Source organism: Cupriavidus gilardii (assembly GCF_013347325.1).
Lineage (GTDB): Bacteria > Pseudomonadota > Gammaproteobacteria > Burkholderiales > Burkholderiaceae > Cupriavidus > Cupriavidus gilardii.
In genome coordinates, this window is the sequence record NZ_CP054624.1 from 2,082,129 (window position 1) to 2,195,033 (window position 112,905).

A 112,905-nucleotide genomic window follows, 5' to 3' on the forward strand; every position below is an offset into this window, starting at 1 on the left:
CCGCTGCGGACTGCAACTGGTCGAGGCGGTGCCGCAGGGCCACAAGGTCGCGCTGGTCGATCTCGACGAGGGCGCGCCGGTGCTGCGCTACAACGTCGTCATCGGCTACACGGTCAAGCCGCTGCCGCGCGGCAGCTGGGTCAACGAGCGCGTGCTCAGGATGCCGTCGGCACCGGCGCTGGACGCGCTGCCGATCGCCACGCGCGTGCCGCCCGCGCTGCCGCCGCTGGACGGCTACACGTTCCAGGGCTATCGCAATGCCGACGGCTCGGTCGGCACGCGCAACATCCTCGCGATCACGACCACGGTGCAGTGCGTGGCCGGCGTGGTCGACTTCGCGGTGCGCCGGATCAAGGCCGAGCTGCTGCCGCGCTATCCGAACGTCGACGACGTGGTGGCGCTGGAACACAGCTATGGCTGCGGCGTGGCCATCGACGCGCCCGACGCGGTGATCCCGATCCGCACGATCCGCAACCTGGCGCTCAATCCGAACTTCGGCGGCGAGGTGATGATCGTCAGCCTCGGCTGCGAGAAGCTGCAGCCGACGCGGCTGATCGAGGCCGGCGCGATTCCGCTGCAGGTCGAAGGCGGCGCGCCGGACGTGGTGTGCCTGCAGGATGAGCGCCATGTCGGCTTCGGCTCGATGATCGATTCGATCCTGGAGACGGCCGAGCGCCATCTGCAACGGCTGAACGCACGCCGGCGCGAGACGTGCCCGGCCTCCGACCTGGTGGTCGGCGTGCAGTGCGGCGGCAGCGATGCGTTCTCCGGGGTCACGGCCAATCCCGCGGTCGGCTTCGCCACCGATTTGCTGGTGCGCGCTGGCGCCACCGTGATGTTCTCCGAGGTCACCGAGGTGCGCGACGGCATCGACCAGCTGACCGCGCGCGCCGCCACGCCCGAGGTCGCGCAGGCGATGATCGAGCAGATGGCGTGGTACGACCGTTACCTCAGCAAGGGCCGCGTCGACCGCAGCGCCAATACCACGCCCGGCAACAAGAAGGGCGGCCTGTCGAACATCGTCGAAAAGGCGATGGGCTCGATCGTCAAGTCGGGCACCGGACCGATCCATGGCGTAGTGGCGCCCGGCGAAAAGGCCAGGCAGAAGGGCCTGCTCTATGCGGCGACGCCGGCCAGCGACTTCATCTGCGGCACGCTGCAGCTGGCCGCCGGCATCAACCTGCATGTGTTCACCACCGGACGCGGCACGCCGTACGGACTGGCCGAAGTCCCGGTGATCAAGGTCGCCACGCGCAGCGACCTGGCGCGCCGCTGGCACGACCTGATGGACATCGACGCCGGCCGCATCGCCACCGGCGAGGCCACCATCGAAGAGGTCGGCTGGCAGCTGTTCCACGCGATGCTGGACATCGCCAGCGGCCGCAAGTCGTATGCCGAGCAGTGGAAGCTGCAGAACGCGCTGGTGCTGTTCAATCCGGCGCCGGTGACCTGAGCGCGGTGGCCTCGTCGGCGCCCAGCTCGCCGCTGTCCTCCTTGAGCCGCACGCCGCTGCAGCCGAGCGCGACCGCGCCGCGCAGCAGCCACGCCAGGCGGTCGGCCGCCTGCCGGTACGACAGCCCTTCGGGACGCACGTTGGAGATGCAGTTGCGCTGCGCGTCGGTGCGGCCGGGGTGCGGGTCGTAGGTCAGATAGATGCCGAGGCTGTCCGGCGAGCTGAGCCCGGGGCGCTCGCCGATCAGCATCACCACCTGGCGCGCGCGCAGCAGTTCGCCGATCTCGTCGCCGAGGGCCACGCGCGACTGCTCGGCGATTGCGACCGGGCCGATCCGCCAGTCGGGCAGCCGCTCGCGCACCGCGCGCAGCACCGGTACCGCATGGCGCTGCGCCGCCTGCGCCGACAGCCCGTCGGCGATCACGAAGGCCACGTCGCATGGCTCGCCCGCCGCCTGGCGCAGCCGCTCGCGGCTGTCATCGTCCAGCCGGCGGCCAAGATCCGGGCGGCGCAGATACTGCGCGCGATGCGCCGCCGCGCTATGGACCCGCAGGCTGGCAAACCCCGCCTCGTCCAGCGCCGCCTTGACGGCCTCGCACGACAGCGGCTGGTGCACCGCGTCGCGCGCCTGCGCATGAGCCAGGCCGAACGCGAGCACCGCGTCGGTCGGCTGGCTATGCCCGGCGCGGCCGAGCGCGATGCGCGCCGAGGTGAACTGGCGCAGCCGTTGCCAGGGATGGGGCGGGGCCAGGGTAGAAGGCATCGGTCGCTCCTGAATGAGCTCGAACGAGCTTGAATGGGCCTGAATCGCTTACAGGTCATGCGCCAGTTGCAGCAGCGGCTGGCGCTCGGCCGGCTCGACCAGCCTGCCGTCGCCGCCGAGGATGCCGGTGCGCTGGAGCCACGCCTCGAACTCCGGCGCCGGCGCCAGGCCCAGCGTCTCGCGCAGGTACAACGCATCGTGGAAGGCCGTGCTCTGGTAGTTCAGCATGATGTCGTCCGCGCCAGGCACGCCCATGATGAAGTTGACGCCGGCCACGCCGAACAGCGTCAGCAGCGTGTCCATATCGTCCTGATCGGCCTCGGCGTGGTTGGTGTAGCAGATATCGCAGCCCATCGGCACGCCGAGCAGCTTGCCGCAGAAATGGTCCTCCAGCCCGGCGCGCACGATTTGCTTGCCGTCGTACAGGTACTCCGGCCCGATGAAGCCGACCACGGTATTGACCAGCAGCGGCGAGAACGCGCGCGCCACCGCGTAGGCCCGCGCCTCCATCGTCTGCTGGTCGACGCCGTGGTGGGCATTGGCCGACAGCGCGCTGCCCTGCCCGGTCTCGAAGTACATCAGGTTGTCGCCGACCGTGCCGCGGCCCAGCGACAGCGCGGCGGCGCGGGCCTCGGCCAGCAGCGCCAGATCGATGCCGAAGGCGGCGTTGGCCTGCTCGCTGCCGGCGATCGACTGGAACACCAGGTCCACCGGCGCGCCCTGCTCGATGGCGCGCAGCGTGTTGGTGACATGGGTCAGCACGCACGACTGCGTCGGCACGCCGTGCCGCTCGCGCAGCTCGTCGATCAGCCGCAGCAGGGCGACGATCGACGCCAGGTTGTCGCCTGCCGGATTGATGCCGATGGTGGCGTCGCCGCAGCCGTAGAACAGCCCGTCGATGATCGAGGCGGCGATTCCCTTGGGGTCGTCGGTCGGATGGTTTGGCTGCAAGCGCACCGACAGCCGGCCCGGCAGTCCGATCGTGTCGCGAAAGCGCGTCACCACGCGGCACTTGCGCGCCACCGCGATCAGGTCCTGGTTGCGCATCAGCTTGCTGACCGCGGCCGCCATCTCGGGCGTGATGCCCGGCGCCACGCGGGCCAGCACCGTGCCGTCGGTCTCGTGCAGCAGCAGCCAGTTGCGGAATTCGCCGACCGTCAGCGCGGCGATCTCCGCGAAGGCGCCGGCGTCGTGGCGGTCGACGATCAGGCGCGTGACCTCGTCGCTTTCGTACGGGATCAGCGCCTCGTTCAGGAAGCGCGACAGCGGCAGGTCGGCCAGCGCCATGCGCGCCGCCATCCGCTCTTCTTCGCTGTCGGCCGCGAGGCCGGCCAGCTGGTCGCCCGAGCGCGCCGGGCTGGCCTTGGCCAGCAGGGTCTTCAGGTCCGCGAACGCGTAGCGTCGCGCGCCGATCGTTTCAGTGAACGCCATCTGTTTCCCCCGGCAAGGAGCGGCGGCCCTGGCATGACGCGGCTTGGCGCGACGGCGGGGCCCCTGGTCCGCAATATAGCGCGCAAACGTCATGGAAGCCCGATGGCGACCCTCTGGCGAAGGGCCTGGGCGGCGAAGCGTACCCGTTTCTGCGTGCCAATCTCGCGGACTCACCGGCCGCCAAAACCGGTCCGATTTCCGTTGCGGGAACGGCGGCTGCGGCGTCGGCGAGCGGACAGTCGTGCCACGCCGGCGCCGGGAGCGTACCCGTTTCTGCGTGCGCCTGCCGGGAAGAAACCCGGACTCCGGAGCTCCGAAGAAGGCGCGTCGCTCGACGACGGCCGGCTACTCCGCCCGACTGCGCACGTAGTCGATATGCGCCTGCATCGCCGTGCGCGCCTCTTCCGGACGCCGCGCCAGGATCGCCGCGCACAGCGTGCGATGCTGCAACAGCAGCTGGTCGGAGGCCTCGGCATCCTGCTCGCGCAGGCCGGTACCGTTGGTCGTGATGTGCTCGCGCAGCATGCCGATCACACTGGTATGCAGGTGCAGGAACATCGTGTTGTGCGAGGCCAGCGCGATCGCCTCGTGCAGCTGGGCATCGGCGTCGGCCTCCGCTCGCTTGTCGTCGTGCTCGCGAGCGCGCTCCAACTGGTCCAACAGCGCGCGGATCCGCCGCAGGTCTTGCGTGTCGGCGCGCAGCGCGGCGAAATAGGCGGTGGCGCCTTCCAGCACGCGGCGAAACTCCAGGATGTCCTCGCGCAAGGCCGGATGATCGGCAACCAGCTGGCGCCACGGTGACGCAATGCCGCTGCGCAGCTGCTCGGTGACGAACACGCCGGCGCCGCGCCGGCTCTGCAGCAGGCCGCGCGCGGCGAGCCGCTGGGTCGCCTCGCGCACCGTGTTGCGTGCGACACCGTAGGTCTCGGCCAATACGCGCTCGGCCGGCAGCCGCGTGCCGGCCGGCCAGGTGCCGTCCAGCAGCGCGGTCTCGACCTTGCGCATCACCTCTTCCACCCGACCGCGCTCGCGCATGCCTGCCGCCATCGTCTTCTCCCTTTGCATCGCCCCGTCACGTGCTGGCCCGCCGCCGGCTCGCCACCTCGCTCGCCGTCTGGTTCGCCAACCGGTTCGCCAACTGGTCCAACCAATTTGAACCTGGTCGCCGCAGCGGGAATTATGCCGCCGAAGCGGACGCGCCTTGCGGCGCCCGATCGGCCCCGGTCGCACCCATTGCGCCCCATCGCGCCCGCCATCAGACGCATGACGACGTCCCCGACACCACGCATCGAGCCCGCCATCGCAGGCGGGCCATCTCCGGAGCGAGACATGATTCCGAGGCAATACCCCGAGGCCCCCGCCGAGGTGTACCTGTTCGCGACCTGCCTGGTCGACCTGTTCGTGCCGCAAGCCGGCCTGGATGCGGTCCGCCTGCTGGAGCGCGAAGGGTTGACCGTGCATTTCCCGCGCGGCCAGAGCTGCTGCGGGCAGCCGGCCTACAGCAGCGGCAACCCCGAGCAGGCCCGCGCCGTCGCGCGCGCCCAGCTCGATCTGTTCGCGCAACCGTGGCCGATCGTCGTGCCCTCGGGTTCCTGCGCCGGCATGATGCGCCATCACTGGCCCAGGCTGTTCGAGGACGATGCCGTGGCCGGGCCGAAGGCGCGCGCGCTGGCCGAGCGCGTGTTCGAGCTGAGCGAGTTCCTGCTGCGCGTGCTGAAGGTCCGCTATCCGGATGCCGCGCAGGCGGTGACGTCGACGTCGGGATCTGTCAGGCCGGAGACCGTGGTGCTGCATACCTCCTGCGCGGCCCGCCGCGAGATGGGCACGCGCGTGCACGGCGTCGAACTGATCGACGCACTGCCCGGTGTCACACGGCTGGAACACGAGCGCGAATCCGAGTGCTGCGGTTTCGGCGGCACCTTCTCGCTGAAGCATCCGGACATTTCGGGGGCGATGGTGCAGGACAAGGTCGCTTCCGCCTGTGCCACTGGCTGCGACACGCTGGTATCGGCCGATTGCGGCTGCCTGCTCAATATCGGCCATGCCGCGCGCCGGCAGGCGCTGGGGCTCAAGGTCGAGCATATGGCCACGTTCCTGTGGCGCCGTCTTGGCGGCCGGGACAACGGCAGCGACAACCGAGGCGATCGCAGCAGCCGCCAAGACGCTGCGACGATCGGCACGGAGACACAGCGATGATCGCCGACGACGCCCGCACCCGCATTCTCGAACGGCTGCGCGCCGCCGCGCCGAACGCCGCCGACGGCCTCGACGGGGCGCCAACGCTGAGCCGGCGCATCGACGCGCATTTCGACGGCCGGCGCGCGATGTACGCGCCCGCGGACGGTGCCACGCTTGCGGACGCGATGCAGGCCGCCCTGCAGGCGGCGCACGCCGAAGTCTGGCGAACCGACGAGGCCGGCTGGCCCGCGCTGCTGGCAGAGCGCCTCGCCGCCGACGGCGTGCGCCGCCTGCTGTTCGATACGGAGGGCTCCGAAGGCGCTGTGCTGTCGCGCACCCTGCCTTCCACCGTGGAAGCCATCGCTTACCGGCGTCCCATCGAAGACTGGAAACGCGAGCTGTTCGACACGATCGACGCCGGCTTCACGGTGGCGCGCTCGGGCATCGCCGCCACCGGCACGCTGGTGCTGGTGCCGGACGCGCGCGCGCCGCGCACGGTCTCGCTGGTCCCGCCGCTGCACGTGGCGCTGGTCTACACCGACACGCTGCATGCCGACCTGCACTCGGCGATGCGCGCCGCGCGTTGGCAGGAAGGCATGCCGACCAATCTGGTGCTGGTCTCCGGCCCGTCGAAGACCTCGGACATCCAGCAGACGCTGGCCTATGGCGCGCATGGTCCGCGCCGGCTGTGGGTGCTGATCGTCGAGCGCGGCGGCAGCACCGCATCGCCGGCAATACAAGCGTCGGCACCGACATCGGGAGAACCGCTATGAGCGCGGCCCCGATGCATTTCGTGCCCTCCGCCGACTTCAAGGCGCGGGCGCGCGCGGCGCTGGACGATCCCAAGCTGCGCAGCAGCTTCCGCGGCGCGATGGACTTCCTGCAGAACAAGCGCGCGATCCAGTTTCCGGACGGCGACGAGCTGCAGGCCTTGCGCGACCTCGGCGAGGCGGTGCGCCAGCATGCGCTGGCGCATCTGCCGCAGCTGCTGGAGCAACTGGAGGCGAAACTGACCGAGGCCGGCGTGCAGGTCCATTGGGCGCAGACGCCAGACGAGGCCAACGCGATCATCGCGGGCATTGCCGAGCGTCACGGCGCGCGCAGCGTGATCAAGGGCAAGTCGATGGCCAGCGAGGAGATCGCGCTGAACCATTACCTGGCCGAGCGCGGCATCCGCAGCCTCGAATCGGACATGGGCGAGTACATCGTCCAGCTGGCCGGCGAGGGGCCCTCGCATATCGTGATGCCGGCGATCCACAAGACTCGTGGCGATATCGCCGCGCTGTTCGAGCAGCATATCCCCGACACGCCTTACACCGAGGACGTCGACACGCTGATCCAGACCGGCCGCCGCGCGCTGCGGCACGCCTTCGTCGAGGCCGATATCGGCCTGTCCGGCGTCAACTTCGCCGCCGCCGACACCGGCACGCTGTGGCTGGTCGAGAACGAGGGCAACGGCCGGCTGTCGACCACCGTGCCGCCGGTGCATATCGCGATCATGGGCATCGAGAAGGTGGTCGCGAGCCTGGACCATATCGTGCCCCTCGCCACGCTGCTGACGCGCTCGGCCACGGGCCAGGCGATCACCACCTATTTCAACCTGATCACCGGTCCACGCCGGGTGGGCGAGCTCGACGGTCCGCGCGAGATGCACGTGGTGCTGCTCGACAACGGCCGGACGCAGGCCTATGCCGACGCGCAACTGCGCGCGACGCTGCAGTGCATCCGCTGCGGCGCGTGCATGAACCACTGCCCGGTCTATACCCGTATCGGCGGACACGCCTATGGCACCACCTATCCGGGTCCGATCGGCAAGATCATCTCGCCGCATCTGCTGGGACTCGACGCCACCGCCGATCTGCCCACTGCGTCGAGCCTGTGCGGCGCCTGCGGCGAGGTCTGCCCGGTCCGGATCCCGATTCCGCAGCTGCTGATCCGGCTGCGCACCGAGGCCAACCGCAATCCCGACGAGGCGGTACAGCATCCCCTGCGCGGCCAGGGCGCGCGCTACAGCCGCGGCGAACAGCTGATCTGGCGTTTCTGGCGCGGCGCGTTCGCGCATCCGCGCCTGTACCGGCTGTTCCGCTGGGCCGCGACGCGGCTGCGCGCGTTCACGCCATCGCGGCAGATGGGGTGGACCGACCATCGAGAGCCCTTGCGGCCGGCGGCCCGCAGCCTCGCCGACCTGCTGCGCGAGCGCGGACAACCGGAATAGCAAACACCCTGCCCACCAACGTCTGTCGTCCCCGCGCAGGCGGGGATCCAGCGGCTCCCGAAGACGCTGGATTCGCGCGCTCGCGGGAACGACGCGGTGGTGACCGGAACGTGCTCGGCCCCTTCGCCAAATCCATTTCCCTTTCTAGACTCGCATCCCTCGGAGGAGACCGATATGCAAACCTGGCAACAGGTCTATATGCCGCTGGGCAGCCTGTGGCTGTCCTCGCTGGCCGCCGCCATTCCCATCCTGTTCTTCTTCGTCGCGCTGGCGCTGCTGCGCATGAAGGGCCATGTGGCCGCCGCGATCACGCTGGCGCTCGCGCTGGCCGTGGCCATCGCCGGCTACGGCATGCCGGTGCCGCAGGCGCTCGCCTCGGCCGGCTACGGCTTTCTGTACGGCCTGTGGCCGATCGCCTGGATCATCGTCACCGCGGTGTTCCTGTACAAGATCGTCGTCAAGACAGGCCAGTTCGACGTGATTCGCGCCTCGGTACTGGCGATCACCGACGACCAGCGCCTGCAGGTGCTGCTGATCGGTTTCGCATTCGGCGCCTTCCTCGAGGGCGCGGCCGGTTTTGGCGCGCCAGTGGCGATCACCGCGGCGCTGCTGGTGGGCCTGGGCTTCAATCCGCTCTATGCCGCGGGGCTGTGCCTGATCGCCAATACCGCACCGGTGGCCTTCGGCGCGATGGGCATTCCCATCATCGTGGCCGGACAGGTGACCGGCATCGACCCGTTTCATATCGGGGCGATGGCCGGCCGGCAATTGCCGCTGCTGTCGCTGGCCGTGCCGTTCTGGCTGGTGTTCATGATGGACGGCGTCAAGGGCGTACGCGAGACCTGGCCCGCCGCGCTGGTCACCGGCGGCAGCTTCGCCGTGACCCAGTACTTCACCGCCAACCATATCGGGCCGGAACTGCCTGACATCACCTCGGCGCTGGTCAGCCTCGTTTCGCTGTCGGCGTTCCTGAAGGTATGGCAACCGCGCAGCGCCGCACGCGCCGCCGGTGCATCGCTGCGTGCCGGCCACGGCGGCGCCGCGGCGCTGGGCGGCTTCGGCGATATGGGCGGTTTCCCGACGATCGGCGCCAAGGATCCGCGCAGCCAGCGCAAGGCGTCGCCGTACACGCTCGCGCAAACCATCCGCGCCTGGGCGCCGTTCGGCATCCTGACGGCGATCGTCACGGTCTGGAGCCTGCAGCCGTTCAAGGCGCTGTTCGCCGCAGGCGGCGCGCTGGCGGACACGGTGCTGAAGTTTTCGGTGCCCTGGCTCGACAAGCTGGTCATCAAGACCGCGCCGATCGTCGCCGAGCCCAAGGCCTATGACGCCGTGCTGAAGATCGACCTGCTGTCCGCGGTCGGCACCGCAATCCTATTGACCGCGCTGATCTCGGCCGTGCTGCTGCGCATGTCGCCGCGCACGCTGCTGGCGACCTTCGGCGAGACGCTGCTCGAGCTGCGCCGGCCCATCCTGTCGATCGGGCTGGTACTGGCCTTCGCCTTCGTCGCCAACTACTCGGGCATGTCGTCGACGCTCGCGCTGCTGCTGGCCGGCACCGGCGCGGCCTTCCCCTTCTTCTCGCCGTTCCTCGGCTGGCTCGGCGTCTTCCTGACCGGCTCCGATACCTCGTCGAACGCGCTGTTCTGCTCGCTGCAGAGCACGACCGCGCATCAGATCGGCGTCTCGGACACGCTGCTGGTGGCCGCCAATACCACCGGCGGCGTGACCGGCAAGATGATCTCGCCGCAGTCGATCGCGGTGGCCTGTGCGGCAACCGGACTGGTCGGCCGCGAGTCGGAGCTGTTCCGCTTCACGGTCAAGCACAGCCTGCTGTTCGCGGTGATCGTCGGGATCATCACGATGGTGCAGGCGTATTGGCTGACGGGGATGATTCCGGGTTGATCGCCAGGCGAGCGCGGGGCGTCGCGCCAGCGAAGGGAATGTGTCGGGATCGTGTGCACGCTCTTCGATGGACGTCGGAAAAAAGCGAAAGCCGGGCAAATCCTGAGGTGGGATAGTGCGGCATCAGTCGAGTGGTGTGGCGGCAAGGACGTTGATCCTTGTCCCACGCCTCGCCGACCGATGCCGCCCTTCTTATCTCGATGGACGAAGACCATGATCACCACCCCGGACCCGAACGTTAGCGGCCACGATCCTATGTCAGCCGAATCTCCCCGCCCGAAGACCCATCGACGCCGCGACAACGCGCTGTCCCGACACGACGCGCTTCAACTGATCCGCAAGCAGATGGGGACAGTCATTCCCCCGTGGGCCCTGTTCACGTCCGTCGGCAGTGGGATCGCGATCGTCATCTCGGTGATGAGCTTCCAGAACTCCAACACGCAAGACAAGGTGGACAAAGGCACCGGACCACTGCAGGCCGAGATCGTTGAAATGGATAAAAGGCAGACAGGTCGGCTCGATGCAGTCGACAAGAGGCTGGATCGCTTCGACGCCAGATTCGATGCAGTGGAAGGCCGACTTGGCGCGCTGGAGGTTCGCGTTGGTGCCATGGACGCGCACATCCAACAAATGGAAACGCACCTCCAGCAAATGGATACGCACCTTCAGCGAATGGACACCCACATGCAACAAATCGACGCCAAGCTCGACCGCTTGCTACGAAAATAAGTGCATCGGGTCATTCGCCGCACGGCGAATGACCCGCCTTCAGGCGGTGTTGCCTACGCCACCGTCGCGTAAGCCAACGTCTTCGGCGTCTTGACGATGACCTCCGGCCGCTCGCCCACGATCACCGTGTCGTCCAGCCGGAAGCCGCCGAGTCCGTAGACATAAAGGCCGGGCTCGGCGGAATACACCTCCCCTGCCAGCAGCGGCCGCGTATTGAACGCCATGTCCTCCGGATACTCATGCAGCATCAGGCCAACGGCATGGCCGGTCCGGTGAAAGACGTATTGCGCGCAGTCGGCCCGCTCGATCACCTGCAATGCCGCGGCATCCATGTCGCAGACGCGTTTGCCGAGCACCGCCGCCTCGACCGCGGCATCGGTGGCTTCGGCCGCGACGGAATACAGGCGCGCCTGCTGGTCCGTCGGCTTGCCGCAGAACCACGTCCGTTCGTTCTCGACGTACAGCCCATTCAAACGCGGCAGCACCAGGTTGACGATGGTGTCGCCCGCCGAAATGCGCGCGCCGCAGGCCGCGCCGTCGCCATGCGGGGAGGCGGAGGCGGGGCCGGACAGCGTCCAGCACTTCAGGATGTCGAAGTCCTCGCCGGGGAAGCGGCGCGCGGCTTCCTCGACCATCAGGGCCGCCATCGCGTGATCGAGTTCCTGGACCAGCCGGCCCGCGCGGATGTTCTCACGGTAGCGATCCTGCACCCAGTCGGTCAGCGCCCCGAGTTCGCGCATGACCTGCAATTCCTCGGGATGCTTGACCCAACGCAGGCCTCGCATGTCCCCCATGGCCGGCCGCAGCGTCAGCTCGGGCAGATAGCGCTGCGCCGCCGTCAGGATGGGGTGGGCGACGTCCACTGCGATGCGGGACATGCCCAGGCCCTTCTGCGCCAGCAGCGCCGCCACGACCTCGGGCAGCTGCGGCACCAACGGCAGGCGATTGGAAACGCGCGGATGCTCGGAGTAATAGGTGATATCCGACAACCACACCTTCCCCTTTTCGGTGGCGAAGCGCATATGGTTGGTCGACAGCTCGTTCATCACCGCAAAGGTGTCACCGTTGCGGGGAACGACGACGAACACCGGCCGTTCCCAGGGCCATACGTCCAACTGGAAGTTGGTCGCGAATTGAAAGAAGTCGGGCGTGCCGAAGACCAGCGCATCGACGCGCAGCCGGTCCATCAGCTTGCGCATCGACGCGAGTCGGTATTCGTGGACGGCTTTTGTCAGATGGGGCATGGCGGTGTCAGAGAGAAATGCCGAGTTTGCGGATGATCGGACCCCAGGCTTCGGAGTCGCGCTTCATGTAGCGCTCGACCTCCGTTGAGGGTCCCTTGATCGGTTCGAGGAACTGGAAGGCCAGCTTCTCCTTCAATTGCGGGTCGTCCAGTGCCTGATTGATGTCGGCGTTGATCTTTTGCACCAGCGCCGCCGGCGTGCCGATCTTGGCGACGATGGCGTACCAGCCCGGCACCGCGACGTCATAGCCCAGCTCCTTGAAGGTCGGCACACTGGGCAACGCGGCGAGCCGCTTGTCACCGGTCACGGCGAGCGGCACCAGCTTGTGTCCGACGATGTTTGCGTGCACGCCGGCCACCACGTTCATCATGACCGGGGTCTGGCCGTTCATCAGGCTGGTGGCGCCGCCCGGCCCATTGAACGGGACGTGCTGCAGCTTGATTCCCACCTTTTCGGCGACCAGTTCCATTGCCAGATGCGTGGAATTGCCGACGCCGCCCGACGCGAAGCTGATCTCGCCGGGACGCGCCTTCGCCACCTGCACGAACTCCTGCAAGGTCTTGACCTTCAGCGACGGCGCCGCGACGAAGACGAACGGCGAGTTCGCCAGCATGGCAACGCCCACCAGATCCTTCGACGGGTTGTACGGCAGCTTCGGATACAGATGCGGGTTGAAGCTCAGGTTCGACACGCCGGCAAAGAACAACGTGTAGCCGTCAGCGGGTTGCGACAGCACGTAGTTGATCGCCAGCGCGCCGTTGGCGCCGGGCTTGTTTTCCACCACCACCGCCTGCTTCCACGCCTGTCCCAGCCGTTCGGCCAGCGCCCGGGCCAGCACGTCGTTACCCGTGCCGCCGGCCTGGGGCACCACCAGCCGGACCGGCCTCGAGGGATAGTTTTCCGCCTGCGCGATACCGGGCAGCGTGGCGGCCAGCACTGCGCCCGCAGTCCAGCCCAAAAGTGTTCGCCGTTTCATTCCTGCATTCACCGTTTCGTCGATTCGTCCCGCTTGGGATGTCCTTCGGCCGCCTCAGCGGATGGCCAAATCGAGACGGAATGTACCATGTGGTACATCGATCGGTGTAGCGAGGGTATACGCGGAGGATCGTGCGAACAATCGGGAAAGAATCGCGCAAGAATCGCGCGGATGACAGCGCGAACTCAGCGGCTGGAATGCAGGGAAAGCAAGGGTAGTCGGCGGATCACCGCTGGCGCGGCCGCGCCATCATTTCGGCGAAATACTCGATCGCGGCGGTGGTGCCCTTGCGGTCGCCGGTAGTGACCAGATCGAGCAACAGCCCACGGATCGTCGCCACTTCGACACGGGCCAGCAGCTTCGCTTCGCTTCGGCTCATGCCGAGGCTGCGTTCGAAGCGTTCGGCCAGCATGCCGGTCCAGCTGCCGATGACGTCCTCGAGAAAGCCGCTGAAGCGTTCGCGGTCGCGGATCGCGCGGCCGTAGATTTCGAACACCAGCTGCATGATCGGCAGATAGTTCGAGGCCGAGTATCGCTGCCACGCTGCGACCAGTGCAGTCTTCGGATCCGTGCCGTCCGCCAGTGCATGGTGTCGCGCCTGCTGTTCGGCATGGCGGATGCGATGCAGCAGCGCCTGCCAGAACCCGTCCGCCGAGCCGAAGTAGTAGATCAGCATGCGGTGGCTGGTGCCCAGGGCCTCGGCCACGCTGCGCAGCGACAGATCGCCGAGGCCATGGGTCAGCACGTGCGCGGTGGCCGCGTCGAGGAGTTGAAGGGCTTGCTCGCTGTTCGCGCGTGCGCTGGCGTCGGGCTTCTTGGTCGGCATGGGTGGCGGTCGATATGCGGGACAACGACGCAAGGGCGTCGCGAACCGCGATTCTAGCCGCGGTCCGCCTCGCTATCGGCCCATTCCGACACTGTGCGCCAGCGCGCAAGCCAGCGGAACGATCCGGCCTGTCCGCTCAGGCCTGGACGATCGGCTCGAACCCGCCATAGATCATCCGCTGACCGTCGAACGGCATGTTCTGCATGTCGTTCGCCAGCCGCGGATCGGCCATTGCAGCCTTCATGCCTTCGTCGCGCTTCTCGCGCGACGGCCACTCGATCCACGAGAACACGACGGACTCGTCGTCCTTGCGCTGCACCGCCATCGTGAACGACGTGACCTTGCCCTCGGGCACATCGTCGCCCCAGCATTCGAACACGCGGAGAGCGCCGTACTCCTTGAACACCTGCGCGGCCTTCTGGGCCATTTCGCGGTAGGCCTCGCGGTTGGCGGTGGGCACGGCAATGACAAAACCGTCGACATAGGACATGGTGGTCTCCTTGGAATCGATTGGCACCGGCGGTGGGGTCTGCGCCGGGTGGCGCAGCCTCGCCCTCGGAATGCGTCTCGTTACGATAGTGCAAGACCGGGCAATGTCCAAAGTGGACAGCAGCTAGCCCTCTCCCTCGCGGGGCAGGAAGCGGTCGCCTTCGGCCAGCGGCGCGAAACGATAGGTCGCCGGCGTACGCGACAGCTTCACCGGCGCCCCCAGCCCCCGATAGCCGCCCTCCATCTCGACCACCATCTGGCGGTGCGCCGTATGGGGATGCTGCAGCGCATCCGGCACCGACAGCACAGGGGCGCAGGGCACGCCGGCCTGCACCAGCGCATCGGCCAGCGCCTTGCCGTCGCGCGTGCTCAACTGCGCCTCCAGCTCGGCCTTCAGCGCCGACCGATTGACCGAGCGTGCCCCGGCCGTCGCATAGCGCGCGTCGTCGGCCAGCGCGGGCACGCCAAGCTGCTCGCACAGGATGCGGAACTGCCGGTCGTTGCCGACCGCGAGAAAGATCGGATCGGTGGCGGTGGCGACCGTGTCGTACGGATAGATGTTCGGATGGGCGTTGCCGGTCCGCTGCGGCGCCTTGCCGCTGAGGAACCAGTTGGCCGCGTGCGGGTGCAGCAGCGACAGCCCCGAGTCATACAGCGCGGCCTCGACGAACTGGCCGCGGCCGCTGCGCTCGCGCTCCTGCAGCGCCAGCAGCACGCCCAGCGCGGCATTCAGGCCGGTCACCATGTCGACCACCGGCAAGCCGACGCGCAGCGCTTCGCCGTCCGCCTCGCCGTTGATGCTCATGATGCCGGCCATCGCCTGGATCGCGGCGTCGTAGCCCGGCAGGCCGCCCAGCGGACCGTCGGCGCCGAAGCCCGACACGCGGCAATGCACAAGGCGCGGGAAGCGTTCCGCCAGCGTTTCGTAGCCCAGGCCCCATTTCTCCATGGTGCCGGTCTTGAAGTTCTCGATCAGCACGTCGGCGTCGGCCAGCAGCGCGAGCAAGACCTCGCGCTCGGCCGCCGCAGCCAGGTCGAGCCGCATCACGCGCTTGTTCCGGTTCAGCCCGAAGTAGTAGGACGCCACGCCATCCTTGAACGGCGGGCCCCAGGCCCTCGTGTCGTCGCCCTGCGGCGGCTCGATCTTCAGCACGTCGGCGCCGTGATCGCCGAGGATCTGCCCGCAGTATGGGCCGCCCAGAATGCGCGACAGGTCGACCACCCGGATGCCGGCGAGCGCGCCGGTGCTTGCTTGCGTCATCGAAATTCCTCGGCTCGTTGCCATCGCCGGCGCCGTCGCCGGCGCCGGCGTCCATCCAGGTCAGTCCAGCTGCGCGCCGGACTTCTGCACCACCGCGCGCCACTTGCCCACCTCGGCCTTGATAAAGCCGCCCAGTTGCTCGGGCTTGGTCGACGGTGCGAACTCGAGCCCCTGCCCCTGCAGCGTCTTGCGGACCTCCGGCTGCTTCAGCGCATCGGCGAAGGCCGCGTTGAGCTTGCCGATGACTTCCTTCGGCGTGCCGGCAGGCGCCACCACGCCGAAGAACACCGACACGTCGAAGCCGGCGACGCCCTGCTCCGCGACCGTCGGCACATCGGGCAGTGCCTGCGAACGCTCGCGGGTGGTCACGCCGAGCGCGCGCAGCTTGCCGCTCTTGATGAACGGCAGCGCGGTCAGCACGTCGGTAAAGGTCATGCTGACCTGGCCGCCCAGCAGATCGTTCAGCGCCGGGCCGGTGCCCTTGTACGGGATGTGCTGGAAGTCGGTGCCCGCCAGGTTGTTGAACAGCACGCCGGCCAGGTGCGACGACGCGCCGTTGCCCGACGATGCATAGGTCAGCTTGCCGGGATTGGCCTTGGCATAGGCGGTCAGCTCGCTGACGTTCTTCGCCGGCACCGAAGGATTGACGACCAGCACATTGGGCAGATGGCCGATCTGGATCACCGGCGTGAAGCTCTTGACCGGGTCGTAGTTGATCTTGCGATAGAGACTGACATTGATCGCCAGCGGCGCCGAGGTGCCGAACATCAGCGTGTAGCCGTCGGGCTCGGCGCGCGCGACGGCTTCCGCGCCGATATTGCCGCCGGCGCCGGCGCGGTTCTCGACGATCACCGGCTGGCCGAGCGTGTTCTTCAGCGACGCGGCCAGCGTGCGGGCCATCGCGTCGGTCGGACCGCCCGGCGGGTAGGTCACCACCATCATGATCGGCTTGGACGGATAGTCCTTCTGCGCGAAGGCGGGAGCGATGCCGGCGCACAGCGTCAGCGTGGATGCGGCGGCGAGCGCCGCGATGCGTTGCCAGGGGGTCATCTGGTGTCTCCTAGTCAGGCCATGCGCCGTCGGATTCGTCGTCCCGGGCGCTTGTGGGGTTGCTTGTTGCGTGGCTTGTTGCGTGGCTTGTTGCCGTGAAATCCGCCGCGATCGCATGCGACTCGCGGCGGGTGAATCCGCGTGTCTTCAGAACAGATCGACCTGATCGACCGCGCCGGCAGGCTGCACCGCGCCTTCGGCCGGCGGTGCCACGGTATCGGCCAGCCAATCGGGTTCGGCGCCGCCTGCCAGTGGATCGCGCGGCAGCACGCGATGGATCAGCACCAGCTGGGCCAGCCGCATGCGGCGCACCGAGCCGATGCGGCCCGCTTCCCAAGCCATCGCCGCCGCGCTGGTCACGTGATACAGCGCGGACGCGGCCTGCCGGGCCAGCACATCGCCGGCCGCATCGGCCTGCGCGGCGTCGGCCGCCAGCGTGCAGGCGCGTTCCAATGCGCGGTCGAACGCCACACGGGCATTGGCGTGCAGCGGCGTCTGCGCCAACAGCTGCTGCAGATGGGCCCGCAGCACTGGCAGTGCCCCCTCGCGCCGGATCGCCCGCAGCACGTCCAGCGCGACGATATTGCTGGTGCCCTCCCAGATCGAGCCCAGGTGGGCGTCGCGCACCAGCCGCGGGTCGCTCCATTCCTCGATGTAGCCACAGCCGCCGCGGATCTCCATCGCATCGCCGGTGACCTTGCGCGCGTCGCGGCAGGCGCGGAACTTGATCAGCGGCGTCAGGATGCGCATCAGCGGATAGGCCTCGGTCTCGCCCGCATCGGCCCGGCGCAGCGCCTCGGCGGTCTGGAACACCATCGTGCGCGCCTGCTCGGTCGGCAGCGTCAGCTTCAGCAGCTGGCGGCGCATCAGCGGCATGTCGATCAGCCGCTTGCCGAAGGCACGGCGCTCCCGCGCGATGAACAGTCCTTCCGACAACGCCCGGCGCATCAGTCCGGCGGCGCGCACGCCGTTGGACAGCCGCGAATTGTTGATCATGTCCGCCATCTGCACGAAGCCGCGTCCCGGCTCGCCGACCAGCCAGGCGTGCGCGCCTTCGAGGCGGATCTCCCCGCTCGCCATCGAGCGCGTGCCGAGCTTGTCCTTCAGCCGGATGATCCGATAGTGGTTCGGGCTGCCATCGGCCAGCCTGCGCGGCAACAGGAACAGCGACACGCCCTTGATGCCCTCCGGCGCGCCGTCCGGACGCGCCAGCACCATCGCCAGTTCCGCGTCGGGGTTCGAGCAGAACCACTTGTCGCCGGTCAGGCGCCAGCCGCCCTGCGCGTGCGGATCGGGTATCGCGCGCGTGGCGGTGGCCGCCACGTCGGAGCCCGCGCCCTGCTCGGTCATGAACATCGCGCCCTGGTACAGATCCTCGAATACCTGCGTGGTCAGGTTCGGCAGGAAGCGCTCGACCAGCTCAGGATCGCCGAACTTGCGCAGCGTCCGCGTCAGCGAATCGGTCATCGACAGCGGGCAGCACAGCCCGAACTCGGCCTGCACGAACAGATAGGTCAGCGCGTACTTGGCGGCTGCCGGCATCGGCTGCGGCCAGCCCAGTACGCCGCCGCGATGCGATACCGCCGCCAGCCCGAACTCGGCAAAGGCCACGCGTTCGAGCTCGACATAGGCCGGATGCTTGTCAATGCGCTGCGCATCGATGCCGGTGCGCGTGCGGTGCGTCAGCGTCGGCGGATGGTGGTCGGCGGTATTGGCCAGTGCATCGAGCACGCCGCCCGCCAGCGCGCCCATGCGATCCAGATGCGGCAACAGGTGCTGGTACAGGTCCGCCGGCAGATACAGCGGCAGCAGCGCACGCAGATCGGGATCGCTGGCAAACAGATTGACGCCGTGCTGGTCCGGCACCGGATGGGCGGCGGGCGTCGCGGCGACGGGTTGCGATGAATCGTCCTGACGGACGGCGCTGCTCGGCATGCTTGTCTCCTCTTCCCACTTGTCGATGTGCGGCCGGGAACGAGCCCGCCGGATGGTGGAATGTTCGAGGAAACGGCGATTTGCGTCCAATACTAAGAATGGCTTGGACGATATGTTTTTTATATGGCGAGCGGAACGTTTCCGGTCCGCGCTGCGACCGTCATCGCGATAACAGGCTTACCGGTACACCCAAAAAGGCCCTTGAACCGGCCTGAAGCCTATCCTAGGATGTCCTATGACAATCTAATACAACATTCGATATGCCGCGTACTCGCACCGCCCACGTTCGTCCTCTGGAACCGGCCAGCGCCGAACCTCTATACGTCCAGCTTGCCGCACGCCTGGCCGCCGATATCTCGAGCGGCCACTTGGCGCCCGGTCAGCAATTGCCGACCGAGGCGCAGACGATGCAGACCTACGGCGTCAGCCGTATCACGGTGCGGCAGGCGATCCAGCTGCTTGCGCGCAACGGGCAGGTGACCTCACACCGCGGCAAGGGCACCTTTGTCGCCCGCACGACCTTGCAGCAGGATCTGAGCACCCTGCAGGGCTTCCAAGAGGCCTTGCGCAGCCAAGGCGTCGAGCCCGAGACGGAACTGCTCGAATTCTCGCCCTCCGCGGGCCGCATGGACCCGCAGCGGCCCGCCGACATGGATCTGCCGGTCCGCCTGCGGCGGCGCTACTGCCTGGACGGTGAAGCGTTCGCGGTGGTCGAGGCCTATCTGCCGGCCGAGGCTGCGCAGCTGGGCGAAGTTCGCGCCGAGCAACTAGCGGTCTACGACATCCTGCAGCAATACATGGCCTTGCGGATCGGGCGCGCCGACGTCGCGATCCAGTGCGCGCGTCCATCGCGACAGGTAGCTGCCGAACTGGGCCTGCCCGCCCGCACCAATGTACTGGTGATGCGCCGCACATCGTTCACCGTTGCCGGCGCGCCCTGCGAACACATGCGCATCCATATCGTGCCGGAGCGCTACACCTTCCGTCTTAGCGTACCCGGGCCGCTGGTGATCGCCCGCGCGTTGCAGCCGACCTCAACGGCAATGGCGCCCACCGCGACGGCGCCGACAACAAGACCGAGATCCCCGCGGAGATGACAGGAGACAACGTATGGACATCGGAACCCGACGCCGCCAGCTGCTGACGTTGCCGTTCGCCGCCGGCGCCGTTGCGCTGGCCAGCCCGTGGCGTGCCCTTGCCAGCGGCTACCCATCGAAGCCGATCCGGATGGTAGTGCCCTTCCCCGCCGGCGGACCGACCGATATCGTCGCGCGGCCGTTTGCGCAGTCGCTGGGCGAGGCCCTGAAACAATCGGTCGTCGTCGACAACCGCGGCGGTGCGGGAGGCTCGATCGGCGCGGGGATGGTCGCGACAGCCGCTGCGGATGGCTATACGTTGTTGATGGGCACGGTCGGCACCAGCGCGATCAATGCCAGCCTTTACAAGAACCTTTCCTACCACCCGGTCAAGGACTTCACGCCCATCGCCGCGGTGGCGACGGCGCCGGTGGCGATCGTCGTCCATCCCGGCGCGGGCATCGGCTCGCTGGCAGAGCTGGTGAGCAAGGCGAAGGCCCGTCCGAAGGCGATCAACTACGGCTCCGCCGGCAATGGCACGCCAGGTCATCTCGCCGCCGCGATGTTTTGCGCCACCGCCCATATCGAACTGACGCATGTCCCGTACAAGGGCAGCGCACCGGCGGTGACCGAACTGCTGGGCGGCCAGATTCCGCTGATGTTCGACCCCTTGCAATCGGTACTGCCGCATATCCAGTCCGGCAAGCTCAAAGCGCTGGCGATCACCAGCCGCCAACGCGCCAGCGTGCTGCCCGATGTGCCGACCGTGGCGGAATCGGGCTTCGCCGAGTTCGAGGCGACCGCATGGTGGGCACTGTTCGCGCCGGCCGGCCTGGCGCCGGCGATCGCACAACGGCTGCGCGCCGAAAGCGAGCGCATCGTGCGCGGCGCCGACTTCGAACGTCGGCTCGCCGGCCTGGGCCTGCAGACCATCCACGTGCCGCTGGCAAGCTTCCAGCAAGCCGAAACCGCCAAATGGGGCGCCGCGGTGCGCGCCACCGGCATCTCCATCGAGTAAGCCCCATGATCCTGAACGACGAAGAAAAGGCAATGCTCGCCGGCGAGTCCGGCGTGGTGGCGAAGATTGCGATCGAGCATCAGATCAAGGTCGGCGAGTTCTTCGGCGCGCGCGATTTCGTGCCGGTGACGCAGGCGCATATCATGGCCGACACCGAGAGCCTCGGACAGGCCGGCGTGATGTGGCTGGAGCGGCTGGCCGATGCAGGCGACGGCCGGGTACGGATTCCAACCATCACCGATCCGCGCGGCACCGACTTCCACAAGGCCTCGATGCTGGGCCAGGCCGACTGGATGCTGGAGCTGGAACGCCGCGCGATCGACGCCTTCACGCGCCTGGGCGTCAGCATGACGGACACCTGCATCAACTACCAGACCGTGCTGGCCGCCACGCGCGGCGAGCATGTCGCGTTCGGCGACACCGGCGTCGTGATCTACTCGAATTCGGTCGGCGGCGCACGCTCCAACTTCGAGGGCGGCCCGTCGGCGCTGTCCGCCGGGATCACCGGCCGCACGCCGCGCTATGGCTACCACCTCGATGCCCAGCGCCGGGCCACGCTGCGGCTGCGCATCGACTGGACGCCGCGCGAACTCGACGATTGGGGCGCGCTCGGCGGCGTGGTCGGCCGCCTCGCCGGCAACTACTGGCAGGTGCCGGTGCTGGAAGGGCTGGAAGGCGCGCCGACGTCGGACCAGCTCAAGCACTTCGGCGCGGCGATGGCGAGCTTCGGTTCGTCGGCGTTGTTCCATCTGGTCGGCATCACGCCGGAGGCGTTCCGGCTGCAGGATGTCGGCGGCGACCGGCTGCCGGTGGCTCACCGCATCGGCGAAGACGACATCCGCGCATTGCAGCACAGCTATGCGGTCGACAAGGCCATCGATGTCGTGGTCTTTTCCGCGCCCCAGTTGAGCCTGTACGAACTGCGCGACCTCGCCTCGCTGTGCGAGGGTCGCCGCTTCCAGCGTCCCCTGCTGGCCGTCACCAGCCCGCAGGTCAAGCCCGATTGCGACCGCTTCGGCTACACCGCGGCGATCGAAGCGGCGGGCGGCACCGTGCTGTCCGGCATGTGCTTCTACCAGTCCTATGCGCGCGAAATGCAGGAGGCCAAGGGCTGGAAACGCCTGGCCACCAACAGCGCGAAGCTGGTCAATATCCTCGGCGGCTACGGCTATGTGCCGATGCTGGCGTCGATGCGCGCCTGCGTCGATGCCGCTGAATCGGGAGAACTGCATTGAACGCAAAACTCTTCACCGCCCGCCATGCGATGGGACGCCGCGTGGTCGGCGAAGCGCTGGTCGCGCACGACGGCTTCTCGGCGCGCTACGACCTGAACCGGCTGCAGGGCGTGTTCTCGCGCCCCGCGCACAAGCTCGCAGGCCAGTCCTATGTCGACCGCATCCTGGTGCTCGATACGGCCAAGGGCGGCGTCGCCACTGCGTGGATGCTGCACGAGATGCGCTCGCGCAATATGGCGCCGCTGGCGATCGTGTTCAACACGGTCAATACGATCCTCGCCCAGGGCGCCGCGCTCGGCGACGTGACGATGCTGGCCGGCTTCGAGGTCGATATCACCGCGCAGGTACCGCACGGCGCCATGGTCGAAATCGATCCGGACGCCCGCACGCTGCGGGTGCTGGAGCCGGGCGAGACGCGGCCCGTCGAGCCGGCCGGCGCCGGCTTGCAGCGCATCCATGGGCCAAGATAGCGGACCAGTGCCTGGCCCGCACCTAACCGGTCGACGCTAGGGAAATACCCGCCCTGTCACACCACCGAACCGCAACGCGTTGCATACTGTCCCGCCACGGCCGAGCCGTGCGAGCCGGGCGGGACAGCCTGGCCGTCGTATCGAGACCCTCGCATCGACACCATACAAAGGAGACAACATGCAACGACGTCAAATCCTGCGCCTCGCCGGCGCGGCATGGGTAGCGGGCGTGGCCGGGTTGCCGGTCGGACGCCTGCACGCCGAGGACTTTCCCAGTCGTCCCATCAAGCTGATCGTGCCCTATGGCGCCGGCGGCATCACCGACCAGATCGGGCGGGCGCTGGCCGATGCGGCGGGGCGCGAGCTGGGCCAATCGATCATTGTCGAGAACAAGCCCGGCGTCAGCGGCACGCTGGGCGCGACGCAGATGGCCACCAGCGAGCCCGACGGCTATACGCTGACGATGGCGCCGGTCGTGATCTTCCGCCTGCCGCACGTGCAGAAGATGCGCTACGACCCGCTGAAGGATCTGACCTATATCTCGATGATCGCGGACTACAACTTCGCGGTCGCGGTGCGCACCGATGCCAAGTGGAAGACGATGCAGGATCTGGTGGCCGAGGCCAAGGCGTCGAGCCGCGGCATCAGCTACGGCACCACCGGCATCTACGGCAGCCAGCATCTGACGATCTCGGAACTGGCGCGCATCACGCAATCGAACTGGACGCATGTCCCCTACAAGGGCGACGCCGAGGCGATTACCTCGCTGCTGGGCGGCCAGTGCGACGTGGCGATGCTGACCAACACGCTGCTGCCCTATGTGAAGAACGGCCAGTTGCGCGTGCTGGCGGTGCTGTCCGAAAAGCGGGCGCCAGACTTTCCCGATGCGCCGACGCTCAGGGAGATCGGCTATCCGGTCTGGTCCAATTCGCCGTTCGGCATCGTCGGTCCCGCCGGCATGAAGCCCGAGGTCGTGAGGAAACTCGACACCGCGTTCCGCAATGCGCTGAAGGATCCGAAACTGCTGGCGGTGACGCAGCAGTACGGCATGTCGACCAACTATATGGGACCCGAGCAGTACAGCGCCTATGCGCAGAACGCCTTCAAGAGCGAGGGCGCGATCATCCGGCGGCTGGCCGAGGCGATGAAGAACCAGTAAGGTTCATTCGCCGGTGCCGCGGCCGAGTTCGCGCAGCAGCGTCTGTTGCGGCTCGGTCAGCGTGCGCAGCCGCGACGGCAGGTCGATGGCGACCGTCAGCAGCAGGTCGCCGGTCTTTTGCCTGGCGCGATCGTGCAGGCCCATGCCGCGCACGCGGATGACGGTGCCGCTGCGCGTCATCGCCGGAATCTCGGCCATCACCGTCTTGCGAAAGCGCACCACCGGCACGCGCCCGCCCAGGCAGGCCAGCACGAAGTCGATCTTCAGCTCGCGCGTCAGGTCCAGCCCATCGACGCCGAACACGCGATCCTTGCGCACCCGGACCTTGCACATCAGGTTGCCGTTGGGGCCGCCGTCGATACCGGGGCCGCCCATGCCGCGGGCGCGCAGCACGGTGCCGTCGATCACGCCCGGCTTGATCTGCACGCGCAGCGCCTTGTCGACGCGGACCTTGCCGGTACCGCCGCAGGCATCGCAGGCTGCCGGCTCGACGCCGCGCCCGGCGCAGCGCTCGCAGGCGCCATACGCGTTGAACAGGCCGCGCCGCACCTGCCCCGTACCGGCGCACGTCTTGCAGCCCATCATGCGGATGCCGCGCGCATCGCAGTGCAGGCAGTCGACCGTCATCCTGACCCGCGTCGATGCCATGCCGCCGAGCACCGCTGTCTCCAGCGCGATGCTGGTCTCGCACAGATAATCGACGCCGGCCTTGCCCGGCGCGTTGCGCCGCGGGCCGCCATGCGGCCAGGCTTCGCGCGCCGGGCGTGGGCCATGGGCGCCGCGGCCGTTGGCGGCGCCATTGCCTGCGCCATTGCCCCCGCCGTGACCGGAACCGCCGCGCGGCGCGGCGCGCTCGGCGTCGTAGGCGATCCGGCGGCCGGCATCCTTGAGCACCGCAAAGGCATGCTGCAATCGCTTGAACCGCTCTTCCGCGGCCTGCGGATCGTCCGGATTGCGGTCCGGATGCCAGCGCATGGCCAGCCGCCGATACGCCTGCCGGATCTCGTCCGCCGTGGCCGTCGGGGCAACGCCTAGGGTCTGGTAGTGGTCATGGTGCGTCACGGGGGCCTTGTGTTCGCCGTTGGCGCAGCCGGCGTTGCTGCGGGCGCGCTACCTGTTCAGCCGGCACATCGAAGGGATAACGGCATGCCGTGCGGAAACTGTAGGCATAGAATGAGGCCCGTTTCCGCACCCCTCCCACCTTCATCGAAGCGTCATCGAACGCCGCCCCTGCCATGGAGTTCCGCCATCTGCGCTATTTCCTCGTGCTGGCCGACGAGCTGCATTTCGGCCGCGCCGCGCGCCGGTTGTCGATCTCGCAGCCGCCGCTGTCGCTCAATATCCAGCAGCTGGAGGCGTCGGTCGGCGCCCGGCTGTTCGAACGCGACAGCAAGGGCGTGCGCCTGACCGCGGCGGGGCGGGCCTTTCGGGAATCGGCGACCGCGCTGCTGGCGCAGGCCGAGGAGGCACGGCTGCTGGCGCGCCAGATCGAAGCCGGTGCGGTGGGCAGGCTGCGCGTGGGTTTCGTCGGATCGATGCTGTACCGGGGGCTGCCGCAGAAGCTGCAACAGTTCGAGGCCGATCAGCCCGGCATCCAGATCGCGCTGACCGAGCTCAATTCGCAGGAACAGATCGAGGCGCTGCTGCACGGGCAGCTCGACGTCGGCTTCATCCACACCAGCCGCGTGCCGGACGAGCTGGCCACCCGGCTGATCCACAGCGAGCCCTTCGTCTGCTGCATGCCGGCCGCCCATCGGCTCGCGAGCCGACGCACCATCGCGCTGACCGAGCTGCGCGGCGAGACGTTCGTGCTGTTCTCGCGCAACGCATCGCCCGACTACTACGCGCGGATCGTCGACATGTGCGCGGCCGAGGGCTTCTATCCGCAGATCCGCCACGAGGTCCGGCACTGGCTGTCGGTGGTGTCGCTGGTCTCGCAGGGGATGGGCGTGGCGGTGGTGCCGGCGGCCTTGCGGCATTCGGCGCTGGCCGGCGCGGCCTTCCGGCCGCTGAAGCACAGCACCGTGCCGTCGGAAGTCTATTGCGTATGGAAGGCGGCGCCGGACCATCCCGCACGCGACCGCTTCGTCGGCATCTTTGCGGCGCCGGCCGCGCGGCAGCGTTCGGCGCAGGGCTAGCGGGCCGACGCCTCGCGATACGCGCGGATGCGCTCGCGCAGCCCCGGCCGCGCGGCCGAGTGGACCAGCGCGGCGAGCTGCCTCGCAAGTTCGCCGCCGTCGGCACGCGACGCGGCATGGATCGCCGCCTGCGTCTCGATGTCGAGCCGGCGCGCCTGACGGGCCAGCGCCTCCAGCGCGGTGTCGGGCTTGCCGTGCTCGTCCGCAACGAAGGAGCGTGTCGCCAGGCCGGCAGCGAGCGCGGTATCGGCATCGATCGTTGCGCCGGCGCCGATCCATTGGCGCGCCAGCGTCGGCCCGACCCGGGCGGCAAGCCGCGCGGTGCCCAGCACCAGCCCGAAGGCCGCGCCGGGGAAGGCGAAGCGGCCGTCGTCGGCCACCCAGCATTGTTCGCAGGCCGCCGCCAGATCGGCGCCGGCGCCCATGGCCCGGCCATGGACCCGCGCGACAGTGGTGAACGGTGCCGTGTAGATGGCCTGCAGCATCAGCTCGACCCGGACGAAGCGGGCCAGCAGCGTGTCATCGGTTTCGCTGTCGAGGTCGCCGAGGTCGAAACCCGTGCAGAAGTGTTTGCCCGCCCCTTCGAGCAGCACCAGCCGCGTGCCGTCGCGCTGGCAGGCGAGCACCGCGTCGTGCAAGGCCTGCACCAGCTCGGCCGACAAGGCATTGCCCCGTTGTGGGCGGTTCAGCGTCAGCCGCGTGATATCGCCTTGCCGGTCGACCAGCAGCACGGGCCCCGCCGTGGCGGCCGCACCCGGCGCGCCGTCAGACATCGGGGGCCGCCCACAGATTCGGCGCGAAGCGGTTGGCATAGCCCGAGACGAATTCCTTCGGCGCGCCCGTTGCCGGGTCGAAGACATGGCGGCGAATGCGGCCGATATTGCCGCCGTACAGGTGGACGCTGACCGAGACCCGGTCGTCGAAGGCGTTGCGCACGCGGTGGATGTCGCCGAGCGACGGCGATACCGCAGCGACCTGGCCGGCCTCGAGCCGCGTTTCCTCGCCGTCCTGATGGATGCCCCGGTCGTCGCGCCGATAACGGATATCGATCTCCGCGCCGCGCAGCACGCCGATCCAGCCCCACACCGTGTGGTCGTGCACCGGCGTCTGCTGTCCGGGGCCCCAGACAAAGCTGACGACCGAGAAACGATCGAGCGGATCGCCGTACAACAGGTATTGCTGGTAATAGGTCGGATGCGGCTGCGCCAGTTCGTCCGGAAGCCAGTCGTCACGAGCGACCAGCGCCTGCAGCAGTGGCCGCGTGCCTTCCAGCAAGGCAGCCTCGTCGCGATTGGGCCCCGCCATCAGCGACGTGACGCCGGCAACGAAGGTGCGCAGCGGTTCGATGGTGCGAGTCATGGCGTTTGCTCCTGCGTCTGCTGTTGCGTCTGCTGTTGCGTCTGCTGTTGCATTCGCCTTTGCGTCGGCGCTTGACTGCCGCCGCCGGCATGGGCAGCGCGAACCGCGTCAGTATGCTCGCCGAGGGCCGGCGGGGGGCAACGCACCGGCAAACCCATGCCGTCCAGCCGCAGCGGCGAAACGAAGGTCCGCGTCGCCACGCCGCCCGGCAGCGTCAGCGGGCGCACCCATTCCATGTGTTCGACCTGCGGGTCCTGCAGCGCGGCGGCATAGTCGTTGATGCGCGCGTGCGGCACGCCGGCGGCCTGGAAGGCGCCGATCCAGTGATCGACACCCGCGGCGGCGAAGCGCTGCTCGAGCAGTTCCTTCAACGCGGTCTGGTTGGCGGCGCGATCGCGCGTGGTGGCAAAGCGGGGATCGTCGGCCAGCTCCGGCATCTGCACCACGCGCACGACTTCCAGCCACAGCTTCTGGTTGCCGGCCGCGATCGCGAAGTAGCCATCGGCGGCGCGGAACGCCTGGTACGGCGCGTTGCGCGGATGCGCCGAGCCCAGCTTGGCGGGGCTGCGGCCGGTGCCGAAGTACTCGCTCGTCTGCAGCGCAGCGATGCCCAGCGTACAGCCATACATCGGCACATCGATATGCATGCCGGCGCCGCCGGCCCGCACCCGGGCCAGCGCGCTGGCGATCGCAAAGGCCCCGTACAGACCCGAAGCGAAATCGGCCAGCGGCACGCCGCACTTGACCGGCGCGCCGTCGGGCTCGCCGGTCACGCTCATCACGCCAGCGGCGGCCTGGATCGTCAGGTCGAAGCCGCCCTCGGTGGCGCGCGGCCCGCTCTGGCCATAGGCCGACACCGAGCAGTAGACAAGACCCGGATGGTCCTCGCGCAGGCTCGCATAGCCCAGCCCCAGGCGGTCCATCACGCCGGGCCGGTTGTTCTCGACGACCACGTCGGCCTCGAGCATCAGCCGGCGCGCCAGCGCGAGGTCTTCCGGCTGCTTCAGGTTCAGCACCACCGAGCGCTTGTTGCGGTTCAGCGAGGCGAAATTCTCCGAGAAGCCGGCCGAAATCGGCGGCCATTGCCGCAACGTATCGCCGTCGGGCGGCTCGACCTTGACCACGTCGGCGCCCATGTCGGCCAGCAGCATGCCGCAGAACGGCCCGGCGGCGACGGTGCAGAACTCCAATACCTTGACGCCGGCGAGCGGCAGATCCTTTTCGTTCAGGTCGGGCATGACGATGGCGGCAACGGGATGGCGCCGGTTGGCGGGAAGGTGAGCCGGCGGCCGGGTTGCGGGCGCCGGGGCATGCGGGGCATTATATGGACGTGCCGGAATACGGGACAATGGTTCCGTATTTGAGAACGGCGCGGACGACCCGCCCGTTGCCTCCCACGGCCCTGCCCCGCGGCGGGAGAGCGGGGCGAAACCGGGACGCAGGCCAACTCCAACCGCTAACCATGAACAACACCTTGATCAAAGGCCTGGGCATCGTCGAGCTGCTGGCCCATAGCGACCGGCCGCTGGGGCTGACCGAGATCGCCAACCGGCTCGGCATGGCCAAGAGCAATGTCCATCGGCTGCTGCAGGCGCTGACCGAGCTGCGCTACGTGATTCGCGACGAGGACACCGCGGGCTACAGCGCCTCGATCAAGCTGTGGGAGCTGGGCTCCGCGGTGCTCGGCCGCCTGGATCTGCGCCGCCACGCCGAGGGCTGGATGGAACGGCTGATGCACGACAGCGGCGAAAGCGTCCACCTGTCGGTGCTCGATCGCGGCGAGGTCGTCTACGTGCACAAGATCGACAGCCCCAATCCGGTCCGCGCCTATACGCAGATCGGCGGACGTGCGCTGGCACATTGCGTGGCGACCGGCAAGGCCATGCTGGCGTTCCAGCCGCCGGTCGTGCTGCAACGGATGTCGACGGCGCTGGAAGGCGCCACCGCCAATTCGATCGTCGAGCCGGCGCGCTTCCTGCAGGAAATGGACAAGGTGCGGCGGCAGGGCTATGCCGTCAATCGCGGCGAATGGCGCGAGTCGGTCCACGGCGTGGCCGCGCCGATCGTCGACGGCCATGGCCAGGTCTTCGCCGCGGTAGGCCTGTCCGGGCCGGCGGAGCGCTTCAAGCCGCAGAAGGTGCGCACCTTCGCCGAGATGGTCCAACATGCCGCCGCCGAAATCTCGGCGAGCCTGCGCGGCGGGCACCGGCACAGCGCACTGGCGCTGGCCACGCGCGGCATGGTGAGCGCAGGGCGTTGAGCCGTGCGCCAGCGCGCATTCCCCCCTTTGGCAGGGGTCCAGCGGACCCGAGTGTTCCGCGGAAGCCACAACCGCGCCGGATTGGTGCAGCGCGCATAGGCCGCTCCAAGATTCACCTTATAATGCCGCCACCTGGCCGACATCGAACGGACTTACCCAGTTCTCACCGGTGCGGAGGGCAGGCGGGCGATTGGCCTGCGCAATAACAAGAACGTGGTCATGTAGTGCCCTTTCAGGCCTGAGCCGCGGTCGTGCATGCGCGCCCCGACCAGCCTGTCAAAGTCGCCGGGGAGTTCTTCGATTTTGCGCACGTCCAGGGCCCGCGCCTGGATGATTCGAACAAACACGATCGAGGAGCTCCCAATGAAGCATTCCCGTCTTACCTCCCTTTCTCTCGCCGCCGCGCTGGTCACCTTCGGTGCCGTCGCACAAGCGGAAACCGTCAAGATCGCTATCGCCGGCCCGATGAGCGGCTCGGTCGCGCAGTACGGCGACATGGTCAAGGCGGGCGCGCTGACCGCCATCGAGCAGATCAACGCTGCCGGCGGCGCCGGCGGCAACAAGCTCGAAGTGGTGCTGATGGACGACGCCTGCGAGCCCAAGCAGGCCGTGGCCGTCGCCAACAAGATCGTCAGCCAGGGCATCCGCTATGTGATCGGGCACGTCTGCTCGGGCTCGACCATTCCGGCCGCCGACATCTACGAGAACGAAGGCGTCGTGATGGTGACGCCGTCGGCCACCGCGCCGCAGCTGACCGAAGGCAAGAAGCGCAAGATGATCTTCCGCACGATCGGCCGCGACGACCAGCAGGGTCCGGCCGCCGCGCAGTACATCATCGGCAAGGTCAAGCCCAAGAAGGTCGCCGTGCTGCACGACAAGCAGTCGTACGGCCAGGGCATCGCCGCCTCGGTGCGCAAGGACCTCGAAGCGGCCAAGATCCCCGTGGTGCTGTTCGAAGGCATCAACGCCGGCGATTCGGACTACTCGGCCGTGATCACCAAGCTGAAGTCGCAGGGTGTGGACTTCGTCTACTTCGGCGGCTATCACCCCGAAATGGGCCTGCTGCTGCGTCAGGCGCGCGAGCAGGGCGTCAAGGCGACGTTCATGGGACCGGAAGGCGTCGGCAACAAGGACGTCACCGCGATCGCCGGCCCGGCTTCGGAAGGCATGCTGGTCACGCTGCCGGCCGACTTCTCGGCCGACCCGGCCAACGCGGCGCTGGTCAAGGCGTTCGCAGACAAGAAGCGCGATCCGAACGGTCCGTTCCAGATGCCGGCCTACGCGGGCGTCAAGATCATCGCCGACGCGATCGCGGGCGCCAAGAGCACCGATCCGACCAAGGTCGCGGCGTACATGCACAAGAACGCCTTCCAGACCCCGATCGGCAAGGTGGAATACGACGCGCAAGGCGACCTGAAGTCGTTCAAGTTCGTCGTCTTCACCTGGCACAAGGACGCCACCAAGACGGCCGCCAACTGATCGCCGGCGCGGTCCGTGCCAACGCCCCGTTCGTCGCCGAACGGGGCGTTTTGATATGCCGGGCCGCTTCGATCGCGCCCTTCCCCGCGCGGGAAGGGCCCGCCGCGACAGGCACGCCGGCTTCACCGATGCGGTGCCGACAGGCCCGCGCCCCGGCCGACGTGCAGTACAGACGGGACGTACCCCATGAACGAATTCCTACCTCAATTCACCCAGCAGCTGGTCAACGGCCTGACGCTGGGTGCGATCTATGCGCTGATCGCCATCGGCTACACGATGGTCTACGGCATCATCGGCATGATCAATTTCGCCCACGGCGAGATCTACATGATCGGCGCCTATGTCGGCCTGGTGACGCTGACCGCCATCGGCGTGGCGGCCGGCTATCCGCTGCCGCTGGTGCTCGGCGCCGCGCTGCTGGTGTCGGTGATCGTCACCGGCCTGTACGGCTTCGCCGTCGAGCGGGTCGCCTACCGGCCGCTGCGCGGCGGACCGCGGCTGGTGCCCCTGATCTCCGCGATCGGCATGTCGATCTTCCTGCAGAACTACGTGCAGATCGGCCAGGGCGCGCGCGACGTGTCGGTGCCGTTGCTGATCAGCGGCGCGCTCGAGCTCGAGATGGGCGGCGATTTCACGGTGACCGTGCCGTATTCGCGCCTGCTGATCGTCGGCGTGACGCTGGTGCTGATGATCGCGCTGACGCTGTTCATCGGCCACTCGCGCATGGGCCGCGCCTGCCGCGCCTGCGCCGAGGACATGCGCATGGCCAACCTGCTCGGCATCGATACCAACCGCGTGATCTCGTTCACCTTCGTGCTGGGCGCGATGCTGGCCGCCGCGGGCGGCGTGCTGATCGGGCTGACCATCGGCAAGCTGAACCCCTTCATCGGCTTCGTCGCCGGCATCAAGGCCTTCACGGCCGCGGTGCTGGGCGGCATCGGCAGCATTCCGGGCGCGATGCTCGGCGGCGTGCTGCTGGGGCTGGCCGAGACCTTCGCCTCGGGCTACATGCCGGCCGAATACAAGGACGTGGTCGCGTTCGGCCTGCTGGTGCTGATCCTGCTGTTCCGTCCCACCGGCCTGCTCGGCAAGCCGGACGTGGAAAAAGTCTGAGGACCGCGCCATGAACTCCTCCATTTCGATGACGCAATCGCTGAAGAACGCCGTCTGGGCGGCGGTGCTGACCGCCATCCTGACGATCCCCATCCTCGGCCTGCAGCTCAAGCTCGAGGGCTATCGCGTGGTGCTGGAACCGCACTGGCGGCCGGTGTGGATCGCGGTGGCCGCGGTCTTCCTGTTCCAGCTGTTCAAGCCGGTGATCCACCGCTCCACCTCGGCGGTCAAGCTGCCGGCGCTGCCCACGCTGGCGCCGGGACAGCAGCGCGCCGCGGTCTGGGTGCTGCTGGCGGTCGGGCTGATCTGGCCGTTCTTCGGCTCGCGCGGCGCGGTGGACGTCGCCACGCTGGCGCTGATCTACGTGATGCTGGGCCTGGGGCTGAACATCGTGGTCGGTTTCGCCGGCCTGCTCGACCTCGGCTATGTCGGCTTCTACGCGGTCGGCGGCTACACCTATGCGCTGCTGAACCAGGCCTTCGGCCTGTCGTTCTGGGAGTGCCTGCCGATCTCGGCCGGCATGGCTGCGCTGTTCGGCTTCCTGCTGGGCTTCCCGGTGCTGCGGCTGCGCGGCGACTACCTGGCCATCGTGACGCTGGGCTTCGGCGAGATCATCCGCCAGCTGCTGAACAACCTGACCAGCCTGACCGGCGGGCCGGACGGCATCTACGGCATCCCGAAGCCGACCGTGTTCGGCATCCCGATGACCCGCAGCGCCGGCGAGGACGGTGCCCGCACCTTCCACGACCTGCTCGGCCTGGACTACAGCGGCGAACACATGGTGATCTTCCTGTACCTGCTGGCGTTGCTGCTGGTCGGCGTGACGCTGTTCGTCACCAGCCGGCTGATCCGCATGCCGATGGGCCGCGCCTGGGAAGCGCTGCGCGAGGACGAGATCGCCTGCCGCTCGCTGGGTCTGAACCCGACCCGGATCAAGCTGTCGGCCTTCACGCTGGGCGCGACCTTCGCGGGTCTGGCCGGCGCGTTCTTTGCCGCGCGTCAGGGCCTGGTCAATCCCGAATCGTTCACCTTCATCGAGTCGGCGCTGATCCTGGCCGTGGTGGTGCTCGGCGGCATGGGCTCGCAGCTGGGCGTGATCATCGCCGCGATCCTGCTGACGGTGCTGCCCGAGGTCGCGCGCGGCTTCGCCGAGTACCGGATGCTGCTGTTCGGCCTGGTGATGGTGCTGATGATGATGTGGCGCCCGCAGGGCCTGTTGCCCGCCAGCCGCCCGCACGTGGAGTTGCCGCAATGAGTGCACAGAGCGCAGAACTGTTGAAAGTGTCCGGCCTGCAGATGCGCTTCGGCGGCCTGCTGGCGGTCGACGGCATCGATTTCAGCGTCCGCAACGACGAGGTGTTCGCCATCATCGGGCCGAACGGCGCGGGCAAGACCACGGTGTTCAACTGCGTCGGCGGCTTCTACAAGCCGACCGCCGGCGAGGTGATGCTGGACGGCCGCCCGATCGCCGGCCTGCCGAGCCATATGGTGGCGCGCCAGGGGCTGGTCCGCACGTTCCAGAACATCCGGCTGTTCAAGAACCTGACGGTGGTCGAGAACCTGATGGTGGCCCAGCATCGCCGCGTCAAATCGGGGCTGCTGCACGGGCTGTTCGCCACGCCCGCCTACCGCCGCGCCGAGCGCGAGGCGCTGGGCCGTGCCGCCGAATGGCTCGACCGCATGGGGCTGCGCGCGGTGGCCAACCGCGAGGCCGGCACGCTGTCGTACGGCCACCAGCGCCGGCTCGAGATCGCGCGCTGCATGATCACGCAGCCGCGCCTGCTGATGCTGGACGAACCCGCCGCCGGCCTGAACCCGCAGGAAAAGGTCGAGCTGAAGATGCTGATCGACCAGCTGCGGCGCGAGTTCGGCATCGCCGTGCTGCTGATCGAGCATGACATGAGCCTGGTGATGGGCGTGTCCGACCGCATCCTGGTGATGGAGCACGGGCGCCCGATCACCATCGGCAAACCCGAGGACGTGCGCAACGACCCGCGCGTGATCAAGGCATACCTGGGAGAGGACTGATGCTGAAGCTGGAACAGGTCCATACCCATTACGGCGCCGTCGAGGCGTTGTGTGGCGTATCGATCGAGGTCAACCAGGGTGAGATCGTCACGCTGATCGGCAGCAACGGCGCGGGCAAGACCACGCTGATGATGACGATCTGCGGCAGCCCGCGCGCCTCCAGCGGCCGCGTGCTGTTCGAGGGCCGCGACATCACCGGCTGCTCGACGCACGAGATCATGCGCATGGGCATGGCGATCTCGCCCGAGGGCCGGCGCGTGTTTCCCAGCCTGACCGTGCTGGAGAACCTGAAGATGGGCGCCTTCTTCGCCAAGCGCGACGAGATCGAGGCCGGCATCAAGCATGTGTTCAAGCTGTTCCCGCGGCTGGAGCAGCGCGCCTCGCAGCGCGCCGGCACCATGTCCGGCGGCGAGCAGCAGATGCTGGCGATCGGCCGCGCGCTGATGAGCCGCCCGCGCCTGCTGCTGCTCGACGAGCCGACCCTGGGCCTGGCGCCGATGATCATCGCGCAGATCTTCGACATCATCCGCACGATCCGCGAGGAAGGCGTGACGGTGTTCCTGGTCGAGCAGAACGCCAACAAGGCGCTGCAGGTGGCCGACCGCGGCTATGTGCTGGAAATCGGCAAGGTGGTGCTGGCCGATACCGGCGCGAACCTGCTGGCCAACGACCAGGTGCGCAACGCGTATCTGGGCGGCTGAGGCGAAGGCAAGCGCGGCGACGCACCGGCCCGGCCACCGCCGTCCGACCCCGGGCGGCGGTGGCCGGGCCGCTTTGCTTGCGGCACGCCAGGCGGCACCCCACGCCAGTACGGCACATCGAGCGTGATCATATGCAGTACAATGCAAACGATTCTCATCTACGCTCGCTGATTCATCACTAAGCAAGCGGTCAGGTAGTACCGGCGCCACGCCGGCAAACCCGCCCGCGGGACCAAAGCTCATGCGCTTGTCAGAATTGCCGCGGCGCACCGCGGCCATCGTACTGTCGGTCGACGACAGCACCCCGAACGATCCCATCGCCCGACGCCTGCGCGAACTCGGCTTCGTGCCCGGTGAGGCCGTGCAGATCATCACCTACGGCCCGTTCGGCAAGGACCCGCTGGTCGCTCAGGTCGGCAGCACGCGCTTCGCGTTGCGCCGCGCCGAAGCCGCCCGCGTGACGGTGCAGCCCGAGGGCGCGCGCACCGGCAGCATGGCCGATGCGGCCGATAAAGCCAGTACCGCATGAAGCGGACCGATTCGAATTACGCCATGTCCGTCGCTACTTCTCCCGCCACTCCCGCTTCCGCCGCCACCGCGCAGGCGCCGCTGCGCGTCGCGCTGGTCGGCAACCCCAATTGCGGCAAGACCGCGCTGTTCAACCGGCTGACCGGCAGCCGCCAGAAGGTGGCCAACTACGCCGGCGTCACGGTCGAGCGCAAGGAAGGGTATTTCGTCGCGCCGTCGGGCCGGCAGGTGCGCATCCTCGATCTGCCCGGGGCGTACAGCCTGCACGCGACCAGCCTGGACGAAGCCATCACGCGCGACGTCTGCATGGGCAACCGCCCCGGCGAGGCCGTGCCCGACCTGCTGGTGTCGGTCGTCGACGCCACCAATCTGCGGCTGCACCTGCGCTTCGTGCTGGAGCTGCGCCGTCTCGGCCTGCCGATGGTGGTGGTGCTCAATATGAGCGACGCGGCCGAACGCCGCGGCATCCGCATCGACCGCGACAAGCTCGCCGCCGCGCTGGGCGTGCCGGTGGTGCAGACGGTCGCCGTGCGGCGCGGCGGCGCCGCCGCGCTGCTGTCGCTGCTCGACGGCGCGCTGCCGTCGGCCCCGCCGCCTCCGCCGGCGCCCGCCGACGATTTCGACACCCATGCCGAGGTCAAGCGCCTGCTCGACGCCGCGGTGACGATGCCGACCGCGTCGGCCAGCCTCGAAGACCGTATCGACCGTGTGGTGCTGCATCCGGTGTTCGGCCTGGCGATCCTCGCCGTGCTGCTGTTCCTGATGTTCCAGGCGGTGTTCTCGTGGGCCGAGCCGATCATGGAAGGCATCGAGGGCGGCGTGGCCTATGCCGGCGAACTGGTCGGCGGCCTGCTGCCCGATGGCCTGCTGCGCAGCCTGATCGTCGACGGCCTGATCGCCGGCCTGGGCAGCGTGGTGGTGTTCCTGCCGCAGATCCTGATCCTGTTCCTGTTCATCCTGACGCTGGAGGAGTCGGGCTATCTGCCGCGCGCGGCGTTCCTGCTCGACCGGCTGATGATGGGCGCCGGGCTGTCGGGACGGTCGTTCATCCCGCTGCTGTCGAGCTTCGCCTGCGCGATTCCCGGCATCATGGCGACCCGCACGATCCAGGACCCGCGCGACCGGCTGACCACGATCCTGGTCGCGCCGCTGATGACCTGCTCGGCGCGGCTGCCGGTCTACGCGCTGCTGATCGGCGCCTTCATTCCGGCGGACACCGTGATGGGCCTGTTCAACCTGCAGGGGCTGGTGCTGTTCGCGCTCTATGTGGCCGGCATCGTCAGCGCGCTGGTGGTCGCCTATGCGCTGAAGTTCTTCCGCCGCGACCGCACCGAGCATCCGCTGCTGATGGAGCTGCCGGCCTACCGCATTCCGAATCCGCGCGATGTGCTGATCGGCCTGTGGGAACGCGCCCGCATCTTCCTGTCGCGCGTCGGCAAGGTGATCCTGACGCTCACCGTGCTGCTGTGGTTCCTGGCGACCTTCCCGTCGCCGCCCGAAGGCGCAACGCTGCCGCCGATCGACTACAGCTTCGCCGGCATGATCGGCCATGCGCTGGAGAAGGTGTTTGCGCCGGTCGGCTTCAACTGGCAGATCTGTATCGCGCTGGTGCCGGGCCTGGCCGCGCGCGAGGTCGCGGTGGGCGCGCTGGCGACCGTCTACGCGCTGTCGGGCAGCGAGGACACCGTGGCCGCGCAGCTCGCGCCGATGATCGCCGCGCAATGGTCGCTGGCCACCGCGCTGGCGCTGCTGGCGTGGTTCGTGTTCGCGCCGCAGTGCATCTCGACGCTGGCCGTGATCCGCCGTGAAACGAACTCGTGGAAGGTGATGGCGGCCTCCACGCTCTATCTCGCGGGGCTGGGCTATCTGGCGGCGTTCGTCACCTATCGCGTGGCGCTGCTGTTCAGCTGAGGCATTCGGAAGCCATCATGTCGCTCTACCACGTCGTCGAATCCGTGCTGGTGCCGCTGATCGTGCTGGTGTGCGCGCTGTCGGTGGCGGCGCGCTACATGCCGCGCACCCGCGAGCGCGTCAAGGCGACGCTGGCGGCAAGCCTCGGCGGCGCGCAGGCGCGCGGATGGCGCGCGCGGCTGGTGGCACGGCTGGCGCCGCAGGCGGTGGCATCGGGTTGCGCCACCGGCTGCGACAGCGGCGGCTGCAACAGCTGCGACAGCAATACGTCCAACGCCGCGCCGGCGGCGACGGAAAAGCCCATCCGCATCGTGCGCAAGCCGCAGGGCAAGGGCTAGGCAGCGATCCTGCCTCAGGCACCGCAGTTCGACGAAGCCGGCTTTGCCGGCTTTTTTCTTGCCCGGAACCCTGTCGTCCCCGCGTATGCGAGGACCCAGTGGCTTTCAAAGACGCTGGGTCCCCGCCTGCGCGGGAACGACGGCATGGACGTTTGCTTTAGGTCAAACGGGTCAGAGGCCGGCAACGGCACACTCGGCATGGGGTCTTTCCCAGTCCTGTCGATAACAACATGAGCCCGATGCAATCTCCTCGTACCCGTTTGGCAGCGGTCGCCGTGGCGGCCGCGATGATGGCCTTTTCCCCGCTGCACGCCGGCGCGGCCGATGTCGCCGCCACCTCATCCGGCACCGAACCCGAAGGTAACTGGATGGTGCGCCTGCGCGGCACCTATCTCGACTTCGAACAGAAGTCCGACCCGATCGGCGGCGCCGGTGCGTCGGACCGGATCGGCGTCAACAACAAGTGGATCCCCGAGCTGGATGTCACTTACTTCCTTACGCCGCATCTCGCGGCCGAACTGGTGCTGACCATTCCGCAAAAGCAGGACGTCTATCTCGACGGCAGCCGGATCGGATCGTTCAAGCATCTGCCGCCGACGCTGCTGCTGCAGTACCACTTCCGGCCGCACGCCACCCTGCGGCCCTATGTCGGCGCGGGGTTGAACTTAACGCGGATCTGGGGCGCCGATATCGCCGGCAATACGCTGTCGCTGGACCGCTGGAGCATCGCGCCAGCGCTGCAGATCGGCGTGGACTACCGGCTGACGCGCAACTGGTTCCTGAACGCGGACATCAAGAAGGTGTGGCTGTCCAGCGATGTGAAGGCGGCCGGCGCCAAGGTGTCGGAAGTCAAGCTGGACCCGTGGCTGTTCAGCGTTGGCGTCGGCTACCGGTTCTGAACGGCCGGGCTGGGGTCACGCAGAAATGGGTACGCTGACGCCACCGAACCCTTCAACCGTCGTCCTGGCGCAGGCGAGGACCCAGTGGCTTCGAAAGACGCTGGGCTCCCGCCTTTGCGGAAACGACGTGTTCAGATCGCACTGCCGTTGATCGTCAACGACAATCGCTGCCCGCTCTGCCTGACGGTGCAGCTTGCTGTCAGCGAGAAGTCGCCCGGCGTCAACGGCGTCACGCCGACCTGGCCCGGATGCGTGGCCGGGGTCACGGCGATATTGCCCGACTGTTGCCAGTCCCATGCTTCGCACGCGAGGAAGGTCAGCGCGTTGCCGCGATGCCTGACGGTCGCGGTGACCGGAATCGGCAGCGGTGGCATCGTCGCGATACGCAGCGGCTGCGGGCCGTCGTAGACCAGCGCCCAGGTCGGCTGCTCCGTCACGGTCAGGCCGGCACTGGGCGTGGCGTCCAGTGCCTTGCTGGTGGCCGTGATCTTCAACAGGCTCTGCAGCGGATCGGCGCCATTGGGACGGCTGGTGTCCAGCGTGAAGCCGCGCCCGCTCGCAGTGGACTGCGCATTGGATTGGACCGACAGCGACGGCGAGGTACTCGCGTACGACCATTGGCCGTCGAACTGCGCGGTCGCATCAAGACCGTCGCTACGCATCACCCGCGCCGACAGCGTGGCCGGATAGCCGTTCAGGATCGAGATCGCGTCGATCGGGGCGCCGTTGCGCAGCAGCTCCAGCGTGTAGGCATAGCTGCCGTTCTTCAATACGACGACGGCGATCCGCGCGGCCAGCGCGACGCCGTTGGGCGCCGTGACGCCGACCGTGACCGTGCCCTCCACCGTGCCGGTGGTCGACGGATTGACGCCGTGCAGCGTCGCGCGCTCGCGATCCGCACCGAGCTGTATGCCGGCGGCCGAGCTGGCCCAGGCCCAGTCATGCACCGCGCCCGACACATCGATCCCGTCGCCATCGAGCAGCGTGGCGCGGATCTGCCGGGTTTCTCCGTTAGCCAGCGTCAGCAGCGGATGGGACACCGCGAGGCTGTAGTCATTGCTGGCGGCGACCGTGATCGTGGCGGTCTGTACCGGCAGCGCGATCGCCTTGCCGTCGGCAGCATGGATGGTCGCGGCGACCTGCACGTTGACGGTACCCGCCGCGATGCCGGTCACGACCGCGGCGCCGGCGACGTTGGCGCTCGGCGTCACCGTGGCGACCGCGGGATCGGACGAGGTCCACGCGTAGCTGCCTTGGGCGGTGACGTCCCTGCCGTTGCTGTCGACGACGACGGCCGCAAGGGTCAGCGTGCGGCCCACGCCGACCTGTCCCGCCGATTGTCCGAGTGTCACGGTATAGCTGACCGTCGTCGGCGATCCGTTGGAGCCGGGACCTGACGAGCTGCCGGAGCCCGAGCCTGAACTCGGATTCGCCCCCGCACCATCGCCGCCCCCGCCTCCACCGCACGCGGCCAATACCATTGCGGTCAGCGCCGCCGCGACCCAGGCGAGCGGCTTCGATCCCGTTCCCGTTCCGATCATGATGTCTCCCCCGTTGGCTGGGACAATGTCCCCCTTCAGGCTAGGCGCGACGCAACTCACGCTGTACCGGCCAGGCGGTGGACCACTGCCGCGGTTTGCGTGTGGCAGCACGCGTTCAGGTACGAGCCCGGTTTGGCGATCTCATCCGTTTGGCCGAGGCCACCGCTTGGCGGCGCACGGCGAAAGCGCGGCGGCTTGCTTGACGAGTCGACGCTCGATGCACTACGCTTTGTCGCTGCTGCACCGTCGTTTTCACACTGTCGACTCTCGACACACCCTCACACCAGCCAGCACGATGTCCGTTGCGCCGACCGTCCACCGCCAAGCCGCCGATGCCCTGTGCATCGCCGCGTCGGCGCGCGCGCGTCGTGCGGTCGCCATCGATGGCCTCGGCTCGGTCTTCGCGCCGACGTGCGCGCTCGTCTTCGCCTCCTCGCTACAACTAGACCTACCGATCGGTTGCCGGGCCTAGCGCCCCGTGGCAGTTCGGCAGCCTGTCGCCACCATTCCATTCGCATTGGCACGCCGTGATCGGCTTCGATTGCGGTGCTGATCGGCATTCGGCCGTTCGATCGTCCGATCGTCCGACCGCTCGCCCGCCATGCGGCCCGCTTTCCCTTCACTATCGCGATTCCCTCGCGAGGAGGACCCGTTCATGCTGCAAGACCCCGCCGTCAAATACCGTCCCGCCGCCACCGTCGATCTGCCGGATCGCACCTGGCCCAACCAGCGCATCGCGCGTGCGCCAGTCTGGATGAGCACCGATCTGCGCGACGGCAACCAGGCGCTGATCGAGCCGATGGGCGTGGCCAGCAAGCTGCGCTTTTTCGAACAACTGGTGAAGATCGGCCTCAAGCAGATCGAGGTCGCGTTTCCGTCGGCATCGCAGACCGATTTCGACTTCGTGCGGATGCTGATCGAGCAGAACCGCATTCCCGACGACGTGACCATCGTCGTGCTGACGCAGGCCCGCGACGACCTGATCCGCCGCACCATCGAATCGCTGCGCGGCGCGCCGCGCGCGGTCGTGCATCTGTACAACCCGATCGCACCGGCGTTTCGCCGCATCGTGTTCGGCGCGAGCCGCGACGAGGTCAAGCAGATCGCACTGGCCGGCACGCGGCTGATTCGCGAACTGACCGACGCGATCCCCGGCACCGCCTGGACCTATGAGTATTCGCCCGAGACCTTCAGCATGACCGAGCTCGACTTCGCGCTCGAAGTCAGCGACGCGGTCGCCGATATCTGGGAACCAAGCGCAGCGCGGCCGATGATCCTGAACCTGCCGAGCACCGTGGAATGCAGCACGCCCAATGTGTTCGCCGACCAGATCGAATGGATGCATCGCCATCTGGCACGCCGCGCCGACATCGTGCTGTCGGTCCATCCGCATAACGATCGCGGCACGGCGGTGGCGACGGCCGAACTGGCCGTGATGGCCGGCGCCGATCGCGTCGAGGGCTGCCTGTTCGGCAACGGCGAGCGCACCGGCAACGTCGACCTGGTCACGCTGGCGTTGAACCTGTACACACAGGGCGTCGATCCGCGGCTCGACTTCTCCGATATCGACGAGGTGCGCCAGTGCGTCGAGCACTGCAATCAGCTGCCGGTGCACCCGCGTCACCCGTATGCCGGCGATCTGGTCTTCACCGCGTTCTCGGGCTCGCATCAGGACGCGATCCGCAAGGGCTTCGCGCAGCAGAAGCCGGACGCGATCTGGGAGGTGCCGTATCTGCCGATCGATCCCGCGGACCTGGGACGCAGCTACGACGCGGTGATCCGCGTCAACAGCCAGTCCGGCAAGGGCGGCATGGCCTATCTGCTCGAACAGGTGCACGGGCTGTATCTGCCGCGGCGGCTGCAGATCGAATTCAGCCGCGCGGTGCAGCGCATGACCGACGAGACCGGCGCCGAGGCCAGCGCGGACGATCTGTACGCGCTGTTCCGCCGCGAATATCTGGAGGTCGATGCGCCGATACGCTACCTGTCGCACCGGATGATGTCGGGCGCGGACGATCAGGTCGAGATCGAGGCCACGCTGGTACAGGATGGCGCCACGCGCGTGGTGCGCGGCAAGGGCAACGGCCCGATCGACGCCTTCGTGCGGGCACTGGGCATGCCGGTACGCGTGATGGACTACCACGAGCACGCGCAATCGTCCGGCGCCGATGCGCGCGCGGCCTGTTATGTCGAGGTACGGGTAGGAGAATCGGCGACCGGCTTCGGCGCGGGGATCGATGCGAACCTGGTGACGGCGTCGCTGAAGGCGGTGGTGTCCGGGGTCAATCGGCATTTGCGGGCGGAGGCGACGCAGCGCGCTACGCAACAGCAAGCGGCCTAGGCCGTTGCTGCCCTCTCCCGCTCGCGGGACAGGGTCGGGGAATGGCAAAGCCTGTCGCGCTGGCGATAGCGCTTGAGGCTTGCTGGCGCCCTTCCCTCTGCCCTACCCCTCTCCCGCAGGCGGGAGAGGGAACACCATTGGGGTACCGCGGCCGTCCCGGATCAGCGGAACGCCGGCTCGTCGAAGCTGCGCAGCTTGCGCGAGTGCAGCGCCTCGACGCCGTTCTCGCGCAGGATGCGGATGGCTTCGAGGCCGATCGTCATATGCTGGCTGACCCGCTGGCGATAGAAGGCGTTGGCCATGCCGCGCAGCTTCAATTCGCCATGCAGCGGCTTGTCGGAGACGCACAGCAGCGTGCCGTAGGGCACGCGCAGCCGAAAACCGTTGGCCGCTACCGTCGCGCTCTCCATGTCGATCGCGATCGCACGCGACTGGTTGAAGCGCGCGTACAGCGTCTTCGACTTCAGCTCCCAGTTGCGGTCGTCGGTCGAGACCACGGTGCCGGTGCGCATCCGCGTCTTCATCTCGTTGCCGGACAGCCCGGTCACCCGCGCCACCGCTTCCTGCAGCGCGACCTGGATCTCGGCGATCGGCGGCACCGGTACCCACGGTGGCAGGTCCTGGTCCAGCACGTGGTCGTCGCGCACATAGGCGTGCGCCAGCACGTAGTCGCCAAGCTGCTGCGAGCGGCGCAGGCCGCCGCAATGCCCAACCATCAGCCAGCAATGCGGGCGCAGCACCGCCAGATGGTCGGTCATCGTCTTCGCGTTGGACGGGCCGACGCCGATATTGACCAGCGTGACACCGAGCCGGTCCTCGCGCACCAGGTGATAGGCCGGCATCTGCGGCAGCGCGCGCGGATACAGCGCGAGATCGGGCTCGGCCTCGCCATGGTTCTGCACAATGTCGCCCGGCTCGACGAAGCGGACGTACTCGTCGCCATCGGCGCCGCTCATCAGCGAGCGGCCCAGCGCGACGAATTCGTCGACATAGCGCTGGTAGTTGGTGAACAGCACGAAGCGCTGGAAGTGCTGCGGCGCCGTGCCGGTGTAGTGGTACAGCCGCTGCAGCGCCAGATCGACGCGCTCGGCGGGAAACAGCGACAGCGGCCAGGCCTCGCCGGGCACCGGCTCATAGGTGCCATTCGCAATCCCGTCGTCGATGCGGCTGAGCTCGGGCAATACGAACGAGGCCTCGAGCTCGCGCGCCTGCGTGTAGCTGATGTCGGTAGTCGACGCCTCGATCACGAAGGGCAGCGGAATCGGCCGCCGGCTGGTGCCCACCACCACCGGCACGCGGTGATAGCGCATCAGCCGTTCGATCTGGTCGCGGTAGTAGTCGGCAAACAGATCGGGGCGTGTCACGGTGGTGCCATAAACGCCCGGATACGCCACGGTACCCCACGACGGCCGGCTGTCGGTCACCATCGTTTCGATATTGACCGAGATGCCCAGATAGGGATAACAGGCATGCGCCGCCGAAGGCAGCGGCTCGCCGCGGGCGAAGGCATCGAAACGCGCGCGCACTGCGCCGACCGCGTTGTCGTAGATTTCGCCGATGCGCGCCAGCGCGGCTTCTGGGTCGGTGAACTCGGCCAACTGGTCGGCCGGATGGGCGGAAGAGAAGATCGAGGCTTGCATGGCGACGATCATACTCCCGCGCGCATGCGCCCGGCACATGACCGTGCTGGCAACTCGGCAAACCGTCGCGATGTCGCTCCCGCGAAGGCGGGAACGACTGGCCCCGCTTATTCCGGCTGGATATTCGCGGCGCGGATGATGCGCCCCCACTTGGCCGATTCCTGCTGCTGGAAGGTTGCCAGTTCGGCCGGCGTGCTGGTGAAGACCTCGGTGCCGGTGCTGCGATAGAAGTTGCTCGCGGTCTGGCTGCGCGCCGCCTTGACGAGCAACTCGTTGAGCCTGGCGACCACCGGCTGCGGCGTGCCCGCGGGCGTGTACGCCGCGAACCAGTAGCTCATCTCGTAGCCCTTGACACCGGCCTCGTCGATGGTCGGCACGTCGGGGGCCAGCGGCGACCGGGTCTTGCCCGACACGCCCAGCGCCCGGAGCTTGCCGCTCTTGACCTGCGGCAGGCCGGTCGCGGTATCGGTGATCATCATCTGGATCTGGTTGCCGAGCAGGTCGGTCACCGCCAGCGGATTGCTCTTGTAGGGCACGTGCAGCAGCTGGACGTTTGCCATCTGCTGGAACAGTTCGCCCGCGATGCGCGACGACGAGCTGCCGCTGCCGAAGCTCAGCTTGCCCGGCTGCTGCCTGGCCAGCGCGATGAACTCGCCGACGGTCTTCACCGGCAATTGCGGATTGACCACCATGATCTGGCCGCCCTTGCCCAGCGCGGTGATCGGCGTGAAGTCCTTGACCGGATCGTAGGGCAGCTTCTTGAACAGATGCTCGTTGGCCGCGTGCGTGGTGTTGGTCGTGATCAGCACCGTATAGCCGTCGGGCGCGGCCTTGGCGACGTCGGAGGCCGCGATGAAACCGTTGGCGCCGGGCTTGTTGTCGACCACCACGGTGACCTTGGCGTCGGTGGTCATCGCCTGGCCGATCGCGCGGGCCAGCTGGTCGGTGGCGCTGCCGGCCGCGAACGGCACGACGAAGCGGACCGGCTTGTCGGGGAATTCGGCGCGCGCCGGTGCGGACGGCAGCGCCAGTGCGGCGAATGCCGTCAGTGCGGCCAGCGCCGGCAGCAGCGTCTTCAGGCGCGGCGCCGGTTGCGTTCGCACGGCGGCGGGGAGAAATCGGGATGGCATGGTGTGGTCTCCTCTGGGTGTTTTATGAGGTCGGAATGCGCCGATGCGTGGCGCCGGTCAGCCACCAGCGTGCAGGCGCGGCGGCAACGGAATCTCCAGCTGCAGCAGCAGGAAGGACAGCGCCTTGCCGTGCGCATCGAGATTGAGCGCATCGTTGACGCCGCCGTCGAGCACGCCGTCGAGCACGAAATTCATCGCATGCAGGCTCGGCACGACGTATCGCGTTACCGCGGCGGGCTGGCGATGACGAAACAGCGCGCGTACCGCGTCCTCCGTCACGTGTGCGAGCAGATGCTCGAAATCGCGCTCGTCGTAGGCAATCACGCTGATGTTCGAACGGTCGCCCTTGTCGCCGGTGCGAGCATGGGCAAGGCGATAGAGCGCAATGGTGCCGGGCATCGTCATGTTCAGCCTTCGATCATCGTGTAGCGCGCCGTTACCGCTTCGCGCGGCACCAGGCAGGACATCGCGTTCAGCCGCGGACGCAGCGCCGTGCGCACCCCGCCACCGCCGGCAGGTCCGCAGCAATAGAGCGCGTTGACCTCGCGCAGCAGCGCCTCGGCGACGGCCTTGTCCTCGTGCGCCAGCGCGGCGCGCAGCCGCACGTCCTGGCTGTGCCGCTCATGCGCTTGCGGCGTGGCGAGCCAGGCGCCGCCATCGTCGGCCAGCACGCTGAGCACGCCGATCAGGTCGAGCCGCACCGGCACTTCGTGGCCGAGCATCGCCATCCGCTTGCGCACGATGTGGCCGGCCAGACGCGCGCGCGCCGCGGCGTTCGGCCCCGCGTAGGAGATCTCGCCTTCGGCGATCCAGCCGCCCTCGTGAAACAGATTGGCCTTCAGCTGCTGCGGCCGCGCATGGCCGCGGATATTGCGCACCGCGACGCGGTCCGGACCCAGCTGCTCGACGGTAACCGCGCCGATGTCCGCCACCACGTCCGGCGTCAGATAGGCGGCGGGATCGTGCACCTCGTACAGCAGCTGTTCCTTGACGGTTCGCAGATCGACGCAGCCGCCGGTGCCGGCGGCCTTGCCGACCTCGATGCCGCCATCGCTGTCCAGCCGCACGATCGGATAGCCGAGCGCATGGACGTCCGGGACGTCCTTGACGCCGGGATCGGCGAAATAGCCGCCGGTCACCTGCGCCCCGCATTCGAGCAGATGGCCCGCCATGGTCGCGCGCGCCAGGCGGTCCCAGTCCTGCCAGGACCATTGGAAATGCGCCATCGCCGGGCCGACCGCCAGGGCCGGGTCGGCGACGCGGCCGCACACCACCACCTGTGCGCCGGCGGCCAGCGCGTCGGCGATGCCTTGCGCGCCGATATAGGCGTTGGCACAGACGAAGCGGCGCTCGGGAAAGCCCGCGCCGAGAATGCCGGAAAGCAGCCTGCGCCCGGCATCGCCCGACAGATCGTCGCCCTCCACCACGGCGACGCGCGGCCGGGGCAGCCCCAGCTCGGCCGCCAGCGCCTGCACGCGGCGCGCGGCGCCGTGCGGATTGGCCGCACCGAAGTTGCCGACGATCGGAATGCCGTGCGCCAGGCAAAGGCCCAGCACCGGGGTCAGCAGGGCGTCGAGCAGCGGCTCATAGCCGCGTTCGGGATCGGCGCGCCGGGCCAGATGGGCCAGCGCCAGCGTGCGCTCGGCCAGCGTTTCGAAGATCAGCGCGGAGGGGCCGCCGTCGGCGATCAGCGTGCGGACCACGGGCAGCGCGGCGTCGATGCGATCGCCGGAGAAGCCGGCACCGGAGCCGATCGAGAGCGGAGAAACCATGGCGGGCGCGATATCAGCAGGACGACAGTCAATCAAGGGGGCAGCGCTTGCGCGCAGCCGGTCACGGCATTCTAGGCATGACCTCGAATTCGGAAAAACGGATTATTTGGATTAATCTAGTGGTCTGTTCGATCAATCCAGGCCGCCATCCCGCGCAATCCGGATCCCGCCCGCCGCCATGAACCTGTCCATCAAGCATCTGCGCGCCTTCGTCGCGCTGGCCCAGCAGCGCAATTTCACGCGTGCGGCGCAGGCCTGCCATCTGTCGCAATCGGCCTTCAGCGCGCTGATTCGCACGCTGGAAGAACAGGCGGGCGCCCGCTTGTTCGAGCGCACCACGCGGTTTGTCGAGCTCAGCGCAGAGGGGCGCCGCTTCGAGGAGGTGGCCGAGCGGCTGCTGGCGGATTTCGAGGACGCCTTCGCCGACCTGCGCGACCATGCCGAACGCCGCAAGGGGCGGGTCGCGATCGCCGCGCTGCCGTCGATCGCCGCAGGCGATCTGCCGCCGGTACTCGCCGCCTTCCGCGCGCGCTATCCGGGCATCGCGCTGGCGCTGCACGACGTGCTGGCCGACGGCTGCATCGATCTGGTTCGGCGCGGCCGCGTCGACTTCGCGCTGGCGCCGGCGCCCGGCCAGGATGCCGATCTGAAGATCGAGCCGCTGGTGGCGGACTCCTTTCACGTGGTCTGCCCCGCCGGTCATCCGCTGGCGTCGCGCCGCAGCATCGCACCATCCGCGCTGGCCGGCCTGCCGTTCATCCATCTGTCGCGGACCAGCAGCGTGCGGCAGCATCTGGACGCCGCGCTGCATCCGACGCGGCTCAATGGCGTGATGGAGGTCGAGCACCTGGCCACGGTGGCGGGGCTCGTGGCGGCCGGGCTGGGCGTCACCGTGGTGCCGTCGCTGGCGCTGTTCCAGTTCCGGCTGCCCAATCTGGCGATCCGGCCGCTGCGGCTCGAATCGCTGGTGCGCGACATCTGCCTGGTACGGCTGCGCGATCGCGGCGATTCGGCCGCGGCCAGCGCGATGCTCGACTATGTGTACGCGCACTTCCGCAAGCGGCGCGGCGCGCAGGAAGCCGAGCGGCGGACGGCTCAGAAGTGAGCGAGATAGCCGCCGTCGACGGCAAGGACGTGGCCGGTGATGTAGGACGCCGCCGGCGAGGCGAGGAACACCGCGGCGCCCGCTATTTCGTCCGGCTGCCCCCAGCGGCCCAGCGAGGTACGGCGCTGCAGCCAATCCTTGACGCCGGCATCGCCGACCATCGGCTGGTTCGGCTCGGTGGCGAAGAACCCTGGCGCAATCGCGTTGACGGTGACGCCATCGCGCCCCAGGTCCGCCGATAGCGAGCGCGTCAGCGCATCGAGCGCGCCCTTGGTGGCGGGGTACAGCACGTCGTCGCCACGCGCGACCTGCCCCGCGATCGAGCTGACATTGATGATGCGGCCATAACCACCGCGGCGCATGCGCATCGCCGCATGGCGGCACAGGTTGTACGGCGCGACCAGATTGGTCTCCATCATCGCGCGCAGATCGCCGGTATCGAGCTCGGCCATGGTCTGCCGATTGCGCGCGCCGGCGTTGTTCACCAGGATGTCGAGCCGGCCGTATTGCGCGTCGATGCGGTCGAACGCCTGCGCGACCGCGGCCTCGTCGGTGATGTCGAGCACCAGCGGATGCGCGCCCGTACCGAGCGCGGCCACGGCCTGTTCGACCCGCTGCGCGCTGCGCGCAACGACCAGCACGAGGGCACCGGCGTCGATCAGGCCCCTGGCGATGGCCAGTCCAAGGCCCTGCGCGCCGCCGGTAACGAGCGCAACGCGGCCGGTCAGGGAAAAGGGATGGGATGGGGTATGCGCGGACATGCGGGGGAATATACCGCAGGGCGCCCCACTTATCCCTGGGGCGCCTGTCTGGTTTGTTCGATCAGCCAGTCGCGAAACGCCACCACTCGGGGGTCCTCGCTGCTGCTTTCCGGATAGACCAGGTGATAGCCATAGTCCTGCGCCACGCTGACCCCGATGTCGAACGGCCTGACCAGCCGGCCCGCGGCGAGGTCGTTGGCGATCATCGGCAGTTCGACGAGGCCCACGGCGCCGCTGTCCAGCACGGCCTGGACGACATGCGTCGAATGGGCGAAGGCCATGCAGCGGCTGTCGTCGAAGTTCTCGATGCCGGCCGCCGCCATCCACATCGGCCAGTCGGGCCAGACGATGCCATCGGTCCGGCAATCGACGTGGCACAGCGTGTGGTGCAGCAGATCGCTGGGCTCGCGCAGCGGCGGGCCCGATTCGAGCAGGCTCGGGCTGCAGACTGGAACCACCACCGTGCCGAACAGGCGCTCGGCGCGTGCGCCTTCATAGCGGCCGGCGCCGAAGCGGATCGCGACGTCGATGTCGTCGGCCTCGAAATCGCGGACCTGCTCGCTGATATCGAAGGTCAGATCGAGGCCGGGATTGGCCGCGCGAAATTGCGGGAGCCGGGGCAGCAGCCAGTTGGACGCGAAGCGCGCCTCCAGCGATATGCGCAGGTGCGCCGCGCCTCGCGCCATGCGCCGGGCGCGGGCGGTGGCGCGGCGCAGGTTGTCGAGCGCATCGGCGGTGGCCTCGTAGAGGACCGCGCCGGCGGGCGTCAGCTGAATGCTGCGGCTGGTGCGCGTGAACAGCGTGATGCCGAGCTGTTCCTCGATTTCCTTGATCTGGTAGCTGACCGCCGCGGGAGTCAGGCCGACTTCGTCGGCCGCGCGGGTGAAATTCAGATGCCGCGCCGCCGCTTCAAAGGTCCGGAGGGCGCGCGTGCCCGGCAGCATGCGATTCATCGATCTTCAGGCGAGATGGAACGATCGCACGGAAGCTACCGGTTTCTCGGCGGGGGGTCAATGCACACGGAATCGCGCCGAGTTGGCGCGAAGAGCGGGAACGTGGTGCGCCAGCGCCGCCGGTGCACCACGTATTGTCGGATCGTCGATGCGTCGGATCGTCGATGCGATGCAGCGCGCCGGAATCAGGGGAATGCCGGCACCGCCGGGTCCATCCCCGCGAAGCGGGCTTCCGGATGCGAGCTGCGCAGCAGGGTTTCGATTTCCTCGCAACGGTCGCGCGGCACATCCACGATCAGCAGGATCTTGCCGTCGGCGATATCGGCCTCGAAGGGCTTGAGCCGGCTGTTGGGCGCCGAGCTGCCGATCATGCTCGAGGCCCAGGCACCGAACACCGCGCCGAGCACAGCCAGCACGCCAACCAGGCCCCATTGCGGGGTATCGCCGACGATCGGGAACATGGCCACCACGACGCCGGCGACCACGCCGACCGCACCACCGATCATCAAACCCATCTCGGCGGCGTGCACGATATCGGAGGTCTGGAACAGATTGGCTTCATGCAGCCCGGTCATGTCCATGCCATCGCGGGCGACGAAGTGGATGTGCCGGTGTTCGACGCGATTGACGAGCAGATCGTCCATGGTCCGCTTCGCGCTGACCACGTCGGGCAATAACCAATAGATGCGTTTGCGCATGACGGATTCCTCCGAGCGAGGTCCCGTCCGTGGGCTGCCGAGGCTGGCAGGTGGCGGCAGATTCCGCCAGCTGGGCGGGTTTTACTTTTGTACGCCACCAGGCTGGGAATCGCAAGCGCGCTCGTGGGATGCACCACACGGGGCCGGCGCGACGTGACGTAGCCGTCACGCCGGCGGCGGGCCAACGTGACGGCGATGACGCCAGCGCAAGGTTTGAAGGCCAGCCCGAAGTCCGGCCGGATGCCGCTCAGAACGTGATCGGCAGCCGCACGTTGACCTGCAGGTCGGGCGTATCGCGCGTCAGCCCCGCGCCGACCGAGATATTGAGCGTATAGCGGTCGCTGAAGCGGTACGAATAGCCGACCAGCAGCGAGCCCTGCGTGATCCGCACCGAGCCGGGCACCGTCTGTCCGTTCTGCTTGGTCGGCCAGATGATGCTCTGGTCGTAGCCGATGCTGAAGGACGCGCGCTCGTTCAGCGCCAGGCCCATGCCGAAGTTGAAGCCGAAGATATCGCCCGGCTCGATCTTGCCCAGCGGCTCCTTCTGGCCGTTCAGCACGGTACGGCTGACGTTGTCGCGGCCGAAGTTGTGCAGATAGCTGAAGGTGCCGAAGAACACCGCCGGATCGGTCGGCAGCAGCCACGTGATGCCCGGCTGGATCGCGTGGAAGCCGGTGCCGGTCGGCATGCCCAGCGGCAACCCGGTGCCCGTCGTATTGCCGATGCAGCGCTGCACGCAATCGGTGACCACGTCGAACGGGCTCTTGCCGGTATTGGACTTGTAGCGCAGCCAGCCGACGAAATACGGCATGCGGTCGTTGCCGTAGTTCAGCTGATAGCGCAGCGTCGCCTCGACATCGCCCAGCCCGCTGCCGCTCGAATTGAAGACGTTGTCGACCGCCGTGCCGGTGAAGACTTCCCGGCTGATGGTCGACCCCGAGCTATGCACGTACGGAACCTTGGCCTCGATTTCGAGCCGCTTGGTGATGCCGTAGCGGAACGCGACCGAGGCGACATAGGTCGAGGTCTTGACCTCGCGCACGTCGATCAGGCCGATCAGGATTGCAGGAATCACCGTGTAGCCGACCAGCGCCACGCGGTTGTTGGACGAGTAGCCGTACTGGAACGCCGGCTCGACCACCAGCCGGCCTGGCGGCGTCAGCACGCCCGGCTGATCGAAGATCGGTGCGATCTCCGGCGGGCGCGTGTCGCGCTCCGGCGGCCGGCCGACCGGCTCCTGCGCCTGCGCGACCGTGGTGCTGCCGTTGGCGGGAGCCTGTGCCGGGGCCTGTGCCTGATTGACCGGCAAGTTTCGCGTATTCGGCAGGCCGGTGTTGCCGCTGGCCGCCGCGGGTGCTGTCGCCGCGCCGGTCGCAATGTCCCCGCCCGTCACGCCGCCACGCTGTCCGCCGCGCTTGTTGGCGAGCGCATCGGCGCCGACGATGCTGCGCAACTCGCGGATCGTGGCCTCTTGCTGGGCCATCGAGCGCTTCATCGCGTCGAGCACGGCGGCCTGTTCGGCGACCTCGCGTTTCAGGGCCTCCAGCTTGGCGGCCGTCGGTCCGTCGTCGGGCAGGTTCTGCGCATGCGCCAATCCCCCCAGCAATAGCAAGGTCGAGCATCCCGCCTGCCGGATGCCCTGCATCGACCTTTTTCTCATGACTCTCCTCCCCCCGGATGGCGGACTGGTTCAGGAGTCCGCGGCCTGCTTTGCGTTGTTGCGATGCACCCCTGTGTGTCCGGATGCGACCGCTTGCATCCGTTGCCTCTGCCTGCTTCGATGTGGTCTTCGTGTGGTTGCGTGTGGTCCCGTATGCGACCTGGCTCTACCGCATGCTCGCCGCCCGTTGCAGGGCGGTGTTCAATGCCGCGCCGGCGACCCCCGCGCGGAACGCCTGCAAGGTGTTCACGCCCGCATCGATGGTCAACAGGCTCTGGATCGACTGGTTGTTGAGCGAGTTCTGGATCACGGTCGCCGGCGTGCCGGCCAGCGCCCCCGCGTTGAAGCTGTTGCCTGGCCCGTTCTGGATCAGATTGAGCAGGCCGTTGGTGGTGACCGAACCGGTCGCGGTGGCGATCACCGCCGGCGCCGGCATCGTCGGCGCCCCCGAAGACGGTGCGGGCGATGGCGCCGCCACGGTCGCGGTGCCCGGTGTGGACGTCGCCGTGCCGGGCTGCCCCGCGCTGGCCGACGAACTGGCGCTGCCGCTGCCGGGCGTCGACGTGCCCTGCCCCGCCTGGCCCAGCGCATTGGCTGCGACCGAGCCGGCATTGGCGGCGCTCTGCAGCGCCGCCGCGAGCCGCCCTGCTTGTTCGGACGTGATACGGCTGACGTCCGGAATGACTAGGCTGGTCGATACCACCAGATTGCCGTTGATATAGACCGCGCGTTCGATGCCGAACGAGACCTGCAGGCCGGCGGTCTCGAAGCCGCCACGCAGTTCTTCCAGTCTTGCCGATGCGACCGGTGTCCAGCCGGCCATGCCGCTGCGCGCGGCAGCGATGGCGTCGTGATGCGGATCCGCTGCGGGGTGGGACGCCAGGCCCGCGTCCAGTCCGCCGTCGCGCGGGGCCTGCGTGCCCCACGCCTGGCCGGCGCAGGCCAGCCCCGCGCCGAGCAGCATCGTGGCCGCTACAGAACTCGCAGCGCCACGAACTGCGCCGCGGCGTGCCGGCGGCGTGGTCAAAGCTTGTCGATACATGATGACGGGTCCCTAGAAGTCTCCAACGCCATGCTTGGGCATGACGGTAAAGAACAGACTGTCCCGATTGACCCCCATCCAGTACGGCCCACTGGGTGCGACGCGCCAGTCCGAAGCCTGGTTGAAGCGCGCGAGATCGGTGCGGTTGTGGATCACGAACAGAAGACTACTGTCCCAGATCCGCTCGAAGTGTTCGCGAGACAACGCTCGGGTACCGAGCGCGGGATCGCCAACCAACACCCGGTTGCCGCGCACCCCCTTGACCACGACGAAATGGTGGTAGCCGTTCTCGACCACCAGCACGATCGCCGGGACCTGGGTCTCCTCGAGCTTGGACAGCGGCAGTTCGAAGCCATCGGCCATGAAGCCGCGCGATTCGAGGAAGCGCTTCATGTCCAGCAGCGAGAAGCCCTCGCGCTGGATCTTGGCGCGATCGCCGGTCAGGTACATCTGCTGGAACACTTCGGCTTCCGTGACCGGATGGCCGTACTGATAGGTAAGCAGGGTCGCCACTGCGGCCGAGCCGCAGCTGAAGTCGTATTGCTGCCGGATGGTGGTCTTGAAGCGTGCCTCCTTCAGGCTCACCGTCCGGACCTTGTAGTCACTGCCCGCCGGCTGAAGCACCACCGTATCGGCGGCGTGCGCCGGCACCATGGCCGACGCCCAGGCGAGCGCCGCCACTGCGGCGAGGCGCGGCAGCTTCATGGCCCGCTTCATGGCCCGCTTCATGGCCCGCTTCATGGCCCAAATCGAACGTTCAGAATCGTCGCGTTCTGGATCAGCGTGTTGGCGCCGGTGTTCTGTATCACCGTGGGCAGGCCGCTGGCATTGGCGAACGCCCCATCCGAAATCGCGTTGCTGCCGGTGATCACACGGTTGGCGGTGTTGTCCGCCACCACGCCGGCCAGGCGCATATCGTTGACCACCACTTCGGCGCCGCCGCGGATCTCGTTCAGCGCCGCTGTGTCGACCGGCTTGCCGAAGCCGGCGAGCACGGCGACTGTCTGACCTTGCGCCGAGGGGCCGGCCGTTGTCTGCGCTGCCACGGCGGTGTTGTTGCTGTTGCTTTCCCCATTCTCTTCCGGCATGCCGACGGCAGTGGGCATCGCGGCCATCGGGCCCGCCGTTTCCGGCGCGGCGGACGGCTCCGCCGCGGCTTGCAGGCCGGGCCAGAGCAGGAATGCTGTCGTCAAAGCGCCGACAGCGGTGCGGACCGCTCGCATGATGGTGCCTCCTTGTGTCCCGTCTCCGCATGGCGGGAGGCAGAACGTTCCGTCGAACGGGCATCCCGGCCGAGGCCGGTACGCCCACTCCTGCAGAGCAACACCGCGCAAGGCGCGATGCCGGTGCGCCATCCACGCGCCGGCATGCGCGCCCGCGCAGCGTCTTACCTGCCTACAGCCAGGTTGGCCTGGACCGTGACGGCTTGTTGCACCAGCGAGCCGAGGCCGCTGTTCTGGTTGGCGATCATGATGCCGGCCGCCGACTGCCCGACGCTGCTCATCGCGTTGGACATGTTGAACGTGCCTGCATCGGCCAGCGCCGCGCCACCGGCGCCACCGGCGCCGCCGGTCGCACCGTTGCCCACGCCGCCGGTACCGCCCGCACCCGCGCCACCGGCACCGCCGGCACCGCTTGCCGCACCAGCCGCACCCACTGCGCCAGCGCCGGCCGTCGCATTGCCATTGCTGGCCGAGGTGGTCGCGCCGCCATTGGTCGCATTGCCGCCGGTGCCGCCGTTACCCGCCACGCTGGTCTGCGCGCCACCCGCGCCGCCGGTGCCGGTGCCGGCACCACCCGAAGCAGTCGCCGCGCCGCCGGTACCCGCGCCACCCGCACCGCCAGTGCCGGTTCCGGTGCCGCCGGTGGCCGCCACCGCGCCGGTGGTGCCAGCGCCGCCGGCGCCGCCAGCGGCGCCGGACGTGCCGCCCGCCGTGGTCACTGCGCCGCCAGTGCCTGCGCCGCCCGCACCTGCGGTAGTCGCGGTCGTGTCAGCGCCAGGACCGCGCGCGCCGCCGCCGCTGGAGCTGCTGCTGCCGCCCAGGCCCGCGCTCGCACCGAGCGAGCCGCCGGACGCCGCACCGGCACCGCCGCCGTCGCCGCCGCCGGCCAGGCTGCCGCCAGTGCCGTTGCCGCCGGCACCGGTACCGTTGGCGCCCCGGGCGCCGACACCGACGCTGGCCGCGAGGGCGCCACCGCCAGTGCCCGTGCCGTTGGCGCCACGGCCCGCGGTGCCATTGGCGTTACCGCCATAGCCGCCGCGGCCCGCCGTTGCGCTGCCGTTGTTGGCATCGCCCGCGGTCGCATCGCCAATCGTTGCCATGCCGCCGGCACCGCCGTTCCCGCCAGCGCCGCCATTGCCGCTGTTGCCGCCATTGCCGCCGGTGCCTCCCATGGCATTGCCGCCTGTGCCGGCGCCACCCGCACCGCCGGCGCCCCCGCCGGCGTTACCCAGCTGACGGGCGACGTTGCCGATATGGCTGACGGTCAGGCCGCTGACCGTGCCGTTCAGCCGCGTCATGGCGACCGCACGGCTGGTGTTGAAGGCGTTGGAGAAGTTGGCGGTCGAGGTGGAGCCGTTGTTTGCCGCAGTCGTGCCAAGGCCCTCCGCCCATGCGCGTCCGCGGTTCTCCGAATTGGTCTTGGTCGTGGTGGTGGTGTCGTTGTCGGTGACATTGACATTCACCGCCACGGCATCGTCGGTTGCGGTCTGTGCCAAGGCGTGCCCTGTCACCCCGAGAGTCAGGGCGACGGCGGACGCGAGTAAGGTCTTTTTCATACATAGCTCCCAGGAGGATGTTCTCTGCGACTCAGCCCGGCGCCGCCCTCGTCAGACGGAAACGAAGCGGTAGCCAGGTCATGGTCCGGCATTGGCCAAACCGAAGCGCCCTGCGCATATTCAGTGCCAGCACCCCACCCAGGTACGGCATTCCCTTGTAAAACAAGGCCAAAATGGCCCTGTTGCGGTGCAAGATCCCACTTTTGGTGCGACACTGCGAGCGCTAATCCTGTGCACCGGAACAGACATGTCACATCGCTGTGACAGGACCCGAAAAGCCTCGCCAGCCGGTAATTCCGGCGGCTCGAAAAAATATTGTTTATTGCCGGATAGTTAAGTCGGCATGCCGGAAAAACGGGCTCGACCCGCTCGCGTTACGAAAATGAAACGACGAACCGGCCAGCGCGCGGGTGGTGTTTTTTTAAGCACCTCCTGCATTGGGGGGATGTTTCGGATGAACCGCATCGCGGATCATGGGCGGCCGCGCCAATTCGGGCGCTGCATTCGTCGCTTCCCGAAGCGGAAAATCAAGCCGAAAAACGCTGGCGAGATTGCGACGAAAATGTATCGACATTGTGCCGACGTTGCTCTGGCAAGCCGGGTCCGGCGCATGGCCGGTAAAAGCGCGATTTCACACGACAGCGCCTATTGCGTTGTCACTATGTTCATGTCTGATTTAAAGTACATTAAACTAATTGCCGACCTGTCGTCGACTCGCAAGGGAAGCCATGAGTGAAGCCGTCGTTCCCCTGTATCACCAGATTTACGTGGTGCTGCGCCAACAGATTGTGGAAGGCCGTTTTGGCCAGGGGCCTCTGCCGGGCGAGATCGACCTGGCCAAGCAATTCCATGCCTCGCGCGTGACCATGCGCCGGGTGTTCGATCGCCTGGTGCAGGAAGGACTGGTGCGCCGCCATCGCGGGCTCGGCACCTTCGTCAATCCGCATCCGATCGCACCGGCCGCCAGCGCACCGCAGACCGTCAGCCTGCTGGACAACCTGCTCGACATGGGGCAGAAGACCTCGGTCAAGGTGATCTCGATCGAAGAGGTCCATGCCACGCCGGACGTCGCCGAATCGCTATGCCTGCAGCCCGGCGATCCGGTGACCAAGGTGGTGCGGGTGCGCCATTACCACGGCGAGCCGCTGTCCCACATCACCGTCTACGTGCCCGCCGACCTCGGCCGCCATCTGACCCGCAAGGATCTGGAAACCACGCCGATCCTGCGGCTGCTCGAGAACCGCGGCGGCCTGAAGCTGGGCCGTGCCACCCAGGTCCTGTCGGCCCGGCTGGCCGACGTGGTGGTGGCCCCGCTGCTCGAGGTGCCGGTCGGCGCCGCGCTGCTTGCCACCCGCCGCGTGGTGCAGGACAAGTCCGGCCGGCCGATCCAGTTGCTGCTGGGACAGTACCGGCCCGACCGCTACGAATATCGGATGGAACTGTCGCCGGCCGGCGGCGACAGCGCCAACGTCTGGGTCGACAACGGGACCCGCACCAGCTTGCGCGACTGACGCAGGCGCGCCATGCTGCGCGCTTCGACGATCAGACAAGGAGACCGCGTCATGCCGCTGCATCGAGCCAGCCGTTCCCTTCCCCCATCGGCCTCCATCACTGGCGTCGCCAAGACACGCCGCGCGACCCTCGGCCTGGGCGCCGCGACGCTGCTGTCGCTGCTCGCGCCTGCCGGCGCCATCGGCGCGGCCAACGGCAATGGCGGGCCGGCGGGAACGTCGGGCACCTCGGGCATAGCGGGCACGTCCCCCGCCCCGCTTGGCCCGATCGCCGGCGGCAAGCCGATCCGCATCCTGGTCGGGGCACCGGCCGGCGGCACCACCGATACGCTGGCCCGCACCATCGCCACCGAGATGGGCAAGCTGCTGGACCAGTCCGTCGTGGTCGAGAACCGCCCGGGCGCCGGCGGCAATATCGCCGCCGAACTGGTCGCGCAAAGCGCGCCGGACGGCAGCACGCTGTTGATGAGTTTCACCAGCCATACCATCAACGCGACGCTGTACAAGAACCTGCCGTTCGATCCGGTCGCCGATTTCACACCGATCACGCTGGTGGCCAGCGTGCCGAGCGTGCTGGTCGCCCATCCGTCGGTGCCGGCCAACAATGTCGCCGAGCTGATCCAGCTGGCCAAGTCCCGTCCCGGCAAGCTGAACTTCGGCATCGGCGCGGTCGGCTCGTCGGTGCATCTGGCCGGCGACATGTTCAAGATGATGACCGGCACGTACATCGTCAACATTCCGTACAAGGGGACGACGCCGGCCGTCACCGACCTGTTGTCGGGCCGCGTCGAGCTGATGTTCGCCAGCACGCTGAACGTGCTGCCGCATATCAAGGCCGGCAAGGTGAAGGCGCTCGGCGTCACCAGCCCCGCGCCGCTGCCGCAGCTGCCTGGCGTGCCGCCGATCTCGCAGACCGTCAAGGGCTTCGAGTCCAACGCCTGGTTCGGGCTGTTCGGCCCGGCGGGCCTGCCGCCGGAAGTCACGCGCACGCTCTATCAGGCCGCGCGCCGCGGTCTGGAGACGCCCGCGGTGGCCAGGCGCCTGGAAAACGATGGCGCGCAGCCGGTCGCCAGCACGCCGGAGGCCTTCAGCGCCTTCGTCAAGCAGGACATCAAGCGCTGGGCCACCGTGGTCCGCTATTCGGGAGCCAAGGTGGAATGAGCCGTGCCGGCGCCGGGTCCATCCCGGCGCAAACCCTCGCGCAGAAGCTGGTGGCCCGCGCCGCGGGCATGGACCGCGTGACGCCAGGCACCGTGGTCACCTGCAAGGTCGATCTGGCGATGTCGCACGATTCCAGCGGACCGCGCCGCGTTGCGCCGCTGCTGCGCGAGCTGGGCGCCAAGGTCTGGGACCCCGAACGCTTCGTCGTCGTGACCGACCATTTCGTGCCCGCCGCGGATGCGGAAGCCGAGGCGATCGTCCGCTTCACGCGCGACTGGGTGCGCGAGCAGCGCCTGCCGCATCTGATCGACAACGAAGGCATCTGCCACGTGGTGCTGCCCGAGCGCGGCTACGTGCTGCCAGGCCAGTTCATCGTCGGCGGCGACAGCCACAGCCCGACCGGCGGCGCGTTCGGCGCCTATATGTTCGGCATCGGCGCCACCGAAATGGCGGGCGTGCTGGCCACCGGCGAGATCTGGCTGCGCGTGCCGCAGACCATCCGCATCGAATGGGACGGCACGCTGGCCGACGGCGTCTGCGCCAAGGACATCATGCTGTTCCTGTGCGCGCGGCTCGGGCTGGGCGGCGGCCGCTACGAGGCGATCGAATACGCGGGCACGGCGGTAACCGCACTGTCGACGCACGAACGGATGACGCTGACCAATATGAGCGCGGAGCTGGGCGGGCAGACGGGCCTGGTCGCGCCGGACGCCACCACGCTGCAATGGCTCGAACAGGCTGGCGTGCCCGCGGCCACGCTGGCGCAGATCGATCTGCAGCATTGGCGCAGCGATGCCGATGCGCCGGTGCTGCAAACCCTTCGCTTCGATGCGACCACGCTGGCCCCGCAGGTCGCGGCACCGCACTCGCCGGCCAACGGCGCGCCGGTGTCCGATATCGATGGGGAAACGATCGACGTGGCCTATCTCGGCGCCTGCACCGGCGCCAAGCTCGACGACCTGCGCATGGCGGCCCGGATCCTGGGCGGACGCAAGGTTGCGCCCGGGGTGTCGCTGCAGTTGGCGCCGGCCTCGCTGCGCGATCAGCAGCAGGCCGAACGCGAGGGCACGCTGGCGGCGCTGCGCGATGCCGGCGCGCAATTGCTGCCCAATGCCTGCAACGCCTGCGCCGGCTACGGTCCCACGCGTTTTGCCGCCGGCACGCGGGCGATTGCCTCGACCGCGCGCAATTTCGCGGGCCGGATGGGCGATGCCGGCAGCGCGGTCTGGCTCGCCTCGCCGATGACCGTGGCGGCATCGGCAGTCACGGGCCGCATCACCGACCCGCGCACGCTGCTGTCATGACCTCGATCCCCACGAAAGCACCCGGCGATACCGCGGCCGACGGCCAGGCCGCCGGCCGCATCTGGCGCTTCGGCGACAACGTCGATACCGATGCGATGGCGCCAGCCACCCAGATGAAAGGCGGCATCGACCAGATCGCGCGCCATTGCCTGGCGGGATTGCGCCCCGAATTTCCCGCGACCGTGCGGCCGGGCGACCTGGTCGTCGGCGGATGGCATTTCGGCGTCGGCTCGTCGCGCGAGCAGGCGCCGCAGGCGTTGCGCCATCTGGGCGTCGCGGCCGTCATCGCGCCCTCGTTCGCCGGACTGTTCTACCGCAATGCGCTGAATCTCGGCCTGCCGGCGCTGGTCTGCCCGGATACCAGCCGACTGGTCGATGGAGACCGCGCAACGTTGGATCTGGACGGCGCAGCCATCGTGCTGGCCGATGGCAGCCGGGTGCCGTGCGAGCCGATCGCGCCGTTCCTGCTCGACATGCTGCGCGCCGGCGGGCTGATTCCGCATCTGAAGCGGCGACTGGCGCAGCAGCGCGCCTGACGATGCCTCGCCCTCAACCCCTTTCGGCGTTGCGGGCCTCGCGCAGCAACGCCATCACCTCTTCGTCGGTGGTCTGCTCGAAATCCGCGTAATACGCGCCCACCGCGCCGAAATCATCCGGCACCCACAGCGATACGCATTCGTCGGCCGCATCCCGCAGCGACGCCAGCCCTTCGACCGACGCGACCGGCACCGCGGCAATCACGCGAGCCGCCCCGGCATGGCGCGCGCTCTCCAGCGCCGCGCGCATCGTCGCGCCCGTCGCCACGCCGTCGTCGACCATGATCACGACCCGGTCGCGCATCGCCGCCACCGGCGCCCCGCCGCGATAGCGCTGCTGGCGCCGGGCGATTTCGCCCAACTGCCGGCCGCGCTCCAACTCGAAGGCACCGCTGTCGACCGCGCGGCGCGTCCACGCATCGTCGTTGGCAACGGTATGCGGCGGCGAGCCGGTCGCATCGCCCTCGACCACTGCTCCCAGTGCCAGCTCGGGATAGCCCGGCGCGCCGATCTTGCGCACCAGCAGGATATCCAGCGTGGCGCCCAACGCGCGGGCCACCTCGAAGGCGACCGGCACGCCGCCGCGTGGCAGCGCCAGCACCAGCGGCGGCTCTCCGTCCCGTTTCGCATGGCCAAGTTCGCTCAGGCGGCGCGCCAGATGGACGCCGGCGTCGCGGCGATCGGCGAAATACGGCGGCAGCGGCATCGCGGCCCTCCTGTCCTGTTGGTGCTCCCCGGGCGGTTCCGGCGTGCGCACGGGTGCATTAACCCTGTGGCGCGGTCACCCTTTTATGTCCGGCTCGACACATGCCGTTACAATGCGAAAGTTAACAAGAACGATTCGCATTTATCGTTCATCACCCGAGCCTCCGACCCGCACGGACCGACGTCACGGTCCGCGCTGCCGCACCGCGGCGGCATTGCGCGGGCGTTCTGAAAAAATATAGACGGATCCGACCATGCCACAGCGTGCAATCCATCGCCGCGGCCGCCACCGCGGCCATGCCCTTCGCCTGACGACTCTCGCCTTGGGCCTGCAAGCCGCCGGCATGGTCTGGGCCCAGCAGTCCGCGCCCGCCGATGGCCCGGCCCCGGCTGCCGCCCCCGCCGCATCTGCCTCCGCAACCGCCACGGCCGCCGCCGAACTGCCGGCGGTCACCGTACGGGCCACCAGCGACAACGAAACGGCCACCAGCCCCGTCTTCGGCTTTGTCGCCAAGCGCAGCGCCACCGCGACCAAGACCGATACGCCGGTCATGGAAACGCCGCAGTCGATCACCGTGATCACGCGCGACCGCATCGAGGCACAGGGCGCGCAATCGGTGCAGCAGGCGATCGGCTATACCGCGGGCGTCCACGCGGGCCTGTACGGCAACGACAATCGCGGCGACTGGGGACGCTTCCGCGGCACCGATTTCACGCAATACCAGGACGGGCTGCTCAATGCGGTTGGCTACTACAACAATGTCCGCCCTGACGTGTATGCGCTGGAGCGGATCGACGTCCTGCGCGGTCCATCGTCGATGCTGTTCGGCCAGGGCGCGGTCGGCGGCATCCTGAACCTGGTGAGCAAGCGACCGCAAGCCGAAGCCGCGCGCGAGATCGGCGTGCAGTTCGGCAACAACAACCGCAAGCAGGTGCAGGCCGACCTGACCGGGCCGCTCGATGCGGACGGCAAATGGCTGTATCGACTGGTCGCGCTCGCACGCGACAGCGACACGCATGTCGACTTCGCCCAGGACAATCGCTATCTGATCGCGCCGTCGCTGACGTATCGGCCGAACAGCGATACGTCGTTCACGCTGCTGGCGAATTTCCAGCGCGATGACAGCAATACGACGGCGGGGTTCTTTCCGTGGCAGGGCATGCTCTACCCGAACCCCGGCGGCCTGAAGATCCGCGACAGCCTCTTCGTCAGCGAGCCCGGCTTCGATCGCTTCAAGGCCGAGCAGGCCGCCATCGGATATCAGTTCGAGCACAAGGCGAACGAGGTCTTCACGTTCCGCCAGAACCTGCGGTATTCGTACAGCACGGTGGATTACCGCAGCATCTACGCGCGCTTCAACGATCGCGAGGGTCCGTGGGTGGCAGGCAGTGACCGGCTGTTGAAACGCACTGTCTATTGGGACAATCCGCGGCTGCGATCCTTCCTGGTCGATACCCAGGCACAGGCCAAGTTCCGCACCGGCAGCGTGGGCCACACGCTGCTGACCGGCATGGACTACCAGCACGCAGATATCGACGGCCGCCGAGGCATCAACGGTACCGGCAGCGCGGCGCCCATCGACATCGTCAATCCGGTCTACGGCAATTACGTCGCGCCGACGCTGGGCCACGTGAATCCCACCAAGCAGATCCAGACCGGCATCTATATGCAGGACCAGATGTCGTGGAACCAGTGGCTGCTGATGGTCGGCCTGCGCTATGACTGGTCGCGCGCCTCGCAAGTGAACACGCCGGCCAGCTCGCGCGACGACAATGAGCTGACCAAGCGCTTCGGCCTGATGTACCAGACCGACTTCGGCCTGAATCCGTACATCAGCTATTCCGAGTCCTTCCAGGGTGTGCCTGGCAACAACCGCGCAGGTCCGCTGAAGCCGCTGCGCGGCAAGCAATGGGAAGCGGGTATCAAGTACCAGCCTCCCGGCAAGAACGCCATGGTCACGATGGCGGTGTTCGACATGCGCGAAAAGAATCGTCGCGCCTCGGGCATCGTCAACGGCGTGGCGGACACCGTGCAGATCGGCGAAGCGCGCACCCGTGGTTTCGAGATCGAGGCGCTCGCATCGCTGCGCAATCGGGTCGACCTGATCGCCAACTACACCTACCTCGACACCCGCATCCTCGCGGGCAATTCCGTCGAAGTCGGCAAGCGCATCGCCAGCATTCCGAAGCATATGGCTTCGCTGTGGGGCACCTACAAGTTCAACCTGTTCGACAAGCCCGGCTTCTCGGCCGGCGCCGGCGTACGGTACTTCAGCGCCAGCTATGACGGCACCGACCGCAACAAGGTCGGCAGCGCCACGCTCGTCGACGCCGTGCTGGCCTACGACCACGGCCCGGTCCGCGTCGCGCTGAACGTCAACAACCTGTTCGACAAGGAATACCTGACGACCTGCCTGGCCCGCGGCGACTGCTACTTCGGCGCACGGCGAACGGTGGTGGGGAGCGTTACCTACAGGTTCTGATCAGCGCTGGCGAAGATTATCGACACTTGGGCTAATGGACGAAGCCTGATTGCGCCACCTTTGGGCGGCGCTTTTTTTGAGCCTTCGATTTGCCGCTGACCAAGCCGGCTGTAGCGCTCTTCAGTACCCAGTCTCCGAGAGCACACTACCGAACCCTATTCGTAGCGACATGACACGAATAATCGGATTTTTTGCGCAAACCACGCGAGATCCCCATTTATTCCATCGCTGTCCAGGGCAATAAAGTGCTGGAAGCCGGCCGTTTGTCGCTTGGCGAAGAGTCCCAAACTACCGCCCGCTTGCTGCAAGTAGGCAACCACGAAGGATCGCCTACACCTTTCTGGCACGATTCTCAGGCCAAAAAGTCACCGATCTCCGCCACAAACGCGTCGTGCCTCTCCACATTCGACATATGCACCGCCGGCAGCAGCGCCAGCTTCGCGCCCGGAATCGCCGCTGCGATTTCCTCGCTGTGCTCGGCCCGCGTCACCGTATCGAACTTGCCGCCGAGCACCAGCGTCGGCCGTGAAATCAGCGTAATCGTGCGTCGCAGGTCCATGTCGCGCACCGCGGCGAGCGCGCCGGCGATGCCGCGTGGGTCCGTTTCGAGCAGGACCTTGCGGAACGGCTCAAGCTCCGGATCGTTCTTCTCGCGCATTTCGGCGGGAAACCAGTTCCCTAGAAACGCGTCGGCCGTCTCGTTCGGCGTCGCGGTCAGGATCGTTTGAATGCGCGGCTCCCAATCCGCGGCCGGGCCGAGGTAGGCGGCGGTATGCGCGAGCACCAGGCGGTCGATTCGCTCGGGGGCGTGGATGGCAAGCCATTGCGCGACCATGCCGCCCAGCGACAGGCCGAGGAAATGGACGCGCTCGAGCGCCAGCGCATCCATCAGTTCGAGCGCGTCGCGCCCGAGCCGGTCCAGCGAATAGGCGCCGGCCGGTACGTCGGAGGCGCCGTGGCCGCGCATGTCGTAGCGCAGCACGCGGAAACGCTGCAGCAATGGCGGCATCACGCCGTCCCACATCGACATATCGGTCGCGATCGAATTGGACAGCATCAGCACGGGGCGGCCGGCCTCGCCTTCGAGTCGGTAGGCAATCCGCTGGGCATCGCTGGTGGTGAAGGTCGACAACGCTGGCATCTCGGTTCTCCTGGAAGGTTGAAGAAGGCCCGTCGCCGATCTGGCGGCCGGGGCCCATCACGGAAGCCATCGTAGTCATGCAGCGATTCTGAGAAAATTACAAAGTTCTCACACTCTCTGTCAGGAACGCGAACAATGTCCCGCTTCACGTTGCAAGACCTGCAGTGCTTCGACGCCGTCGTCCGCGAGGGAGGCTTTCAGGCGGCCGCGGCGGTTCTGCATCGAACGCATCCTGCGGTGTTCGCGGCGGTGGCCAGACTCGAGCGGCAACTCGGCCTGGCGCTGCTGGATCGCAGCGGGTACCGGGTCACCCCGACGGAGGCGGGTCGCGCCTTCCATCGGCAGGCTCAGTCGCTGTTGCGCGAGCTGCAGGCGCTGCAGCTTCACGCCGAGCAATTGGCGATGGGAGAGGAAAGCGAACTGCGCGTGGTGATCGGCGACCTGTGCCCGCCGTCGCAGACGCTGGGGTTGCTGAGCCCGTTCTTCGCCGAACATCCGGCAACGCGGCTGGACCTGCATGTCGAGGCGGTGACCGGGCCGTGGGAGCGCCTGTTCGGCGGCGAGGCCGATCTGATCGTGCATCGCGTCGACAAGAGCGACACGCGGATCGAATGGCTGGATCTATGCAGGATCGAGCTGATCCCGGTGGCGGCACCGGGCTTTCTGCCATTCGCCGTCTCGCGTGCAATCCGCCCGGAGCAGTTGCGCGCGCTGACGCAGTGCGTGATCCGCGACAGCGCGCGGCGCCCCGCGGATCAGGAGCATTTCGTGATCGCGGGCGCGCCGCAATGCACGGTGCCCGATCCGCTGATGAAGAAGGAGATCATCGTGCAGGGCATGGCGTGGGGCCATCTGCCCCGCTTCCTGATCGAACGGGAACTGGCCGAAGGAAGGCTGCTGTCGATCGCTGGCCGCTATCTGCCGGGGCGCATCGAGGAGCTGGTTGCCGTCCGCCGGCGCGACCGGCCGCATGGGCCTGTCGCCAACCGGCTGTGGGAGCATCTGGCCAGGGCGGCCCCGCGATTTCGCGCGGCGCTGCGCCATGGCGGAAATCGCTGAGTACGCCAGGACTTCAAGCGTTACACGCGCGTAGTCTCCGCATGCGCCAGCCAGTGCCGCGCGATGGCATCGCGCCGCGCTATCCACACGCCGCCTCGCGAGCGCATATGCGCGAGCATTGCCTCCAGCGCCGCAATGCGGCCGGGCCGGCCCAGCATGCGCAAATGCAACCCGACGGACATCATCTTGGGGGCGTGTGCGCCCTCGCGCCAGAGCCAGTCGAACGCATCGGTGACATAGCCCGCGAAGTCGGCGGCGCGCACAAAGCGGTTGCCGTGCTGGAACTGCATGTCATTGGTGTCGAACGCATAAGGCAGCATCACATGCGGCCCGCGTGGACCAGGCAGCGTCACGGGCAGATCGTCACCATAGAAATCGCTGTCGTAGAGGAACCCGCCCTCTTCCATCAGCAGCCTGCGCGTTCTCGGCGTCGAGGCGGAGCGCGTATGCCAGCCCACCGGCCGAATGCCGGTGGCCGAACGGATCGCGGCGACGGTGCGGTCGATTGCCTCGCGCTCCTGCTGGGGGGACATTGCGACATGGCTTTCCCAGCGCCAACCGTGTGCGGCGACCTCGTGGCCACAGGCCACCGCATCGCGTGCCAATTCGGGCAGCCGCTCCACGGCGCGTCCGCAGGCGCTGACCGTGATGGCAGCGCCTGCGTCTGCCAGGCATTGCATGATGCGCCACCACCCCGCACGCGTCCCGTAGTCGAAATGGCTCTGCAGGCAAGGATCGGGACGGCCTTCGATGCGGTCGATCACCTCGTACGTCGATTCGTTGCGGGCGTCGCCTTCGGCGATCGACAGTTCGGCCCCCTCTTCGAGGTTCAGCACGAACGATACGGCCACTCTCGCCTCGCCGGGCCAGTGCGGGTGGGGCGGACGACCCGCATAACCGAGCAGGTCGCGCTGCGCGGCTGGCGCTGGTTCGTCGGGCTTCGGCGACACGGCTACGCGGTCCATCGTCATTCCGCTTGCAGCTTGCCGCTGCGCACCAGCTTTGCATATCGGTCCAGTTCGCCGCGCAGGAAGGCGGCCGCTTCCGGAGGCGACCCTGTGGCCGGCTCGGCCCCCAGGGCCTCGAAGCGGCTTCGCACGTCGGCACTCGCGAGCACGGCTGCGATATCGTGATTGAGCTTCTGCACGATCTCGCGTGGTACGCCGGACGGCGCGATCATCATGAACCAGGGTGCGAACTGGTAAGCAGGCAGGCCGGCCTCTGCCATCGTCGGCACGTCGGGCAACAGGGGCGAGCGGCGCGGCGTGGTAACGGCAAGGGCCCGCAGTTTTCCGCTTCTGATATAGCCGACCGAAGAGACCACCGGATCGATCATCATGTCCACCTGCCCGCCGACCAGGTCCGTCAGTGCCGGCGCGGCGCCCTTGTAGGGTATGTGCGTCAGAGCGACGTCGGTCAGGCTGGCAAACTGCGCTCCGCCAATATGGCTGGTCGATCCGCTGCCCGAAGAGGCATAGGTCATCTTGCCGCCAGCGCGTCGCGCCAGTGCGACGAGCTCCGTCACCGAGCGCGCCTGCACTGCCGGATGGACGGCCAGCACGCTGGGCAGCGTGGCGATCATGGCCACCGGCGTGAAGTCGCGCTCGGTGTCATAGCGCAACTTCTGATAGAGGCTCGGGTTGACCGCATGGCCCACCGTCACGAGCAGCAGCGTGTGTCCATCCGCCGGGACCTTGGCCACGTACTCGGTGGCGATCCGGCCGCCGGCTCCGGGCTTGTTCTCGACCAGCACCGGCTGCTTCCACGTCGCGCCGAGCTTGTCCGCGAGGACGCGGCCGAAGGTATCGGCCGCACCGCCGGGCGGGAATGGCACCACGATGCGTACCGGCTTGTCCGGAAAGCTGGCGGCCGATGGCGCCGCCGCGGCATTGGTGGAAGCCGAGCTGACTGTCAGCAGGGCGGCGCAGGGAAGAAGGCATCGGCTCAACAAAGCGTGCAGCGTCATAGGGTCACCTTTTGCTATGGGAGGAAGGAACGCCCCGGCTCGTTTGCAATCGCCGTGCCATCGATGGCTGCATCACGGCACGACGCGACAGAGCGACGGCGTCATGCCGCCGGTTTCCAGTATTCGCGGCCGACTCCCTGCCACAGCGCGCGACAGGCATGCTCGGCCTCACGGCATACCTCGTCGAGATCCACGCGCGTCGGCACGCCATCGTTCACCACCACCTCGCCATCGACGACGACCATCCGGACATCCCTGCCCTGGCCGTTGTGAACCAGGTTGCCCAGGGGATTCACCAGCGGGACCAGATGCGGCCGCGCGAAGTCCAGCATCACCAGGTCCGCGCGCTTGCCTACTTCCAGGGTGCCGATGCGATCAGCGAGTCCCAGCGCACGCGCGCCACCCATGGTTGCCATCTCGAAGACATGGCGCGGCTGCCAGTCGTCATCGACGCCCCCCCGTTGCACGCGCGCCGTGACCAGCGCCCACCGCATCAGCTCGATCATGTCCGCGTGCTGCGTATCGGTTGCCAGCGCGATATTGATGCCGGCGCGCTTGATGTCGGGCGTCGGGGCGAGGCGACCGGAGCTCGCGTTGCACTTGGGGATGTGGACCACGTGGGCGCCCGCCCGGGCAAGCCTGCCGATGTCATCCGCGGTCACATAGATGCAATGGCCGCCCATCAGGCGCGGCGTCAGCAGTCCGGTATCGTCCAATACCTCGGTCGACGTGCGGCCCGTGCGCGCCTTCACGCGCTCGACCTCCACGATGCTCTGGCCCAGGTGCATGTTGACCCGCATGTCACGCTGCTGCGCCAGCGCGGCGAGCTCGCGCAGAAAGCCGTCGGAACAGGTGTCGACGGCGTGAGCCGCGAGCTGGACCTGCACGCGATCGTTGCCCTGCCAGCGGGCCGCCAGGTCCAGTGCCGCCTGCAGCGTGCGAGCGCCGATTGCGGCGTCGTAGTGCCAGCGGCCTTCGGCGACCTGCGCGAAGTCCACATCATGAATGCGCCAGCTCGGCGCGAGCCGCACGCCGAGTTCGGCCATGGCCTCGGTGGTCACGTCAGCGTGCACGAAGTTGTCGCCGATCAGCGTGGAACCGAACAGCATCGCTTCGAGCGCGCCGAGCCGCGCCAGCGCCCGGGCCTGCTCGGGATTGACCTGCGTGCCCTTCGGAATCCCGGGCGTATAGGACGGCGCGAAGCCCGCGTCGGCGGCCACGCCGCGCACCATCGACAGGATCGCGTGCGTATGGACGTTAACGAGCCCGGGAATCAACACCGTGCCGGAAGCGTCGACGACGCGCCGGACTTGGGCGCCCTCCGGCAGCGTCTTGCCGATATAGGCGATCGAGCCATCACGGACGGCAAGCGCCATGTCGCGCTGCGCGACGTCGGTACCGGCCGCGGTACCGAGCAACGTGGCACCGGTGAATGCAAGGTCGAACACGGGCGGCGGCTGCAGGAATTCGGTGGTCATGGATGAGTCTCGCTTCGAAGAAATCGCGGTCGATTCTGGTGCCGGCGCTTATGGATGGTGCGCCGCATGCACCATTACCGATCAACAATTTGTTTGTGGTTTGGTTAACCATTCTGGTTGACGATAATGCGGAACGCAAGAATAATTCGGCCAACGGCCCGCAACGCCGGCCGCCCACGCACGTCCCACCGATGAGTACCGACCCTTCGCCCGACATCGAGCAACGCCTCTACCAATCGATTGCCAGTGCATTGATGGCGGGCAAGCTGCGCCCCGGCATGCCGTTGCGGGAGCGCAATCTGGCGGAGCTGTTCGGTACCACGCGCGGCGCGGTGCGAAAGGTGCTGGCCCGGCTGGGACAGGAAGGCAAGCTGGAACTGCTGCAGAATCGGGGGGCCTTCGTGCCGCAGCCGTCGCCGGAAGACGTGGCGGACATCTATGGCGCGCGTGCCATCGTCGAGGCCGGGCTCGTTGCTGCGCTGGCCATGCGCCTGACCCAGCGCGGTGGCCGTGGTGCCTTGGCCCGGCTCAAGTCCCATGTCGAGGCCGAAGAGGCGGCGAGCCTGGCGCAGGACCGTGAAACGTCGGTGCGCCTGGCCGGCGAGTTTCACCTGAAACTCGCCGAACTGGTGGGCAACGATTCGCTGCTTCGCTATCTCGAGCAGTTGATCGCTCGCACACAGTTGTTCGTCGCGCTGTACGAAGCGCGCGACGAGAGCCACTGCGCGCCGGACGAGCACCGCCGGATCGTCGCCGCGCTCGACAAGGGCGACGTGGCCGCGGCCATCGCGACGATGAGCAGTCATCTGGCCGACGTCCAGGCGCGCGTGCTGGCCCATATGGCACCGACGGCCGACATCGATCTCGCCGAGGTGCTCGGCGCCCCGCTGGGCTGATCGTGCGCTTCGTTCTGCTCAATCCCAATGCCAGCGTCGAGATGACCGCGCGCATGTGCGCGGTGGCACGCGAGGCGGTGGGCCCGGGTCACGCGCTGGATGGGTACCACAATCCCGACGGCCCGGCGGCCATCCGTTCCGCGGCCGACAACGCGCTTGCGGTGCCCGGCCTTCTCTCCCTCGGGGCGAGACATCTGCACCGGTGCGACGCGGCAATCCTGGGAGTGTCGATGGACACCGCGCTGAACGAACTGCGCCGGCAGACGACGATACCTGTCGCCGGTGTCACCGAATCGGCCATGTTGCTCGGCTCTCAGCTCGGAGCGCCCGTCGGGCTGATCACGGTCGGTTCCGACCTCGCGGCGCTTTATCGCGACCTCGTGCGGCAGTACGGGCTCGGCGGCCGCCTGGCCGGCGTCATCGGCATCGAAGCGCCAGGGGCCTACGGCGGTGCCACCGACGCCACCGTGGCCGACAAGCTGCGCGATGCGGTGCGGACCTTGCATCGCGCCCATGGCGCACGCGTGGTGGTCACCGTGGCCGCCGCGCTGTGCGGCTATGTGAACCTGCGCGATACCGACGTGCCGCTCTACGACGGTATCGCGTGTGCCGCCTTGCAGGCATTGGCGCTCGCGCGGCTCCGTCAGGCCTCTCTTTCCTCGGCCGGTTGACCCCTCGTTTTCCCTAGCCGGCCGTCCGTCGACGGCAGCCCTCGCGCCCGCACGCTGCGCTGCGCCTATTCTCCGCCGCACCCCGCAAGCCCTTGCCCATGCTGGCCCGCACGCCCTCAGCGAGGCACGGAATCGGTGCATCGCACCAATATCCGGCATGCATATGCACCACATTCGACAAACAATCTTCGTCTTGATTGTATGGCGGTTATTGGACTACTGTACGGGACAGTGAGACGCCATGCGAGGGCCGTGCCGACGGCACGGATGCGGCAGTCCCACCCACTACGCCAACTTGCCAACCGCCGACAGGCGGCCCCTCCGGAGGAGAACGCATCATGCAAGCAGTCAGTGTCGACGCAACCGCGCGTACCGCACAGGACCGTCCCCAATCGGTCGCGCGGGTCGCGGGTGCCAGCGTGGCGGGGACCACGCTGGAGTTCTACGACCACTTCATCTATGGATCGGCCGCCGCGCTGGTCTTTCCGAAACTGTTCTTCCCGCAGAGCGATCCGCTGACGGCGACGTTGCTGTCCTTCGCCAGCTACGGCGTCGCGTTTGTCGCGCGGCCTCTGGGCGCGGCGATCTTCGGCCACTTCGGCGACAAGTTCGGCCGCAAGTCGGTGCTGATTGTCACGCTGCTGATGATGGGCCTGGCGACCTTCGGCATCGGGCTGCTGCCGACCTACGGCAGCGTCGGCATGCTGGCGCCGTTGCTGCTGGTGCTGCTGCGCGTGATCCAGGGCCTTGCACTGGGCGGGGAGTGGGGCGGCGCGGCGATCATGGTCAACGAACTCGATCCCGAAGGCCGGCGGCGCGGACTGCTGGGCAGCCTGGTGCAGCTGGCGGCGCCGATCGGGCTGCTGCTCGCCAACGGTGTCTTCGCGCTGGTGACGTGGATGGTGTCGGAGGAAGCGTTCCTGAGCTGGGGATGGCGTGTGCCGTTCCTGCTGAGCGCCCTGCTGGTCGCGGTAGGCATGTACATCCGCGCCAATGTGCGCGAGTCCGCCGTGTTCGAGAAGGCCGAAGCCCAGCACGCCGAAGCCCGCGCGCCGATCGCCGAAGTGCTGCGCCACTACAAGAAGCAGCTGCTGATCGCCTTCGGCGCGCGCCTGGGCGGCGATATCGCCTTCTACGTCTTCACGCTGTTCCTGCTGTACTACGTGCCGACCAAGCTGGGCCTGCCCAAGAGCATCGCGCTCAATGCCGTGCTGCTCGGGGCCGTCGCGCAGATCCTGTTCATCCCCGTGGCCGGCGTGCTGGCCGACCGCATCGGCCGCCGCCCCGTGCTGATGATCGGCGGCATCGGCGGCGCGCTGTGGGCCTTCGGCTTCTTCGCGCTGGTACATACGCTGAGTCCGGCGTTGATCATGCTGGCCTCGTTCATCGGCATGGTGCTGGTGTCCTTCATGTTCTCGCCGCTCGCTTCGTTCCTGCCGGAGCTGTTCGCCACGCAGGTGCGCGTCACCGGCGCCTCGCTGGGCTTCCAGTTCGCCGGCGTGTTCGGCGGCGCGCTGGCGCCGCTGATCGCGGTCGGCCTGCTGGACCGCTTCGGCAGCAGCACGCCGGTCGCCATCTACCTGGCCGTGGTCTGCGTGCTGATTGCGGTCGCCGCCGGCGTCGCACGCGAAACGGCACGGGCGCGCCTGTCCGACCTCGGCAATCGGGCCGCGCGCTGAACGCGCGCGGCGACCCGAGCCAGAACAACAACCGTCATGAGATTCCTGTGAAACAGTTCGACCTTCTGATCCACAACGGCACGGTGGTGACCGCCAGCGACACCGTCCAATGCGACATCGCGATCGCCGGCGGCCGCATCGTGCAACTCGGCCATGACCTGGGCAGTGCCCGCGACGAGATCGATGCAGGCGGCAAGCTGGTACTGCCCGGCGGTGTCGATGCGCATTGCCATCTCGACCAGCCGATGCCCGATGGCCTGAAGATGGCGGACGACTTCGAATCGGGCACGATCTCGGCCGCATGCGGCGGCACCACCACCGTGATTCCGTTCGCCGCCCAGGAAAAAGGCCAGTCGCTGCGCGCGGCCGTGACCGACTACCATCGCCGTGCCGAAGGACGCGCCGTGGTGGACTACGCCTTCCACCTGATCGTGTCTGACCCGACCGAGACGGTTCTGCGCGAGGAGCTGCCCGGTTTGATCCGCAAGGGCTACACCTCGTTCAAGGTCTACATGACCTACGACGACCTGAAGCTGGGCGACCGTGAAATCCTCGAGGTGCTGACGGTGGCGCGGCAGGAAGGCGCGCTGGTGATGATCCACGCCGAGAACTCCGACTGCATCGCCTGGCTGACCGACCGGCTGGAGGCCGAACAGAAGACCGCGCCACGCTTTCATGCGATCGCGCGGCCGATGGCGATCGAGCGCGAGGCCACGCACCGCGCGATCACCTTCTCGGAGCTGGTCGACGTGCCGATCCTGATCGTCCATGTATCCGGGCGCGAAGCGGTCGAGCAGATCCGCTGGAGCCGCGCGCGCGGCATGAAGATCTTCGCCGAGACGTGTCCGCAGTACCTGTTCCTGACCGCCTCGGATCTCGATCAGCCGGGCTACCACGGCGCCAAATGCGTCTGCAGCCCGCCGCCGCGCGACCGCGCCAACCAGGAGGTGATCTGGGACGGCCTGGCCGATGGCCTGTTCACGATCTTCTCGTCGGATCATGCACCGTTCCGCTACGACGATCCGCAGGGCAAGCAGCCGGGCGGCGAGCAGGTGCCGTTCCGCTATATTCCGAATGGCATCCCCGGCCTGGAGACGCGGCTGCCGCTGCTGTTCTCCGAGGGTGTGGGGGGCGGACGCATTTCGCTGAACCAGTTCGTCGCGTTGACCTCGACCAACCCCGCCAAGCTCTATGGACTGCATCCGCGCAAGGGCACGATCGCAATCGGCGCGGACGCCGATCTGGCGATCTGGGATCCGGAGCGCGAGGTCGTCATCCGCAACGCCGACCTGCACCACGCGGTCGATTACACGCCTTACGAGGGCACGCGCGTCAAGGGTTGGCCCGTCACGACGCTGGTGCGCGGCAAGGTGGTCGCGCACGAAGGCAGGCTGATGGCGACGGCGGGGCACGGCGAATTCCTGCCCTGCGCGCTGCCGGAGATGGCAAAGCCGCGCTACCGGACTTCGGGAGGAAGCCTTTGATGTCCCATCCGAATCGCAGCCAGCAGGACAGCGGCCGGGAGGCCGCGCCGCCGTATCCGGACGCCGCGGGCATCGCGGCCCAGGTCAACGCGGGCGATCTCGATCCCGGCGCGGTGGTGTCGGCATTCCAGGCACGCATCGACGCGCGCAATGGCGAGCTCAATGCCGTCTTCGAGGAGCGCCGGGATCTGGTCGACGCCGACGTCGCGCAACTGCGCGAACGCCTGGCCGCCGGCGAACGGCCGCCGCTTGCCGGCGTGCCGGTGATCGTCAAGGACGTCGTGTGGGTGCGCGGGCGCCGCGTGACGCAGGGCTCCTTGCTGTACCGCGACTTCGTCGCGCCGGCTGATGCCATCGCGGTAGAACGGCTGCGCGCGGCCGGCGCCATCGTGCTGGGCATGGGCAACACCTCGGAGTTCGCCTGCAAGGGCCTGACCACCAACAAGGTCTATGGCCTGACGCGGCATCCGCAAGACACCGCGCTGACGGCCGGCGGCTCGTCGGGCGGCTGCGCGGTGGCGGTGGCCGCCGGCATGGCGCCGCTGGCGCTGGGTACCGATGGCGGCGGCTCCAGTCGCCGCCCGCCTGCGCACGCTGGTGTGGTGGGATTCAAGCCGTCCTTCGGCGCGATTCCCGACGCCGCCGGCTTCCCGCATGCGTTTCCGGGCATCCAGGTGATGGCGCCGATCACGCGCACGGTCGACGACGCCGCGCTGATGTTCCGCGTGCTGTGCGGGCCCGATCCCCGCGATCCGGATTCCATGGGCTTTCGGTGCGCCGCGGCCGGGCCGCTGGACGGAATTCGCATCGCTGTCAGCCCCCGCCTGGGTCTCGACACGCCGGTGGACGACGATGTGGCGGAGGCGTTCGAAGCGGCGGTGGCAAGGCTGGAGGCGGCGGGCGTGCCGGGCCTTCGCGTGGCGCGGCAGGATCCGGTCTGGCCCGACGGGGCCGGCGAAGCGGCATTGATGCCGCTGCAGCATGTCGGCCTGGCCAATCTCCATGGCGACGCGTGGCGACGCGATCCGGATCGCTTCGATCCGGACATCGCGCGGCAGATCGAGCGCGGCTTCGCCTGGAGCGGCGCCGAGGTTGCGCGCGCACGCGAAGCCAGCCGCCGGATCGGCCTGGCCCTGGCGGCGTTCTTCACCGAGCATGATCTGCTGCTGTGTCCCACCACGCCGTGCGTGGCATGGCCCAACGACCGGCTCGGTCCCGAGCGGATCGGCGGCGTCGCCGTCGAACCGCGAGCGCATGCCGTCTTCACGCCGTTCTTCAACCATGCGCAGGCGCCGGCGATCTCGGTGCCGTGCGGCACCGGACGCGACGGGCTGCCGGTCGGATTGCAGATTGCCGGCCCGCGCGGCGCGGATTGGCGCGTGCTGGCTGCCGCGCGCCTGATCGAACAACTGCTGGCAGCAGGCTGAGACGGCCGCCGCACGAGCCTGGCAAACCCGCGATTCCATCCCAAGACACCATGCGCATCCTTGTCCTGAACCCCAATACCAGCGAAGGCATCACGGCCCGTCTGATGGCCGCGGGCAGCGACGCCGCCGCCCCCGGTACCGAACTGGTGCCATTGACCGCGCCGCGCGGCGTGCCCTATATCGCCACCCGTGCCGAGGCGCAGATCGGCGGCGCCATCGCGCTGGAGATGCTCGCCGAACACCATGCGAACGTCGATGCGGCGATCATCGCGGCGTTCGGCGACCCGGGCCTGCTTGGCGCGCGCGAACTGTTCGACCTGCCGGTCGTCGGCATGGCGGAGGCCGCGATGCTGAGCGCCTGCATGCTCGGGCGGCGCTTTGCCATCGTCACCTTCGCCCGCGCACTGGGTCCGTGGTACGAGGAATGCGTCGACATGCATGGGCTGCGCGGCCGGCTGGCCGGCATTCGCATGCTCGACGACGCCTTCGCTTCGGTATCGGATGTGCAGGACGAGAAGGAAGCGTTGCTGGTGGCGCTGGCCAATCGCGCGGTCACCGAGGACGAGGCCGATGTGGTGATCCTCGCCGGTGCGCCGCTGGCCGGACTGGCGGCGCGGGTGCGCGACCGCATTCCGGTGCCCGTGGTCGATCAGATGGCGGCCGCCGTCAAGCAGGCCGAGGGACTGGTTGCATTGAACACGCGCAAGGCGACCGCCGGTACGTTCCGCCGTCCCGATGCCAAGCCCACGTTGGGGCTCCCCGATGCGCTGGCGGCCCGCATCGAGCATCGCTAGACGTCAGCCGTCGGGGCGTTCGGTCATAGGGTCGTTGGCCCGCGGAACGCGGCCGCGGCCACGGCCGCGTCAGACGGAGGCGAAGACCGCCTCCAGGTCGACCTCCTCGTCGGCCGGCGCATCCAGATGCAGCGTGCTTTCGACATGCGCCAGATGCTCGGTCATCAGCGTCGCCGCACGCTCGCCGTCTCCCGCTTCCATCGCATCGAGAATGTCGTCGTGCTCATGATGGGGGCATGACGGGACGCCCGGCGCATCGTACAACGCGATGATCAGGCAGGTCAGCGAGCACAGCTCGCGCAGATATTTCGCCAGGTACTGGTTCTCGGACAGGTCGGCGAGCCGCGCATGGAATTCGCCGGACAGGCGGATGATCGTGCGGCGGTCGTTCTTGCGCCGCGCCTGCGCCTCCTCGCGCGTGATCGCGCGCAGCGGCCGCAAGCGCTCACGCGTCATGCCGGCCGCGAGGTCGCGCGCCAGTTCCGGCTCGATCAGCCGCCGCGCATGCAGGACCTGGCGGGCCTCCTGCACGCTGGGGCTGGAGACGAAGGTGCCGCGGTTCGGATACACCGTCACCACGCCCTCGTGGGCGAGCTTGGTGAAGGCGAGCCTCACCTTGGTCCGGCTCACGCCGAACACGCTGGCCAGTTTCTCCTCGACCAGCTTGGTGCCCGGCGGCAGGCGGTGCTCCCAGATCGCGACCAGGATGCGCTCGGCAATCTCGTCGACCTGAATGCCGGACACGGTCTTGCCGTCGTCCAGCGGTTCGGCAGGGCTGTCGGTGTCGAGGCGCGCGACTTTCGCTCGAGGCATGGTCAATCCGGATGCGGGCTGTGGAGCGACTATTGTACGGCGGCGGCGCGACGAGTGTATATCGGCAGCGCAAACAATCCGCCTGCCCTCTCACCACTGCACGCCGCGCATTCCCTGTTCGATCGCCGCCGCCAGCGACATCAGCGGCCCCGTCAGCGCCGCCTGCGCGGCCGCCATGTCCTGCTGTCCGGAAACGCTGACGTTCAGCACATGGACCGCGTAGCCGTCGAACCGCATCGGCGTGGCCAGGGCCACCACCTGGGGCTGCCACGAGGCCGCGCAGTAGCCGTGCCGATGCACCGACTCCACCGCGGCCTCGATCTCCTTGCGCAGCTCGCGCCAGCCGCGGCCGCCGCCTTTGCTCGCGAACGACGCCATCATCCGGGCGAAATCGTCGGGGCTCAGCGTCGACAGATGGGCGCGGCCCAGCGACGTCAGCGCCATCGGAATGCGCTGGCCCGTCACGACGGTACGCAGCGATTGCCTGCGGTTGTAGCGGAACGATTCGAGGTAGACCATCTCGTCGCCATCGGCGACGGCCAGGCCGACATTGATGCGGTGGCGCATCGCGACGTCCACCATCATCGGCGTGGCCACCTTGAGGACCTGGGAGCTGTCCCGCATCGCGTGCGCCATGCTGAGCACCGGCACACCGAGCCGGTACGCACGGGCTTGCGGGATGTAGTCCAGCATGCCGGTCTCGACCAGCGTCTGGGTCAGCCGGCTGACCGTCGAGCGCGACAGCCCGGTGCGCTCCGCAATCTCGCTGTTGCCCAGCATCGACGATCCGGCGCGGAAGGCGCGCAGGATCGCCACGCCCCGTTCCAGGGACCGGTTCGGCGTCGCCTTGCCCTGACCGGGCATGGTTCGCGAGCGCTGGGGAAGGCTGTTCGGCATGATCGACGTCGGGCATCGCAGAAGGCTGCCTATGATAGCGGCCGGGTGGCACGCCGGCCGCCGAGTCGCCCATGTCGATGCCGCTCAGCGGCGGTCGCCGTCGGCCAGTACCGCCACGCCGTCCGCGGCGACCACGCCCTGCCCTTGCGGCAGTACGAACAGCGGATTGATCTCGGCCTCCACCAGGCTGTCGCCCAGCGTGGCCACCATGCGCGAGAACGACACGATCGCATCGGCCAGCGCATCGATATCGGCGCGGGGCCGGCCACGAAAGCCCTGCAGCAACGAGGCGGTTTTCAACCGCTGCACCATCTGCAACGCCGCGCCGCGCGTCAGTCCACCATTGCCCGGCAGCAGCCGCAGCGTGGTGTCGCCGAACAGCTCCGCCGTCACGCCGCCCATGCCGAGCAGAATGGCCGTGCCCAGCGCATCGCGGTGCATGCCGACAATGACTTCGACCCCCTCCCTGACCATTTCCTGCACCAGATAGCGCTTCGGCGCGCTGCCGGTCGCGCCGCGGACGTCGGCGGCCATGCGGTCGAGCCGGGCGGCAATGCCCTCGGGCGGAACATTGACCGCGACTCCACCGATATCGCTCTTGTGCGTGATCTGCGCGGACAGCATCTTCAGCACGACGTTGCCGCCGAACGACCGCGCCGCGGCGGCCGCCTCCTCGCCATTGCCGACCACGACCTCGCGCGCGACCGGCACGCCAAAGGCGGCGAACAGCGCCTTTGCGGCCGCTTCGTCGAGCGAACCCGTGCCGAAGCGATCGAGTTGCGGTGCCGGCAGCGCCGGGGTACCGGCGTCCTCGTCGGCTGGGAGCCGTGCCGCGCGCAGCATCGCATCGAACGCAACGGAACAGCCCTCCGGGTCGGCAAAGGCGGGCACGCCGTTGCGGTTCAGCAGCGCCAGCGCCTGCGGCGCATGCGGACTGACGTAGGCGACCACCGGCTTGTCGGTCTCGGCCAGGCAATCGCCGATCGCATTGGCCATCAGGTCCGGCATGGCCACGCCCGACGAACCGACGATGACGGCCACGGCGTCGTAACCCTTGCTGTCGAGCAGCGTGCGAATCGCCGCGCGCAGCAGGTCGGGCTGCAGCCCCGCCAGCGTGACGTCGATGGGATTGCGGTCGAGGGCGGCATGGTCGCCCTTCTGCAGCGCGCGCAGCTTCGGCGCGGTGTCTTCGTCAGGCGGCGGCGTCTCGAATCCCGCCAGGCCGAGGCTGTCGGATACCAGCGTTCCCGCGCCGCCGGTCGAGGTCAGGATCGCGATGCGCTTGCCCTTCAGCCTGCGGCCAGTGGCCAATGCCGCGGGGATGTCCAGCAGGTCCGAGAACGATTGCGCGCGAATCACGCCGAGCTGCTCGAACAGTGCGTCGTACATGCGGTCGGCGCCGGCGAGCGCACCCGTATGCGACACCGCGGCGCGCGCGCCGCTCTCCGATCGGCCGATCTTGAAGGCGACCACCGGCTTGCCGGCACGGGCGCACTTCAGCGCCGCACGGCGGAACGCCTCGGGATTGCGCACGCTTTCGATGTAGAGGGCCACCACACGCGTCGCGTCATCGTCGGCCAGGTAGTCCATGAAGTCGGCCAGGTCCAGGTCCACCTCGTTGCTGGTGGAGATCAGCTTGGAAAGACCGATGCCCCGTGCCGCGGCGCGCGACAGCAACGCGCCGAGGATGCCCCCGCTTTGCGATACCACGCCGATATTGCCGGCGGGAAACGCGTCCATTTCCAGCGCACCGCTGGCCGACAGCGGGATGTTGTCGGTCAGATTGACCAGGCCGATCGTGTTGGGGCCGAGCAGGCGCATGCTGCCGGCCGCCTCGATCAGCTGCGCCTGGCGCCGCGCACCCTCGGCACCGGTCTCGGTATAGCCGCTCGCCAGCACGATGGCGGCGCCCGCCCCCTTGTCGGCCAGTTCGCGCACCGCCAGATGCGCGCGCTCGGCGCCCAGCAGCACGATGCCGACGTCCGGCACCTCCGGCAGCGACGCGATATCGGGATAGCAGCGCAAGCCGTCGATCGATTCGACCTTCGGGTTGACCGGATAGATCGCGCCGCCGAAGCCGTGCTTGCGCAGGTAGGACACCGGACGGCCGGCCGTCTTGGCAGGATCGGCCGACGCACCGATCACCGCCACGCTGCGCGGACTGACGAGTCGTTGGATCGCATTCATGGGTCAGCCCTTGCTGGCGGTCTTGTTCAGGAAGGCCAGCACGGCTTCGCGATGCTCGGTGCTGGTGTAGCAGATGCCCTGCGCCTGGCTGCCCTGCGCGAACACCTGGTCGGCCGGCAGCTCGAAGGACTGGTTGATGATGCTCTTGCCCAGTGCGATCGCGGTCGCCGAGCCCTGGCTTAGCTCACTGGCCCACGCCAGCGCGTCGGCGATCAACGTCTCCGGTTGGCTCAGGCGGTCCGCGATGCCCAGCGCCTTGGCCTCCTGCGCATCGACCTTGCGGCCGGTGAAGACCAGTTCCTTGGCGGTCGGCAGCCCCACGCGACGCGGCAGGAAATACATGCCGCCGCCGTCGGGAATCAGCCCCCGGTTGATATAGGACCAGGAGAACGAAGCCGCCTCGGAGGCCAGCACGAAATCGCAGCACAGCGCGGTATCGGCACCGAGGCCGGCCGCTGCGCCGTTGACCGCGGCGATCGTCGGCTTGGGCATCGTGTGCAGCAGCTTGACAGTGTGATGCACGCGCTGCTGGCGGCTCCAGCCGTTGAAGGCCACTTCGCCCGGCGGCGCTTCCATGCGGCGCTGCATGCCAGCCACGTCTCCACCGGCGCAGAAGCCCTTGCCGTTGCCGGTGAGCACCAGCGCCCGGATCGCCTTGTCGGCCGCCACGCGTTCGAGGGCGTCGATGAACTCGGCACGCATGTCGTCGCTCATCGCATTGCGCTTGTCCGGGCGGTTGAAGGTGATCAGCGCGATGCCCGATTCCACCCGCAGCTCGATAAGGGAATATTGGTCCATGATCCTGTTCTCGTTGCCTCGTTGTCTCGTTGTCTCGTTGTCCGGCCGCGCTCAGTCGACCGTGATGTTGGCCTGCTTGACGAGCTTGCTCCAGCGCTGGCTTTCGCCCTTGACGTAGCGGCCGAATTCCTCCGGCGTGCCGCCGCCGATGTTCAGGCCTTCCTGCTCGGCCCGCTTGCGGAACGACTCCGTCTGCACGGCCTTCTTTGCCGCCTCGTTCAGCCGGGCGATCACCGCCGGCGGCGTACCGGCGGGGGCGAACAGGCCATACCAGCTGTCGGCGGCGTAGTTCGGCACGCCGCTCTCGGCAATCGTCGGCACCTTGCTGAGGCCCGGGGCTTGCGAGCGCTGGGCAGTGGTCACCGCGACCGCGCGCAGCTTGCCGCTCTCCAGGTGCGGCGCCACCGCGGCCGCCGTGGCGAACATCATGTCGACCTGGCCGCCGAGCAGATCGGTGATCGCCGGGCCGGCACCGCGATAGGGGATATGGATCAGGTCCACCTTCGCCATGCTCTTGAACAGCTCGCCGGCCAGGTGCGCGGAAGTGCCGGCGCCCTGCGATGCATAGTTGAGCTTGCCCGGCTTCGCCCGCGCGGCGGCGATCAGGTCCTGCACCGTCTTGATCGGGCTGTCGGGCTTGACCACCAGCACATTGGGCGAGCGGCCCACCAGCATCACCGGCGTGAATGCCTTGTCGGTGTCGAACGGCAGCTTGCGGTGCAGGCTCGGATTGACGGCATGGGCAATGGTGGCCATTACCAGCGTGTAGCCGTCGGGCGCGCTCTTGGCGACCGCCTCGGTGCCGATGATGGTGCCGCCGCCGGGCTTGTTGTCGATGATCACCGGCTGGCCGAGGTCCTCGCTCATCGTGACGCCCATGGCGCGCGCGATCAGATCGGTGCCGCCGCCGGGGGCAAACGGCACGACCATGCGGATCGGCTTGTCGGGGAAGGCCGCCCACGCCGAGGACGGGGCCGTGGCCGCGATCGACAACGGGATGGCGGCGGCGGCGATGGCAAGACGTCGGAAGAATCCGGTGCGGGTGCAATGCATGGTCTGTCTCCTGAAGATGGGAGCGCCTCGGCGGTCGGACCGACCGCGCCGGCGCGCTTTCTTGTTGGTGACAGCTTAGGGCCTGCAACGCTGGTTCACACCCCCGAAATTCCACTGCATGGAACGATGGCATCGTTCGCGGCGGACATCGCCAGACATGAAAAAGCCCGGCGAGGTCGACAACCTTCGCCGGGCGGGGCGTGCCGCGGCGGCCCGGCCAACGTTGCCGCGCGCCTATCGGTTGACCGTCTTCGCGGGCATCGCCAGCACCAGTAGGCAGCTGCCCAGCAGGCACACCGCGAACAGGATCAGGCCGGCGCTCGGGCTATGGAACGTGTCCTTCATCCAGCCCAGCAGATAGGTCGCCGCAAACCCGCCGAGGTTGGCGATCGAACAGGCCAGCGCAATGCCGGCGGCCGCCGCGGTACCGCTGAGGAAGGTCGACGGCAGGCACCAGAACACCGGGAACGTGGCGACGATGCCGACGTTGGCCAGCGTCAGCAGCGCCAGTGTCGCGCCGGTATGGCCGGTGACGAAGGTACTGGCGACGAGGCCGAAGGCGCCGAACAGCACCGGCACCACGATATGCCAGCGGCGTTCGCGCGTCCGGTCCGAGTGTGCGCCGTTGATCAGCATGGCAACCACCGCCACGGCATGCGGAATCGCGGTCAGCAGGCCGATATGCAGCGGGCTGGCAACGCCGGAATCGCGGATGATGGTCGGCATCCAGAAGCCGATCGAGTACGTCCCCATCAGCAGGCACATGTCGATCACCCCAAGCATCCAGACGCGACGATCGGTGAAGGCGGCCTTCAGCGAATGCTGGTTCTCGACCAGCACGTCCGCTTGCAGATTGCGTTGCAGCGTGCGCTTCTCGGCGGCATCGAGCCATTTCGCCGAGTCGATGTTGTTGGGCAGATAGAAGAACACCATCACGCCCAGCAGCACCGAGGGCAGCGCCTCGAGGAAGAACAGCCATTGCCAGCCGGCATAGCCATAGACTCCGGCAAACGCCGTCATGATCCAGCCCGAGATCGGACTGCCGATCATGCTGGCCAGCGGCAGCCCGATCATGAACAGCGCAATGATCTTGCTGCGGCGATGCGTGGGATACCAGTAGGTCAGATACAGCAGCACGCCGGGCAGGAAGCCCGCTTCGGCCGCGCCCAGCAGGAATCGCAGGATATAGAACTGCGTGGGCGTGGTGACGAACATCGTGGCGCCCGACAGCAGGCCCCAGGTCACCATGATGCGGGCGATCCAGATACGCGCGCCGACCTTCTGCAGCACCAGGTTGCTCGGCACCTCGAACAGGATATAGCCGACGAAGAACAGGCCGGCACCCAGGCCGTAGACGGTCTCGCTGAACTTCAGGTCGTCGAGCATCTGCAGCTTGGCCAGGCCGACGTTGATGCGGTCCAGATAGGCGGCCAGATAGCACAGACAGAAGAACGGAATCAGACGCCATGTCACCTTGCGGTAGACATCCGGTTCCGTCGTTGGGGCCAGCACGCCGGCCGTTCCTTGAGGGTACTGATACGACATCTTCGCTCCTTGCTTGGTCTACCTTTGGGTGCTGGCGTCAACACCGTCCCCGCCTCGGCGTGCGATGACGCAAGGTGCGGAGCCGCTGTGACAGGGGTCCGATGCAGTGCGTGCTGCATCGTGATCGGGAATGGCTTGGCGAGCGCTGGCTGGTGCGGCGACCTCGTCGAACTTATTGCGCGCCGTGTCCGGCGGTGGACGCGCTGCCGCGTATTCGCGCCACCGCCTCGTCGACGCCCTGCCAGGCCGGCTTGTCCGGTGCGAAACGGGCCCGCAGGTAATGCACCAGTTCGGCCACCTGCCGGTCATCGAAGCTGTCGGCAAAGCCCGGCATCTCGCCCAGCGCATTGAACCGCGGGGCCGGGATGCCCTTGAGCACGGCCTGGATCACGTTGTCCGGCTTGTCGCCATGCAGATTGGTGTTCAGCGCCAGCGACGGTTTGACCCCGAACATCGGCACGCCCTGGTCGGATTGATGGCAGACCGCGCAGGCGCTCTGGTACAGCCGGTCGGCGGGGCCGGTCAGCGAGCGGGCCAGCGTCGCACTGCGCTGCTCCAGCGCGCGCGCCTGCCGGTCCAGCGCGGCGGCATCCGGCGGCGGCGCGTTGAACGAGGCGACGTAGTGCGCGATCGCGCGGACGTCGCTCTCGGGCAATTGCGCGATTTCTTCGACGACCGGCGCCATCGGCCCGGCCGCCGCGCCATGGCGCGCGGCGTAGCCGGTGCGCAAATACTGGAACAGGTCTTCCTCCGTCCAGGGAATCGGCGCGCGCGACAGCGAGGTCAATGCCGGCGCGTCCCACCCTTCGGCCTCTCCGCCGGTCAGGTAGGCGCGGCCGCCCTTCTCGGCGCCGAAGGCATTGCGCGGCGAATGGCAGGCGCTGCAATGCCCCAGCCCTTCGGCCAGATACGCACCCCGATTCCATTGCACCGAGCGCGACGGGTCGGGCCGGAACGGCTCGTTGCGATGGAACAGCAGGTTCCAGCCCGCCATCAGCGGCCGCAGATTGAAGGGGAACGCCAGCTCGGTCTTCGGCACCGGCGCATGCACCGGCTCGGCCGACATCAGGTACGCATACAGCGCGCGCATATCGCCCTCGCTGATCCTGGCGAAGGCGGTATAGGGGAAGGCGGGGTACAGCCGGCGTCCGTCGCGATGGATGCCTTCGCGCATCGCGCGCTCGAAGGCGGCGTACGACCAGTTGCCGATGCCGGTGTCGACATCGGGCGTGATGTTGGTGCTGTAGATCGTGCCGAACGGCGTCTCGAGCGGCAGGCCGCCGGCATTGCTGGCGCCATTGGGCGCGGTGTGGCAGACCGCGCAGTCGCCGGCCGCCGCCACCAGCCGGCCGCGTTCGATCGTCGCCGCGGAATAGAAACCCGGCTCGGGGGGCGCAACGGGTGCGATCGCCGATCGCCATGGCATCACGGTCGCGCACAGTCCCGCGATGGCGGCGCCGGCCGCGAGCAGCCAATTGCGCTTGCGCCTTGCGGGCGCGCCGTCGGCACGTTCCGCGGCGAGCGCCAGGCGAACGCGTTCGCCACTGAACGGTGGCTCGCGCAGCCGCACTCCGGTGGCATCGAAGATCGCATTGGCGATCGCGGCGGCCGCGGGCAGCATCGCGGCGGCACTGCCGCGCAGGCCCGCGGTCGTCGTCAGGCCGCCGACGACGCGGACCTCGGGCGCGAGCGTGCCGGCCGTGACGGGGAGCGCGGTGGCGTGATGGGACGCCGTCGCCCAGCTGTCGAACGACGGCGCCTGTGCCGTCAATCGCCGTGTCGCTTCGGCGATATCGTGCTCCAAGGCCGGCGCAGCGTCGCGCGTTCCGCCGGGGGACGGCGAGGGCGAGGGCGCGGACACCGCGCTGTCGTGACCGAGCGTGACCCGTGTCACGCTGACTTCGCCGCTGAACGCGTCCACCTCGACATCGGCGACCCACGCCGCCCAGCTCTGCGTCGGCTGCTCGCCATCGGTATCGAGCACGCTGGCGTAGGCGAAGCCGCGACCACGGCGAACGCTTGCCGACGTATCGCCCGACGCGGCCCGGGACACAGAGCGCTGCGCAGGCGCCTGCCACTCGGCCTGACGCAGCACCTGCCGAACCAGCGCCGCGCCCCGCGCGTCCTGCAGATGATTCAGGCGCAGTGCAACCGGATCGGTGCCGGCCAGCGCGGCCGCCTCGTCCAGATGCGATTCGCGCGCAAACACCTGCGCGACGGCAGCCGCCGAGGGATGGATGGCGATGGCGGCGGCCGTGGGCGCCGTATCGGCCGACACCGCTTCGAGATGGTCGATCCGATACGGCGGCACCAACCCGGCCTCATCATCTCCGCCGACATCCGACACCGCGGCCGGCGTACCGGTCTGGATCAAGGCCAGCGGCCGAACCTGCGCGGGCATCGCCGTGGCGGTGACCTGGTAGGCGGAGAACGCGGCAGCCTCGCCATCCGGCTCGGCACGGGCCGTCGCCATCGCGCTCGCGATGCGGGTCGTGATCCATCCCGCGGCATCGTCGAACGCGGCCGCGTCGAAGCGGACCCGCACCGGCGCACCGACCGCCCGCGCCAGCAGCGCGGCATCGGCGGCCGCATGGTGCGACACGCTGGCCCGCGCAGCCGCACCAGCGATGCCGGCCAATTTCGCCATATCGGCCATATCCGCCATATCGGCCATATCGGCACCGTCGTGCCAGCAGATCAGCGTGACGGCCGCCTCGGCAATCTCCAGCAGCTTCGCCAGCTCGGCACGCAGCGCACCGGGGCGGCTGTCCGGCAGCCAGACCCGCAGCTCGCCTCCGTTCCAATCCGCGATCGCGGTGGCGGCAGGCGGGGCAATGCCGGCCAGGGGCCAGCGGTAGTCCTGTTCGAGTCGCAAGGGCGCCGCGGCCAGCGCCGCCGCTGCGTCGCCATGCGAGGCGAGGACGCGGCGCCGGCGCGGAACACGCTGGTCGGTACGGCTGCCGGCTTCGGACCATACAGGACGCAACGCGGCCACGCCGGCAGCCGCCCGCGCGGGCGAGCGTGCCACCACGGCGAGGAAGCTGCCGCGCGCGACCACCGCGACCACATCGGGCACCGCGCGTGCCGCCTCGGCATCGAACCGGCGCAGCGTCGCGGCATGGGGATGACGGGGCCGGACGACTTCGCCGAACAGCCATTTCTCCCGTGCGGGCGGTGGGACCGGCATGGCCACGCCGGCTCCCTCGGCGATGTCCCCGCCGGGCATCCGTGCCAGATCGTTCATCGCCGCTCCGCCTGTTCGCCGGCCTGCCGCAGCAATACCGCAGCGCGCTTGACCGCGCGGACGATCTCGACATGCGTGCCGCAGCGGCACAGATTGAAGCGCAGCGCCTCGCGAATCTGTTCGTCGGTGGGATCGGGTTGCGTCGACAGGAAGGCCCTGGCGGTCATGATCATGCCGTTCAGGCAGTAGCCGCACTGGGCCGCCTGTTCATCGATGAAGGCTTGCTGCACCGGATCCAGCCGCTCGCCCTGTGCAAGGCCTTCCAGCGTGGTCACCGCGTGCCCCACCGCGGCCCTGACCGGCACCACGCACGAACGCGCCGCCACGCCGTCGATCAGCACCGTGCAGGCCCCGCACTGGCCCAGCCCGCAGCCATACTTGGGCCCGTTGCATTCCAGGTCGTTGCGCAGGATATAGAGCAGCGGCGTCGCGGGGTCGGCGCAGACCGATCGTTCGGTGCGGTTGACGTTCAGCGCGAGCTGGCTGGGGGAACGGGACACGCTCATGGGGGCTGGCTTGGCATGGGGGCGGCAATGCGAGGTTGCCGCGCCTCCGGGATTCACGGTTCATCTCCGGCCGGACCGCGCCGGCCGCACCGCACCGGCGGGCCCGAGGACCCGCGCAAGACCTGCGCTCAGGCTGCGGCGGCCGCGGCGGCCGCGCTGGCTGCCGCCGGGGCGGCGGCGGGCCTGACCAACGGTACCTCGAACACATCGTAGCCGAAGCACCAGTCCGGATTCTCGTTGGTGCGCAGCCAGGTGTTTTCGTGCGAGACCCGTTGCACCCTGCTGGCGCGCTCGGCGCGGTTCGCCTCGTACAACGCAAAGGTCGTGCCGAAGTCGTCGAGCCCGGCTTCGACGAAGCAGCGCGCCAGCATCGCGGCGTCCTCGATCGCCATCGCCGCGCCCTGGGCCATATGCGGCTTCATCGGATGGCAGGCGTCGCCCAGCAGCACCAGACGGCCGCGGCTCCACAGCGGCAGCGGGTCGCGCTCGAGCAGCGGCCACTTGGTGACCTCGACCGTGCCTTCGATCAGCGACTGCACGCCCTGGTGCCAGCCATCGAAGGCCGCGCGCATCTCCTCGACGCTGCTCGGCAGCCAGCTCTTGCTCATATCCCATGTGGGCTCGGGCACGCCGGTCACGTAGTAGATCTCGTCGAGCTTGCTGGTATCGAAATAGACCATCATGTGGCGATCGTCGGACCACCACTTGGTGCAGCGCTCGTGCGTAAAGCCCTTGACGCGCGAGATCGGAAACACCGCGCGATGCGCGATATAGCCGGTGTACTTGGGCGGCTCGGCGCCCAGCAGCGATTCGCGGATCTTCGAATTGACGCCGTCGGCGCCGATCACGATGTCGGCCTCCTCGACGGTGCCATCGGCAAAGCTCAGGCGCACCACGTCGCCCAGATCCTCGACCTGGGTCAGCTTCTTGTCGAACAGCAGCGTGCCGGGCGCGACCGCATCGGTCAGCAGCGCGTGGAAGTCGCCGCGGTGCACGGTCAGATAGGTGGCGCCGTAATGGGACACCGCGTAGTCGCCGAGCGGGATCTGCGCGATCACCTCGCCGGTCTTCCAGTCGCGGCTGTACCAGTAGTCAGGATGGCAGCCCATCGCGTTGAGTCCGTCCTCGATGCCGATCCTGCGCATGATCTTCATCACGTTGGGCCCGACATGGATGCCGGCGCCAAGCCGCGAGAACGCCGGGGCCTGCTCATACAGCCTGACGTTGAAACCCTGACGCTGCAGCAGCGCGGCCGCGGCCGTTCCTCCCAGTCCTGCACCGATCACGGCGATCCGAGGTTTGCCTTGCACGTTTTTTCTCCTGGCCATCACTTCCAATCCAACACGGTTCGCGCCGGCCGTGGCCAGCGATTGGAATTGAGTGTACACACCATATTTTTGTGCGTAAAGGCGAAATGCGACGACTCGGTGTAATCCCTAGGTATGGAGGTGCTAGAAACGATGCAGCGCGCCATATACGTGAAATCACGCACCATTCTCGTCATTCGTTCGTTGAGTACTTACTAAAATGGTGCATTCGGCACGGCGTTGGAGATGGTTGTCGTAATACAGTGTGTACACTACAATGATCCAACACACGCGAGACGGCTTGCCGTGGCGCCCCCCTCTACCGACAAAACGGAGTCGACAGTGCAGAAAGTCTTCCGGATCGGCCAGATCGTGCCGAGCTCCAACACCACCATGGAAACCGAGATCCCCGCGATGCTGGCGGCGCGCCAATTGGTGCGCCCGGAACGGTTCACCTTCCATTCGAGCCGGATGCGGATGAAGACGGTCAAGAAGGAAGAGCTCGCCGCGATGGACGCCGAATCGGACCGCTGCGCGATCGAACTCAGCGATGCGCGGGTCGACGTGCTGGGCTACGCCTGCCTCGTGGCGATCATGTCGATGGGGCGCGGCTATCACCGCGTGTCGGAGGAGCGCCTGCAGTCGCGCACCGCCGAGAACGACGGCACCGCGCCGGTGGTGACCAGCGCCGGCGCGCTGGTCACCGCGCTGAAGGTGATCGGCGCCAAACGCATCGCGCTGGTCGCGCCCTATATGAAGCCGCTGACCGAGCTGGTGGTCGACTACATCCGGAACGAGGGCTACGAGGTCGTCGACTGGCGCGCGCTGGAGATCCCGGACAACCTGGAGGTGGGCCGCCACGACCCGAATCGCTTGCCGGCCATCGTCGCGCAGATGAATACACGCGATGTCGATGCCGTGGTGCTGTCGGCCTGCGTGCAGATGCCTTCGCTGCCGGTGGTCGAGAAGGTCGAGGCGATGACCGGCAAGCCGGTGATCACCGCCGCGATCGCGACGACCTACGCGATGCTGAAGGCGCTGGACCTGGAGGCGGTGGTGCCGGGCGGCGGCACGCTGCTGTCGGGCGCGTACTGAGCGGAGGGCCGTCATGACCGCATCCTTTCCGTACGGCGGCAACGTCCTCGCCAATGGCATCCGTCAGCACTATCTGCGCTACGGCGGACCGGGCGAGGGCCGCGATGCGCGCGACCCGGTCATCGTCGTGCCGGGCATCACTTCCCCTGCCATCACCTGGGGCTTCGTCGGCGAACGCTTCGGCCGCCAGTTCGATACCTATGTGCTCGACGTGCGCGGCCGCGGCCTGTCGGAGGCTGGCGACGCGCTGGACTACAGCCTCGATGCGCAGGCGGCCGACGTGATCGCCTTCGCCGAGGCACTGGGCCTGCGGCGCTACAGCCTGGTCGGCCATTCGATGGGCGCGCGCATCGGCCTGCGGGCGGCGCGCGCCAGGCCGGCCGGCCTGGCGCGACTGGCCATGATCGACCCGCCGGTGTCCGGCCCAGGCCGCCGGCCCTATCCCTCGCAGCTGCCCTGGTATGTCGATTCGATCCGGCTGGCGCGCCGCGGCATCGATGCCGAAGGCATGCGCGCGTTCTGTCCGACCTGGACGGAGGCGCAATTGCGGCTGCGTGCCGAATGGCTGCATACCTGCGACGAGCGCGCGGTGGTGGCCAGCTTCGACGGCTTCCACCAGGACGACGTGCATGCCGACATGCCGCATGTCGCCGTGCCGGCGCTGCTGATGGTCGCGGGCCGCGGCGACGTGATCCGCCCGGAGGATGTCGAGGAAATCCGCGGCCTGATGCCGCAGCTGCAAGTGGCGCGCGTGCCCGATGCCGGCCACATGATTCCGTGGGACGACGAGGCCGGGTTCTATCGCGCCTTCGGCGATTTCCTGGGCGCGCCGCTGCAGCCATGAGCGCCCCGCCAACCTTCACCGATTCACCGAGCAAGGAGAACGCATGCCGGTAAGCGATCATGATCTGACGCAGGCCTGGAAGCAGGTGCTGACGCTGTCGAAGCTGCAGCCGGGCCAGAGCGTCACCGTGCTGACCAGCGCCGCCACGCATCCGCAGACGATGCGCACCGCGCTGCTGGCGGCCTCGTCGATGGGCGCCATCGTCAATCGGCTCGATTTGCCGCCTGTCAATGCCGACAAGGCGCTGAGCCGCGATTCGCTGGCGTACCTGGGCACCACGCCGCTGACCGGCAATCCGGCGGCGATCGCGGCGCTCAAGGCCAGCGACCTGGTGCTCGACCTGATGACGCTGCTGTTCTCACCAGAACAGCACGAGATCCTCGCCACCGGCACGAAAATCCTGCTGGCGGTGGAGCCGCCCGAGGTGCTGGTGCGGCTGGTGCCGACCGAAGCGGACCGCACGCGCGTGCGCGCGGCCACCGCGCGGCTGTCGCGCGCGCGCGAGATGCATATCGTCTCCGACGCGGGCACCGATCTGCGCTGCGCGCTCGGCGAATTCCCGGCCATCAGCGAGTACGGCTTCGTCGACGAACCCGGCCGCTGGGACCACTGGCCCAGCGGCTTCGTGCTGACCTGGCCCAACGAGGGCGGCACCAACGGCCGCATCGTGCTCGATCGCGGCGACATCCTGCTGCCGATGAAGTCCTATCTGCAGGCGCCGATCGATATCACCGTCGAGAACGGCTATGTCACGTCGATCGACGGCGAGCTCGACGCCGAGCTGCTGGCCGACTACATGGCCTCGTTCCATGACCCGGAAGCCTATGCGATGTCGCACATCGGCTGGGGCCTGCAGCCGCGCGCGCGCTGGTCCACGCTGGCGATGTACGACCGCGAGGCGACCATCGGCATGGACGCGCGCGCCTATGAAGGCAATTTCCTGTGCTCGTTCGGTCCGAACAACGAGGCCGGCGGCAGCCGCACCACCGCCTGCCACATCGACATCCCGGTGCGCCATTGCACCGTCAGCCTTGATGGCGAGACGGTGGTCGAGCGTGGCCGCGTGATGGATGGCGGCGCCCCGGTGCAGCACGCCTTCGACTATCGAACCGATGGAGCCTGACATGCACGATGAAGTCTCGACGTACCAGCGCCAGGGCTTTGGCGCGACCATGGAGATCGCCGCGCCGTTCGGCCTGCTGATCATCGATTTCGTCAACGGCTTTGCCGATCCGGCGGTGTTCGGCGGCGGCAATATTCCGCAGGCGATCGCCAACACCGGGCCGCTGCTGGCCGCGGCGCGCGAACAAGGCTGGCCGGTCGCGCATACGCGCATCGTCTTTGCCGGCGACGACGCCGACCGCAATGTCTTCACGCAGAAGGTGCCGGGCATGCTGACGCTGAAGGAAGCCAGCCACGACAGCGCGATCGTGCCCGAGTTGGCGCCGCGCGACGGCGAGCTGGTGGTGCGCAAGACGGTGCCGTCGGCGTTCTTCGGCACCTCGCTGGCGGCCTGGCTGGCGCACCGGGGCGTGCGCACGCTGCTGGTGGCGGGCTGCGTGACCAGCGGCTGCGTGCGCGCCAGCGTGGTCGACGCGATGTCGCATGGCTTCCGCCCGCTGGTGCTGTCCGATTGCGTCGGCGATCGCGCACTGGGCCCGCATCAGGCCAATCTGTTCGATATGGAGCAGAAGTACGCCACCGTGATGCCGCGCGACGAGGCGCTGGCGGCAATCGCTGCCGGGCGGGATCGCTAAGGCTTCGACGCGCCGACGGAGACCGCCGATGCGCCCCGCTTCAGCCGGCCGTCGCCACGCGGGCGCTCGGTCCGCTCTTGCTCGCGGTCTTGTTCGCTGTCTTGCGTGCCGCCTTGCGCGCGGCCTTGGCCGGGCGCGATGCCGCCGGCAGTTCCACCGCATCGGCCTGCTCCGCGGCAATGGCAGGCCGGCAGACCGCGTTCAGCACGGTGTGCTGCATCACGTCGCGCCAGTGCTCGAGCGCGGGCTTGCTCATCATCGGCTCGCCGAGGAAGGCGCTCAGCGTGTGGTGGTTCGAGTTGTAGAAGTAGCCCAGCGAGGCGATCACCAGATAGATGTCGCGGGCGCGCACCTCGGCGCGGAAATGGCCGCTGGCCTTGCCGCGCTCGAGCACGCCGTCGAGCACCGACAGCGCGTAGCTGGAGATTTCCTTGAGCCGGCCCGACTTCTTCGCATGCCGGCCCTGGCTGATATTCTCGCTGGTCAGGATCGCGACAAACTCGGGATGGTCCAGGTAGTAATGCCAGACGAAATCGGTCAGCTGCATCAGCGCGCGCACCGGATTTTCCGGGTCGAGCTCGAGGCCCTGCTCGGCCTCGTTCAACTGCGTGTAGATGGTCTCGAGCACTTCGACGAACAGCTTTTCCTTGCTGCCGAAGTAGTAGTAGATCATCCGGTCGTAGGTCTTGGCGAGCGACGAGATGCGCTCGACCCGTCCACCGTCGTAGCCGCGCTCGGCGAACACCTTGATGGCCGCCTTGAGGATCTTGGCGCGCGTATCCTGGGCTTGCCGGGCCCGCGTGCCGGCCGCTGCCCTGGTTCTTGCCGTCGCGGTGGTCATGTCGTCGGTTGCGAGGATCTGGCGTTGCGAAGCTGCCAGTATAACTGTCGAAGGTGCGGGAGGCCGCACGCCTCGCGGGCCGCGCGGCGCCGCGCTGGCCATGTCGACATCCTGGCGGCACAGCCGCCATCGAAGGGAAACGAAGCCAATGCCGATGCACGACGATGATTCACCGCGCGCCCTGAGAATGGCGCTGGCGCAGGCCCGCGGCGTGCTGCTGATCACGCGCCCCGCGCAGGCGGCGCCCAAACCCGCACCCGGCCAACCCGGCGCCGCTTCCGACCATGTACCGGCGCTGCCGGATGTCTTCGTCGCCGTGCGCGCGGACGGCGAGGTGCTGGCCTTCAATGGCCACGTCGATCTCGGCACGGGTATCCGCACGGCGCTCGCGCAGATCGTCGCCGAGGAACTTGACGTACCGCTCGCTTCGGTGCGAATGGTGCTCGGGCATACCGATGCTACGCCGAACCAGGGCCCGACCATCGCCAGCGCGACGATCCAGATTTCCGCGCAACCGCTGCGGCGTGCCGCGGCGCAGGCGCGCGCGTTCCTGGTGGCGCGTGCCGCCGAGCGCCTCGGTGCGAGCGCCGACAGCCTGGTCGTCGACGACGGCCGCATTCGTGTCCGTCAGCCGGGCAGCCCGGCCAGCGATACGCCTGCCGAAGCGGGCCTGGCCTACGGCGCCCTGCTCGGCGACGAGCACATCGAACTGCCGCTTGCCGACGAGATCGCGACCAAGCCGGCCAGCGCCTATCGCGTGGTCGGCAAGGCCGCGCCGCGCGTCGATATTCCGGCCAAGGCCACCGGCGCGCTGACCTTCGTCCATGACGTGCGCGTGCCCGGCATGCTGCATGGACGCGTGATCCGTCCCCCGTATGCGGGGCGCGATGCCGGCGACTTCGTGGGGCACAGCCTGATCTCGGTGGATCGCGACTCGATCCGCGACGTGCCGGGCGTGGTCGAGGTCGTGACGATCGGCGATTTCGTCGGCGTGGTCGCGCAGCGCGAGGAGCAGGCGATCGAAGCGGCGCGCCGGCTGCGTGTGCGGTGGCAGGCCGCGCCGCCATTGCCGCGGCTGGACGACCCCGAACCGGCGCTGCGTGCGAACCCCGCCAAACGGCGCGAGCTGCGCGCCGAGGGCGAGGCCGCACCGCCGCCGCGGCAAGGCGCCGCCACGCTGAAGCGCGGCTATGTATGGCCCTACCAGATGCACGCGTCGATCGGGCCCTCCTGCGGCGTGGCCCACTGGCGAGATGAAGGGCGCGATGAAGGGCGCGGCGGTGCGGACGGCGGCATGCTGACGGTCTGGTCCGGCACGCAGAACCCCCATGTGCTGCGCATCGACCTGGCGCGCCTGACCGGCCTCGACGAAGGCCGGATCGAGATCGTGCGGATGGAAGCGGCGGGCTGCTATGGCCGCAACTGCGCGGACGACGTCTGCGCCGACGCCGTGCTGCTGTCCCGCGCGGTGGGCAGGCCGGTGCGCGTGCAGCTGTCGCGCGAACAGGAACATCTGTGGGAACCCAAGGGCGCCGCCCAACTGATGGACGTGCAGGGCACACTCGGCGCCGGCGGCGCGCTGCTGGGCTACGACTTCGTCAGCCGCTATCCGTCAAATGACGCGCCGACGCTGGCGCTGCTGCTGACCGGCAGAATGGATCCGGCGCCGCGCATGCTGGAGATGGGCGACCGCACCGCGGTGCCGCCCTACGACTACGCGCAAGTGCACATCGCCTGCGACGATACGCCGGCCATCGTTCGCGCCGCCTGGTTGCGCGGCGTGTCGGCGCTGCCCAATACCTTCGCGCATGAGTGCTTCATCGACGAACTCGCGCACGAGGCGGGCGCGGACCCGCTGGCCTTTCGGCTGCGCCACCTTCGCGACGAACGAGCGGCGGACCTGCTGCGCGCCGTCGGCGAGGAAGCGCTGTGGCGCGATGGCCAGCGCGGTACGCGCGGCATCCCCGATGCCGATGGCAAGCTGCGCGGCCGCGGCATCGCCTATGCCCGCTATATCCACAGCAAGTTCCCCGGCTTCGGCGCTGCCTGGTCGGCGTGGATCGTCGATCTGGAGGTCGAGCCCGACAGCGGCAGCATTCGCGTGCTGCGCGTGGTGGTGGGCCAGGACACCGGCATGATGGTCAACCCGGACGGCGTCCGCCATCAGGTGCATGGCAATGTGGTGCAGACCCTCAGCCGCGCGTTGAAGGAGCGGGTCCGTTTCGATCGCGACGGCGTCGCCAGCCGCGAATGGGGCAGCTATCCGCTGCTGACCTTCCCGGAGCTGCCACCGATTACGGTGGTGCTGATGCCTCGCCAGCACGAGGCGCCGCTGGGCGCCGGCGAGTCCGCCTCGCTGCCGGGCGCGCCGGCACTGGCCAATGCGCTGTTCGATGCCACCGGCCTGAGGCTGCGCCGGCCGCCGTTTACGCCGGAGTCGGTGCGGGCGGCGTTGGCGGAAACGGAAGCGGTGGCCGATTGAAAGCCGCTGCGTACCCCCCTGCGCGGGAACGACTACCTTGGCGATCGCGCGTTATGACCCGGACTCCCGCTCGTCGAACTCGCTCATCTTCTTGAGCAGATAGGTGATCGCGACGCGCTCGGCGGGATTGAGGTCGCCGAAGGTCTGCTCGGTGATCTGGTGCGCGAACGGAATGGTCTGGTCGATCAGCGCCAACCCCGCCGGCGTGACGGTGACGACCACCTTGCGCCGGTCGCTCGGGTCATGCGACACCGCGATCAGCTCGCGCGCCTTCAGCCGTTCGATGATGCCGCGCACCGTGGCCTGATCGATCGCCGTGGCGCGCACGATCTCGCTGAGCGAGCACGACTGCCGCTCCTTGACCGCGCACAGCACGACGAACTGCGCCGCGGTCAGCTGCGAATCGGGAATGGTCTGCTGGAAGATCGCGACATGCCGCTGATAGGCCCGCCGCAGCAGGTGGCCGACCTGAACGGTGAAATCGTAGGAAGGGACCGGCGTCTTGTTCTTGTTGGATGACGAGGTGGACACTTTGCGTGGCGGCATCGGTAGGAGTGTTGCGCAGAGTATATCGGGCACGGCCTCGCTACGGGGCCTTCGCCGCCGCTTTCCGTGCCGGGTTCGCGCGGGTTTCGCGGGCGTTTCGCGGGGTTTTCGCGGGCATCTTGCAGCAGAATGCGCGGCGACCGCCGGGCGATTTGACCGTCCCTGCGCGTGGGCGCAGTATCATGGGACCTTCCCCACGACGCAGCGCGCCCCCACCGTTCCCATGTCAGCCGTCATCCCGGGGCATCTGGCCAAGCCCGATACCTCGCACATGGTCCGCTTCTACGACGAGGACTCGATCCTTGTCGCGGACGTGCGCGAGTTCGCCGACGAGGCCTTGCGCTGCGGCGGCAGCGCGATCCTGATCGCCACCGAGGAACACCTGGATGCGCTGCTGCCGCTGCTGCGCGGCCTCGGTCCGGGGCGGGACGATCGGCCGTGGTACACCGGCAATCTGATCACGTTGCCGGCACAGGCGACGCTGGACCGATTCATGGTCGACGGATGGCCGGACGAACAGCGCTTTCTGGCGAGCGTCGGCGAGTTGGTGGCCGCGGAAGCGCGACGCGCTCCACCGCTGCACGCGTTCGGCGAGATGGTCGCGCTGCTGTGCGAGCAAGGCATGCACGACGCCGCGCTGCGGCTCGAGGAACTGTGGAACGATCTGATCCGGCGCCACGGCTTCAGGCTGCTGTGTGCGTATCCGCATCGGGTGTTCGCCAGCGACGAGCAGGCGCGGCACTTCCGCTGCGTCTGCGATGTCCACACCCACTTCTACGCCACCGCGGCGGGCAAGTCGGCCGATATCGCCGACAGCGCGCTGCGCGCCGCGGTATGGCAGCAGAAGGCGCTGGCGCTGGAGAACGAGGTCAAGCGGCTGCGCGAGGCCGAATCGACGTTGCGCCGGCGCGAGATCGAGCTGACCGACTTCCTCGACAATGCCGCCGAGGGCGTGCATCGCGTCGCGGCCGACGGCACCATCCTGTGGGCCAACCGGGCCGAACTCGAGATGCTCGGCTACCGCTACGACGAATATGTGGGACGCCCGATCACCGACTTCCACGTCGACGCCCCGGTCATCGAGCACATCCTCGACAGCCCGAAGGCCGGCGAGACGCTGTACGACCAGCCCGCCCGGCTGCGCTGCAAGGACGGCAGCATCAAGCCCGTGCTGATCCATTCGAACGGCTGCTTCGAGGACGGCAAGCTGCGCTATACGCGCTGCTTCACGCGCGACGCCAGCGACCGCGTCGCGCGCGAGCTCGCCGAACAGCAGCGCGAGCGCCTGCTGCGCGAACTGGAGCGCGCCAGCCAGGCCAAGGACGAATTCCTGGCGATGCTGGGGCACGAGCTGCGCAATCCGCTGTCGCCGATCGTCACGGCGCTGCAGCTGATGCGAATGCGCGGGTCCACCGAGACCCAGCGCGAGCGGGCCATCATCGAGCGCCAGGTCGATCATCTGGTGCGGCTGATCGACGATCTGCTCGACGTATCGCGCATCACGCGCGGCAATATCGAGCTCAAGGTGGAGACGGTGCAGCTGGCCGACGTGCTCGCCAAGGCCGTCGAAATGACAAGCCGGCTTCTGGAACAGCGCAGCCATCGGCTGACCGTCGACGTCGACCGCTCGCTGGCCTGGCAGGGCGACCCCGTGCGGCTGGCGCAGGCGGTCGCCAATCTGCTGACCAATGCCGCGCGCTACACCGATATCGGCGGCGAGATCCGGCTGTCGGCATGGCGCGACGACCGGGTGGAGGACATAGCGGAGGGCCGCGCAGAGGGCACCATCGTGATCCGGGTGCGCGACAACGGCATCGGCATCGCAGCCGACATGCTGCCCCATCTGTTCGACCTGTTCTATCAGGGGCCGCGCAAGATCGACCGCCAGGAAGGCGGGCTCGGAATCGGTCTGGCGCTGGTCAAGAATCTGGTCGAACTGCACGGCGGCAGCGTGTCGGCGACCAGCGCGGGACCCGCTCAGGGCAGCGAATTCACGATCCGCCTGCCCGCGGTGGCCAGCGCCGAGCTGGTGGCGGCCGCGCACCGCGACGAACCTGCCGCCGTGGTAGCCGCCGCCGATGCGCGCCGCGTGCTGCTGGTCGACGACAACGTCGATTCGGTGCAGGCGCTGGCGCAATTGCTGACGGCCTACGGCCATCATGTCCAGGTGGTCTACGACCCGGTCTCCGCGCTGCGCGTCGTCGAGCGCTTCGCGCCCGATGTCGCGGTGCTCGACATCGGCCTGCCGGTGATGGACGGCTACGAACTGGTGCGCCGGCTGCGCGAGACGCTGGGCGGCCGTCCGTGCCGCTTCGTCGCGCTGACGGGCTACGGGCAGGACACCGACCGCGATCGAAGCAAGGCCGCCGGCTTCAGCCAGCATCTGGTCAAGCCGGTCAGCCCCGATGCGTTGCTGCGGCTGATCGAGGACACCGGCCAATAAGGCCGGCGGCAGCTCTTCCTACACCGCCAGGTAGTCGCGCCGTACCGCGTCGTTGGCGGCCAGTTCCGCCATCGTGCCGTGGTAGCGGATGTGGCCGTTCTCCAGCACATAGGCACGATCGCTGACCAGTTCGGCGAAGTGCAGGTTCTGCTCGGACAGCAGGATCGACATGCCCTCGCGCTTGAGCGCCAGGATCATGTTGGCCATCTGTTCGACGATCACCGGCGCCACGCCTTCGGACGGCTCGTCGAGCAGCACCAGATACGGATTGCCCATCAGCGTGCGCGACACGGTCAGCATCTGCTGCTCGCCGCCGCTCATCTGCCCGCCCGGCCGGTTCGGCATCTCGCCGAGGTTCGGAAACAGCGAGAACAGCTTCTGCGGCGTCCATTCGACCGCATCGGCACGCGGCGGCTGCCTGCCGATCTCGAGGTTTTCCATCACCGTCAGGTCGGTGAAGATACGACGGTCCTCGGGCACGAAGCCCATGCCCAGGCGGCTGATCTGGTACGGCTTGGCGCGCGCGAGGTCGCGGCCGCGAAAGCGGATGCTGCCGTGCGCGCGATCGAGCAGCCCCATCAGCGCCTTCATCGTGGTCGACTTGCCGGCCCCGTTGCGGCCCATCAGCGCGACGACCTCGCCGCGCCGCACTTCCAGCCCGACATCGAACAGGATATGCGCGCGGCCATAGAATGCGTTCAGGCCGCTCACTTCCAACAGCGTGTCGGCGCTCATGCCGAACCCTCCTGCATCTGTCCGGATCGGCGTTGTCCGGCCCGGCTTTCGAAGGTCTTGCCGGTACCGAAATACACCTCGCGTACCTTGGGATCGTTGCGGATCGTCTCGCCATCGCCCTCGGCGATCAGCTGGCCGCGCGCCAGCACGATCATCCGGTCCGCATAGGCAAACACGACGTCCATGCTGTGCTCGGTAAACAGCACCGACAGCTGGTGCCGCACGACCAGTTGCCTGGTCAGCGCCATCAGCGCCCGGCGCTCCTCGGGCGCCATGCCGGCGGTCGGCTCGTCCATCAGCAGCAGCCGCGGCCGGTTGGCCAGCGCGATCGCCAGTTCGACGCGCTTGACGTCGCCATAGGCCAGCACGCCGCAGGCGCGCTCGGCCTGGCTGGCCATGCCGACCTGTTCGAGCAGCGCCATTGCCTCGTCGCGATGGTGCCGGCGCACCGGGCGCCACAGCTGGAACAGCTTGCGCTCGCGCGACAGGATCGCCATCTGCACGTTCTCGACCACCGTCATCGAGCCGAAGGTGGCGGCGATCTGGAAGGTCCGGCCGACGCCGAGCCGCCAGATATCGCGTGGCCGCATGCCGGCGATCTCGTGCCCGTCGAATCGGATCGAGCCGTGGTCCGGCTTCAGCTGGCCATTCAGCATGTTGAAGCAGGTCGATTTGCCGGCGCCGTTGGGGCCGAGCAGCGCCAGCAACTGGCCGGCAGGCAGGTCGAACGACACGTCGCTGACCGCCTTGACGCCACCGAACGCCTTGCCCAGATGTCTGACTTGCAGCAGCGTCATGCCGGCTCCTTCAGCGAGGGAGATTGCCAGGACGAGGAGGCGGACGCGCCGGACTGGCCAGACGCGCCGGCCGCCGGCTCGGCTTCGGCCGGCTCCGTCTCGCGCACGAAGCGCTTGCGCAGCGAGCCGACGATGCCGGCCGGGAACAGGATCACCAGCAGCAGCATGGTGGCGCCCAGCAGTGCCCGCCAGTATTCGGTTTCGCGCGCGATGGTGTCGTGCAGCCAGGTGAACACCGACGCGCCGACCAGCGGCCCGGCCAAGGTCTGCACGCCGCCGAGCAGCACCATCACCAGGCCGTCGACGGAGCGGCCGACGCTGATCGCCTCGGGCGAGATGCTGCCCTTCGAATAGGCGAACAGCACGCCTGCCATGCCGCAGAACAGGCCGGCGATGGCAAACGCCACCCACTGCACCCGCTTGACGTCGATGCCGATCGCCTCGGCGCGCAGCGCCGAATCGCGTCCGGCGCGCATCGCGTAGCCGAACGGTGCAAAGAGGATGCGACGCAGCGCCAGCACGCACAGGCAGCACAGGCCCATCGTCAGGTAATAGAACGCGGTCGGCGACGACAGCCAGCCGGCCGGCCACACGCCAAGCAGACCATTGCTGCCGCCGGTGAAGCCGTCCCACTGGTAGATCACCGACCAGACGATCTGTGCGAAGGCCAGCGTCAGCATCGCCAGATAGGTGCCGGACAGCCGCACGCAGAACCAGCCGAACACGATCGCGCCGGCGCAGGCCAAGAGCGGCGCCAGCAGCAGCGTGCTCTCCATCGGCAGTTGCCATTTGGTCAGCAGCAGCGCGGCCGCGTAGGCGCCCAGGCCGAAGTAGGCGGCATGGCCGAACGAGTGCAGGCCCCCCGGGCCCATGATGAAGTGCAGGCTGGCGGCGAACAGCACCGCAATCAGGATTTCGACCAGCAGCACCGTCAGGTAGGGATAGGTTTGCGCGAGCAGCGGCACCAGCAGCAGCGCCACGACGGTCAGCGCCCCAGCGAGCTTGACCGCCTTGCCGGGCGCACGCAGCGGCGCCTCCAGCTCGGCGCCATTGCGCGACGGCGCCTGTGGCTTGCCGAGCAGACCCCAGGGGCGCACCACCAGGATCACCGCCATCACCAGGAACTCGACCACCAGCGTCATCCTGGTCAGCGCGATCTCGACGCCGCCGAACGACACCGTGCCGAGCGCGATGCACAGCGCCTTGATCTCGGCGATCAGCAGCGCCGCGAGAAAGGCGCCGGGGATCGAGCCCATGCCGCCGACCACGACAACGACGAAGGCGCTGCCAATGGTCTCCAGATCGAGCGCAAGGTTGGCCGGCACGCGCGGGCCCTGCAGCGCACCGGCCAGACCCGCCAGAAAGCAGCCGAGCGCGAACACGCCGGTGAACAGCCAGGCCTGGTTGGTGCCGAGCGCGCCGACCATTTCGCGGTCCTGCGTCGCCGCGCGCAGCAGCGTGCCCCAGCGCGTGCGTGTCAGCAGCAGCCACAGCAGGCCGAGCACCAGCGGGCCGATCGCGATCAGCACCAGGTCGTATTGCGGGAAGCGCTGGCCCAGTATTTCCACCGCGCCGCTCAGGCCCGGCGCGCGGGGGCCGAACAGGTCCTCGGGTCCCCAGACGAACAGCGCCGCATCCTTGATCACCAGCACCAGCGCGAACGTCGCCAGCAGCTGGAACAGTTCGGGCGCCTGATAGATGCGCCGCAGGATCAGGCATTCGACCAGCGCGCCGATCGCGGCGACCAGCACCGCGGACACCAGCACGCCGCCCCAGAAGCCCGCGGCGGTCTCGCCGATACGGCTGACCACCGTATAGGACAGATAGATGCCCAGCATGAAGAACGAGCCGTGGGCGAAATTGACGATGCGGGTGACGCCGAAGATCAGCGACAGCCCGGCGGCCACCAGGAACATCGTCGAGGCTTCGGCCAGGCCATTCAGCAGCTGGGCCAGCAAGCTTGTCAGTGTCATGTGTCGACTCCAGCCGGGACGCGCCGGCCCTGTTGCATCGGCCCTGTTGCATCGGCCTTATTGCATCGGCCTTATTGCATCAGCCTTGTTGCGCCGGCCTTATTGCGCCGGCCGCATCGCCTTCACTTCGGCATCGCTGGGCTGCACCTTGGCACCGTCGACGTAGACGAACGAGGTCATCACGCCCTTGCCGTCGCGCACGCCGGTGCGTCCGACATAGGCGCCCATCGTCGATTGATGGTCCTGCGGACGGTAGACGATCTGCCCCATCGGCGTGTCGACGCGCAGGCCGGAGAACGCGGCGGCGAGCTTGTCGCTGTCGGCGGAGCCGGCCTTCTGCAGCCCCGCCGCGATCGACTTGACCGCGGCGTAGCCGACCACCGAGCCGACGCGCGGCGTGTCGTTGAATTTCTTGCGATAGGCCTCGACGAACTTCTTGTTTTCGGGCGTATCGATCGCGTACCACGGGTAGCCGGTCACGATCCAGTTCTTCGGCGCCTCGCCGCGCAGCGGATCCAGATATTCCGGTTCGCCGGTCAGCAGCGACACCACCTCCCGTCCTTCGAACAGCCCCCGCGTGTTGCCCTCGCGGACGAACTTGCCCAGGTCGGCGGCGAACAGCACGTTGAAGATCGCATCGGGCTTGGCATCCGCCAGCGCCTGCACCACCGAGCCGGCGTCGACCTTGCCCAACGGCGGCGCCTGTTCGGCGACGAACTCGACATCGGGCTGCGCCTGCTTCAGCAGCTTCTTGAAGGTGGCGACCGCCGATTGCCCGTATTCGTAGTTGGGATAGACGATGGCCCAGCGCTTCTTCTTCAGCCTGGCCGCCTCGGGCACCAGCATCGCGACCTGCATATAGGTCGACGGACGCAGCCGGTAGGTGTACCGGTTGCCGTTCTGCCAGACGATCTTGTCGGTCAGCGGCTCGGCGGCCAGGAAGAATACGCGCCGCTGCCGGGCATAGTCGGTCAGCGCGAGACCGGTATTGGACAGGAAGCCGCCGAACAGCAGCGCGACGCGCTCGCGCGCCACCAGTTCCTCGGCCACCCGCACCGAGTCTCCCGGATTGCCGTTATCGTCGCGCGACACCACCTCCAGCTTCTTGCCGAGCACGCCGCCCGCCGCATTGACCTCCTCGATCGCCATCTCCCAGCCGCGCTTGTACGGCTCGAGAAACGCCGGCTGCGCCTTGTAGCTGTTGATTTCGCCGATCTTGATGGTGTTCTGCGCCAGCGCCGCGGCGCTGCCGAGCAGCGCCGACACGGTGACGGCCACGGCGGCGGCGGCGCGGCGCAATCGCCGTTGGGGGCGGATTCGGTTGTGCATCGTTCTTCCTTTGCTGAAGCAAGTCGCCAGATGGCGGGAATGGACAATGAAACGGCAAGGCACGCCGGCGCGCGGCCGGCACAGTGCTGGTGCGCATCCCTCGCCGGAGGCGGTGCTCCTCGCACTGTTTTCATTCAGGATTCACTACATAAACTGCGACAGCCGGGTTGAGGCAAGGAACGGGCCAGCGGCTTCCCATGCCGCATCGTACAAGCATGCCACGGCAATCGGCTTCGCGCTCGCCGGCCGGCATTGCGCTGGCGGACGGACTCGCGCGGCCCCCCATTGATGTAGCGTTTACCGAATGGACGTTCAGTATGTACTACATCAAGGCGAGTGGAAATCAGGGTGTTCACGGGAATGGCGCGGGCCTGAAGCGGGGCCTGGCCCGCCGGAAAACAGCGCGGTGAATCAAGCCGTCAGCGAAAAGCCTGCCGGCATCAGCCCTTTGTCCGCAGCAGATCGACATAGGCCGTCGGCACCAGCTGCCCGGCATCGACACCCAGCTTGCCGAGCAGCGCATGGGCCTCGGCCACACCCTGCTCGGCCGCTTCGCCGTCGCGCAGCACCACCTCCAGTTCGAGGAAGTCGCCCAGTCCCTCGACCCGATCCAGATGCACGCGGGTGCGGCCGATCAGGTACAGGATGCGGGCCTTGCGCACGCGTCCGGCCTCGCCGTAGGCGGCAGCCAGCGCGGCACGCAGCCGGTCCGGCTCGGCGGTCGGCACGATCTGGTAGTGGCTTGGCTTGGGACCGCTGTCGTCGGCGCGGCGATAGAAGATCAGCTCGCCCTGTCCCGACGGAAACGCGCGCAGCTTCAGGCGGCCATTGCCGCAATGGAAAAAGGTGTCGTCCTGCTGCAGCAGTTCGGGACCGTGATCGGCCAGTTCGGCCGCGAGAGGCGCCAGGGCGTCGCGGTCGTCGACGCGGGCCTTGATTTCGATATTGGTCGGCATGGGCCGACGATGGTAGCACGCGTGCCCGCTCGCCCCGGGCGCATGCCGCCAGGCCCGGATCCTTATGCCGCCTGCTGCTCGATGGCGAACGCCAGCGCGTCTTCCAGCCTGTCGTTGCCCCAGAACATCTGCCCGCCGACGAAGAAGGTCGGCGCACCGAAGACGCCGCGGTGCAGGGCCCGTTCGGTCTGCGCGCGCAGCGCCTCCTTGTTCTGCCGCAGCACGGCAGCCGCCAGCAGGGCGTCGGCCGGCAGACCCAGTTCGGCCAGCGCCTCGCCGACCGCCTCGGGGTTGTCGATATCGCGGTCCTCCGCGAAATTCATCCGCATGATGCGGCGGCAATAGGCGCCGATCCACGGTTCCTGTGCGCCGAGCAGCGCCACGCGCATCGGCAGCAGCGCGCGGCGCGGGAACTGGCTCGGCTGCCGCCATGGCAGGCCGTATTTGGCGCACTGGCGGGCGGTGTCGATCATCGCGTAGGCACCCTTGGCGCGCTGCACCACGAAGGGCGAGCCCTGCCAGCCCAGGGCGGCGAACACCGGGCCGAGCAGAAACGGCTTCCACGCCAGCGTGACGCCGTGCCGGGCCGCCAGCGGCTCGATCCGCATCGCGCTCAGATAGCTGTAGTTGCTGCCGAATTCGAACCAGAACTCGAGCGTGGGCCGGGGCGTTGGCGCAGGCATGGGCGCGGCTGGCATCCTGTCTCCTGGTTGGCGGCGACGACGCCACGATGATCGCCCTGACACCCCGCGCCGCTCAAGCGCGGCCTCGGCATGGGGCGCATGCCCGGGCGGCATGCCGCGGCGCACAAGCCAGACCGCGGCTGTGACACACACGCCGCCCGGGGTGTCGTCCCTTTCCTACAGGCAATTCAGCCCGGGGCCGAATCGACGGCGTGGCGGCGGGGCCTAAGCTGGACGCATCAGGCGGCAACCACGCCGCTCAGGAGATCATCATGTGGAAGCTGATAGCAACGCTCGTTGCGGCGGGCGCGATGACCATCTCGATGCAGGGCTGTACGCTCGGCGGCGCGGTCGCCGGCGGTGCGATCGGTCACGAAGTCTCCGATGGCAGCCCGTGGGGCACGATCGGCGGAGCGGCGGTCGGCGGCTATATCGGCCACGAGCTGGGCAAGGACTGACGGGGCTCGCTGCGTCGTCGCCGCGCATGCGGGAAGCCAGCGCCTCCGACAGCCGCCGGGTCCCGCCTTCGCGGCGACGACGCAGCCCTCAACACCTCAATAGCGGGTCCGTTCCGCACTGCGCGCCACCACGGCATTGCCGGCGATCAGCTCGCCGAGCAGTGCCAGCGAGGCGCGGCCGCTGGTGCGATACGGATCGAACTCCGCCCGCGGGAAGTACTTCAGCAGCGTGGCGGTATTGATGCGGCAGGTGTCGACCAGCCCCATCGCCCAGCCGGCAAATTGCCGCTCCCCGATTTCCTCGTAGTGCAGCAGCACGACGTCCTCGTGCCGCGGGTCCTTTGCGATCCGGTGATAGAGGGCCGATACCTCGGCGCGGGCGCCTTCCAGCGCCTGCACGAAGACGCCGTTGCCATAGCACAGCACGCCGGTGATGCCTTGCGGCGGATTGCGCTCGATGCTGGTGGCCACGATGGTGTCGACCAGCCCCTCGTCGGCGGGCTGGCGGGCGCGGCTCGCGTAAAGCAGACGAACTAGCATGGTGGCCTCCTTCAGCCGCGGTTCAGATTGAGCAGGGTCAGGAATTCGCGGCGCAGGCTGTCGTTCTTCAGGAAGGAGCCGCGCATCACGCTGTTGGTCATCTTGGCGTCGGTATCGCGCACGCCGCGCCAGTGCATGCAGAAGTGCTCGGCCTCCATCACGATGGCCAGGCCGTCCGGATTCATCTTCTGCTGCAGCAGGTCCGCCATCTGGCTGACCGCCTCTTCCTGGATCTGCGGACGGCACATGATCCATTCGGCCAGCCGCGCATACTTGGACAGGCCGATCAGGTTCGAATGCTGGTTGGGCATGACGCCGACCCACAGCTTGCCGATGATCGGGCACAGATGGTGCGAGCACGCGCTGCGCACGCGGATCGGGCCGACGATCATCAGTTCGCTGAGCTGCTCGACATTCGGGAATTCCGTCACGCTCGGCGCATGCACATAGCGGCCGGCGAAGATTTCCTTCAGGTACATCTTGGCGACGCGGCGCGCGGTCTCCTGCGTGTTGTGATCGTTGTCGATATCGATGACCAGGCTGCGCAGCACGTCGGCCAGCCGGTTTTCGACCTCCTTCGACAACTGCTCGAGTTCGCCGGGCTCGATGAAGCGCGAGATATTGTCGTTGGCGTGAAAGCGCTGGCGCGCGGCAAGCAGCCGGGCGCGGATGCGCTCCGACACCGGCTGCTCGACGACGTGGCCACGCGCGTCGGCCGCGCTGGGCGCCGAGAGGTCGGCCCCTTGCCGTTTCGGAGCGGAATCGCTGTTGGTCATGCCGTTTCCCGAGTTGAAGGACATTGGCCCGACTATAGGGGGACGGCACAGCGTCGGCAAGCGCAGGGGAGACCGGGCCATGCCCGGCAAAGCCAGCGCCGGTGCAAGGACACGGCAGCGTCAGGCCTCGCCAGCCGCTGCCGCGATGTCCCCCGCTGCCTGCGCGAACAGGCTCGCGGGCGGCACGAACAGTCCGCGGCCGAGCAGGCCCAGTTCGCCGGCGGCATCGATCATGGCGATCGCGGTCAGCGGCTCGCGACCCGTGACGATGCTTGCGGCATCGAGGCCCACGGCCAGCCCTTGCGGCGCCAGGCCGGGATGGCGGCCCGCCAGCAGGGATCCGGACCGCGCGCGCCAGTCGGCGGGCAGCCACGGTGCCAGCGCCGCGGCGATCTCCGGCGCTCCAGTCAACGCCTGGCCGCCGCAGCCCAATGCATCGATGACGCCGCTGTCGCCGATCACCGGCGAGGCGGTGGCGCCGGCCGCCGATGCGTTCAGCGGCGGTCCGACCGGCGCGGCGGCAGGCGCGGTATGCCAGCGATGCGGCTGCCCGGCCAGCCGAATACCGACCCGTTCGCCATTGCCGGCCAGCGCCACGACGAGGCTCGAGGCCGCGTCGCGGCCGCCATCGGCGGCGCGATCCAGCATCAGGTGGCAAGCGGCCATCCACAACGTCAGGAAGAACAGCGGCGTCTGGCGCAGCATCCGCGCCACGGCCCGCGCGTCCCCATCCTCCCCATCGTCCCCTCCGTCGGCTTCCTCCGTGGCGTCGGCCGCCCCGTCGCCGACGCCGCCCAGCGCCGGGATCAGCCGCTCGCACAAGGCCGTGTTGGCCGCCGTCGTGCGCGCATGCAGGTCGTCGCCCGCGGCCAGGCCCGTCGCGGCCAGCGGCAGCAGCGCCAGCGGCCCCGCGGCCAGCACGGCGTTCAGCCGGCGCGCCAGCGCGCGATCGCGCCACGCCAGTCTGGGCAGGATCGCCGGATCCCGGCTGCCGAAGCGCAATTGCGGCCCGGCGCCGCTGCCGAGCAGCGACCACGCCCGTGCAGGCACGGCGTGCGAGCCGGCAGCGGCCAGGTCCACGACCTCTACCAGCGCCGACGAAGGCGAAATCAGCGCGGCCAGCGGCGTGACCGCGCCGAAGTCCTGCGTCGGCCGCAAGGCAATGCGTCCGCAGGCGATCGCGTGCTCGGCCGCCATCGCGTCGCTTGCCCAGCCCTCGTACAGGCAGCACAGCACCGCCGAAGCCAGCAGCGGCTTCGGCGGCCGGCACGGGTCGGTCAGTGGCGGGCCGGCGTGCAGCAGCGTGTGGGGGGCCAGGCCCAGCGCCTCGCGCGCCGGCCTTACCGCCGTCCACGCGGGCTGCACCGAGGCGAGCCGCGCCAGCACGCGCGCATTGGCGGCGCGGCGGGCGGCTTCATTGGCATCGATCGCGTCCATTGCCGTGCTCATGCCGCCTCACATCCCCATATAGGCCTGGCGCACACGCGGATCGTCGGCCAGCAGCCGTGTCTCGCCGGCAAGCGATACCCGTCCGGTCTCGACCACGTTGGCATGGCGGGCCAGCTCGAACGCCGTCAGCACGTCCTGTTCGACCAGCAGGATGGTCAGCCCGGCCCGATTGATCTGCAGCAGCGCCTCGCCCAGGCTCTCGACCGCGCGCGGGGCCAGCCCCAGCGACAGCTCGTCGATCATCAGCAGTTGCGGGCGCGACATGATGCCCCGGCCGATCGCGCACATCTGCTGCTCGCCGCCGGAAAGCGTGGTGGCGTCCTGCTTCTGGCGGGTCTTCAGGATGGGAAACATGGTGAAGACAAAGTCGAGGTCGGCCTCGATGTCGGCGCGGCTGTCGCTGCGCAGATACGCGCCCAGCAGCAGGTTGTCGCGGATCGACAGGCCCCGGAACAGCCGCCGCCCTTCGGGCACATGCGCGACGCCGGCGCGCAGCATCGCGTCGGGACTGGCACCGGTCATGTCCTTGCCGGCAAACACGAGCCGCCCGCCGGAAGGCTTGACCATGCCGGAGATCGTTCGCAGCAGCGTGGACTTGCCGGCGCCGTTGGAGCCGACAATGCAGGTGACCTCGCCGGCCGGCACCTGCAGGTCGATGCCCCACAGCACCTGCACGTCGCCGTAGCCGGCGCGCAGCCCGGTGATTTCGAGCAGGGGCGCGTTCGGGGGCGAGGCGGCGCCGGCGGACAGCGCGCTGGCGCAAGCGGCCATGGCGGCGCTGCCGACGCTGGTTTGCACGTTCATCAGTGGACCTCCGTGGTGGTGTCCGTCGCCGCCATCGCGGCTACGCCATGCGCCGCCTGGCGCGCGGCAAACTTGCTGCCCAGATAGGCCTCGACCACTCGCGGATCGCGGATCACCGCCTGCGGCTCGCCCTGTGCGATCAGTTCGCCCTGATGCAGCACCAGGATGCGCTGGCTCAGCGACATCACCACCTTCATCAGATGTTCGATCAGCAGGATGGTGACGCCGCGCGCCGCGATCGCCCGCATCAGCGCCAGCGCCTGGTCGATTTCGGCGCTGTTCAGCCCGGCATTGACCTCGTCGAGCAACAGCAGCCGCGGCCGCATCGCCAGGCTCTTGGCCAGTTCCAGCCGCTTGCGCGAGGGCAGCGTCAGCGCGGTGGCCGGGCGCCGCGCCTCATGTGCCAGGCCGACGAATTCGAGATGGTCCATCGCGTCGCGCTCGGCCTGCGCCATGCTGGCCGCGTGGCCCGCGAACAGCGCACCGGCGCAGACGTTCTCGAGCACCGTCATCTGCGGAAACGGCTGCACGATCTGGAACGTCCGCGCCAGGCCGCTGCGGGCCGCCTGCCAGGGCCGCTGCGCGGTCACATCGCGGCCGCGGAACACCACCGAGCCGCCGTCGGCGCGCACCACGCCGGTGATCAGATTGACCAGCGTGGTCTTGCCCGCGCCGTTCGGCCCGATCAGCCCGACGATCTCGCCTTCCTCCAGCGCGAAGCTGACCTTGCGGGTCGCATGCAGCCCGCCGAAATGCTTGTCCAGTGCCCGGACTTCCAGCAGCTTGCCCATCAGCGCACCTCCGTCGCGGCAGCACGGCCCGCGCGCGCGCCGGCGGCCGCGCGGATGCGTGCCAGCCCGCGCCGATAGTCGATCTTCAGCAGGCCGCCCGGCAGGAAGAAGATCAGCAGCACGATCACCACGCCGAGAATCGCCTGGTGATAGTCGAGAAACCGCGCCCAGATCGTTTCCTCCATCAGCACGAAGGCAGTGGCGCCGACCAGCGGGCCGTAGACCGTGCCCAGTCCGCCCAGCATCGCCATCACCGGCACTTTCAGCGTCAGCAGGATGCCGAACGCGTCGGTCGGCGCGATATACGAGACCCACGACGCGTAGATCGCGCCGACGGTGCCGCAATAGACGGCCGACAGCGTGTAGGCGGCGGTCTTGTAGCGGTTGGTGTCGATGCCCACCATATCGGCGGCCTCCTCGTTCTGGCTGATGCAGCGCAGGCCGAAACCGAGCCGCGAGCGGTCGACCGCCAGCGTGGTGGCCCACGCGCACAGCATCACCGCGAGCATCGCGTAAAGGAAGACGCGGCCGGCAAAGTCGGGGCCGCCGGCGAGGATGCGGATATTGAGTCCGTCGCCGCCACCGGTCACCTCGACCCACAGCGAAGCGACCATGCGCAGCACCTCGACCAGCGTGATCGACCCGATCGCGAAGTAATGGCCCTTCATCCGCAGGATCGCGCCGCCCAGCAGCGCGGCGAACAGGCTGACGAACACGGTCGCGCCCAGCCAGGCGAGCACCATCGGCACGCCCGCGTTCTGCAGCAGGCCGCCCACATAGCTGCCCAGGCCGACGAAGGCCGCGGTCGAGAACGACGGGTAGCCGGCATAGCCGCCGATGAAGTTCCACGACAGCGCCAGGGCTCCGTACATGCAGACGAACGTGGCGAGCCGCACGAAGTAGTTGTCGGCCAGGAACGGCATCGCGGCCAACACCAGCACGCCGCCGGCGAACAGCAGATGGGCGCGGCGCCCGGCGAAACGGGAATGGTTGGCGTTCATTGGTAGCCTCGCTTGCCGATCAGCCCGGTGGGCCGCGTCATCAACAGCACCAGCATCAGCAGCGAGCCGACCAGGATCGCGCTCTGCGCGCCCAGGAAGTTGCCCGCCACGCTCTCGATCAGCCCCAGCGCAAGGCCGCCGACCAGCGCGCCCGGCACCGTGCCGAGCCCGCCGATCACGCAGATCACGAAGGCCTTGCCGAGCAGCAGCCCGGTGATATTGGTGGTGATCGGGAACACCACGGACATCAGCACGCCGCAGGCGCCGGCCATCAGCGCGCCGATGCCGAACGTGATCGCGTAGACGCGGCCGACGCGGATGCCCATCAGCGTCGCGGCGTCGCGGTCCATCCGCACCGCGACGATTGCGCGGCCGATGCGCGAGCTGCGCAGCACCAGATAGAGCAGGCCGGTCATCGCCAGCGCCAGCAGCATCGCCAGCAGCCGGTCGTTCGGCACGATCACGCCGCTCAGGTCCAGGCGCCCCAGGTCCAGCGAGATCCGGCGCGGCGTGGCGTCGAACCACAGGTTCATCAGGTTGTAGAGGATCATGTCGAGGCCGAAGGTCAGCGTCAGCGTGGTCAGCACCGGCTGCGACACGACCCGGTTGACCAGCCCGTACTGCAGCAGGAAGCCGAGCACGAACAGTCCCGCCGAAACCGCCAGCAGCATCGCGAAAGGGCTGACCTGCCAGTGCAGCCAGGCGAAGTAGGCCAGATAGCCCCCCAGCACGATGAACGACCCGTGCAGCATGTTGATGACGTTCAGCACGCCCCAGACCAGCGAAAAGCCGACGGCGATGCAGGCGTACAGCGCGCCCAGCATCAGGCCGTTGACGAGGATTTGTGCGTAGAGGCTCATGGCGGTGGCTTCCGGCGGTCCGTGTCAGCGCACGGCGACGAGATTGGCCTGCTTGACGGCCTGCGGATACAGCACGGCGACCTTGCCCGACTGGACCTGGATGATCGGCAGGTCGCGTCCGGCATTCATGCCGTTGGGGCCGAACTTGATCGGGCCATAGAACGTCATCGCGTCGAGCGAGGCCAGCGCGTCGCGCACCTTGGCGCCTTGCGTGGTGCCCGCCTTCTCGATGGCCTTCTGCAGCGCGATCAACGCCGCCGCCGCGGACGCATGCACGTAGTCGGGGTCGTGCTTCTCGCGGGCGACGAATTCGTCGTAGAAGGCCTTGGTCGATCCGAACACGTCGTCCGCCTTGTATTGGGACGACTGATGCCACCAGGTCGCGCTGCTGACGTTGTTGGCCAGCGGGCCCAGCGCATCGATGAACTCCTGGTAGGCCGGACCGGTGATCATCGTGATGATCGGCGCGGTGGTGCCCAGGTCCGCCATCTGCTTGCGCACCAGGATCAGGTCCTTGGTGTAGCCGGTGATATAGATCCAGTCGGCGCCCGATGCCTTGATGCGCGACAGCGATGCGGAGTGGTCGAGCGCCCCGACCGGGAAATATTCGTTGTGGACAACCTTGAGCCCGGCCTTCTCGGCATGCGCCTTCATGGTCGCGGCCATCGAGCGCGGAAACACGTCCTCGCGGCCGAGAATGGCGATCTTCTTGACCGCAGGCATCTGCGCGGTGAAGGTGCGGATCATCGAATCGACCAGGCCGCCATTCGGCGCCAGCGTGCCGAACAGGTATTTGTAGCCCTGGTCGAACACCGACTCCGACGACGCGGCCGACGCCATCACGGGAATGCCATAGCGCTCGGCCACGCCCGCGACGACCTTGGTATGCCCCGAGCCGAACGGCGCGGTCAGGAATTCGACCTTGTCCTGCGTGATCAGCTTCTCGGCCATCTGCTGCGCGCGCTTCTCGTCCGACTGGTAGTCGTAGGTGATCAGCTCCACCTTGCGCCGGCTGCCGCCGACATTGATGCCGCCCGCCGCGTTGACCCGCTTGAGCCACATGTCATAGGCAACCTGCTGCTTCTTGCCTTCGTCGGCCAGGCCTCCGGTCAGCGCCAGCGGCGCACCGATGCGGATGGTGGACTGGGCGTGGGCCAGCGCGGTGGCGCCCATCAGGAGCGCGGACAGCAGCGCGGTACGGATCAGCTTGGGGGTCATGGAATACCTCGTCACGGGACAGGTTTGGGGTCGAATCGATGGAGGTGGCGCGAACTCAGCGGCGGCCGAACGACAGCCACTGCCGGAGGCGGGCCCACAGCGCGGGCCAGAACAGCGCATTGAGGTCGAGCGGCGCGTTGGGCGGCGCGTTTGGTGGCGCATTCGTTGGCGCATTCGTTGGCGCCTGGGCCGACGCCGCCCCCGGCGAACGAGGCGCCGTCTCGACAAAGGCCGGAGGCTCGGCCACGGCGGCCGCGGCAACCGTGGCGCCGGCCGCGGCCTCGGCCTCGAGC

General features: G+C 68.3%; 103 protein-coding genes (2 of these 103 running past the window's edge). 45 read left to right on the forward strand and 58 right to left on the reverse strand.

Annotated elements, in window-relative coordinates:
* Positions 1-1,453 carry the 3' portion of a galactarate dehydratase gene (gene garD / locus FOB47_RS09385; protein WP_217488922.1) on the forward strand. The gene continues 110 nt to the left of window position 1, outside the view, so the window shows 1,453 of its 1,563 coding nt (coding positions 111-1,563); its start codon lies beyond the left edge, outside the window; the stop codon is at positions 1,451-1,453.
* Here garD and eutC read toward each other — a convergent pair.
* From eutC to FOB47_RS09400, 3 genes are all read right to left on the reverse strand, one after another.
* Complete coding sequence (gene eutC / locus FOB47_RS09390) at positions 1,431-2,216, reverse strand: ethanolamine ammonia-lyase subunit EutC (RefSeq protein ID WP_174780697.1); 786 nt, start codon at positions 2,214-2,216, stop codon at positions 1,431-1,433. The genes garD and eutC overlap by 23 nt on opposite strands.
* Before the next feature lie 48 nt (positions 2,217-2,264).
* Entirely contained in the window at positions 2,265-3,647 is a 1,383-nt protein-coding gene (locus tag FOB47_RS09395) for an ethanolamine ammonia-lyase subunit EutB (protein WP_174780698.1), read from the reverse strand.
* A gap of 345 nt (positions 3,648-3,992) precedes the next feature.
* Positions 3,993-4,694 (reverse strand): FadR/GntR family transcriptional regulator, encoded by a 702-nt coding sequence (locus FOB47_RS09400; RefSeq protein WP_053823369.1) that lies wholly within the window; start codon positions 4,692-4,694, stop codon positions 3,993-3,995.
* A gap of 282 nt (positions 4,695-4,976) precedes the next feature.
* Here FOB47_RS09400 and FOB47_RS09405 point away from each other — a divergent pair, with 282 nt between their 5' ends.
* The 5 genes from FOB47_RS09405 to FOB47_RS09425 all read left to right on the forward strand — a co-directional run bounded on the left by FOB47_RS09405 (position 4,977) and on the right by FOB47_RS09425 (position 10,674).
* Positions 4,977-5,843 carry a (Fe-S)-binding protein gene (locus FOB47_RS09405; protein WP_244959217.1) on the forward strand — a complete coding sequence of 289 codons (867 nt, stop codon included), beginning with the start codon at positions 4,977-4,979 and terminating at the stop codon, positions 5,841-5,843.
* Complete coding sequence (locus FOB47_RS09410; protein WP_174780699.1) at positions 5,840-6,598, forward strand: LutC/YkgG family protein; 759 nt, start codon at positions 5,840-5,842, stop codon at positions 6,596-6,598. The genes FOB47_RS09405 and FOB47_RS09410 overlap by 4 nt, the downstream gene beginning before the upstream one ends.
* The gene (locus FOB47_RS09415) at positions 6,595-8,040 is read left to right on the forward strand and encodes a LutB/LldF family L-lactate oxidation iron-sulfur protein (RefSeq protein WP_053823366.1); all 1,446 of its coding nucleotides are present in this window, start codon (positions 6,595-6,597) and stop codon (positions 8,038-8,040) included. Before FOB47_RS09410 ends, FOB47_RS09415 begins: the two co-directional genes overlap by 4 nt.
* Before the next feature lie 174 nt (positions 8,041-8,214).
* The gene (locus tag FOB47_RS09420) at positions 8,215-9,945 is read left to right on the forward strand and encodes a lactate permease LctP family transporter (protein WP_174780700.1); all 1,731 of its coding nucleotides are present in this window, start codon (positions 8,215-8,217) and stop codon (positions 9,943-9,945) included.
* A 213-nt stretch (positions 9,946-10,158) separates the two neighbouring features.
* On the forward strand, positions 10,159-10,674 hold the full coding sequence (locus tag FOB47_RS09425) for a hypothetical protein (protein WP_174780701.1): 516 nt from the start codon (positions 10,159-10,161) through the stop codon (positions 10,672-10,674).
* A 53-nt stretch (positions 10,675-10,727) separates the two neighbouring features.
* On the opposite strand, the gene FOB47_RS09430 is transcribed toward FOB47_RS09425, so the two are convergent.
* The 7 genes from FOB47_RS09430 to FOB47_RS09460 form a co-directional block, all read right to left on the reverse strand.
* Complete coding sequence (locus FOB47_RS09430) at positions 10,728-11,918, reverse strand: M24 family metallopeptidase (protein ID WP_174780702.1); 1,191 nt, start codon at positions 11,916-11,918, stop codon at positions 10,728-10,730.
* Positions 11,919-11,925: 7 nt separating this feature from the next.
* A complete protein-coding gene (locus FOB47_RS09435) occupies positions 11,926-12,894 on the reverse strand; it encodes a Bug family tripartite tricarboxylate transporter substrate binding protein (RefSeq protein WP_053823363.1) in 969 nt (322 codons plus the stop codon).
* 226 nt (positions 12,895-13,120) lie between these two features.
* Positions 13,121-13,720, reverse strand: a complete 600-nt coding sequence (locus FOB47_RS09440) for a TetR family transcriptional regulator (RefSeq protein WP_174780703.1) — start codon at positions 13,718-13,720, stop codon at positions 13,121-13,123.
* 136 nt (positions 13,721-13,856) lie between these two features.
* Entirely contained in the window at positions 13,857-14,210 is a 354-nt protein-coding gene (locus tag FOB47_RS09445) for a DUF1428 domain-containing protein (RefSeq protein WP_053823361.1), read from the reverse strand.
* Between the two features lie 123 nt (positions 14,211-14,333).
* Positions 14,334-15,470 (reverse strand): CaiB/BaiF CoA transferase family protein, encoded by a 1,137-nt coding sequence (locus FOB47_RS09450; RefSeq protein ID WP_053823360.1) that lies wholly within the window; start codon positions 15,468-15,470, stop codon positions 14,334-14,336.
* Positions 15,471-15,530: 60 nt separating this feature from the next.
* The gene (locus FOB47_RS09455; protein WP_053823359.1) at positions 15,531-16,520 is read right to left on the reverse strand and encodes a Bug family tripartite tricarboxylate transporter substrate binding protein; all 990 of its coding nucleotides are present in this window, start codon (positions 16,518-16,520) and stop codon (positions 15,531-15,533) included.
* 147 nt (positions 16,521-16,667) lie between these two features.
* On the reverse strand, positions 16,668-18,455 hold the full coding sequence (locus tag FOB47_RS09460; RefSeq protein WP_174780704.1) for an acyl-CoA dehydrogenase family protein: 1,788 nt from the start codon (positions 18,453-18,455) through the stop codon (positions 16,668-16,670).
* Between the two features lie 260 nt (positions 18,456-18,715).
* Between FOB47_RS09460 and FOB47_RS09465 the strand changes: the two genes are divergently transcribed.
* The 5 genes from FOB47_RS09465 to FOB47_RS09485 all read left to right on the forward strand — a co-directional run bounded on the left by FOB47_RS09465 (position 18,716) and on the right by FOB47_RS09485 (position 23,413).
* Positions 18,716-19,552, forward strand: coding sequence for a GntR family transcriptional regulator (locus FOB47_RS09465; protein WP_174780705.1), 837 nt, complete (start codon positions 18,716-18,718; stop codon positions 19,550-19,552).
* 13 nt (positions 19,553-19,565) lie between these two features.
* Positions 19,566-20,549 carry a Bug family tripartite tricarboxylate transporter substrate binding protein gene (locus FOB47_RS09470; RefSeq protein WP_174780706.1) on the forward strand — a complete coding sequence of 328 codons (984 nt, stop codon included), beginning with the start codon at positions 19,566-19,568 and terminating at the stop codon, positions 20,547-20,549.
* Between the two features lie 5 nt (positions 20,550-20,554).
* Positions 20,555-21,784, forward strand: coding sequence for an aconitase X (locus FOB47_RS09475; RefSeq protein WP_174780707.1), 1,230 nt, complete (start codon positions 20,555-20,557; stop codon positions 21,782-21,784).
* On the forward strand, positions 21,781-22,254 hold the full coding sequence (locus FOB47_RS09480; RefSeq protein ID WP_217488896.1) for an aconitase X swivel domain-containing protein: 474 nt from the start codon (positions 21,781-21,783) through the stop codon (positions 22,252-22,254). The genes FOB47_RS09475 and FOB47_RS09480 overlap by 4 nt, the downstream gene beginning before the upstream one ends.
* 178 nt (positions 22,255-22,432) lie before the next feature.
* Positions 22,433-23,413: a tripartite tricarboxylate transporter substrate binding protein gene (locus FOB47_RS09485; protein ID WP_174780708.1), complete on the forward strand. Its 981-nt coding sequence runs from the start codon at positions 22,433-22,435 to the stop codon at positions 23,411-23,413.
* Positions 23,414-23,416: 3 nt separating this feature from the next.
* Here the strand turns inward: FOB47_RS09485 and FOB47_RS09490 are convergent, their stop codons facing one another.
* Positions 23,417-24,475 carry a DnaJ C-terminal domain-containing protein gene (locus tag FOB47_RS09490; RefSeq protein WP_174780709.1) on the reverse strand — a complete coding sequence of 353 codons (1,059 nt, stop codon included), beginning with the start codon at positions 24,473-24,475 and terminating at the stop codon, positions 23,417-23,419.
* Positions 24,476-24,648: 173 nt separating this feature from the next.
* On the opposite strand from FOB47_RS09490, the gene FOB47_RS09495 reads away from it, so the two are divergent.
* Positions 24,649-25,551 (forward strand): LysR family transcriptional regulator, encoded by a 903-nt coding sequence (locus FOB47_RS09495; RefSeq protein ID WP_174780710.1) that lies wholly within the window; start codon positions 24,649-24,651, stop codon positions 25,549-25,551.
* Here FOB47_RS09495 and FOB47_RS09500 read toward each other — a convergent pair.
* The 3 genes from FOB47_RS09500 to FOB47_RS09510 are packed head-to-tail and all read right to left on the reverse strand — an operon-like array spanning position 25,548 to position 28,148.
* Positions 25,548-26,324 carry an enoyl-CoA hydratase/isomerase family protein gene (locus FOB47_RS09500; protein ID WP_174780711.1) on the reverse strand — a complete coding sequence of 259 codons (777 nt, stop codon included), beginning with the start codon at positions 26,322-26,324 and terminating at the stop codon, positions 25,548-25,550. The genes FOB47_RS09495 and FOB47_RS09500 overlap by 4 nt on opposite strands.
* Entirely contained in the window at positions 26,317-26,910 is a 594-nt protein-coding gene (locus FOB47_RS09505; RefSeq protein ID WP_053823354.1) for a cysteine dioxygenase family protein, read from the reverse strand. Before FOB47_RS09505 ends, FOB47_RS09500 begins: the two co-directional genes overlap by 8 nt.
* Positions 26,907-28,148, reverse strand: a complete 1,242-nt coding sequence (locus tag FOB47_RS09510; RefSeq protein ID WP_174780712.1) for a CaiB/BaiF CoA transferase family protein — start codon at positions 28,146-28,148, stop codon at positions 26,907-26,909. Before FOB47_RS09510 ends, FOB47_RS09505 begins: the two co-directional genes overlap by 4 nt.
* A 224-nt stretch (positions 28,149-28,372) precedes the next feature.
* Here FOB47_RS09510 and FOB47_RS09515 point away from each other — a divergent pair, with 224 nt between their 5' ends.
* From FOB47_RS09515 to FOB47_RS09560, 10 genes are all read left to right on the forward strand, one after another.
* Positions 28,373-29,170, forward strand: coding sequence for an IclR family transcriptional regulator (locus tag FOB47_RS09515; RefSeq protein ID WP_053823352.1), 798 nt, complete (start codon positions 28,373-28,375; stop codon positions 29,168-29,170).
* A gap of 363 nt (positions 29,171-29,533) precedes the next feature.
* Positions 29,534-30,649: a branched-chain amino acid ABC transporter substrate-binding protein gene (locus FOB47_RS09520; protein WP_053823351.1), complete on the forward strand. Its 1,116-nt coding sequence runs from the start codon at positions 29,534-29,536 to the stop codon at positions 30,647-30,649.
* Positions 30,650-30,835: 186 nt separating this feature from the next.
* A complete protein-coding gene (gene livH, locus FOB47_RS09525) occupies positions 30,836-31,762 on the forward strand; it encodes a high-affinity branched-chain amino acid ABC transporter permease LivH (protein ID WP_174780713.1) in 927 nt (308 codons plus the stop codon).
* 10 nt (positions 31,763-31,772) lie between these two features.
* Positions 31,773-33,017 carry a high-affinity branched-chain amino acid ABC transporter permease LivM gene (locus FOB47_RS09530; RefSeq protein ID WP_232963212.1) on the forward strand — a complete coding sequence of 415 codons (1,245 nt, stop codon included), beginning with the start codon at positions 31,773-31,775 and terminating at the stop codon, positions 33,015-33,017.
* A complete protein-coding gene (gene livG / locus FOB47_RS09535; RefSeq protein ID WP_174780714.1) occupies positions 33,014-33,790 on the forward strand; it encodes a high-affinity branched-chain amino acid ABC transporter ATP-binding protein LivG in 777 nt (258 codons plus the stop codon). The genes FOB47_RS09530 and livG overlap by 4 nt, the downstream gene beginning before the upstream one ends.
* The gene (locus tag FOB47_RS09540) at positions 33,790-34,491 is read left to right on the forward strand and encodes an ABC transporter ATP-binding protein (protein ID WP_174780715.1); all 702 of its coding nucleotides are present in this window, start codon (positions 33,790-33,792) and stop codon (positions 34,489-34,491) included. Before livG ends, FOB47_RS09540 begins: the two co-directional genes overlap by 1 nt.
* A 241-nt stretch (positions 34,492-34,732) precedes the next feature.
* Complete coding sequence (locus FOB47_RS09545) at positions 34,733-35,020, forward strand: FeoA family protein (protein ID WP_053823348.1); 288 nt, start codon at positions 34,733-34,735, stop codon at positions 35,018-35,020.
* A gap of 23 nt (positions 35,021-35,043) precedes the next feature.
* Positions 35,044-36,930, forward strand: a complete 1,887-nt coding sequence (gene feoB, locus FOB47_RS09550) for a ferrous iron transporter B (RefSeq protein ID WP_174780716.1) — start codon at positions 35,044-35,046, stop codon at positions 36,928-36,930.
* Positions 36,931-36,947: 17 nt separating this feature from the next.
* On the forward strand, positions 36,948-37,268 hold the full coding sequence (locus FOB47_RS09555) for a DUF6587 family protein (RefSeq protein ID WP_053823347.1): 321 nt from the start codon (positions 36,948-36,950) through the stop codon (positions 37,266-37,268).
* 239 nt (positions 37,269-37,507) lie between these two features.
* A complete protein-coding gene (locus tag FOB47_RS09560; protein ID WP_174780972.1) occupies positions 37,508-38,167 on the forward strand; it encodes an OmpW/AlkL family protein in 660 nt (219 codons plus the stop codon).
* Positions 38,168-38,298: 131 nt separating this feature from the next.
* On the opposite strand, the gene FOB47_RS09565 is transcribed toward FOB47_RS09560, so the two are convergent.
* Positions 38,299-39,519 (reverse strand): Ig-like domain-containing protein, encoded by a 1,221-nt coding sequence (locus tag FOB47_RS09565; RefSeq protein ID WP_244959218.1) that lies wholly within the window; start codon positions 39,517-39,519, stop codon positions 38,299-38,301.
* Positions 39,520-39,925: 406 nt separating this feature from the next.
* Here FOB47_RS09565 and FOB47_RS09570 point away from each other — a divergent pair, with 406 nt between their 5' ends.
* Together FOB47_RS09570 and leuA are read left to right on the forward strand one after the other, a co-directional pair.
* Positions 39,926-40,180, forward strand: coding sequence for a hypothetical protein (locus tag FOB47_RS09570; protein WP_174780717.1), 255 nt, complete (start codon positions 39,926-39,928; stop codon positions 40,178-40,180).
* Positions 40,181-40,363: 183 nt separating this feature from the next.
* Positions 40,364-42,049, forward strand: coding sequence for a 2-isopropylmalate synthase (gene leuA, locus FOB47_RS09575; protein ID WP_174780718.1), 1,686 nt, complete (start codon positions 40,364-40,366; stop codon positions 42,047-42,049).
* 161 nt (positions 42,050-42,210) lie between these two features.
* Here leuA and FOB47_RS09580 read toward each other — a convergent pair whose 3' ends face one another.
* From FOB47_RS09580 to FOB47_RS09595, 4 genes are all read right to left on the reverse strand, one after another.
* Positions 42,211-43,701: an AMP nucleosidase gene (locus FOB47_RS09580; RefSeq protein ID WP_006578750.1), complete on the reverse strand. Its 1,491-nt coding sequence runs from the start codon at positions 43,699-43,701 to the stop codon at positions 42,211-42,213.
* A gap of 95 nt (positions 43,702-43,796) precedes the next feature.
* Complete coding sequence (locus FOB47_RS09585) at positions 43,797-44,819, reverse strand: Bug family tripartite tricarboxylate transporter substrate binding protein (RefSeq protein WP_244959219.1); 1,023 nt, start codon at positions 44,817-44,819, stop codon at positions 43,797-43,799.
* Positions 44,820-44,876: 57 nt separating this feature from the next.
* Positions 44,877-45,218 carry an AtuA-related protein gene (locus tag FOB47_RS09590; protein ID WP_053824520.1) on the reverse strand — a complete coding sequence of 114 codons (342 nt, stop codon included), beginning with the start codon at positions 45,216-45,218 and terminating at the stop codon, positions 44,877-44,879.
* Between the two features lie 8 nt (positions 45,219-45,226).
* A complete protein-coding gene (locus FOB47_RS09595; RefSeq protein ID WP_174780719.1) occupies positions 45,227-46,591 on the reverse strand; it encodes an acyclic terpene utilization AtuA family protein in 1,365 nt (454 codons plus the stop codon).
* Positions 46,592-46,769: 178 nt separating this feature from the next.
* On the opposite strand from FOB47_RS09595, the gene FOB47_RS09600 reads away from it, so the two are divergent.
* Positions 46,770-47,696: a LysR family transcriptional regulator gene (locus FOB47_RS09600; protein ID WP_174780720.1), complete on the forward strand. Its 927-nt coding sequence runs from the start codon at positions 46,770-46,772 to the stop codon at positions 47,694-47,696.
* Here the strand turns inward: FOB47_RS09600 and FOB47_RS09605 are convergent.
* From FOB47_RS09605 to FOB47_RS09640, 8 genes are all read right to left on the reverse strand, one after another.
* Positions 47,687-48,457, reverse strand: coding sequence for an SDR family oxidoreductase (locus FOB47_RS09605; protein ID WP_174780721.1), 771 nt, complete (start codon positions 48,455-48,457; stop codon positions 47,687-47,689). The two genes, FOB47_RS09600 and FOB47_RS09605, sit on opposite strands and share 10 nt — an antisense overlap.
* 29 nt (positions 48,458-48,486) lie before the next feature.
* Entirely contained in the window at positions 48,487-49,410 is a 924-nt protein-coding gene (gene gcvA, locus FOB47_RS09610; protein ID WP_174780722.1) for a transcriptional regulator GcvA, read from the reverse strand.
* 185 nt (positions 49,411-49,595) lie between these two features.
* Positions 49,596-50,108 (reverse strand): acylphosphatase, encoded by a 513-nt coding sequence (locus tag FOB47_RS09615; RefSeq protein WP_174780723.1) that lies wholly within the window; start codon positions 50,106-50,108, stop codon positions 49,596-49,598.
* A gap of 247 nt (positions 50,109-50,355) precedes the next feature.
* The gene (locus FOB47_RS09620; RefSeq protein WP_174780724.1) at positions 50,356-51,768 is read right to left on the reverse strand and encodes an acetate kinase; all 1,413 of its coding nucleotides are present in this window, start codon (positions 51,766-51,768) and stop codon (positions 50,356-50,358) included.
* Positions 51,769-51,934: 166 nt separating this feature from the next.
* Positions 51,935-52,732: a flagellin gene (locus tag FOB47_RS09625; RefSeq protein ID WP_244959220.1), complete on the reverse strand. Its 798-nt coding sequence runs from the start codon at positions 52,730-52,732 to the stop codon at positions 51,935-51,937.
* 90 nt (positions 52,733-52,822) lie between these two features.
* On the reverse strand, positions 52,823-53,515 hold the full coding sequence (locus FOB47_RS09630) for a C39 family peptidase (RefSeq protein WP_144426002.1): 693 nt from the start codon (positions 53,513-53,515) through the stop codon (positions 52,823-52,825).
* 32 nt (positions 53,516-53,547) lie between these two features.
* Entirely contained in the window at positions 53,548-54,033 is a 486-nt protein-coding gene (locus tag FOB47_RS09635; protein WP_174780726.1) for a hypothetical protein, read from the reverse strand.
* 164 nt (positions 54,034-54,197) lie between these two features.
* Positions 54,198-55,589 (reverse strand): hypothetical protein, encoded by a 1,392-nt coding sequence (locus tag FOB47_RS09640; RefSeq protein ID WP_174780727.1) that lies wholly within the window; start codon positions 55,587-55,589, stop codon positions 54,198-54,200.
* Positions 55,590-55,971: 382 nt separating this feature from the next.
* Between FOB47_RS09640 and FOB47_RS09645 the strand changes: the two genes are divergently transcribed.
* The 5 genes from FOB47_RS09645 to FOB47_RS09665 are packed head-to-tail and all read left to right on the forward strand — an operon-like array spanning position 55,972 to position 60,101.
* On the forward strand, positions 55,972-56,325 hold the full coding sequence (locus FOB47_RS09645) for a hypothetical protein (RefSeq protein WP_174780728.1): 354 nt from the start codon (positions 55,972-55,974) through the stop codon (positions 56,323-56,325).
* Positions 56,318-57,100, forward strand: a complete 783-nt coding sequence (locus tag FOB47_RS09650; protein WP_053823336.1) for a GntR family transcriptional regulator — start codon at positions 56,318-56,320, stop codon at positions 57,098-57,100. The genes FOB47_RS09645 and FOB47_RS09650 overlap by 8 nt, the downstream gene beginning before the upstream one ends.
* Before the next feature lie 51 nt (positions 57,101-57,151).
* A complete protein-coding gene (locus tag FOB47_RS09655) occupies positions 57,152-58,261 on the forward strand; it encodes a tripartite tricarboxylate transporter substrate binding protein (protein WP_174780729.1) in 1,110 nt (369 codons plus the stop codon).
* Positions 58,258-59,565, forward strand: a complete 1,308-nt coding sequence (locus tag FOB47_RS09660; protein ID WP_174780730.1) for a 3-isopropylmalate dehydratase large subunit — start codon at positions 58,258-58,260, stop codon at positions 59,563-59,565. Before FOB47_RS09655 ends, FOB47_RS09660 begins: the two co-directional genes overlap by 4 nt.
* Positions 59,562-60,101: a LeuD/DmdB family oxidoreductase small subunit gene (locus FOB47_RS09665; protein ID WP_174780731.1), complete on the forward strand. Its 540-nt coding sequence runs from the start codon at positions 59,562-59,564 to the stop codon at positions 60,099-60,101. Before FOB47_RS09660 ends, FOB47_RS09665 begins: the two co-directional genes overlap by 4 nt.
* A gap of 13 nt (positions 60,102-60,114) precedes the next feature.
* Here FOB47_RS09665 and FOB47_RS09670 read toward each other — a convergent pair whose 3' ends face one another.
* Positions 60,115-60,807 carry a phosphoribosyltransferase gene (locus FOB47_RS09670; RefSeq protein ID WP_174780732.1) on the reverse strand — a complete coding sequence of 231 codons (693 nt, stop codon included), beginning with the start codon at positions 60,805-60,807 and terminating at the stop codon, positions 60,115-60,117.
* A 343-nt stretch (positions 60,808-61,150) separates the two neighbouring features.
* Here FOB47_RS09670 and FOB47_RS09675 point away from each other — a divergent pair, with 343 nt between their 5' ends.
* Entirely contained in the window at positions 61,151-63,289 is a 2,139-nt protein-coding gene (locus tag FOB47_RS09675) for a TonB-dependent siderophore receptor (protein ID WP_174780975.1), read from the forward strand.
* 352 nt (positions 63,290-63,641) lie between these two features.
* On the opposite strand, the gene FOB47_RS09680 is transcribed toward FOB47_RS09675, so the two are convergent.
* Positions 63,642-64,430 (reverse strand): alpha/beta fold hydrolase, encoded by a 789-nt coding sequence (locus tag FOB47_RS09680; protein WP_174780733.1) that lies wholly within the window; start codon positions 64,428-64,430, stop codon positions 63,642-63,644.
* A gap of 135 nt (positions 64,431-64,565) precedes the next feature.
* Between FOB47_RS09680 and FOB47_RS09685 the strand changes: the two genes are divergently transcribed.
* Complete coding sequence (locus tag FOB47_RS09685) at positions 64,566-65,489, forward strand: LysR family transcriptional regulator (RefSeq protein WP_174780734.1); 924 nt, start codon at positions 64,566-64,568, stop codon at positions 65,487-65,489.
* Between the two features lie 20 nt (positions 65,490-65,509).
* On the opposite strand, the gene FOB47_RS09690 is transcribed toward FOB47_RS09685, so the two are convergent.
* The 3 genes from FOB47_RS09690 to FOB47_RS09700 all read right to left on the reverse strand — a co-directional run bounded on the left by FOB47_RS09690 (position 65,510) and on the right by FOB47_RS09700 (position 68,873).
* The gene (locus FOB47_RS09690) at positions 65,510-66,454 is read right to left on the reverse strand and encodes a polysaccharide deacetylase family protein (protein ID WP_174780735.1); all 945 of its coding nucleotides are present in this window, start codon (positions 66,452-66,454) and stop codon (positions 65,510-65,512) included.
* A 2-nt stretch (positions 66,455-66,456) separates the two neighbouring features.
* A complete protein-coding gene (locus FOB47_RS09695) occupies positions 66,457-67,455 on the reverse strand; it encodes a tripartite tricarboxylate transporter substrate binding protein (RefSeq protein ID WP_174780736.1) in 999 nt (332 codons plus the stop codon).
* Positions 67,456-67,556: 101 nt separating this feature from the next.
* A complete protein-coding gene (locus tag FOB47_RS09700; protein WP_244959221.1) occupies positions 67,557-68,873 on the reverse strand; it encodes an amidohydrolase family protein in 1,317 nt (438 codons plus the stop codon).
* Positions 68,874-68,935: 62 nt separating this feature from the next.
* Here FOB47_RS09700 and FOB47_RS09705 point away from each other — a divergent pair, with 62 nt between their 5' ends.
* From FOB47_RS09705 to FOB47_RS09730, 6 genes are all read left to right on the forward strand, one after another.
* Entirely contained in the window at positions 68,936-69,829 is an 894-nt protein-coding gene (locus FOB47_RS09705) for a GntR family transcriptional regulator (protein WP_244959222.1), read from the forward strand.
* A 2-nt stretch (positions 69,830-69,831) separates the two neighbouring features.
* Positions 69,832-70,500: an aspartate/glutamate racemase family protein gene (locus FOB47_RS09710; RefSeq protein ID WP_174780738.1), complete on the forward strand. Its 669-nt coding sequence runs from the start codon at positions 69,832-69,834 to the stop codon at positions 70,498-70,500.
* Positions 70,501-70,838: 338 nt separating this feature from the next.
* On the forward strand, positions 70,839-72,179 hold the full coding sequence (locus tag FOB47_RS09715) for an MFS transporter (RefSeq protein ID WP_174780739.1): 1,341 nt from the start codon (positions 70,839-70,841) through the stop codon (positions 72,177-72,179).
* 47 nt (positions 72,180-72,226) lie between these two features.
* Positions 72,227-73,663 (forward strand): dihydropyrimidinase, encoded by a 1,437-nt coding sequence (gene hydA / locus FOB47_RS09720; RefSeq protein WP_174780740.1) that lies wholly within the window; start codon positions 72,227-72,229, stop codon positions 73,661-73,663.
* Positions 73,663-75,090, forward strand: a complete 1,428-nt coding sequence (locus tag FOB47_RS09725) for an amidase (RefSeq protein ID WP_174780741.1) — start codon at positions 73,663-73,665, stop codon at positions 75,088-75,090. The genes hydA and FOB47_RS09725 overlap by 1 nt, the downstream gene beginning before the upstream one ends.
* Positions 75,091-75,140: 50 nt before the next feature.
* Positions 75,141-75,884 carry an aspartate/glutamate racemase family protein gene (locus FOB47_RS09730; protein ID WP_174780742.1) on the forward strand — a complete coding sequence of 248 codons (744 nt, stop codon included), beginning with the start codon at positions 75,141-75,143 and terminating at the stop codon, positions 75,882-75,884.
* Between the two features lie 69 nt (positions 75,885-75,953).
* On the opposite strand, the gene FOB47_RS09735 is transcribed toward FOB47_RS09730, so the two are convergent.
* From FOB47_RS09735 to FOB47_RS09775, 9 genes are all read right to left on the reverse strand, one after another.
* Positions 75,954-76,697: a GntR family transcriptional regulator gene (locus FOB47_RS09735; protein WP_174780743.1), complete on the reverse strand. Its 744-nt coding sequence runs from the start codon at positions 76,695-76,697 to the stop codon at positions 75,954-75,956.
* A 90-nt stretch (positions 76,698-76,787) separates the two neighbouring features.
* Entirely contained in the window at positions 76,788-77,594 is an 807-nt protein-coding gene (locus FOB47_RS09740) for an IclR family transcriptional regulator (RefSeq protein WP_174780744.1), read from the reverse strand.
* An 84-nt stretch (positions 77,595-77,678) separates the two neighbouring features.
* The gene (locus FOB47_RS09745) at positions 77,679-79,781 is read right to left on the reverse strand and encodes an acetate--CoA ligase family protein (RefSeq protein WP_174780745.1); all 2,103 of its coding nucleotides are present in this window, start codon (positions 79,779-79,781) and stop codon (positions 77,679-77,681) included.
* Positions 79,782-79,784: 3 nt separating this feature from the next.
* The gene (locus FOB47_RS09750) at positions 79,785-80,579 is read right to left on the reverse strand and encodes an enoyl-CoA hydratase/isomerase family protein (protein ID WP_174780746.1); all 795 of its coding nucleotides are present in this window, start codon (positions 80,577-80,579) and stop codon (positions 79,785-79,787) included.
* 51 nt (positions 80,580-80,630) lie between these two features.
* Positions 80,631-81,632, reverse strand: coding sequence for a tripartite tricarboxylate transporter substrate binding protein (locus FOB47_RS09755; RefSeq protein ID WP_053823321.1), 1,002 nt, complete (start codon positions 81,630-81,632; stop codon positions 80,631-80,633).
* 234 nt (positions 81,633-81,866) lie between these two features.
* Complete coding sequence (locus FOB47_RS09760) at positions 81,867-83,177, reverse strand: MFS transporter (protein ID WP_053823320.1); 1,311 nt, start codon at positions 83,175-83,177, stop codon at positions 81,867-81,869.
* A gap of 172 nt (positions 83,178-83,349) precedes the next feature.
* Positions 83,350-86,421 (reverse strand): cytochrome c, encoded by a 3,072-nt coding sequence (locus FOB47_RS09765; RefSeq protein WP_174780747.1) that lies wholly within the window; start codon positions 86,419-86,421, stop codon positions 83,350-83,352.
* Positions 86,418-86,927, reverse strand: coding sequence for a (2Fe-2S)-binding protein (locus tag FOB47_RS09770; protein ID WP_244959223.1), 510 nt, complete (start codon positions 86,925-86,927; stop codon positions 86,418-86,420). Before FOB47_RS09770 ends, FOB47_RS09765 begins: the two co-directional genes overlap by 4 nt.
* 128 nt (positions 86,928-87,055) lie before the next feature.
* A complete protein-coding gene (locus FOB47_RS09775; RefSeq protein WP_174780748.1) occupies positions 87,056-88,237 on the reverse strand; it encodes an FAD-dependent monooxygenase in 1,182 nt (393 codons plus the stop codon).
* Positions 88,238-88,576: 339 nt separating this feature from the next.
* Between FOB47_RS09775 and FOB47_RS09780 the strand changes: the two genes are divergently transcribed.
* The 4 genes from FOB47_RS09780 to FOB47_RS09795 are packed head-to-tail and all read left to right on the forward strand — an operon-like array spanning position 88,577 to position 91,930.
* Positions 88,577-89,329 (forward strand): maleate cis-trans isomerase family protein, encoded by a 753-nt coding sequence (locus FOB47_RS09780; RefSeq protein WP_390884793.1) that lies wholly within the window; start codon positions 88,577-88,579, stop codon positions 89,327-89,329.
* 13 nt (positions 89,330-89,342) lie between these two features.
* On the forward strand, positions 89,343-90,173 hold the full coding sequence (locus FOB47_RS09785) for an alpha/beta fold hydrolase (RefSeq protein WP_053823317.1): 831 nt from the start codon (positions 89,343-89,345) through the stop codon (positions 90,171-90,173).
* A 43-nt stretch (positions 90,174-90,216) separates the two neighbouring features.
* Complete coding sequence (locus tag FOB47_RS09790; protein WP_174780749.1) at positions 90,217-91,296, forward strand: 2,5-dihydroxypyridine 5,6-dioxygenase NicX family protein; 1,080 nt, start codon at positions 90,217-90,219, stop codon at positions 91,294-91,296.
* A gap of 1 nt (position 91,297) precedes the next feature.
* The gene (locus tag FOB47_RS09795; RefSeq protein ID WP_174780750.1) at positions 91,298-91,930 is read left to right on the forward strand and encodes an N-carbamoylsarcosine amidohydrolase; all 633 of its coding nucleotides are present in this window, start codon (positions 91,298-91,300) and stop codon (positions 91,928-91,930) included.
* Between the two features lie 40 nt (positions 91,931-91,970).
* Here the strand turns inward: FOB47_RS09795 and FOB47_RS09800 are convergent, their stop codons facing one another.
* Positions 91,971-92,771, reverse strand: a complete 801-nt coding sequence (locus FOB47_RS09800; protein WP_053823314.1) for a TetR/AcrR family transcriptional regulator — start codon at positions 92,769-92,771, stop codon at positions 91,971-91,973.
* Positions 92,772-92,919: 148 nt separating this feature from the next.
* On the opposite strand from FOB47_RS09800, the gene FOB47_RS09805 reads away from it, so the two are divergent.
* Positions 92,920-95,253, forward strand: a complete 2,334-nt coding sequence (locus FOB47_RS09805) for a xanthine dehydrogenase family protein molybdopterin-binding subunit (RefSeq protein ID WP_174780751.1) — start codon at positions 92,920-92,922, stop codon at positions 95,251-95,253.
* Positions 95,254-95,304: 51 nt separating this feature from the next.
* Here FOB47_RS09805 and FOB47_RS09810 read toward each other — a convergent pair whose 3' ends face one another.
* Positions 95,305-95,799, reverse strand: coding sequence for a MarR family winged helix-turn-helix transcriptional regulator (locus FOB47_RS09810; RefSeq protein WP_174780752.1), 495 nt, complete (start codon positions 95,797-95,799; stop codon positions 95,305-95,307).
* Positions 95,800-96,022: 223 nt separating this feature from the next.
* On the opposite strand from FOB47_RS09810, the gene FOB47_RS09815 reads away from it, so the two are divergent.
* Positions 96,023-98,242, forward strand: coding sequence for a hybrid sensor histidine kinase/response regulator (locus tag FOB47_RS09815; protein ID WP_174780753.1), 2,220 nt, complete (start codon positions 96,023-96,025; stop codon positions 98,240-98,242).
* Positions 98,243-98,260: 18 nt separating this feature from the next.
* On the opposite strand, the gene FOB47_RS09820 is transcribed toward FOB47_RS09815, so the two are convergent.
* From FOB47_RS09820 to FOB47_RS09845, 6 genes are all read right to left on the reverse strand, one after another.
* Positions 98,261-98,977 carry an ABC transporter ATP-binding protein gene (locus FOB47_RS09820; RefSeq protein ID WP_053823310.1) on the reverse strand — a complete coding sequence of 239 codons (717 nt, stop codon included), beginning with the start codon at positions 98,975-98,977 and terminating at the stop codon, positions 98,261-98,263.
* Positions 98,974-99,774: an ABC transporter ATP-binding protein gene (locus FOB47_RS09825; RefSeq protein ID WP_053823309.1), complete on the reverse strand. Its 801-nt coding sequence runs from the start codon at positions 99,772-99,774 to the stop codon at positions 98,974-98,976. The genes FOB47_RS09820 and FOB47_RS09825 overlap by 4 nt, the downstream gene beginning before the upstream one ends.
* Complete coding sequence (locus tag FOB47_RS09830) at positions 99,771-101,747, reverse strand: ABC transporter permease (RefSeq protein WP_174780754.1); 1,977 nt, start codon at positions 101,745-101,747, stop codon at positions 99,771-99,773. Before FOB47_RS09830 ends, FOB47_RS09825 begins: the two co-directional genes overlap by 4 nt.
* 99 nt (positions 101,748-101,846) lie before the next feature.
* The gene (locus FOB47_RS09835) at positions 101,847-103,076 is read right to left on the reverse strand and encodes an ABC transporter substrate-binding protein (RefSeq protein WP_053823307.1); all 1,230 of its coding nucleotides are present in this window, start codon (positions 103,074-103,076) and stop codon (positions 101,847-101,849) included.
* A 440-nt stretch (positions 103,077-103,516) separates the two neighbouring features.
* Positions 103,517-104,032, reverse strand: coding sequence for a class IV adenylate cyclase (locus tag FOB47_RS09840; RefSeq protein ID WP_053823306.1), 516 nt, complete (start codon positions 104,030-104,032; stop codon positions 103,517-103,519).
* 62 nt (positions 104,033-104,094) lie between these two features.
* Positions 104,095-104,715 (reverse strand): 2-hydroxychromene-2-carboxylate isomerase, encoded by a 621-nt coding sequence (locus tag FOB47_RS09845; RefSeq protein ID WP_174780755.1) that lies wholly within the window; start codon positions 104,713-104,715, stop codon positions 104,095-104,097.
* Positions 104,716-104,987: 272 nt separating this feature from the next.
* On the opposite strand from FOB47_RS09845, the gene FOB47_RS09850 reads away from it, so the two are divergent.
* Entirely contained in the window at positions 104,988-105,173 is a 186-nt protein-coding gene (locus FOB47_RS09850) for a glycine zipper 2TM domain-containing protein (RefSeq protein ID WP_053823305.1), read from the forward strand.
* 96 nt (positions 105,174-105,269) lie between these two features.
* On the opposite strand, the gene FOB47_RS09855 is transcribed toward FOB47_RS09850, so the two are convergent.
* From FOB47_RS09855 to FOB47_RS09895, 9 genes are all read right to left on the reverse strand, one after another.
* Complete coding sequence (locus FOB47_RS09855) at positions 105,270-105,713, reverse strand: BLUF domain-containing protein (RefSeq protein WP_151022639.1); 444 nt, start codon at positions 105,711-105,713, stop codon at positions 105,270-105,272.
* Positions 105,714-105,724: 11 nt separating this feature from the next.
* On the reverse strand, positions 105,725-106,489 hold the full coding sequence (gene folE / locus FOB47_RS09860) for a GTP cyclohydrolase I (protein ID WP_174780756.1): 765 nt from the start codon (positions 106,487-106,489) through the stop codon (positions 105,725-105,727).
* A gap of 120 nt (positions 106,490-106,609) precedes the next feature.
* The gene (locus FOB47_RS09865; protein WP_244959224.1) at positions 106,610-107,938 is read right to left on the reverse strand and encodes an oxamate carbamoyltransferase subunit AllG family protein; all 1,329 of its coding nucleotides are present in this window, start codon (positions 107,936-107,938) and stop codon (positions 106,610-106,612) included.
* A 6-nt stretch (positions 107,939-107,944) separates the two neighbouring features.
* A complete protein-coding gene (locus tag FOB47_RS09870) occupies positions 107,945-108,742 on the reverse strand; it encodes an ABC transporter ATP-binding protein (RefSeq protein ID WP_244959225.1) in 798 nt (265 codons plus the stop codon).
* On the reverse strand, positions 108,742-109,533 hold the full coding sequence (locus FOB47_RS09875) for an ABC transporter ATP-binding protein (protein ID WP_053823303.1): 792 nt from the start codon (positions 109,531-109,533) through the stop codon (positions 108,742-108,744). Before FOB47_RS09875 ends, FOB47_RS09870 begins: the two co-directional genes overlap by 1 nt.
* Positions 109,533-110,534 carry a branched-chain amino acid ABC transporter permease gene (locus FOB47_RS09880; RefSeq protein ID WP_174780757.1) on the reverse strand — a complete coding sequence of 334 codons (1,002 nt, stop codon included), beginning with the start codon at positions 110,532-110,534 and terminating at the stop codon, positions 109,533-109,535. Before FOB47_RS09880 ends, FOB47_RS09875 begins: the two co-directional genes overlap by 1 nt.
* Positions 110,531-111,394, reverse strand: a complete 864-nt coding sequence (locus FOB47_RS09885; protein ID WP_151022641.1) for a branched-chain amino acid ABC transporter permease — start codon at positions 111,392-111,394, stop codon at positions 110,531-110,533. The genes FOB47_RS09880 and FOB47_RS09885 overlap by 4 nt, the downstream gene beginning before the upstream one ends.
* Positions 111,395-111,418: 24 nt before the next feature.
* Complete coding sequence (locus FOB47_RS09890) at positions 111,419-112,612, reverse strand: amino acid ABC transporter substrate-binding protein (protein ID WP_174780758.1); 1,194 nt, start codon at positions 112,610-112,612, stop codon at positions 111,419-111,421.
* Between the two features lie 55 nt (positions 112,613-112,667).
* Positions 112,668-112,905, reverse strand: partial view of an SRPBCC family protein gene (locus tag FOB47_RS09895; RefSeq protein WP_174780759.1) — the final stretch only. 449 nt of this gene lie beyond the right edge of the window; the window shows 238 of its 687 coding nt (coding positions 450-687); its start codon lies beyond the right edge, outside the window; the stop codon is at positions 112,668-112,670.

Bases quoted from the DNA above. Each gene is read 5' to 3' on its own strand.
- eutC (WP_174780697.1), bottom strand. From the start codon at position 2,216: ATGCCTTCTACCCTGGCCCCGCCCCATCCCTGGCAACGGCTGCGCCAG.
- FOB47_RS09395 (WP_174780698.1), bottom strand. From the start codon at position 3,647: ATGGCGTTCACTGAAACGATCGGCGCGCGACGCTACGCGTTCGCGGAC.
- FOB47_RS09400 (WP_053823369.1), bottom strand. From the start codon at position 4,694: ATGGCGGCAGGCATGCGCGAGCGCGGTCGGGTGGAAGAGGTGATGCGC.
- FOB47_RS09405 (WP_244959217.1), top strand. From the start codon at position 4,977: ATGATTCCGAGGCAATACCCCGAGGCCCCCGCCGAGGTGTACCTGTTC.
- FOB47_RS09410 (WP_174780699.1), top strand. From the start codon at position 5,840: ATGATCGCCGACGACGCCCGCACCCGCATTCTCGAACGGCTGCGCGCC.
- FOB47_RS09415 (WP_053823366.1), top strand. From the start codon at position 6,595: ATGAGCGCGGCCCCGATGCATTTCGTGCCCTCCGCCGACTTCAAGGCG.
- FOB47_RS09420 (WP_174780700.1), top strand. From the start codon at position 8,215: ATGCAAACCTGGCAACAGGTCTATATGCCGCTGGGCAGCCTGTGGCTG.
- FOB47_RS09425 (WP_174780701.1), top strand. From the start codon at position 10,159: ATGATCACCACCCCGGACCCGAACGTTAGCGGCCACGATCCTATGTCA.
- FOB47_RS09430 (WP_174780702.1), bottom strand. From the start codon at position 11,918: ATGCCCCATCTGACAAAAGCCGTCCACGAATACCGACTCGCGTCGATG.
- FOB47_RS09435 (WP_053823363.1), bottom strand. From the start codon at position 12,894: ATGAAACGGCGAACACTTTTGGGCTGGACTGCGGGCGCAGTGCTGGCC.
- FOB47_RS09440 (WP_174780703.1), bottom strand. From the start codon at position 13,720: ATGCCGACCAAGAAGCCCGACGCCAGCGCACGCGCGAACAGCGAGCAA.
- FOB47_RS09445 (WP_053823361.1), bottom strand. From the start codon at position 14,210: ATGTCCTATGTCGACGGTTTTGTCATTGCCGTGCCCACCGCCAACCGC.
- FOB47_RS09450 (WP_053823360.1), bottom strand. From the start codon at position 15,470: ATGACGCAAGCAAGCACCGGCGCGCTCGCCGGCATCCGGGTGGTCGAC.
- FOB47_RS09455 (WP_053823359.1), bottom strand. From the start codon at position 16,520: ATGACCCCCTGGCAACGCATCGCGGCGCTCGCCGCCGCATCCACGCTG.
- FOB47_RS09460 (WP_174780704.1), bottom strand. From the start codon at position 18,455: ATGCCGAGCAGCGCCGTCCGTCAGGACGATTCATCGCAACCCGTCGCC.
- FOB47_RS09465 (WP_174780705.1), top strand. From the start codon at position 18,716: ATGCCGCGTACTCGCACCGCCCACGTTCGTCCTCTGGAACCGGCCAGC.
- FOB47_RS09470 (WP_174780706.1), top strand. From the start codon at position 19,566: ATGGACATCGGAACCCGACGCCGCCAGCTGCTGACGTTGCCGTTCGCC.
- FOB47_RS09475 (WP_174780707.1), top strand. From the start codon at position 20,555: ATGATCCTGAACGACGAAGAAAAGGCAATGCTCGCCGGCGAGTCCGGC.
- FOB47_RS09485 (WP_174780708.1), top strand. From the start codon at position 22,433: ATGCAACGACGTCAAATCCTGCGCCTCGCCGGCGCGGCATGGGTAGCG.
- FOB47_RS09495 (WP_174780710.1), top strand. From the start codon at position 24,649: ATGGAGTTCCGCCATCTGCGCTATTTCCTCGTGCTGGCCGACGAGCTG.
- FOB47_RS09500 (WP_174780711.1), bottom strand. From the start codon at position 26,324: ATGTCTGACGGCGCGCCGGGTGCGGCCGCCACGGCGGGGCCCGTGCTG.
- FOB47_RS09505 (WP_053823354.1), bottom strand. From the start codon at position 26,910: ATGACTCGCACCATCGAACCGCTGCGCACCTTCGTTGCCGGCGTCACG.
- FOB47_RS09510 (WP_174780712.1), bottom strand. From the start codon at position 28,148: ATGCCCGACCTGAACGAAAAGGATCTGCCGCTCGCCGGCGTCAAGGTA.
- FOB47_RS09515 (WP_053823352.1), top strand. From the start codon at position 28,373: ATGAACAACACCTTGATCAAAGGCCTGGGCATCGTCGAGCTGCTGGCC.
- FOB47_RS09520 (WP_053823351.1), top strand. From the start codon at position 29,534: ATGAAGCATTCCCGTCTTACCTCCCTTTCTCTCGCCGCCGCGCTGGTC.
- livH (WP_174780713.1), top strand. From the start codon at position 30,836: ATGAACGAATTCCTACCTCAATTCACCCAGCAGCTGGTCAACGGCCTG.
- FOB47_RS09530 (WP_232963212.1), top strand. From the start codon at position 31,773: ATGAACTCCTCCATTTCGATGACGCAATCGCTGAAGAACGCCGTCTGG.
- livG (WP_174780714.1), top strand. From the start codon at position 33,014: ATGAGTGCACAGAGCGCAGAACTGTTGAAAGTGTCCGGCCTGCAGATG.
- FOB47_RS09540 (WP_174780715.1), top strand. From the start codon at position 33,790: ATGCTGAAGCTGGAACAGGTCCATACCCATTACGGCGCCGTCGAGGCG.
- FOB47_RS09545 (WP_053823348.1), top strand. From the start codon at position 34,733: ATGCGCTTGTCAGAATTGCCGCGGCGCACCGCGGCCATCGTACTGTCG.
- feoB (WP_174780716.1), top strand. From the start codon at position 35,044: ATGTCCGTCGCTACTTCTCCCGCCACTCCCGCTTCCGCCGCCACCGCG.
- FOB47_RS09555 (WP_053823347.1), top strand. From the start codon at position 36,948: ATGTCGCTCTACCACGTCGTCGAATCCGTGCTGGTGCCGCTGATCGTG.
- FOB47_RS09560 (WP_174780972.1), top strand. From the start codon at position 37,508: ATGCAATCTCCTCGTACCCGTTTGGCAGCGGTCGCCGTGGCGGCCGCG.
- FOB47_RS09570 (WP_174780717.1), top strand. From the start codon at position 39,926: ATGCACTACGCTTTGTCGCTGCTGCACCGTCGTTTTCACACTGTCGAC.
- leuA (WP_174780718.1), top strand. From the start codon at position 40,364: ATGCTGCAAGACCCCGCCGTCAAATACCGTCCCGCCGCCACCGTCGAT.
- FOB47_RS09580 (WP_006578750.1), bottom strand. From the start codon at position 43,701: ATGATCGTCGCCATGCAAGCCTCGATCTTCTCTTCCGCCCATCCGGCC.
- FOB47_RS09585 (WP_244959219.1), bottom strand. From the start codon at position 44,819: ATGCCATCCCGATTTCTCCCCGCCGCCGTGCGAACGCAACCGGCGCCG.
- FOB47_RS09590 (WP_053824520.1), bottom strand. From the start codon at position 45,218: ATGCCCGGCACCATTGCGCTCTATCGCCTTGCCCATGCTCGCACCGGC.
- FOB47_RS09595 (WP_174780719.1), bottom strand. From the start codon at position 46,591: ATGGTTTCTCCGCTCTCGATCGGCTCCGGTGCCGGCTTCTCCGGCGAT.
- FOB47_RS09600 (WP_174780720.1), top strand. From the start codon at position 46,770: ATGAACCTGTCCATCAAGCATCTGCGCGCCTTCGTCGCGCTGGCCCAG.
- FOB47_RS09605 (WP_174780721.1), bottom strand. From the start codon at position 48,457: ATGTCCGCGCATACCCCATCCCATCCCTTTTCCCTGACCGGCCGCGTT.
- gcvA (WP_174780722.1), bottom strand. From the start codon at position 49,410: ATGAATCGCATGCTGCCGGGCACGCGCGCCCTCCGGACCTTTGAAGCG.
- FOB47_RS09615 (WP_174780723.1), bottom strand. From the start codon at position 50,108: ATGCGCAAACGCATCTATTGGTTATTGCCCGACGTGGTCAGCGCGAAG.
- FOB47_RS09620 (WP_174780724.1), bottom strand. From the start codon at position 51,768: ATGAGAAAAAGGTCGATGCAGGGCATCCGGCAGGCGGGATGCTCGACC.
- FOB47_RS09625 (WP_244959220.1), bottom strand. From the start codon at position 52,732: ATGCTGCTCGGCGCGGGGCTGGCCTGCGCCGGCCAGGCGTGGGGCACG.
- FOB47_RS09630 (WP_144426002.1), bottom strand. From the start codon at position 53,515: ATGAAGCTGCCGCGCCTCGCCGCAGTGGCGGCGCTCGCCTGGGCGTCG.
- FOB47_RS09635 (WP_174780726.1), bottom strand. From the start codon at position 54,033: ATGCGAGCGGTCCGCACCGCTGTCGGCGCTTTGACGACAGCATTCCTG.
- FOB47_RS09640 (WP_174780727.1), bottom strand. From the start codon at position 55,589: ATGAAAAAGACCTTACTCGCGTCCGCCGTCGCCCTGACTCTCGGGGTG.
- FOB47_RS09645 (WP_174780728.1), top strand. From the start codon at position 55,972: ATGAAACGACGAACCGGCCAGCGCGCGGGTGGTGTTTTTTTAAGCACC.
- FOB47_RS09650 (WP_053823336.1), top strand. From the start codon at position 56,318: ATGAGTGAAGCCGTCGTTCCCCTGTATCACCAGATTTACGTGGTGCTG.
- FOB47_RS09655 (WP_174780729.1), top strand. From the start codon at position 57,152: ATGCCGCTGCATCGAGCCAGCCGTTCCCTTCCCCCATCGGCCTCCATC.
- FOB47_RS09660 (WP_174780730.1), top strand. From the start codon at position 58,258: ATGAGCCGTGCCGGCGCCGGGTCCATCCCGGCGCAAACCCTCGCGCAG.
- FOB47_RS09665 (WP_174780731.1), top strand. From the start codon at position 59,562: ATGACCTCGATCCCCACGAAAGCACCCGGCGATACCGCGGCCGACGGC.
- FOB47_RS09670 (WP_174780732.1), bottom strand. From the start codon at position 60,807: ATGCCGCTGCCGCCGTATTTCGCCGATCGCCGCGACGCCGGCGTCCAT.
- FOB47_RS09675 (WP_174780975.1), top strand. From the start codon at position 61,151: ATGGTCTGGGCCCAGCAGTCCGCGCCCGCCGATGGCCCGGCCCCGGCT.
- FOB47_RS09680 (WP_174780733.1), bottom strand. From the start codon at position 64,430: ATGCCAGCGTTGTCGACCTTCACCACCAGCGATGCCCAGCGGATTGCC.
- FOB47_RS09685 (WP_174780734.1), top strand. From the start codon at position 64,566: ATGTCCCGCTTCACGTTGCAAGACCTGCAGTGCTTCGACGCCGTCGTC.
- FOB47_RS09690 (WP_174780735.1), bottom strand. From the start codon at position 66,454: ATGGACCGCGTAGCCGTGTCGCCGAAGCCCGACGAACCAGCGCCAGCC.
- FOB47_RS09695 (WP_174780736.1), bottom strand. From the start codon at position 67,455: ATGACGCTGCACGCTTTGTTGAGCCGATGCCTTCTTCCCTGCGCCGCC.
- FOB47_RS09705 (WP_244959222.1), top strand. From the start codon at position 68,936: ATGAGTCTCGCTTCGAAGAAATCGCGGTCGATTCTGGTGCCGGCGCTT.
- FOB47_RS09715 (WP_174780739.1), top strand. From the start codon at position 70,839: ATGCAAGCAGTCAGTGTCGACGCAACCGCGCGTACCGCACAGGACCGT.
- FOB47_RS09725 (WP_174780741.1), top strand. From the start codon at position 73,663: ATGTCCCATCCGAATCGCAGCCAGCAGGACAGCGGCCGGGAGGCCGCG.
- FOB47_RS09730 (WP_174780742.1), top strand. From the start codon at position 75,141: ATGCGCATCCTTGTCCTGAACCCCAATACCAGCGAAGGCATCACGGCC.
- FOB47_RS09735 (WP_174780743.1), bottom strand. From the start codon at position 76,697: ATGCCTCGAGCGAAAGTCGCGCGCCTCGACACCGACAGCCCTGCCGAA.
- FOB47_RS09740 (WP_174780744.1), bottom strand. From the start codon at position 77,594: ATGCCGAACAGCCTTCCCCAGCGCTCGCGAACCATGCCCGGTCAGGGC.
- FOB47_RS09745 (WP_174780745.1), bottom strand. From the start codon at position 79,781: ATGAATGCGATCCAACGACTCGTCAGTCCGCGCAGCGTGGCGGTGATC.
- FOB47_RS09750 (WP_174780746.1), bottom strand. From the start codon at position 80,579: ATGGACCAATATTCCCTTATCGAGCTGCGGGTGGAATCGGGCATCGCG.
- FOB47_RS09755 (WP_053823321.1), bottom strand. From the start codon at position 81,632: ATGCATTGCACCCGCACCGGATTCTTCCGACGTCTTGCCATCGCCGCC.
- FOB47_RS09760 (WP_053823320.1), bottom strand. From the start codon at position 83,177: ATGTCGTATCAGTACCCTCAAGGAACGGCCGGCGTGCTGGCCCCAACG.
- FOB47_RS09765 (WP_174780747.1), bottom strand. From the start codon at position 86,421: ATGAACGATCTGGCACGGATGCCCGGCGGGGACATCGCCGAGGGAGCC.
- FOB47_RS09770 (WP_244959223.1), bottom strand. From the start codon at position 86,927: ATGAGCGTGTCCCGTTCCCCCAGCCAGCTCGCGCTGAACGTCAACCGC.
- FOB47_RS09785 (WP_053823317.1), top strand. From the start codon at position 89,343: ATGACCGCATCCTTTCCGTACGGCGGCAACGTCCTCGCCAATGGCATC.
- FOB47_RS09790 (WP_174780749.1), top strand. From the start codon at position 90,217: ATGCCGGTAAGCGATCATGATCTGACGCAGGCCTGGAAGCAGGTGCTG.
- FOB47_RS09795 (WP_174780750.1), top strand. From the start codon at position 91,298: ATGCACGATGAAGTCTCGACGTACCAGCGCCAGGGCTTTGGCGCGACC.
- FOB47_RS09800 (WP_053823314.1), bottom strand. From the start codon at position 92,771: ATGACCACCGCGACGGCAAGAACCAGGGCAGCGGCCGGCACGCGGGCC.
- FOB47_RS09805 (WP_174780751.1), top strand. From the start codon at position 92,920: ATGCCGATGCACGACGATGATTCACCGCGCGCCCTGAGAATGGCGCTG.
- FOB47_RS09810 (WP_174780752.1), bottom strand. From the start codon at position 95,799: ATGCCGCCACGCAAAGTGTCCACCTCGTCATCCAACAAGAACAAGACG.
- FOB47_RS09815 (WP_174780753.1), top strand. From the start codon at position 96,023: ATGTCAGCCGTCATCCCGGGGCATCTGGCCAAGCCCGATACCTCGCAC.
- FOB47_RS09820 (WP_053823310.1), bottom strand. From the start codon at position 98,977: ATGAGCGCCGACACGCTGTTGGAAGTGAGCGGCCTGAACGCATTCTAT.
- FOB47_RS09825 (WP_053823309.1), bottom strand. From the start codon at position 99,774: ATGACGCTGCTGCAAGTCAGACATCTGGGCAAGGCGTTCGGTGGCGTC.
- FOB47_RS09830 (WP_174780754.1), bottom strand. From the start codon at position 101,747: ATGACACTGACAAGCTTGCTGGCCCAGCTGCTGAATGGCCTGGCCGAA.
- FOB47_RS09835 (WP_053823307.1), bottom strand. From the start codon at position 103,076: ATGCACAACCGAATCCGCCCCCAACGGCGATTGCGCCGCGCCGCCGCC.
- FOB47_RS09840 (WP_053823306.1), bottom strand. From the start codon at position 104,032: ATGCCGACCAATATCGAAATCAAGGCCCGCGTCGACGACCGCGACGCC.
- FOB47_RS09845 (WP_174780755.1), bottom strand. From the start codon at position 104,715: ATGCCTGCGCCAACGCCCCGGCCCACGCTCGAGTTCTGGTTCGAATTC.
- FOB47_RS09850 (WP_053823305.1), top strand. From the start codon at position 104,988: ATGTGGAAGCTGATAGCAACGCTCGTTGCGGCGGGCGCGATGACCATC.
- FOB47_RS09855 (WP_151022639.1), bottom strand. From the start codon at position 105,713: ATGCTAGTTCGTCTGCTTTACGCGAGCCGCGCCCGCCAGCCCGCCGAC.
- folE (WP_174780756.1), bottom strand. From the start codon at position 106,489: ATGACCAACAGCGATTCCGCTCCGAAACGGCAAGGGGCCGACCTCTCG.
- FOB47_RS09865 (WP_244959224.1), bottom strand. From the start codon at position 107,938: ATGAGCACGGCAATGGACGCGATCGATGCCAATGAAGCCGCCCGCCGC.
- FOB47_RS09870 (WP_244959225.1), bottom strand. From the start codon at position 108,742: ATGAACGTGCAAACCAGCGTCGGCAGCGCCGCCATGGCCGCTTGCGCC.
- FOB47_RS09875 (WP_053823303.1), bottom strand. From the start codon at position 109,533: ATGGGCAAGCTGCTGGAAGTCCGGGCACTGGACAAGCATTTCGGCGGG.
- FOB47_RS09880 (WP_174780757.1), bottom strand. From the start codon at position 110,534: ATGAACGCCAACCATTCCCGTTTCGCCGGGCGCCGCGCCCATCTGCTG.
- FOB47_RS09885 (WP_151022641.1), bottom strand. From the start codon at position 111,394: ATGAGCCTCTACGCACAAATCCTCGTCAACGGCCTGATGCTGGGCGCG.
- FOB47_RS09890 (WP_174780758.1), bottom strand. From the start codon at position 112,612: ATGACCCCCAAGCTGATCCGTACCGCGCTGCTGTCCGCGCTCCTGATG.